Origin of the sequence: Campylobacter sp. BCW_6464 (genome assembly GCF_001762775.1) — a bacterium.
GTDB classification, from domain to species: domain Bacteria; phylum Campylobacterota; class Campylobacteria; order Campylobacterales; family Campylobacteraceae; genus Campylobacter_D; species Campylobacter_D jejuni.
Window position 1 is genome coordinate 1 of record NZ_MJXM01000037.1, and the last position, 107876, is coordinate 107876.

A 107876-nucleotide genomic window follows, 5' to 3' on the forward strand; every position below is an offset into this window, starting at 1 on the left:
AGATAAAGATGGCTATATGGGAAGTGATTTTAACAAAGCTGCAGGATTACCTGAAGATTTTAAAATACATAAATCTACTTTGGATGAGATTAAAAAAGCTGCTGAAAATGAACCTTATATTGCAGATATGAAACAATATTTTGGTGTAAGCGAGTATTATACTAATATCGATATGGCTGAAACCATAAAACAATATTATAATCTTTTTTCTAATGCTTTAGGTCAAAGTTTTCCAAATGATAAAACAAGTTTTAGCCAAGCAGATATAAATTCTATGCCTAAGGGGTATGCTATAAATGGAATAAAATCGATGGATTTTAATGATCCAAGCAATAGAATGAATATCACCCACTTAAGAGATTTCTCAAATTCTTCTATTACAAATATTTATCAAACCCCTGAACAAATGAAAGAAGCTGAAAGTTTATATATACAATCAGGATCTTTAATAGATGGCATAAATGGACATAGTTTTGGTTTATCTTTGGAAGAAATCAAAAATGTTTCTAAAGGTGAAGATTGGCAGTTTAATCCTGATATGTCAGTTTATCCACAAAATGAAGATGGAAGCTATTCTAAAGAAGCTTTATTTATGAGCTTTTTAAAATCATATGGTAGCGGACAACCCGTTGAGAGTCCAAAAACTACACTTAATCCAAAAGTAGAAGCTTACAATAGGGCTATGGCTAAAGAGAGTTTTAGTGGTCCTGCAATTAACATTGATAGTATTATGACAGGTAAAAGTGACTTTAAAAGCTTTTTTAGATACTGGGCAGAGCGTGGCATAGAAGAAGGTGATTTATATATGTATGAAAATAACATTCCTAAAGAATCTGCTATGGGTAATTGGGCTTTAGATGCTGAAATTAAACAAGCTCTTGCTAATGGCTGGAAAGCAAAACCTAGCACTATTGATTCCTACGCTGATTCTATAATGGATAGACTTAATAATCTTTTAGGACAAACTAGGGTTTAAAGGTTTTAATTTTTTAAGTTTGAAACAAATTGCTAATAACAAAATAAGATAAAATTAGTATAATTTTTTTACAAAAAATTTTGAAAGGAAATTATGAAAAAAATTATTTTGATTTTTATCTCTTTTTTTGCTTTAAATTTGAGTGCAAAAGATTTGGTTGTAGGAATGGAGCTTGGATATCCGCCTTTTGAAATGAGCGATAAAACAGGCAAAGCAAGTGGAATTAGTGTGGATTTTTTAGAAGCTTTTGCAAAGAAAAACGGCTATAAACTTGTAGTAAAAAATATCGCTTGGGATGGTTTAATACCTGCTTTAAAAACAGCCAAGATAGATCTTATCATGTCTTCTATGACAATTACCGATGAGAGAAAGAAAGTGGTGGATTTTAGCATTCCTTATGCTAAGGCAAATTTGGCTATTTTAACTCCTTTGAACTCTGATATTACAAATATCAAAGATTTAGATAAAAAGGGCAAAGTTTTGGCTTTAAAGCGTGGTTCTACAGGGCATTTATATGCGGTTAAAAATTTAAAAAATGCAACTATTAATTTATTTGATAAAGAAAATGCTGCTATTTTGGAAGTGATTCAAGGCAAGGCTGATGGATTTTTTTATGATCAACTTACGATTTATCGGACTTGGCAAAAGCATCAAGATACAACCAGAGCCATTTTAGCGCCTTTTCAAGAAAATCCTGAGTTTTGGGGTATAGCTGTAAGAAAAGGTGATGAAGCTTTAAAGGACAAGCTTGATAATTTCATTGATGAGAGTAGGAAAAATGGCTTTTTAGATTTTTTGGGCAATAAGTATTTAAAAGACATTAAAGAAGTTTTTAAGCAAAATAATATCACTTTTTTCTTGTAGGCTTTTAATAAAATATTGATAATTAATATTAATTTTATAAATTTTGATATACAATATCATTATCTAAATTTTAAATAAAAGGATTTAAGATAATGAAAAAAGTTGCATTTTTTTTGTTATTTTTGTTTTTATCTTGCACTGCACTAAACGCAGCTGGGGAGTATTGCAAATATGCTTATCAAGAAGATAGAGCTATACCTTTAATTTTAAATTATGGAATAAGATTGGGGGTAGTAGGTGCTGGGGTTGCGAATGCACCTGCACCGGGCGGAAGTGCTTACAATTCAAAAATTGACATGATGGCTGCAAGATACCACTAAGCTTAGTTTTTGGGTGTATTTTACAATGCTAGAATTTATTTTTACTCTTATTTTAGATTTTACTTTTTATTCTATCAAGACCCTAGAAAAAGTCTTTCTAGGGCGAACAGCCTTAGTAATTCTTTTTGTTGTTTTTATAGCTCTTTTTTGCGTTAAAGGCTTGTTTTTGTATATACTTTTAGCTTTAGAATTATTTTTGCTTTTGTATCTTTTTCTTGGAATTTTGTTTTTAAGATTTTATAAATCTTAGGTTACAAAGCTTTCCACAAGCCTTTGCACTAGCAAATTCCATCCATCCACTAATACAAAAATTAAGAGTTTAAAAGGTAAAGAGATCATAGTAGGAGGTAGCATCATCATACCCATAGCCATTAAAACTGAGCTTACAACCATATCTATGACTAAAAAGGGCAGGTAGATTAAAAACCCTATTTCAAAAGCGGTTTTAAGCTCTGAAATCATAAAAGCAGGAACTAAAACCGTAAGGGGAACATCATCTATGGTTTTGGGATTGGGTAGATTGCGTATACGATAAAAAAGGGCTAAATCTTTTTCTCGAGTATTTTTAAGCATAAAATCTTTAAAAGGCTTTGCTCCTTTTATAAAAGCCTCTTCATAGCCTATTTTTTCTGCTAAATAAGGTTTTATGCCTTCATTATAAGATTTTGTAGCTACAGGTTCCATGATAAAAAAAGTTAAAATTAAAGCCAAGGTTACTAAAATAGTATTAGGTGGCATACTTTGCGTCCCCATAGCTTGTCGCAAAAATGAAAATACCACAATAAGACGCAAGAAAGAAGTCATAACAAAAACTATACTTGGAGCGAGCGCAAGTATGGTTAAAACAATCACTATATTTAAAGTAGTAACAAGCTGATTAGGTGTATTGGGTGCACTTAAGCTTAAATTTACTGTAGGGATAGTTGCTTCAGCAGCAAATAAACTCATGCTTAAAAGTAAAAATAATAATATTTTTTTCAAAATTTAAAAACCTTTTTTTGTTTTTTACTAAAGAAATTTAAATTTTATCTTTTGATGACTAAAAACTAGTTTAAGGGTATTAGGATTTTAACTTTAAACTGCTAAAATAGTCTTTTAGACTTCTTAATAACAAAGGTAAAAAATGAAAACTTCTATTTTGATTTTAGCGGCAGGATTAGGCACTAGAATGAAATCACAAAAGCCAAAGGTTTTGCAAGAGCTTTGTCAAAAAAGTATGATTTTACACATTTTAAAAAAGGCTTTTGCTTTAAGTGATGATGTAAGTGTAATTTTATCACATCAAAAAGAACGCGTTGAAAAAGAAATTTTAGAATATTTTCCAAAAACACAAATTTTAGAGCAAGACTTGCAAAATTATCCAGGAACTGCGGGAGCTTTAAGGGGGTTTGAGCCTAAAAATGAAAGAGTGTTGATTCTTTGTGGCGATATGCCTTTGGTTGAGCAAACAAGTTTGGAAGCTTTGTTGAGTAATAATGCAAAATTAAATCTAGCAGTTTTCAAAGCAAGAGATCCTAAAAGTTATGGTAGGGTGGTGATAAAAAACGATAGTGTTGAAAAAATTGTTGAATTTAAAGATGCAAATACACAAGAAAAAGAGATAAATACTTGCAATGCTGGGGTTTATGTGATTGACTCGAGGCTTTTAAAAGAGTTTTTACCTTTGATTGATAACAATAATGCGGCAAAAGAGTATTATTTAACCGATATTGTAAAACTAGCAAAAGAAAAAGATGTGATGATTAAAGCGGTTTTTGTAGATGAAGATGAATTTATGGGGATTAATGATAAATTTGAACTCAGTATAGCTGAAAATTTCATGCAAGAAAAAATTAAAAAACACTGGATGCAACAGGGTGTGATTTTTCATTTACCGCAAAGCACTTTTATAGGTGCAGATGTTGAATTTGTAGGTGAATGCGAAGTATATGAAAATGTAAGGATAGAGGGTAAAAGTAAGATTATAAACTCTATCATTAAAAGTTCAAGCGTGATAGAAAATTCCATCGTAGAAAATAGCGATGTAGGGCCTTTGGCACATTTACGTCCAAATTGTGAGTTAAAAAACACTCATATAGGAAATTTTGTAGAATGCAAAAATGCAAAGTTAAATACCGTAAAAGCAGGGCATTTGAGCTATTTGGGAGATTGTGAGATAGATAGTGGAACTAATATAGGCTGTGGGACTATTACATGTAATTATGATGGGGTAAAAAAGCATAAAACCATCATAGGAAAAAATGTTTTTGTAGGTTCGGATACGCAATTTATCGCACCTGTAAAAATCGAAGATGAAGTGATCATAGCAGCAGGAAGCACAGTAAGTGTCAATGTAGAAAAAGGTGCTTTGTTTATCAATAGAGCAGAGCATAAGATGATAAAAGATTATTATTACAAGAAATTTCAAAAATGAAAACCATACTTTTGGCTATTAGTGGCAGTATAGCTTTTTATAAATCTTACGAGCTTATTTCTTTGTTTAAAAAAGAAGGCTTTAGGGTAAAAGTTTTGCTTTCTAATGGTTTGTTAAAATTTGCTAGCAAAATGAGTTTTGAAGCCTTGGCTGATGAGATTTTATGTGAGGAAAATGAAAGTTGGCAAAACTTAAACAATCACATAGCTTTTAGCAAGGATGTAGACCTTGTTTTATTTGCCCCTGCAAGTGTTAATTCTATCAATAAACTTGCTTTTGGTATAGCGGATAATCTTTTTATCCAAACCTTAATCGCAGCAAATAAACCTCTTATCATAGCTCCTGCGGCAAATACAAATATGTTTCATCATTTTAGCACGCAAAATTCTTTAAAGATGCTTAAAGAAAATAAAGCTTTGATTATAGAGCCTATTTGTAAAGTTTTAGCTTGTAAAGATGAAGGTGCAGGAGCCTTAGCTGAAGTTAAGGATATTTTCAGTATCACCAAAAGAGAACTTTTAAAAGAAAAGTTTTGGTGCGATAAAAGTGTAGTTATCACAGGTGGCGGCACAAGAGAAAGAATTGATGATGTGCGTTGTGTGAGTAATTTTTCAAGTGGAAAAATGGCAAAAGCCATAGCTGATGCTTTTTATTTTTTAGGAGCTAGGGTAAAATTTTTAAGCTCTGTGGAATTTGATACTCCTTATGAGCTTTGCAAATTTGAAAGTTCTAAGGATCTAAAAGAGCTTTTGGATAAAAATTTAAGTCATGATTTTTTGATTATGACGGCTGCAGTGAGTGATTTTATCCCTCAAAGTGTAAAAGGAAAAATTAAAAAAAATGAGCATTTACAGGGTTTAAACTTGCATCTATCTTTAAATGAAGATTTGCTTAAAACTTGCAAATTTCAAGGCAAAAAGATAGGTTTTAAGATGGAATTTGATTCTCAAAATGCCTTAGAAAATGCGAAAAAATCTTTAAAAGATAAGCAACTTGATATGATTTGCCTTAATATCATTGATCAAAAAAATTATTTTGGAAGCGATCAAAATGAACTTTATTTTATCACTTTAAATAATGAAAATAAAAGCACCTTGCAAAGCAAAGAAAAATTGGCATTTGAATTAGTAAAATGGTGTGAAAAATTATGAGTATGATTAATTCTACCTTACCTATACAAATGAAAGTTTTGGCTAAATCAGGCTATGGACACTATACGCTTTTGTTAAATCACAAAAAGATTCAAACCAAAAGCATGATAGAGCTTGAAATTGGTGCTGAATATTTAGCTGAACTTTATATGCAAAATGGTGGAGTTATACAATTTAAACATCTTTCAAAGCGTCCTAATTTCAAACCTTTTGAAGAGGGATTGGCTTTGATAATCGCTATTTTAGAGGATAAAATTTCTTATAAAAAATTCATCATACAAAATCTTTTAGCTTGTAAAGATATAGAGCGTTATCAGATATTAAAAGAAATGCTTTTTGCAAGTTTTGAAAATATTTATCATATTCCTTTTATCTTTGAAAATAAATCTTGTTTGTTTCAAATGCGTAAAAGAGCAAAATATTTAGAAATTTACTTATATTTTAGTGTTTTTGGAGCTTTGAAAATTTTGATAGATTCACAAGGTGTTAGCGTTTTTACACCTTTTGCCAAGGTACAAAAATTTTTAAACGAACATTTAGATTTTAATGTATCGCAAGAAAACAAGATTGAACCTTTGTTTGTTTTCAAAAGGCTTTTTGATTTTAAAGGATGAAAAATGAATGAATTAAAACACCTTGCTGTTGTTATGGATGGTAATAGGCGCTGGGCTAGGGCTAAGGGTTTTTTGGCAAAACTTGGATATTCCCAAGGAGTCAAAACTATGCAAAAATTGATGGAAGTTTGCATGGAAGAAAATATTTCAAATTTAAGCCTTTTTGCTTTTAGTACGGAAAATTGGAAGCGTCCTAAAGATGAAATTGATTTTATTTTTGAACTTTTAAATCGTTGTTTAGATGAAGCTTTAGAAAAATTTGAAAAAAATAATGTGCGTTTAAGAGCTATAGGTGATTTATCGCGTTTGGAATATAAAGTAAGAGAAAAAATTACCTTAGTTGAAGAAAAAACAAAGCATTGTGACGCACTTTGTGTTAATTTGGCTATAAGTTATGGCGCAAGAGATGAAATTATAAGAGCTGCTAAGCGTGTGATCGAAAAAAAACTTGAGCTAAATGAAGAAAATTTAACGCAAAATTTAGATTTACCTTTAGATGTGGATTTGATGCTTCGCGTTGGAAATGCTAAAAGACTTTCAAATTTCTTACTTTGGCAGTGTTCATATGCTGAAATTTATTTTAGTGAAACTTTATTTCCATCTCTTACCAAGAGAGAATTTAAAAGGATTATTAAAGAATTTAGAAATAGAGAAAGAACTTTTGGAAAATGATACTTTTCATAATAATTCTAGGGGCTTGTTTGGGTTCTTTTTGCGCAAGTTTGGCAAGTAGGATAATTGAAAAAAAACCTTTTTTTATCTCGCGCTCCTTTTGTTTTTCTTGCGATACAAAATTAAAATACTATGAAATTATTCCTATTTTTTCTTATGTTTTTTTAAAGGCAAAATGTCAAACTTGCAAATGTCATTTGCCTATTTTTTTATTAATCAATGAAATTTTAGGCATAATTTTGCTTATTTTGGTTTATTTTTTAAGTCAAAATTTTTATGATTTTTTATTTTTATCTCTATTTTTATTTAATCTTTTCTTGCTTTCTTTAATTGATATTAAACTCAAAGCCGTACCACAAATCTTACTTTGGAGCGCTTTTTTATTTGCTTTTTTTTACGCCTTTAGGGAAAGTGAAATTTTACATTTTTTGATTTTTAAAGAGTTTAGCAGAGGTTTTTTACTAAATGCTTTTAGTTTTGGAGGATTTGTTTTTTTATTAAAAAGTTTAGTTTTTTTTCTAATGAATTTCCAAAAAAAAGATGAAATTTTAGAAAATTTGGGTGATGCTGATATTATCATTATGTCTTGTATGGGTGGAATTTTAGGTTTTGAGTATGGATTTTTAGTATTATTTATAGCTTCTATTTTAACTTTGCCTTTTTTTATTTTTTTTAAAATTAAAGCAATAAAAGAGCAAGAACTTGCTATGATACCCTTTTTAAATATCGCTTTTGTGGCAGTTTTATTTTATAAAAACTTAGGATTATTCTAATGAAGCTTAGTTTAAGATATGTTTTAAATCAATTTTTAAGTACGAATTTATCTATATTTTTCGTACTTTTTGCTATTGTATCTATGGTATTTTTTATTCAACTTGCAAAACTTACTTCAAGTATAGAGATTAGTTTTTTGGATCTTTTAAAGCTTTATGGATTTATGTTGCCTAGAATTTTAATTTTTACCTTGCCTATATCTTTTTTTATTTCTTTAACTTTGGCTTTGTTTAGGCTTTCTAAGGAAAATGAAAGCATAGTGCTTTTTACTTTGGGATTTTCACCAATGATTTTGGCAAAATTTTTCCTTAAAATTGCAAGCTTGATTAGTGCTTTTATGCTTGTTGTGGCTTTGGTAATGATACCTATAGTATTTGAACTTCAGGATAACTTTGTAAACTATAAAAGCACTCAAGTGAAATTTAACTACAAAACAGGAGAATTTGGACAAAAATTTTTAGACTGGATGATTTTTATAGAAAAACAAGATAGTGATAAGTATGAAAACATAATTATGTATCGCCCTAAACATAAAGCAGATGATAAAGAACAGCTTATCATAGCCAAAGAAGCGCATGTGCAAAGAAAAGATGATAGCTTTGCTTTTAGCTTAAATCAAGGAAAAATGTATAATTTTGAGCAAGGTCAAAGTATTTTTAGTGGAGAATTTGATGCTTTAGTAGTAAATACTCAGTTTAATACAGACAATCTTCAAACAAAGAAATTTTATGAATACTGGAATGATTTAAACGAAAACCCACAAAGAGCAAGAGAATTTGTGATTTATACAACTATAGCCTTGTTTCCACTTGCTAGTACGCTTTTTGCGCTTTGCTTTGGTTTGGTTACTTATCGTTATGAAAAAGGCTATGTGTATTTAGGTATGTTTGGAGTGATTGCTATATATTTCGGACTTTTAAGTTCTTTTTCTCAACCTCCAATTTTGGCTTGCCTTGGAATTTTTTCTTTAAGTTTATTTGTTTCGGCTTATTGTTTTAAGAAAATGATTTTGAGTCGTTATTGATGAAAATAAAAATTATATTTTCTTATGATGGCTCTGCTTTTTTAGGTTCTGCTACTCAGCCTCATAAAAAAGGTGTTCAAGATGCTTTAAGTGGGGCTTTATCGCATTTGGGTATTTTTTCACCTCTTTTGATGGCTTCTCGTACAGATAAAGGAGTGCATGCAAGCTATGCTGTAGCTAGTGTAGAATGTGGAGATTATTTTACAAATTTAGAATATCTTCAAAAACAACTTAATAAATTTTCCCATCCTTTTATCCATATCAAAAAAATTGAAAAAGTAAAAGATGATTTTGAGGTAAGATTTGATGTAAAAAGTAGAGAATACCGCTATATATTTTCTCACTCTTCTTATAGTCCTTTTATGGCTTCTTATGTACATTTTTATCCTAAATTTGACTTAGATAAGGCTAATGAGCTTTTGGGTTTTTTTGTGGGAAAAAAGGATTTAAAGTTTTTTTGCAAAAGTGGAGGGGATAATAAAACGACTTTAAGAGAAATTTTTATTGCTAGAGCTTATGCTTATAAAGATTTTAGCATTTTTCATTTTAAAGCTAATGGTTTTTTAAGAGGGCAAATTAGATTAAGCGTAGCAAGCGTTTTAAAGGTTTTAGAAGGAAAAATGAGTGAAAAAGAACTCAAAGAACAGATTGAGGCTAAAAAGCAATACAATCACTTTTTAGCACCGCCAAATGGGCTTTATTTAAGCCGTATATGTTATTAAAAACTTTCATAGAAATTAAAGGCCTTTTGGGTTAAAATTTTTCTTATTTCTTCTTGATGTTCTTTGCCTTTGGTTTCTAGGGTAATTGAAATCATCGCATCGCCATAATCAAGCTTGGTGGAAAATCTATCATAGTCGATTTTTACTATATTTGCATTGGCTATTTTTAAGCTGTCTGTAAGGTGTAATAATGCCCCAGGTTTATCTACTAAAGTAACATGAATTTGCATTTTTCTATAGGATTTAAATAAACCTTTTTCTATGATGATATTTAGCATTTGTGCATCGATATTACCTCCGCTTAAAACTACGCCAATTTTTTTATGATTTTGTGTATTTATTTTTTGATGAAGTAGGGTGGCTACACTCGCAGCTCCTGCGCCTTCAACTATGATTTTATGTTTTTCAAGTAAAAACAATACCGCATTAGCGATTTCTTCATCATCAACTTGGATAAAATCATCTACGCATTCTAAAATAATGTTAAAATTAATAGGATTTGCATCACGCACAGCAATACCATCGGCTATAGTGCGTACGCTTTTTGCATTTTTGATTTTTTTAGCATGAAAACTTTCATACATTGCAGGAGCTCCTTTGGCTCCAACTCCGATGATTTTAATGTTTGGATTGATTTGTTTAGCTGCACTTGCGATACCACTTATAAGTCCTCCACCTCCAACAGGTGCGATAATCACATCAAGATCGCTTATTTCATCAAGCATTTCAAGCATCAAAGTTCCTTGTCCTGCCATTACAAATTCATCTTCAAAAGGATGAATAAAGCTAAGATTATTTTCTTTAGCATAAGAGGTTGCAAAGGCATAGGCTTCATCAAAATTATCCCCTTTGAGTATCACCTCTGCTCCTAAGGCTTTTGTAGCAGAAACTTTTAAGAGCGGAGTGGATTCTGGCATTACAATAACTGCTTTAATGCCAAATTTTTTTGCACTAATGGCCACGCCTTGAGCATGGTTTCCAGCACTTGCGGCAATGACTCCATGTTGTTTTTGTTCAGCACTAAGATTGGCTATTTTATTATAAGCTCCACGAATTTTATAAGCACCTGTAATTTGTAAATTTTCATTTTTAAGATAAATTTCACTTTGACAAATATCACTTAAAAAAGAAGAGTATATGAAAGGAGTTTTGTTTACAAACCCTGAAATTTGTTGTTTTGCTTTGTAAATTTTATTAAGCTCTAACACTATTTTTCCTTTGTTTTAAAATACGGATATTCTAGCATAATGCAACGATTTTGTATAAAATTTATATCTAATTTTTTACATTCTTTTTTGGCTGTTTCATTACTAATACCAAGTTGAAGCCATAGGTTTTTAATATTTTTTTCAACAAGCTTAGGAAGAATTTCTAGTGCCACTTCGCCTTTTCTAAAAAGTATAAGTGTATCGATTTTTTCTTCTATTTGATCTAAATTTCTATAAACTTTTTCATTTAAAATAAACTCTTCTTTAGGATAAATAGGAAAAATTTTATAATTTTTTCTTTGTAAAAATTCTGCTACCCTATAAGAAGCTTTTGTCTTATCTGGACTTAAAGCAAATATGGCAATATTTTTACTTGTATTTATAATATAAGAGATAGTTTCTTTTTCATTCATTATTAACCTTTGTTTTGGTATTTTATCTTAAATGATTAAAAAATTAACTAAAATGAATTCAAAAAATGAAAAAAGTGTTATAATATAGCAAATTCCGAAGTTTAATAAGGAGGGAAAAATGGAAGAATTTTATCCATATACTTTAACAATCCATCTTCTTTGTGCTATTTTGTTTATAGGTTATTTGTTTGTTGATGTATTTGTTTTGGGTGTAGTTAAAAAGAAAAATCCTAATTTTGACAAAAGTCTTTTTAGTGCTACTGGGGTTAAAATAATGCCTTTTGTGGTTCTTTTGCTTTTTTTAAGCGGAGGTGCTTTGGCAGGTTTTCATTTTAAACCTTTAAATTTACTTTTTGCTATAAAAATTATTTTGGCTTTTGGAATTTTATCTTTAGTTGTTTTTTCTTTATTTTGTCATTTTATATTAAAGAAGAAAAACCCGCTTGGTGCTTTTATCCATCCTTTTGTATTTGTGCTTTGTATCGCGATAGTAATACTGGCTAAATTAATGAATTATTTTTTTATACCTTGCTAAGAAATACTCCGCATTCAAGATGTGGAGTATTGGCAAATTGATCAAAAAGAGCAAACTCTTCCACTCTATGTGTTAGGCTTAATTCTTTTAAATTTTCTTTTAAAGTGATAGGATTGCAAGAAATATAAATAATATTTTCATATTTTTTTATTAAGTCAATTACGCTTTTATCAAGTCCTGCACGGGGTGGATCAACTAAAACATGAGAGAAATTAAAATCATCTAATCGAATATCTTTTAAACGAAAAAATTCTCTTTCTTTTTTGATAGCAAGACTTAATTCTTCGCTTGAAAGTCTTGCAAAGTGGATATTTATTGTATTGTTAAGTTTGCAATTTTTTAAAGCAAAATTAATATTGCTTTTTGAAATTTCAGTGGCTAAAATTTTAAAAAAGAATGGTGCTAAAGCTAAAGTAAAATTTCCATATCCACAGTAAAGCTCAAGTAAATCCATTCTTTTTTGAGTGCTTAAAATTTCACATACCCAAGTAATCATTTTTTCATTTATAGCAGTATTAGGCTGAATAAAACAATCGTTGTTAAATTCATAAAATATTTTTCTATCTTGAATATTTAAAGTTTGTCTTAGATTTTCTGTTTTAAAAATAAGTTTTTTGCCTTTACTTCTTGCTATAAGGTTGATATGAAGAATATTGCTTAAATTTTCTAAATTTGACTTTATATCTTCTATATTTTTATGATAAAGTAAAGTTATGCTAAGTTCTTGCTTTGTGGTTAAAAACTCCACGCCAAAAAGTTTTTCTTTTAATTTGCTATCTTGACGCAAGCATTCTAGAAGTTTTGGCATAAAAGCGCAAATTTTTTCATCAGCAAAATCTAAATATTCTATAATGTACTTTTTTTTGCTTTTTGGATCAAACATTGCATAAAAAAGCGTATCATTTTCATGATAAAATGAAAGTTCAGCTCTTGTACGATAATGTTTATCTTTTGAGGCAAAAAGTTTAAATTCTTTTGTATAAAATTCTTTAAAATATTTTTTTATGAAAGAGTGTTTTTCATCTAAAGTAAGAAAATTTCCAAAATTTTCAAGACTCATGGAACTTTCTTTCCGATGAGTCTTAATAAAAGCGCAATAAGTATGAAATTTAAAGGCAAGACAAACCAAACACTAAGTCCTAAAGATACAGGAATATATCCAGCGATTAAAGAAATGCCACAGATAAATAAAGCATAAGGAATTTGTGTTCTTACATGCTCCATATGATCGCATTTTGCACTCATAGATGAAAGGATTACATTATCTGAAATTGGTGAGCAATGGTTTCCAAAAATCGCACCTGTTAAAACGCAGCTTATATTAATAACCATATAATGATGCATAGCGTTTACATCCATACTATTGATTTTGGCGATTTCATGAGCTAAAGGCACAGCCAAAGGCATTAAAATCCCCATAGTTCCATAGCTTGTTCCTATGGCAAAAGAAATAGCTGAAGCAAAAGCAAAAATAGTAGCAGGTAAAATAAACTCAGGTAATTTATCTGCAAGCAAACTAGTGATAAATAAAGAAGTTCCTAGATCTTTTACTATACTTGAAAGCGACCAAGCAAATAAAAGTAAGACTATAGTAAAAATCATGGTTTTCCAGCCATATATCCAAGTTTCTACCGCTTCTTTAAGATTGAAAATTTTACGACGCACCCCGATAAAAATCGCTACAATAGCAGCAAACAAAGCAGCTTGGAATAACACCACAGAAGAATCAGCATTTCCAAAAGCAGCCCTAAAAGTTTCAAAAGACAAAGGATTGGCATTTGCTTTTGCAAGTTCTTCGCCTTCTAAAGTGCTAAGTCCATTAAAATAAAATCCTAATATAGCTAAAATGATTAAAGTAAAAATAGGAATAATAGCATCAAAAGCACGAATTTTAATACCTTCTTTTGGTGCTAAAAACTGATCTTCTAATTCAGCAGTATCTAGTGTGCCTGATTTAGGTAGAGGAGCAATTTGCCCTGTGGTTCTTGCACGCACTTCAGCCTTGTACATAGAACCAAACTCACGCCCCATGATTGCAGTCATGATTACAAAAAAAAGCATGAAGATATTATAAAAACGATAAGGTATGGTTTCGACAAAAATTCCAAAAGCACTAATATCGCTAATGCCTATGTGTTCATAAGCGGTTTTAATTAAGGAAACTTCTAAGCCTATCCAAGTAGAAATTACAGCTATTCCTGCTACGGGAGCGGCAGTAGAATCGATAATAAAGGCAAATTTTTCACGAGAAATTTTAAATTTATCCGCCAAAGGACGCATAATTGGACCTACGATCAGTAAATTAGCATAATCATCAAAAAATATTAAAAGCCCTAAAAACCAAGTGTTAACTTGAGCTGATACAGCTGATTTGGCTCTTTTGGCAAATTTTAATGCTACAGCTTTTGCACCACCCATTTTTGTGATAAGTGCTACAAGACCACCTATACAAAGAATTTGCAAAATGATTCCTGCATTTACTGGATCTGAAGTTGAGCCTAAGATGTAAGAAATAATCTTTGAAAAAGATTCTACTGCGGTATTATAAAAATTTACAAAAGCTAAATGTTGTGCTTTAAAAATATTTACAGAAAGGCTAAGTAGAAAAGTTCCGCTTAAAACCCCAGCAAAGAGTGATAAAATAACATCTTTTGTGATAAAGGCTAAAGCAATAGCAACTAAAGGTGGTATAAGCGTAAAAGCTCCAAACAAATTAGCATTTGCAGCTGCTTCTGAGGAGTTTGCAAATGCAACTAAAGGTAAAAACAATAAAACTAAAAATTTATTCATTCATCTCTTTCTATATAAAATCCATTCCAAGTTTGTGTTACCGGCATAAGCTCGATTTCATTAACATTAATATGGCTTGGTAGGTTAATGATAGACATTACTACTTTGGCAATATCATTAGCACTGATAAATTGCGTATTTTCATACACTGCATCAGCTTTTTGGATATCTCCTTTAAAACGCACTTCACTAAATTCAGTTTTGCAAAGTCCTGGAGCAATGTTTGTTACTTTGATATTGCTTCCTCTAAGATCATTTCTTAAGGCCAATGAAAATTGTCCTACAAAGGCTTTGGTTCCACAATACACATTGCCTCCAAAATAAGGATTGCGTCCCGCAACTGAACCTAAGTTAAAAATATAAGCATTTTTTTGTTTACGAAGTATAGGAATAACAGCTTTTGCAATATATAAAAACCCTTTGATGTTTGTATCTACCATAGTGTTAATATCTTCAAGGTTTAATTTATCAAATTCATCTACCCCTAAAGCTAAACCTGCATTATTAAAAAGCACATCAATTTCTTGAAATTCTTTGGGTAAATTTTCAATAGCCTCAAAGATTTCTTTTTGATTTCTTACATCTATGCAAAGCGTGTAAATCTTATCTTTGTGAGCATTTTTTAACTCTTCTAGACGCTCTTTGCGTCTAGCAAGGGCGATTACTTTGTAGTCTTCTTGTATAAAAGCTTCAACGCAAGCTCTACCAAAACCTGAACTAGCTCCTGTAATAAATGCGGTTTTCATTCTAAACTACCTCTGTAAAATAGATTTTCGTTTGCTTTTAAACCCAAGCTTTTTAGATAATCAGCATTTTCTTTTTTACCTGCTGCTAGCGCAAAGTCAAGTGCATTAAAACCAAGATCATCAACAGCATTAAAATTTGCTCCTTTTGAAATAAGAAGTTTTAAAATTTCAACATTTCCATAGGCTGCAGCATGCATTAAAACATTTTTTGAAGTGTGCTCTAGAGCACAAAATGTAATAAAATAAGGCGTATTTGAACCTATGTTCGCACTTAATGCTAATTTTTCATTGTTATTAATATATTTTTGATTAACATTTGCTCTATTATCAAGAAGTAGTTTTATGATATCAAGGCGATTAAACTCTATGGCATAAAAAAGTGGGGTTTTACCAAAGGCATTGGCTTGATTAACATTCGCTCCATTTTGGATTAAAAAATTTGTATTTTCATAATTTTCCAATGCGTAAAAAATAGCACTTTCATAACCTTCGTCAATCCTAGCACCAAAACGAATCAAAAGTTCTAAAATTTCTTTTTCTCTTTGATTTAGAAGCGCTGCTTGCAAGGCTATCGTAAGATCATCTTGGCTTGGATTATTTGAAAAAATAAAATCTTGTATATAAGATACCGAATAATTTTTATTTGACATGATTTTTGCTAAAGGACTAATGTCTTTGTAAATTTTTGTTTCACCAACAGCCCAATTTAAAAATTCGTTTAAGGCATTGCTAGCATAGTAAATATTACTACCTTTGTCAAAATTAAAATTACTTTCAAAATACTTTTCTAAAGGTTCTATAGCATTGTTATATTCTTTCCAAAAAGCTTTGTAAAGTCTAAAATTTCCTATACTTTGATATGCCCAATATCTAAAATAAGATTTTAAAATGTCATATTTTTTTTCTAAATTTTCGGGTGTATCTAAAGTTTTTTGATAAGCGATGGGATCGATAGCTATTTTTAATAATAAAAAATCAAATTGTTGTAATTTGGGCAAATAAGCCACACCATTACAAGAGCTATTGCTTCCGCGAATTTCATTGGAAATCGCATAGAGTTTTTTTGTAAAATCTTGATTTTTTAAAGATTCTTTACAGCTTGAAGCTATATTTAAATAATCTAAATTTGAACTTTTATTTAGCAATGTTTTATTATTTTTAATGTTGTCGCAGTTAATGGCATCGCTAGCCATTAAACTTGCAAAACAACAAAAGGAAGTGAATAATAACTTCAATATTTTTCCTTTGAAAATTTTAATTTTGTTATTTAATCCAAATAAGTATTAAATTTGAATTAATTTTCAAGTTTGAAATTTTCAATCTCATTAAAATTTAAATATCTATAGATATTTGCCTTATGCTCATCACTTAGTTTTTCGCTGACAATTTGTAAGTATTCTTCCTTGCTTGGAATTTTACCCAAAATCGCACAAACTGCCGCAAGTTCTGCACTGCCTAAATATACTTTAGCACCCATTCCCATACGGTTGTCAAAATTTCTTGTAGAAGTTGAGAAAACTACAGCTCCATCATTTACTCTAGCTTGATTACCCATACACAAAGAACAACCAGGAACTTCTATTCTAGCACCTGCTGCACCAAAGATGCTGTAATAACCTTCATTAATAAGTTGTGCTTTATCCATTTTTGTTGGAGGCACTACCCAAAGTCTGGTTTTAAGTATGCCTTTATCTTTTAAAATTTCTCCTAAAGCTCTATAATGTCCTATGTTTGTCATACAAGAACCTACAAAAACTTCATCTATATTTTTTGGACGCTTATCATCGGCTAAAATTTCGCTTAAGGTTGCCACATCATCAGGGTCATTTGGACAAGCTAGGATTGGCTCTTTAATGTCATTAAGATTAATATCTATAATATAAGCGTATTTTGCATCTTTATCTGCTCTTAAAAGAGTAGGGTTTTTAAGCCATTCTCTCATTTTTTCAGCCCTTCTAGCAAGGGTAGCTTTATTCTCATATCCTACTTCTATCATAGCTTCAATTAAAGAAATATTGGATTTGATATATTCGCTTACACTTTCTATGCTTAAATCCACGCTGCAAGCAGCTGCAGATCTTTCAGCACTTGCATCACTAAGTTCAAAAGCTTGTTCGACTTTTAAGTTTGGCAAGCCTTCTATTTCTAAAATTTTTCCTGCAAAAATATTTTTCTTATTTTTCTTTTCAACGGTAAGTTGTCCTTGTTTGATTGCATAATAAGGTATAGCATTAACCAAATCTCTTAAGGTAACTCCAGCTTGTAATTCCCCGCTAAAACGCACTAAAACACTTTCAGGGACATTTAAAGGCATAGAACCAGTAACTGCAGCAAAAGCCACAAGTCCACTTCCCGCAGGGAAAGAAATTCCTATAGGAAAGCGTGTGTGAGAATCCCCACCCGTTCCTACGGTATCTGGCAATACAAAACGATTAAGCCAAGAGTGAATAACCCCATCACCTGGTTTTAAACTTACCCCACCACGACTTGTCATGAAATTGGGCAAGGTTTTATGTAAATTTGAATCGCTTACTTTTGGATAAGCAGCTGTATGGCAAAAGCTTTGCATCACAAAGTCTGCATTAAAACCTAGGCTTGCAAGTTCTTTAATTTCATCTCTAGTCATAGGACCTGTGGTATCTTGAGAGCCCACAGTTAAAGTTATAGGTTCTATATACATACCTGGACGCACGCCTTCAACTCCACAGGCACGACCTAGTATTTTTTGAGCCAAGGTATAACCACCGCTTGAAGATTTAGGTTGTTCAGGTTTGGTAAAGATATTTTCACTTTCCATTCCTAAAAATTCTCTAGCCTTAGTACAAAGCCCGCGACCTATGATAAGTGGGATTCTTCCTCCTGCTCTAACTTCATCTAAGAGAGTGTTTGGACTGAGTGTAAATTCTGCAATTATAGAGTCATTTTTTATGATTTTTCCCTCATAAGGATGAATTTCAAACTCATCGCCCATTTCTAAGTTTGTTACATCACAGATGATAGGTAAAGCCCCGCTATCTTGAGCAGTGTTAAAGAAAATCGGTGCTATAGTTGAACCCATTACTATACCACCGCTATGCTTGTTTGGCACACCTTCTATTTCTTTTCCTAAATGCCATTGTATAGAATTTATTGCCGATTTTCTACTTGAACCTGTTCCTACAACATCACCTACATAAACTACTTCGCGACCGCTTTTTTTAAGCTCTTTGATTTTTTCTAAGGATCCTGCTTGTCTTACCTTTAGCATGGCATTTGCATGCAAAGGAATATCGCTTCTTGTAAAAGCATCTCCTGCAGGGCTTAGATCGTCGGTATTTGTTTCGCCTGCTACTTTGAAAACTATACATTTAATCACTTGAGGTAATTTTTCTTTTTTGTTAAACCAGTCCGCATTTGCCCAGCTTTGTAAAACTTCCTTAGCGTGTGGATTGTTTTTGCTAAGTTCAGCTATGGTATGAAAATTATCATGAACAAAAATAATATTTTTCAACACTTCTGCAGAATCTTTGGCTATGTTTTCATCTTTTAAGGCATCGATTAAAACTTTAACATTATATCCGCCTAGCATAGTTCCAAGCATTCTTAAGGCTCTTTTTTTGTCTATATTTGGAGCACTGATTTTGCCTTTAAGTATAGAATCTAAAAATTCACATTTTACTAAAGCTGCATCATCAACACCAGGATTTACTCTATTTTCTAAAAGATTTGCAAGCTCTTCATTATTTTCATTTTCAAGTAGTTTACAAAGTTCTTTAGTTTGATTTACATTTAAAGGAAGGGGTGGTATACCCAAAGCGGCTCTTTCTTCAACAAGTTTATTGTATTCTTGCATAAAAGACATTTTCTACTCCTTAAATATTTTTTATTATAATTGTAGCTCTTTGAAGGATAAAAAATGTTTAAAGTTTATTATAAAATGCCTTTATGTTACCTATCTTTACATAGTGATGGAAAATTTTTAACTAGAGTCGATTTTTGTAATAATAAAAGATCAGAAAAAAATTGTAGTTTGCTTGACTTAGCAAAATATGAACTTGATTTATATTTTACTCATAAGCTTAGAAAATTTAGCATTCCTGTTTTGATACAAGGTACAGATTTCGAATCAAAGGTTTATAAGGCTTTAATGAAAATTCCTTATGGTAAAATAGCTACTTATAAAGATATAGCAGAAAAAATTAATCATCCAAAAGCTTTTAGAGCTGTCGGAAATGCAAATTCTAAAAATCAAATTCCTATTTTTATACCTTGTCATAGAGTTATTGCAAGCAATGGCATAGGAGGATATAATGGAGGGCTTGAAATAAAAAGATTTTTGCTTGAAAATGAAGGAGTGAATTTAAAATAAGCTTGGGGTTTGATTTTCTTTGTTTTCAAATTCTTGCTCAAAAATATCATAATTTTCAAGAATTAAACAATATTTAAAATTTTTTAATTTTCTTAAATCTGAAAGCTGATTATAGGAAAAATCGCAAAATAAAGAATTTTTAGAAGCAATTTTAAAGTCTTTTATGTTTTTAAATTTTTCTTTCCAGAATTCAAAGGTATTTTGGTTGTTGCTTACAATAAACGCTTGAGAGCTTGAACCAAAAGGAGTGATTTCAAATTTATCGTCAATAAAATAAATTTTAAAATCATCAATCTTATTAAAGTCAAATATTATTTTTTGATTTTTTTCTTTTAAAAAAGAAATAATTTTTGCAAAACTATTTGCGTAAAAAAAAGGCAAATTAAGATTTTTAAAATATAAATTTTCACAAATCAAAGTTGTAAAAAAGAAGCTAGATCGCGATAATAAAGTAAAATTAGCATCTTTTAGACTATGAGAATAGGCGCAAAGTTTATTTAAGTAATTTTCTTCACAGTAACAAAAAATTTCACCCTTTTTTGCTTTGATTAGTTTTTCAAAATCAGCAAAAATATTTCCTTTTAAAATGTTAAAATAAAAAGCCTTGCAAAGACTTAGTTCGTAAGATTTAAAAAGCAAAAATTCACATTCTTTATCTTCACAAAAAAAGCGTAAAAATCTTACAAGAGCTTGTTCTAGATTTTCTACTCTAAAGTAAAAAATGTCTTTATCTTCAATAGCAATGTCATTTTCTGTAATTATAGCATAAGCGCCTTTTTTTATAGCTTGGGCAATTTCTTTTTTATCGTTATTAAAGAAAGCAAAGCCTGCTTTAAGTTCGTTTAAATTTATGGCAAAACCTTCCACACTTAAAACGCTACCTTCATGAATGAGCGTTGCGTTTAAAAGTTCACCTAAATTGCTAATTTGCATATTTTAGCCTACTAAAGAACCGTTATGTACAAGTTGTTCAGGGGTAATTAAAACAAGTTTATCTCCGCTTTTTGCAGAAAGTATCATGCCATCGCTTTCATGTCCAAAAATTTTAGCTTTTTTAAGATTGCTTATAACGCAAACTTGTTTACCGATTAAATCACTGGCTTTATAGTATTTGGCTATGCCTGAGAGTACTTGACGGATTTCTTTATCGTCAAGTTCGAGTTGAAATTTCAAAAGTTTTTCACTCCCTTCTATATTTTGACAATCAAGCACCTTAGCAACTTTGATTTCAATTTTTGCAAAATCATCGATTTTTATTTTAGGACTTTCTTCTTTTTTAGGTTCTTCTTTAATTTCTTGTTTTAAAAGAGCTTTTTCTACTTTTGGAAATAAAGCTTCGCAAGGATTTGCTTTAAAATCTAAAAGTTCATTATCAAGTATCATTTTTGCATAATTTGTAGATGAAATTTCAAAATTTAAAGCTAAGGCCACCTTTTGACAAGACTTTGGTAGAGTAGGGCTTAATAAAAGGCTTGTTTTGGCTAAAATATTTGCACAAAGTGCAACTAAAGCGTTAGCTTGTTCGTGTTTGTTTTCTTTGGTTAAATTCCAAGGTTCGTATTTGCTAATGGCTAAATTTGCTACGCTTAAAGCCTTGAAAAGTTCTTCTAAATAACGATTACACTGTAAGTTTTCTAAAAATTCTACTGCTAAATTTAAGTGTTCTTTTGCTTGATTTAATTCAGCATTGTAAAATTTTAAAACACCTTCTTTTGAAATATTTCCTTGAGAATATTTTGTACTCATACCTATAATGCGATTAAGTAAATTCCCAAATTCATTGCTTAGTTCAGCATTGATACGATTTATCAGCATATTTTCGCTAAAATCCCCATCATTGCCAAAAGGCACTTCTCTAAGCAAGAAATATCTAAAAGCTTCGCTTCCATAAGCATCAACTATTTCTTTAGGTTTTACAACATTGCCTTTAGATTTGCTCATTTTTTCACCTTCTTTAGTCCACCAGCCATGTGCACCTATAAATTTTGGTAAAGGTAAATCCACGCTCATTAAAAAAGCTGGCCAATAAATGGCATGAAAACGCAAGATATCTTTTCCTACTAAATGCACATGCGCAGGCCAAAATTTAGCATTTTCTCCCTTGCTTTGAAAATCAAGCGAACTTATATAGATAAAAAGTGCATCAAGCCATACATAAATAATATGTTTATCATCATTAATTTCTTGAGGCAGTTTAATCCCCCAATCAAAACTTGTTCTTGTAATGGAAAGATCTTTAAGGCCGCTTTGGACAAAATTTATAAGTTCATTTTTTTTGTTTTTTGGTAGGATGGGATCTTTTTCTTCATACCATTGTAAAATTTTATCTTGATATTTTGAAAGTTTGAAAAAATAGCTTTCCTCTTTTAAAATTCTAGTTTGTTTGCTACAATCCGGACAAGAACAATCATTGATAAGCTGACTTTGAGTAAAAAAGCTTTCACAAGAAATACAATAGTGTCCTTCGTATTCATCTTTATAAATATCACCTTTTTGCCACATTTTTAAAAACATAGCTTTAACAAATTCAATATGCCTTGTATCAGTTGTTCTTGCGTAAATATCATAGGTGATTTCAAATTCATCCCATAATTTTTTAAATTCAAAACTGATTTTATCAGCATATTCTTGAGGAGTGGAATTTCTTAGTTTGGCAGCTTCTTCGATTTTTTGTCCATGCTCATCTGTTCCTGTTAGAAATCTTGTTTCATGTCCTTGCAAACGATAAAATCTTGCTAAAGTATCGGCTATGATGGTAGTATAAGCATGACCTAAATGAGGTACATCATTTACATAATAAATTGGTGTTGTAATATAACGCATTTTTTTCCTTTAAAAGTCAAATCCGCCTTCGGTTTTACCCTTAGACATACTATTATAGACTGCATCAACATAATTTTTTCTAGTTTGGCAGTTAAAAATTTCATTGCAATTATAACAAGAGTTTAGGTTTTTTGAGTTTTGACATGAAAGTAAAATTTCTTTCTTTTTATCCATATCTTGCTCAAATTCATCTCTAGTTTCATTCATTGTAAGCCTTTAAAAGTTTTGAAATTTCATATTCTGAGCCAAAAAAACAAGGAGTTGTCGCATGGATTTTATCAAATTCAAGTTCAAGCAAGGAGTGATTTTTTCCATTTGTAGTTTTTCCGCCTGCTTTTTCTATGATAAAGGCTAGAGGAAAGACTTCAAAAAAAGCACGAAGTTTGCCATTAGGCGCATCTTGTGTTGCAGGATAACTAAAAATCCCACCCCCTTTTAATAAAATTTGATTGATATCGCTTACCATAGCCCCAGAATATCTTAAGCGATATCCTTCATCAAAAAGACTTTTGACAAATTTAGCGTGTTTTTCTTCCCAAAATTTTTGCGTTCCGCCTGTAGCATTAATTTTGCCTTTTTCATTCATTTTAAGATCTTTTATAAAAATAAATTCATTATTTGCATTTAGGCGATAAAGTTTTGGTTGATCTTTGCAAATCACAAGTTCTAAGCGCGCTCCATACATACTATAAAGTGCAGCTCTTAAATTTTTGGCATTTGCTTTTTCTTCATAGATGGCAAAAATAGAACCTATAGCAAAATTAACATCCATTAAGCTAGAACCGTCTAAAGGATCATAAGCTACGATAAAATTTGCTTTTTTATTAAGCGTTAAAATTTCGTCTTTTTCTTCACTTATGATGGCTTTAATGCTTGAACATTGACTTAGGGTTTTTGTGATGATTTCATCGCTTAAAACATCAAATTTGAGTTGGGTATCGCCTGTAAAATTTTGATTTTGACTGTAGCTTGTATCGGGAAATTTTAAAGCGTTAGAAATTTCTAAAACAGCTTTTTGTATATAAGAAATCACTTCTTGCATTTTATAATTCTCCTTGTAAATTTTTAGCATTTTTAAGTATATATTGACAAATAGCTTGTATATCGTTTAAATCAAGCCAAGTAAGATAAGGGTGAGAAATTTTTTCATAGCTTGCAATGGCGTTTGAAAAAGTAAAATAACTTTCATCAATTTCTTTGCAAAATACGCTAATGCGTGGTAAATCAAGAGTTTTCAATCCTTCAACCAAACAAATGTCAAAATCAGGGCTTAATTTTAAAGCTTTTAAAATATCTCTATTTTCATGAGAAAAAAAAGTTGTTCTTGTAGGGCTTAAAACCATGACTTCAGCTCCGCTTTGAAAAAATTTAAAACTATCTTTACCGTTAAAATCAAATTGAGCTTTATCGGCAGGATCATGTTTAATGATTAAAACTTTTAAATTTTGTTGCAAAAAATTATCAGCTATTTTGGTGATGAGTGTAGTTTTTCCTGAATTTGAAGGCCCGCTAAAAGCTATGATAAGTTGTTTCATAAAATATACTCTTAATTTTTTTGTAAAATTATATCTTTTTAAACCAAAAAATAGGGTTAAAAGGCTACAATAATACTAAAAAATATGGAAAAAGAATGAAAATTTATAGTGTAATTTTAGGTGCTTTTTTGCTTGGAGCTTGTTCTTTAAAAGATCAGGCGATTGTGGATACAAATTTAAAATCTCAAACTTTAATGTTTGCTCAAAAATACAAAATCACACAAGATAAGATTAATGCCATTGTAACCATGTCTTATTTAAACCCAATTCTAGACAAGATAAGTAAAGATGATGTATTGGCCTTGTCTTTTACTCCAAATACATTAAAAATTCAAAATTTAGAAGTTTTTATCAATAATAAAAAAGCTAATATTGAAAAACTGGATGATGAGTATTTAAAATATATAATACAAAATAACTATACTGATTATTTTAAAGTATCTCTTCCTAGTGTCAAGGAAGAGACTAGGCTTGTAGCTAAGATTTGTTTAGATCATTTGCCTTGTTTTGAATTAAATTTTCAAAAATATCCGAAATCTTTATACTATCGTTCAGAAGATGTCGATACACAATATAATTAGCTAGAACTTTTTTTCCGTAAATTCGGCTTTCTTGATAAGGAACTAGCTCCATAGACAAGAAAGGTTCAAATTTGCCCGTCTTAAACATATCATTTCTTGCAAGCATACGGTTAGTAAATCCTATACCACCATTATAAGCATAAGCGACAAAAAGTGGAGATTTTAAACGTGATTCAAGGTAATTTAGATGATAGTTTCCAAAGTAATATGCTATTTCAGGTTTAAACATAAAATCTTGATCGAAATTTGGAATTTTTAATTCTTTTTCTCCTATGTGATTGGCTAAAAATGGCATAAATTGCATCATGCCTAAAGCATAAGAAACTGAAATAGCAGTTGGAATAAAACGACTTTCTTGTCTGGCAATAGCCAAAATTAAAGCTTGTCTTGTTTTATTATAGTCTTTTATATTGTCATAATAAGGCATTATAAAATAATGTTTTTTAAAATTATTTTTGCGTTCTAATATGTAAGCATAAATAGGCAAGGTTTCTTGTGTGTCAAATTCTTTTGCCAAGACATCTAGTTGACTTGCATTAGCATCGCGAATTTGTTTGTTTATTTTTTGCCAAGCAAAAGGATCTTGCATATTAAAATTATTTTTTTTCTTGCTTGGATTAAGGCTTTCTATCTTTGGAAAAGGTGTGTTAGTAAGTTCTTTTGCGTAAAGACTATAAATATTTAAAGAAGAACTTTGCGATAAAGTTTTTAAATCTTCTTCATTGTTTTTAATCAACCACATCCAAAATATAGCATTGTCTTTATTGCTTTGCGATTTAAAACTTTGAGCCGCCTTTTTAAAAAAGTCATAAGCAAGCTCTGTTTTATCATAAGTTAAGGCATTGACTCCTAAATAGAAAGCAGAATCTTCACTTACATTTTCAGGATTTATTTCTAGCATAGAATGTCTAAATTTTGGATTTTCTTTTTTAATAATAATATTTTGTGCAAAATCTTTAAAACCAATGTGGTTTGGTAGTTTATTGACTAAACTTATATTTAAATCTAAGTCGTATTTTTTAGAATAATTATAAAGTTTAAAAAAACCATTAATATCTTCTTTTTGTACCATATAGCTCATAGGATCAGAAGTATTAAAAGCTAGCAATAAATTTGTCAAATCAGGTCTTTGATTTTCAAAGGTTTGAGCTAAAGTAGTTCGGTCTTTGGAATTTAAACTCGCTATAAAAACTAATGAATTTAAGCGCACACTTTGACAAGTTAAATTTGCATCTAAGATAGTATTTGCTGTATAGGTATAGCATTTAGCATATTTTGGGTTGATATAAGGCTTTAAAGGGATGATTTTTTCAAGTTCGGATTTAATTTTTCCTATATAGCGAAAAATATGAGAATTTAAATCCTGTGCATCTTTTTTACTGATTTTATTTTTTTCTAAAAGCCTATAAATATAATAATCCTTAGCAAGTGAATTTTCTTCTTTTTTGAGTTTTTCTATGCTATATTGTGTAGCATTTAAACTTGAAAAAATAAATAAAAAAACGAGTATTTTTTTTATCACAATATACTCCTTAAGATATTCCCAAGAAAAATACCAAGAAACTGCAATGCTAAGACTATAATCAAAGGTGCAAGATCAATATTACCAATGCGTGTTGGAATTTTTCTAACTAAGGCGTAAGCAGGGTAGCTTAGTTTATATAAAATTTGCACTATAGGATTATAAGGATCAGGATTTACCCAGCTTAAAAGTGCCGTGATAATAATAATCCAAGTATAAATGTTAATGACAATTTGTAGTACTTGAAAAATAGAAATAATAAAAGAGTCTATAACCATAATTAAATCCTTGCTAATTCGTGAATAAAATTTTTAATATAAGGATAAAGATCGCTAAGCTCAGGTCCGTGAATATTTCCTGTTAAAATTATCCTTAAAGGCATGAAAAATTTTTTACCTTTTAAGCCGCTTTTGCTTAAAAGTTCATTTTTAAAATCTTCATAGTTTTCAAAAAGTTCAATATCTTTTAAGAGTTCTTTTAAAATTTTACATTCTGTTTCAAACTCTCCAAAGTCTTTTGTGTTGAAAATAGCTCGCATTTTTTCTTTAAGTTCTTTTGTGGTGCTTGCTTCTTGAGTGTAAAATTTAGCAAGTTGTGCAAGATCTTTGTTTAAATCTAAAGTTTTATTAAGCTCATCATCTTTTATCATTTTGATATGTTCACGATTAATTTGCAAAAGTTTTTTAAGATCAAATCTTGCTGGAGCTTTTGAAACTTTAGAAATATCAAACCATTTTATAGCTTCTTCTAAGGTAAAAATTTCACAAGGAGTTTTATTGCCTAGCATGATAAGATAATTTGCGATTGCACTAGGTAAAATTCCACTTTCAAGTAGCCATTTTACAGAAGAATGTGCTTCTCTTTTGCTCATTTTAACACCTTCTTCGTTTAAAATGATAGGCAAGTGCGCATAAGTTATGGCTTTGTTATAGTCTAAACTTGCGCGGATATGTTCTTGTTTTGGAGTGTTTGAAACATGATCTTCTCCGCGTATAATACAAGTAACATTTTCAAGCATATCATCAACCGCACAAGCAAAATTATAAGTTGGAGTTTTATCCGTTCTCATAATCACAAAAGAGTCTATATTTTCAGGTTCAAAACTTAATTCACCTTTGATAAAATCTGTAAATTTCATAGTGTGAGTAGGTTTTTTAAGACGGATAACAAAGGGTTTTTCACATTCTAAAACATCGATATCGGCTAGTTTTTCACAAGTGCCATCGTAGCGATAAGCTTTACCTTGTTTTTTAGCTAGCTCTTTTTTTGCTTCAAGTTCTTCTTCGGTGCAAAAACAAGCAAAAGCTTTCTTTTCACTTATAAGTTTTAAAGCCATTTGGCGATGGAATTTTAAATTTTCACTTTGTATATAGTAATGCTGCCATGAAATACCAAAAAGATTTAAAATTTCTTTGATTTCTTCTTCTTTTCCTGCTATATTTCTAGCCTTATCAGTATCTTCAATACGTAAGATAAAATCCATATTTTTTTGTCTTGCACAGATATAATTAAAAATTGCTGCGCGTAAATTTCCTATGTGCATATCACCTGTGGGAGAAGGTGCAAAACGGTACATTTTATAGCCTTTAAAATTATTTAAAAGTTTATTATAACAGAAAAATTTATACGGATATTTAATTTTACTTGGTTATAATACTTTTATGATATTTTTAATTTTTTCTTTCATTGTATTATTGATTTTTGGCTTAGCAAATGTTTATATTTATAAAAGATTAATCAAGAAAATTACTCTTTTTAAGTATTTTTATAAAATTTTTGCCTTTATTTTTATTGTGCTTTTTTTAGCCCAAGCTGTGTTTTTAATATTTCGTAGAGATGAATATTTAAGTGATACTTGGTATGAAATTTTAGCCATGCTTTATGCGCCAACTTATTGTTTGTTTTTTATGACTTTAGCTTGGGATTTTATTAAATTGATTTTAGCTCTTATGGGTAAAAGAGATAAAAAATATAATCTTATTTTGCGTTTGATTTTTGAGCTTTCTCTTATAGTTTTAAGTGTGTTTTTAATTTATATAAGTATAAATAATGCTCTAAAAACACCTGAAGTAAAGAGTGTTGATGTTGAAATACCAAATCTTAAACAAGATTTAAAAATTGTCATGCTTACTGATATACATTTGGGTAAAAATTTGCATGAAAATTTTTTAGATAAGCTCATCACTAAAGTGAATTTGCAAAGTCCTGATATGGTTGTAATAGTAGGAGATCTGATTGATACTAATCCTAAAGATTTAAAAAATTACATCTCAAAACTTAATGATTTTAATTCCACTTATGGAACTTTTTATGCCTTGGGAAATCATGAGTATTATCATGGTATCAATAAAGTTTTGGATTTACTTAGAAAACATACTAATATGAAAATTTTAGTCAATCAAAATTTAGATTTAGGTTTTATAAATATTGCTGGACTTGGAGATTTAGCCGGGCTTGATAAGGGTTTATATGCTCCTGATTTAGCAAGAATAAAAGTGGATTTAAATACAAGTAAAGCTAGTATTTTACTCACACATCAACCCAAAACAGCTTTGCTTTATGATTTAAGTGATTTTGACCTTGTTTTAAGTGGGCATACGCATGGAGGGCAAATTTTTCCTTTTATGTTTTTAGTTAAACTTCAACAAGGTTTTGTTCATGGGCTTTATGATTTAGGAGAAAAAACTAAGCTTTATGTGAGTAGTGGAGCAGGATTTTGGGGGCCAAGTCTTAGAGTTTTTGCTCCGAGTGAAATAGTGATTTTAAATTTAAAAGGAAAAAAATGAGTTTTTCAAAAGAAAGTTCGAGACTTTTTGGTTTTGTAGCAGGGATTAAATTTCCTAAAATGATACAAAAAGTTATTAATGAAAATTATGTTAAGTATTTTAATATCAATATGAGTGAATTTAAAGCTCCTTGTGAATATGAGAGTTTAAATGCTCTTTTTACAAGAACTTTGCAAATTCCAAGAAAATTTGAAGAAGGTTTTATCAGTCCAAGTGATGGTAAAATTTTAGAGTGTGGAAGTACTTTTTTAGCAAATGAAGAACATTTTGCTTTTTCTATAAAAGGACATGCTTATAGCGTTGAGGAGCTTTTAAAAGATAGCTTTGAAAAAGATGAACTTAAAAATGGGCTTGATTATGTCAATATTTATCTTTCTCCAAAAGATTATCATCGTTATCACAGCCCTTGTGATATGCAAATTTTAAGTGCAACTTACACAAGTGGCGCCCTTTATAGCGTAAATGAAAAACATTTAGAACGCATTGGTAATTTATATGTAAAAAATGAAAGAGTGAGCTTGAAATGTCAAAATGAAAAAGGTATTTTTTGGCTTGTTTTTGTAGGAGCGCAAAATGTAGGAAAAATGCGTTTTAATTTTGATGCAAGCATACAAACCAATGCTAAAATTTCTCATAATTTTACTAGAAAATATGAAAATTTAAATTTCAAAAAAGGCGAAGAACTAGGAAATTTTGAGCTAGGTTCTACTATAGTTTTAATCTCTCAAAAAGGACTTTTAACTTTTAATTTAAAAGTAGGGCAGGGTATTAAATTTGGAGAAAAAATAGCGGATTAGTTTTTAGGAGTTTTATTTGCCATTTGATAGATAAAGGCAAAAACTTCAGCTACAGCTTTATACATATTAGGTGGAATTTCATCACCTAAGTCAAGCTTGCTTAAAATTTCTATTAAATCTTCATCTTCTTTAATAGGAACTCCGTGTTCCTTGGCTAAAGAAATAATTTTAGCAGCACTTTCGCCTTTGCCACTTGCAAGCACTTTTGGTGCAGAGTTTTTTTCTTTTTGATAGCCTAGAGCTACAGCTTTTTTAATCGATCTTTTGATTTTGCTCATACTTTTTTATCCATACCCATTTCAAGATCTAAATTTTTCATATTTCTAGTATCAAATTTACTTCTTATGATATCACCTACAAAGAAATTTGCACTTAAAAGTCCTGCTTTATTGATATTTCTTTTAAGCTCATGGGCATTTTCATAGATGGTTTTTCTAAATTCAATATTTTCTGCCATAATATTAATATCTATATATTTTTCATTATTTAAAGAAATAAGAATTTCTAAATCCCCAAGTTTTGCAAATTCGAGTTTAATCTGAGCAAAAAATTTGTCCTTTTTTCCGCGTCTAAACATAATTTTAGAATCATTTAAATCATCCCAAGAAAAAGGCAGATAAGTATTGATAGAATCATTAGCTAAAGACATAAGCTGATTGATTTCAATTTGCGCTAAAAGACGATTAGCTTGATTATATATAGCTTCATTGCCTTCATTTTTAGCTAAATTTGAAATTTGCAAAAGTGTTGATTTTACATCATGATGTAAAGATTCAGCTATATCTTGTTCTGTTTTTGGTTTAATTTGCGCTAGATCTTTGGTAGAAAGATTGAGTTTGTGTTCGAGATTTTTAAGTTCTGCTTGATTAAGTTTGGCATTTTGAGTATAAGGTTCAAGTTCTTTTAAGCTTTCATTAAGTCTACGAGAAAGATTGCTTAAATTTTTACTTAAATCTTGCACTTGTTCTAGATCTAAATTTTCTACATTAAATGCTAAATTTTTTACAATATTTTGTTTTATAAATTCCTGATTTTTAAAAATATTTTGCATAGTTTGGTTATTGTTAGATTGAATATTTTGAGAATTATTTAAATTTTGCATATTGTTTGTGTTAGGATTATTTGTATTGATTGAAGTTTTGTTTTCTGTTTTTGTTTCATAAAATTTTGGATTTTCTTTGATATTTTCTTTTGATTTTTCTTGTTTTTCATCTTTAATTTTTTCTTGGTTTGGAGTAGAATTTTTTATATCATTGTCTGGATTATTTTCTGTTTCATTGTTTTGAATATCATTTTTTGTATCTTGGGTATCTTCTTCGTGGGTTTTTATATCAGAATCTAATTTTGAATCTTGCTTGGTATCATCTGTGAGATTTTCTTCTTTTGATGCTTTTATATGTTTTTCTTCATCTTGGTTTTTTGTGTTATGATTAAGTTTTTCTTCTTTGATATTTTCTTTGTTACTTAAAAGATTTTCTAAAATATTTTCTTTATCTTGTATTTTAGAAGCTTGATTGCCTAGTATATTTTTTAAAGTATTTTCAAGTTTTTCAAAGGCGGTAGCAGTTTGCTTAAGGATGTTTGGATCTTTTATCATTAAATTTTCTGGCTTATTAAGAGCTTTGAAAAAATCATTTTTGATGGAATTTAATTCTTTTAAAATTTTATTAGCCATAGGGGTGATTTTTTCTTGAGCATGACTGGGATTTTTACTTATATAATTTTTAAAATTGTCCAATTTAGAACTTAAATTTAAAAGTGCTTTAAAAGAACTTTGATTTAAAATTTGCTTATTTTCATTTTTGCTAGAATTAATAATATTTTTTAATTCTTTTAAAGTGTCTTTTGGGTTTAAATTTGCATTTGCAAGTTGGGCTATCTGAATACTTAGTTTTTCACTACTAAGACCTTTGATTGTACTTAAAAGAGAGTGAAAACTTTTGGGCAGCAATTCTTCGTTTAGGGCATCTTTTAATTTAGCTTCTAAAAATACGCCTGAATTTTTAAACAAAGGAGCTAAGTTGTTGTTTTTTATTTCACTGGCAGGTTTTAAAATTTGATTTAATCTGTCTAAAACTTGTGTAAAAGTATCGCTTTTTGCAAGTTCTGTGCTTAAAGTTTTTAATTCATTAGCAAAATTAGGAGCTAAATTTAAATTTTTTCCTTGTTTAAGTACAGGGGAATCGGGGTTTTTTTGAGCATTGATTTGATCTAAAAGTTTATTAACAAGTTCTTTTAATTTGGTGCCTGTTTCATTTTGAACAAATTTTGCTAGTATTTCTTCACTGCTAGCGTCCTTGCTTAAACCTAAATTTTGCTTTAAAGCTTGCGCAAGTGCTTCTTTTGGATTGTCCTTTAAATTTGTTTTATCTTTTGAAGTAGAGTTATCTACTTTTAAATCATTTTTTTGCGTATTGGCAATTTGACTTGCTAGTTGAGTATTAATCATCAAATATCACCATATTTCCAGGTTTTTTCTTAAATTTTTTATTTAAAATATTTGGTTTATTGATAGCAAAAAGAATTAAAAATGCTAAAGAAACTATATAAAACCATATAAAACCTTTGATTTCAAAGTATTGCATTAAAAAACCTAAAATTAAAGGACCAAACAAAGAGCCCAAAGAATAGCAAAAAAGAACCCCACGACCTAACTCTACGCCTTTATTTTTGCTTACTAAAACATCATTTGCTCTAGCAAGTGCTAAAGCATATAAACAAAATATTCCTATACCTAGAGTAATTCCTAAAAAATATTGCATATGCAAGTGAAGTTTAAAAAAGATAAATATAAACATAGTGATAAATCCTATGCTTGCGCAAGTGATAATGGCAAATTTGCGACCAAGTTTATCTGAAATAGTTCCTATGATGGTTTGCGCAATAAAACCACCTAAAACCCCACAAAATATAAAATAAGAAACCGCTTTTGCATCAAAACCTTGCAAAAGTATAAATAAAGATGCCATAGAAAAAAAGCCATTTATAAGCATTCCGGCTATAAAGCTTGTGACGATAGCCAAAGGGGCTATATCAAAAATTTTAGGTATAGAAATAGGACTTGATGCGGGCAAAACAGGTTCTTTGATTTTAATCAAATTTAAAGGCAAAGATGAAAGTAAAATTAAAGTTGTACTGAGAATAAATACACTATGTTTGCTTAAATTTAACGCTATGATTAAAACTCCAATACCAAACGCAAGATAAAAAACAATTTCATAAAAACCTAAAATTCTAGATCGAATGGCATTTTTGCTTTTTTCATTAAGCCATGATTCTATGACCATTAAAAGACCATAGTAGCAAATCCCTATGAAAAATCTTAAAACAGCCCAAAAAATAAGATTTTCGCTTACTGTATGAAGCATAACTGAAATTCCAAAAATAGCCCCAAATAGCCCAAAAGAGCGTATATGACCTATACGAGAAATAATTTTATGAGCACCGATGGTTCCAACAAGAGCGCCTATAAAAAAACAAGAACTTACCACTCCAACAGCTAAAGAACTTTCTCCGTTTTCTTTTAATATAACACCTATAGAGCTTACTATCAAGGCATTACCTGCAAATAAAAATGCCATACCAGCAAAAAGTGCTGTCATTGATTTAATAATTTTTTTTGGACTCATACTTTTTTATATATAAAATAAAAATAAACACACAAACTAGCAAGGATGAAATTCCACAAATATAAGCAAAGATATCTAATTTATCTTGGCGATGTAAAAATAAAAATCCAGCAACCAATATTACATAAGCCATCAATTTAAAGAGAGTAAAAAACATAGTAAAAAAATGGATTTTCTCTTTAATATTTGGCTTTAAATCGTCTTTTAGAACTTTAAAATGAATAATTTTTGATAAATTTTGTTTTTTTTTGATAAAAAGCGATGAAATGAAATTAAAATCTTTTTCATAATTTTTTGATTTTTTTATAATGACTTTTTTATAATTTAAATAAGAAGCAAAAATAATCAATAAAACACTAAAAAAAGCTATTTCATAGCTTAAAAATGTATCTAATTTAAAATGATTTAACAATGAAAATATGATCCAAAAAAATAAATGAATAATGGCAAAAATACAAAATAGAGCTTTTTTATGTTCCATTATTTATTCTTTTCTTTTTGAATTTTTTCTTTGATCAACTCATCTCTTTCTTTAAATTCTTCATAGCTTTTTACTTGAACTTTATAAGCTTTGTAAACATTAAGTATGGCAGCACTGATCCCCCAAAAAACTCCAAGCCAAAAAAGCCAAGGATAAGGAGTAAATTTTTTAAGTAAATATCCTATTCCCACACCTATAAATACAGCAACAACCATAGAGATGCCAAGACTTAAACCATCCGCAGCTTCAAGAGTTTTGCGAATGATTTTTTGTCTTTTGCTGTTGGAATTTTCTAAGTGATTTTTTTCTTCTTTTAAAATATTGCTCATATTCTTTTAAAGCTTTCCCTAACAGCTTCTAATGTTGTATCTACAATTTTATCATCCATTTTTGAACATATAAAGCCTGTTTCAAATTGAGAAGGCGCTAAATAAATTCCATTTTCAAGCATATTTTTGTGAAATTTTGAAAATAATGCTAGATCAGATTTTAATGCATCTTGGTAGTTTGATACAGGATTTTTGGTGAAAAAGTATCCAAACATAGAACCTACATGACAAACTTGCAGCGGAAGTCCTTTTTCATCTGCTAATTTTTTCATTCCTTGAGTAAGTTTTTTTGCTAATTTTCCAAGCTTGTCATAAAGCTTGGTTTTCTTTTTGGCTTTTGTAAGACTTGCTATGCCTGCAGCCATTGCTAAAGGATTTCCACTTAAAGTTCCTGCTTGATAAACTCCACCCAAAGGACTTAAAATATCCATAATTTCAGCTCTAGAAGCAAACGCTGCTGCAGGTAGACCACCTCCTATTACTTTACCAAAAGTAATTATATCTGCTTGAATATGATTGATTCCATAGGAACCAAGATAAGATGCTCTATATCCACTCATTACTTCATCAAAAATCAGCAGAGTTTGATTGTTTTTGCAGATCTTAGCAAGTTCTTCTAAAAAATCTTGTTTAGCTGGAACTAACCCCATATTTCCAGCAATAGGCTCAATGATAACACATGCAATATCTTTATTTTTTTCAAAAAGTTCTTTAACGCTATTTATATCATTATATTTTGCTACTAAAGTGTGTTTAGCTACATCTTCTAAAACACCCAAAGAACTAGGAGAGTTAAAAGTAGCAGCACCACTTCCTGCGCTCACCAATAATGAATCAGAATGCCCGTGATAACATCCTTCAAATTTTAAAATTTTATCTTTTTTAGTAAAACCACGAGCAAGACGAATAGCACTCATGGTTGCTTCTGTTCCACTGCTTACAAAGCGGATCTTTTCTAAATGAGGAAAATCAGATAAAACAAGCTTGGCAAGTTCAGTTTCTAATAAAGTTGGAGCTCCAAAACTTGAACCTTTATGAAGTACTTTTTGACAAGCTTTTTGTATATCTTTATCGCAATGTCCAAAAAGTAAAGGCCCCCAGCTTTGAACATAGTCTATATAAGAATTTCCATCTATATCGAAAATATAAGCACCTTTTCCATGGGAAATAAATTTTGGCTCACTTTGAACATTTGCAAAAGCACGAACTGGAGAATTTACACCACCTGCGATGAATTTACACGCTTCTTTAAAAGCTTTTTTGTTTGTCATTTTTCTTCCTTGCTAAATTGCTTGATGTAATTATATAAAGTTACAATTTCATCATTTGTTAAAGAGTAATTTGGCATGATTGATTTTGCGTCTTTACTCTGATTAAGAGAATTTTTAAAATTCTCAAAACTAAGATTTTGTATACTTGGAACTTTATAAGCTGTTTTAATGCCATTTTTCATATAATATCCTAAAATTTGTTCGCTTCCATCTGCTCCATGACATTCTTTACAACTAATGCCTCTTGGATTTTCATAAAGCATTTTAGAGTATTCTTTAAGAGTAATAAAATCAGCACCAAAAAGACTGATATTAAATAAAAAAAACATTAAAACAATTTTCAAAGTTTCACCTTGTTAATGAAGTTTTAATATGATACAATTTTTACTTTAAAAAAGTGATTAAATTTATAGAAGGAAAATAATGACTTTACTTGATGGTAAAGCTTTAAGCGCAAAAATCAAAGAAGAATTAAAAGAAAAAAATCAATTTTTGAAAAGCAAAGGGATTGAAAGCTGTTTAGCTGTTATCTTAGTTGGAGATAATCCTGCAAGTCAAACTTATGTAAAATCTAAGGCTAAAGCCTGTGAAGAATGTGGAATTAAATCTTTAGTTTATCATCTTAATGAAAATACTACACAAAATGAACTTTTGGCATTGATTAATACCTTAAATCACGATGATAGTGTTCATGGAATTTTGGTTCAGCTTCCCTTACCTGATCATATTTGTAAAGATTTAATACTTGAAAGTATTATAAGTAGTAAAGATGTTGATGGTTTTCATCCTATTAATGTAGGATATTTAAATTTAGGCTTAGAAAGTGGGTTTTTGCCTTGTACTCCACTTGGAGTTATGAAGCTTTTAAAGGCTTATGAAGTTGATTTAGAAGGAAAAGACGCTGTTATTATAGGTGCTTCAAATATAGTAGGTCGTCCTATGGCTACTATGCTTTTAAACGCTGGAGCTACAGTAAGCGTTTGTCATATTAAAACCAAAGATTTGAGCCTTTATACTAGACAGGCTGATTTGATTATAGTAGCAGCAGGTTGTGTGAATTTACTTCGATCAGATATGGTAAAAGAAGGAGTGATTGTTGTTGATGTTGGAATCAATCGTCTTGAAAGTGGAAAGATAGTTGGAGATGTAGATTTTGAAGAGGTATCTAAAAAATCTAGTTATATAACTCCTGTTCCAGGTGGAGTAGGTCCTATGACTATAGCCATGCTTTTAGAAAACACAGTTAAATCTGCTAAAAATAGACTTAATTAGGGAAAATCTATGGAAATTTTAAAGAGATTATATAAATTTTCGCAGTCTTGGACTGGAACTGTAGTTATTGTTCTTTTGGTGATTTTTTTCTTTATACAAGCTTTTGTTATTCCTTCTGGTTCTATGAAAAACACCTTATTAGTGGGGGATTTTTTATTTGTTAAAAAATTTAGCTATGGTATCCCAACTCCTCATATTCCTTGGTTGGAAATTCCTGTTTTGCCGGATTTTAATAAAAATGGACATTTGATAAAAGCACAAGGGCCACAAAGAGGAGATATAGTTGTTTTTAGAAACCCTAGAAATGAAAAAGAACACTTTGTAAAGCGTTGTGTAGGTACAGGAGGAGATAGGATGGTTTACGCAAATAAAACACTTTATGTGAGAATGCATGAAGGTGATGATTTTATGAAAGAACATTATCCAAATGATCTTGTTACTCTTGGAGGGCAAATTTATGTAAAAGAACCTTATAAACAAAAAGGTATTCATTATGATCCAAAAAAAGATATAGAAAGTGATATCTTGCGCTTTCTTAGCATAGGTGATTTTGCTATGTCTCCAACTTATATTAAAGAACTTGGAAATCATATTGGTTTTAGCGGCGGAAATGCTTATGTTTTTGATGTACCTGAAAATGAGTATTTCATGATGGGTGATAATCGCGATTATTCTTATGATAGTCGTTTTTGGGGTTCTGTTCCTTATAGTTTGATAGTAGGTAAACCTTGGTTTGTATATTTCTCTTGGGATAAAGATAAAAATGTTCGCTGGGAAAGGATAGGGCGTTTTGTTGATACCTTGGACAATGATGAACAATATATCCATGATCATGACGATGAGGATAAATTAAGCTAATGTTTGTGAAAAACACAAACATTATATTTTTAAAAGCGTGATTTCATCACCTTTTTTTAATTCGCTTGTATTTTCTTCGCTTATAAGTAAAAACTCACTTTTAATAAGTGGAAGTATCATACCAGAGCCAAATTTGTTTTCATTAAATGGTGTAAAAATATCTTTTTCTAAATTTCCTAAGATGAGATTATTTCTTCCACTTTTAAGCTTTAAATCCATACCCATTTTGGCGTAAAATGTTAAAGGATTATCTAGGTTTCCACTTAATAAATCAATGATTTTTTTAGCAAAAATAAAACAAGAAAGATAAGCTGCCATAGGATTTCCTGGTAAAATCAATACGAAATTTTTACCCTTTTGATAAAGCTTAGTAGGCCTTGCAGGGCGTGCTTTTAAACCTTTAAAAAGCGGAGTAAAGCCTAATTCATCTAAAGCTTTTTCCATAAAATCAGCCTCGCCAACGCTTGCACCCCCTGAAGTGATTAAAAGATCAAAATTTGTATTTTCTAAAGCCTCTTTAGTGCTTTTAAAATTATCTTTGATAATACCTAAATAAGAAGCATTTTGAAGCATGGTTAGTAAAGGCAAAGCATTGGCATTATAAATACTTTCTTCATCACATTCTTGCCAAGGTTCTTTTAGCTCATTTCCACTTGAAAAAATACCTATGCGAATTTTTCTTATGACTTCTATTTTATAAAGTCCTTGAGAAGCAAGCAGGGCGATATGTTTATCATTAAGTTTGGTGCCTTTTTGAAGTAAAATTTCACCTTTTTTTAATTCTTCGCCTTTATAGCGATAGGCATTGTATTGTTTAGGGGCTTTTTTAATGATGAGTTTATTTTCTTCTATATACTCATCTTCTAACATTAAGATAGTATCAGCATTTTTGGGCATTTTAGCCCCTGTCATGATTTTATAGCATTCATTTTTAGCAACTGTATAAAAATTTTTATCTCCTGCAAAAATAGCTCCTTTAATCTCCAAAGCCTCATTGATATCAGTATAATTAAAAGCATAGCCATCAAGAGCAGCATTGTCAAAACTGGGTAGATTTTTTCTAGCGTATAAATCTTTAGCTAAAATTCTATCTTTTGCTTTTTCAAGGCTAATAAGCTCACTTTCATCTAAGCATGAAATTTGATCTTCTAAGTCTTTTAAGGTTTCAAAGATATTTTTCATTCTTCAAGCCTTGTGATTTTTACACCTAAACCTTTAAATTTTTCTTCCAAATTTTCATAACCCCTATCAAGATGGTAAATTCTATGGACTTTGCTTGCGCCTTTGGCTGCAAGAGCCGCTAAGATAAGGGCTGAGGAAGCACGCAAATCTGTAGCCATGACATCAGCAGCGTTAAGTTCTTTTCCACCTACTATAGTAGCAATATGACCATTGAGTTTAATATCTGCGCCCATTCTTAAAAGTTCACTTACATGCATGAAACGATTTTCAAATAGTCTTTCATCGATAATACTAGTTCCATTAGCTTTTAAGGCTAATGCCATAAACTGCGCTTGCATATCGGTTGGAAAGCCTGGATATTCACTTGTCATGATTTCTACAGGTTTAATTTCTTTAGCAGGAAGTAGGGTGATACTATCTTCTGCAATCAAAGTTTCAAAACCCATTTGATGAAGTTTTGCTAAAACTGCACTAAGATGAGTGGCGTTAACTTTATCTAAAGTAATTTTAGAATTTGTAATAGCCCCTGCACAAAGATAAGTTCCTGCTTCAATTCTATCAGGTATAACGCTAAATTCTTTAAATTCTAAAAGTTCCCCATCACTACCATAAATTTCAAGCTCATCTGTACCTATACCTTTAATTTCAAGTCCTGCGTCTTTTAAAACTTCGCAAAGTTGAACTACTTCAGGTTCTTTTGCAACATTTAAGAGTTTAGTTTTACCTTTAGCTAAAGCTGCTGCCATGATGATGTTTTCGCTACCTGTAACCGTGATTTTATCAAAAAGAATTTCATTGCCTTTTAAATTTCCACTAGCTACGACATAGCCTTGTTTGATTTGTATATTTGCCCCCATTTTTTCCAAGGCTAAAAGATGCAAGTCAATAGGTCTTTGTCCTATAGCACATCCTCCAGGTAAAGATACTTCACAATGTCCAAAACGAGCAAGTAAAGGTCCTAGAGTAAGTATGGAAGCACGCATTTTACACACAATGTCATATTTGGCTATAGTTTGATTAAGAGTGTTTGTGTTTAATAAAGCACTATTGTTTTGAAAATTGACCTTAGCTCCTAAATTTTCTAGTAAAGATATAAGAGTTTTTATATCAGCAACATTAGGAACATTGTTGATTTTTACTTCATTTTTGGCAAGTATGCTTGAAACAATCAAGGGTAGGGCTGCATTTTTTGCCCCGCTTATTGTAACATTTCCGCTTAGATGATTTGTGCCTTCGATTTCTAGATAAGTCATATTTTTCCTTGAAAAAGTTTAAAAATGCATCATTATAACATTCTTAAACTTTTGAAAAAATATAATCAAGCTTGTTGGCTTTGGAGTTCTTGAATTTGAGCTCGAATTACATCTGCTTGAGATTTTAGCACATCAATTTGTTTTTGAAATGTCGTTTTCATTTGTTCGTTAGCGTTTGTCATTTTTTGAGTAAGTTCTGCAATTTTAGCTAAAATTTCAGCTAATTTTGCTATTAAAGCCTCTAATGCGGGATTTACGCCACCTTTGCTACTTTGAATGGAATTTTGGTCTTTGTGGTTTTCTATTTTTTCTTGACTTACTTTGATTTCATATTCTTTTTCATTTTTTAAATTTGTTTGACTTAAACTTCTTGCTTCATCTGAAATTTGAATTTTAACCATATTGTCACTATGAACATTACTTACCTAATTATTGTTTTTGTTTGTTTGTGTTTGATAATTGCTAAAATTTTTTGTCAAAGTATCTATTTTCATCTTAAATCTTTTTAAATTAATTTATATTGTTATCGGTTTTTTATTTATAAATTTATATTAATGATAATTATTTTTAAGGATATTTTATTTTAGATTTTCATATTTATATTTTAAATGCAAAAAAGTCTAAAGTTTCATAAAGTTTTTAAGTATTTTTTTGCCTTTTTGTGTTAAAACCGCTTCAGGGTGAAATTGTAATCCATAAATAGGATATTTTTTATGTTTAATTGCCATAATAATATTTTCTGAATTATGAGCTAAAATTTTGCATTTTTTAGGCATAGAACTAATATACAAAGAATGATATAAGCAAATTTCAATTTCTTTTTTAATACCCTTAAAAATAGGATCTTTTTTAAAGTAAAGTTTAGAAATTTTACCATGCGTAGGATTTTGCATTTTAGAAACACTACCGCCAAAAATTTCAGCTATACACTGATGTCCTAAACATATACCTAAAATTTTTTTATTTTTTTTAAAATATTTGATTGCTTTTAGGCTTAATTTAGATTCCTTAGGAGAGTGAGGGCCAGGAGAGATGATAAGATGAGTAAAATCAAATTTTTCTAATTCTTTAGCTTTTTTAAAGGCATCATTTTTTATCACTTTACATTCAAAGCCAAGTTCTTTAAGATAATAGATGATGGTGTAACTAAAAGAATCATAATTATCTATAAATAAAATTTTCTTCATTGTAATTTTACCTTTTTTAAACCACGCACGGAATTAATGCAATAAATATTTTCTGCTTCAAATAAATCTTGCTTAAATAATGCTTTTTCTTTTATCAAACCAAGATTGATTAAGAAATTTCTATATACTCCATTTAACATACCGCTTTGAATTTGTGGAGTATGAAATTGAGCGTTTTTTTCTAAAATGAGATTGGTTCTTGAGCCTTCACAAAGTTCATCTTTTTCGTTAAAAAAAGCTATGTCGTAACACAAGTTTTGATGCCATTTGTATGAGTGTTGATTATAAAAAGTACGCAAAGAGCTTTTGTGATAGAGATTGTCACTTTTTGAGTTAATTTTATCATCACTTAAAAGCAAAATATCGTTTGAATTTTGTTTTAAGGCGCTTTGTTGGAATTCATATCTTCCGTCTTTATATAAAATCAGTTTTAAAATTCCTCCTTTGTGTGGATTTTTAAAGGGTAGGGGAAAATGATAAAATAAAGAGTGTTTTTTGTGGAAAATTTTTTCATCGAGTTTAAAAAGTGTAAAATTTTGATATTCTTTATAAGAACTTTTTTGATTTAAAATATTATAAAAATCTTTAAAGAGCTTGTGAGTATTAAAATTAAATTTAAGAGCTGAATTTATAAGCCTTAATAAATGTTCTTTTAAAAATAAAATTTGAGAATTTTTAAAATACATGGTTTCAAAAAGATGAAAATCACAAGGATTTAAGATCGCGCTTTTAAGTTTTAATTCTTCAAATTCATCTTTGAAATTTGAGTCCCAAACCAAGCCACTACCCGTACTATAAGTATAAATTTCATCTTGTTTTTCTAAGGTGCGTATGGCTACGCTAAATTTATTTTTATTTCTATGTATTAAACCTATGGTTCCGCAGTAAATACCACGATCTCTTTGTTCTAATTCTTCAATAAATTTAATACTTTCAAGCTTTGGAGCACCTGTAATAGAACCGCAAGGAAAGAGAGCTTTAAAAATTTGATATAAAGAAATATTTTTTTTAAGTTTTCCTTGTACACTTGAAGTCATTTGATGTAAAGTAGGGTGACTTTGAATTTCAAAAAGTTTGGTTTTTAAGCTTTTTTTTGTGATGATTTTTGAAAGATCATTGCGCAAAAGATCACAAATCATAACATTTTCACTTAGATTTTTTGTATCATTTTGCAAGAAAATTTTATTTTCTTCATCTTTTATAGGATCTTTATCACGCTTAATTGTGCCTTTCATAGGTTTTGTAAATATTTTTCTTTTTTTGGTCTTGAAGAAAAGTTCAGGAGAGAAGGACAAAATTTCTCTTGCTCCATCTTTTATAAAAGCTTTAAATTCAGTATCTTGTCTAGAAAGCAAAAGTTTAAAAAGTTCAAAAGAATCCATTTTGCTATGAAATTTAAAATTTTGAGTGAGGTTGATTTGATAAACTCTTCCTTTGGAGATTGCCTCTTTAACCTTGATGAAATTTTCTTTGTAATTATCTTGATCTAAAAAATTTATAAATTCAGGAATAAATTTTTCTTCATCAATATCTTCTTTTTGAAATTTTTTTCTTTTTTTAAAAGCAAATACCGACAAATAAGCTTTTTTGCTTGTGAAATTTTTATCTTGAAAATATCTATATAGCTCATAATCAGCAAGCATTAAAATATAAAAATCATTTTTATATTTTTCTATAAATTTAAAGCATTTTTTACTTTCTTTGTGATTAAAGGCTTTTAAAATGTGTTTTAAATCATGGTAAAAATATTTACCAAAAACAGCGTAGTCTTCAAGAGTCACTTAATTCCTTTGCAACTTGTGCGGCAAGTTTTAATTTATCATTATCAAAATGAGTGTAAATTCTTGAGGTGTTTAAACTTGCATGTCCTAAAGCTTCTTGAACTAAAACTAAATCTTTTTGCTTTTTATAAAGCAAGGTGGCAAAAGTATGACGCAACATGTGAGCACCATTTTTTTGCTTGCGAATCCCTGCACGAAATAAAAGCTGTTCTACTATGCGACTGACATAAGATTGAGTCAGTGGAGTGCCTTTTTTATTGACAAAAAGTAGGGCGTCTTTGCTCATATAATTAATACTTACATTTTTAAGCAAATCGTAAATAAGTTCTTTTTTTATCATTACAACACGATATTTATTGCCTTTAGCTCTTATTCTTATGATATAAAGATCGTTTTCTTCGCTAATATCACCCATTTTGATATTGATAGCTTCGCTTACCCGTATGCCTGTAAAAATGATGATTTTAATAATAAGTTTATTGCGTATGGTATTGTTTTTAAAATCTGCATTTTCAATAGCATCAAGAAATTTTTTAAGCTCTTCTTCACTCATAAATTCAGGTAATTTTACCCCTTTAGAACCTGCTATACCTGCCCAGTTTTTAAGATTGATATCGAAAATATGTGCTTTTTCATCTTCTTCGTTTTGCTTGTCTAAAAAATCAAAAAAATTAATCACAGCAATACGGTAATTTTTTTTACTTGCATCTGATAAAGCACCTGTTATACTTGCTAAAACTTCTACAATGAGTTCTTCATCAATCTGTTTTAAAGAGTAAAGCTTATAAAAATTTAAATATTCAAATACTTTTTTTAAAGGATTAAAATAAGTATTAACTCCACTTAAACCAGCATTTCTTGCTTTTTTTGCTAGAGCATCAAGTTCATCAATATTTTTTACACCTTTTGTAAGAGCAAAATTAACTTCTGCTAAAGCTTGTGGATTTTTTAATTCTTTGTTAGATAGCGAGTTGAGTTTAAATTTTACATATTTTGCTAGCCAAAATAAGAATGATTTTTCAAAATTTTCTTCACAATCCAAAGGGTATTTCATAAAAACTTTTCCTAAATCTAAAATTTTAGCTTTTTAACTAGAAAAGGTATTTTAGTATTAACTTAGTAAAAAAAAGCTTTTTTAGGAAAAAGTTTGTTTTTATATGCAAGCCAAAAAGATTGAAATATTTTTATTAAATAAATCTTATATCAATCATAAAAAGATATGATAAAAGGTAAAAATATGTAAAATTTATAATTTTGTATTGAAAACTGTAATTTTCAAACTTTTTTATATATACCTAGATTATTCTACTTTGATATAGATTAAGCTACTATTTTTACATACTTTTATGATTTTACCTTTTGAGTGAAATAAACTTATCCACAAAATATAATGTAAAAAATTGATAATTTTATTTTGTAAATTAAAATTATATTTTACTTTTCTTGAAAACTATAAAGAATATTTAAAAATTAAATTATTTTATATTATTATCAAAATATATATAAAAATGATAACTTGTGCATTCAATTTTTTAATCCCCTATTCTTGATTAATATTTTTTTGGTTAAAATTTGCTTTAGAAATTTAATACTAATGAAATAGGCAAAAGACTAATGAGAAATAATTTTGTAATTAATATTTCCAAATGGCAAGATACACGTAAACCTTGGTTGATTTTGATCATAGTTACTATAGGACTTACCTGTATAGCACATTTTTTATTTCAAGAATATCTTTTTATGGAACCTTGCGAACAATGTGTATATATAAGATTCGATATGCTTGTTATGGCTATAGGTGGTATGATTGCACTAATCAATCCTACAAATAATATTATAAAAATTTTTTCTTATAGCTTAGCTTTTTATGGAATTTGGCTTGGCTTGGAGCATTGTATAACTTTAAATCATATCCATGAAGTGGTTCATTCTGAAAATCCTTTTGCAGGTGTAGATGGATGTCGTGAAATTCCTATTTATCCATTTAATTTACCTTTACATGAATGGGCTCCTAGTTGGTTTTTGCCAGCAGGAGAATGTGGGATGGATATCCCAGTAGTTCCAGAGAATGCTTATAATTATCTTAATACTTTTCAAAAATTTTTTATAGGAACTCCACCTGATTTTGAAAATGGGTTTTATAGTAATGGTTGGTATTTGATACCTAGTTTAAAGTTTATGAATATGGCAATTTCCTGTCTTATAGCATTTTTATGTTGCTTTATTGTGCTTTTTACAATGTTTATAGCCTATGTTTTAGATAAAAATAAACCTAATGTTAAAATTTTTGCATTGGTGATTGTTATTTTGGTTTTGGTGCTTAAATTTATAGGCGAATCAAAAAATCCAAATCAAAATATAGCTAGTTTAAATCATTTAAATCAAGTCGTTTTAAGATGCTCTTAAAATACGCAATAAATTATTTTTGTTGCGTATTATTAAATATTTTAGGATGGCTTAAATAATTTTAAGGGATTTATCATGAGACTTAGCAAAACTCTTTGCATGGCACTTTTGATGGATTGCTCCTTTAACTGTTATTATCATGGATAATGGTTATTTGTAACCTGTAGATAAAAATGGCAAAAAAATTGTTTGCGATGATGATTATAGCAAATGCCCAGGTTATGAAAATGAAAATGGTGGATTTGATTTCACTTGGACGCAGCATACAGGCTGGAGAATTGATAGCAAATCAAACAAGCGTTATATCTATATAAGTTTTTTTGATAATGGTGATGCAAGAGAAGCTGAGCAACCTGCATTTGCGAGTCAAAAATATTCTCGTGCTGTAATTTATAAAATCGATCAGCAAAATAAAACTGTGGAACAAATTTGTGGGAATATGGTAAAAATCGTGGAAATGAATGGTTTTCTCCTGTAACTTCTCTAATTCAATATGAGCCAGACAAAGATTCTATTATGGTTTATAGCGCAACAGCTGGAATGGCTTTTGATCTTACAAAGGCGTAATTCTTGGGGAACCAAAACCTGAAATTGATGAATTTAACTGGGGCGCTAAGGAGCCTTCGGTTCAAATTCAATTTAGCGGTTCAGGCACGGGTTATCAAGCAATGCCTTTTAGCGTTGATCAAGCATTCAATCCTAAAAAATAAAACAATAAGCCCAAAAATAAATTTGGGCTTATTTATTTTTTTTAAATAAAATTATCTCTGAAAATTTTATTTAATCAAGGATATAGTATGCGTAATTTTTTTTGCAAATTTGTTTTAGCGCTTGTATTTTGCTCAAGTTTTGCGTTAGCAAATAATAGTTTTATTACTCTTAATCCAAATTTACCCAACTCCGAAAATAGTGTAATAGAAGCATTTTCTTATAAATGTATACATTGTTATAATCATCATAAATTTGGAACCCTTGAAAAACTAAGAGAAGCTTTTCCAAATTTACATTTTAAACTCTATCCTGTAAGTTTAATGAATAGAGATTTTTCCAAAGAAATGAATGATCTTTTTGCCTTTGCTCAATACAAAGATGAGCAAAATGGTAAAGACGCGAGTTATTCTGATAGTTTATCTCATAAACTTGCTGATGTTTATTTTGTTTCTTATTTTTTAAACAAGCAAAGAAATTTTTCGAATTTAGATGAATTTTACGACATAGGTTTAAAGGCTATGAATGTAAATAAAAATGAAGTATTAAATTTTTTAAATACCCCAAAAGCTAAAGAAATTTTAAGCGAGTTTCAAAGAGCTAATGATATAGCTAAAACCTATGGCACCCCTGCTTTTGTTGTTAATGGAAAATATCAAATTAACCCAAGTGCAATCAATTCGATGCAAGATTTAGAAGATCTAGTTAAAAAATTAAGTAATATGAAATAATAAATTTTTTAAGGCAATAAAAATTGCCTTAAAATTATTTTTTGATCATATTTGTATAAGGTCCATAGCGATGTTGGGTTGTAGAAAAGCTATCATCATAAGGTCCTACATCCATATCCAAAGGCTTAACCTTTCTATCTGGAAAGTCTTTATCTCTATTTGCTTTAATAGGACGGGCTTGTGAATTCATGTAAGCTGCTACATCATAAGCATCTTCAAGACTTAAGTCAGGCGCACCTTGAGGCATATTTTCTTTAATATAAGAAGCAGCTTTGATAAGACGATACATTCCAGCTCCTGTATTATAACTATCATTGCCCCAAAGTGGTGGATAAAGATAATACGCGCCTGCGCTATCCTCATTTTTAAGCCCTAATCCATTTTCTTGATGACAAACGGCACATTTATCCATATAAATTGCTTTACCTTTTTTAGGATCAGCTGCTCTCGAGATGAAATCTATCTTCTTAAGCCCCTGCCCTTCTATCTTAGCTCCTACTGGAACTCCTTGAGATAACCATTGCATATAAGTTAGCATGGCTTTCATTTCAGGCGCATCACTAGGCATTCTTTTGCCATTCATAGAGCGTTCAAAACAGCCATTGATCCTATCTGCTAAGGTAATTACTTTATCTCCTCTGGCATTATATTGTGGAAATCTTGCCCAAATTCCTACAAAACCTGATTGATTTTGTACACTTCCACCATTAGCATGGCAACTTGAACAAGAAAGATTATTTCCCGCAAATCTTTTTTTAGGATCTTTGGCCTGTGGACCTACATATTTGCTTGTTTCATTAAGAATTTTATTTCCCAAAATAACCATTTTGCTATATTCTGAATTTTTTGGCATTTTAGTTTCATCTATGGTACCATCTTCATTTAAAGCCTTAGGTAAATTCCATTTGGCAGTAGGTAGATCAATACCTGTTGCACTCTTAGTTTTTTCCAAATTTGGATCTAAGGCTAAAGCACAACTTCCACATAACAACAAAGTTAAAACTATAGAAAATTTATTCATCATTTTTCCTCCTTAAATTTGTCTAATTCGAATTCAGTATATAACTTTGCTTCAAAAAAGTCAATAAAAGTTAATAATATTTCAATAAAAAACTTCAAATTCTTAAAACAATATTTATTTGCCTTATAATTAAAACTTTAAAATAAAAATAAAGTTTTTTTGATAAAATTGAAGTTTGCAATATTTTTAGAGGTTGGTTTAATGAAAAATTTAAGCATTCAAGAAAAAAAAGACTTAGATAACTGCGTTTTTCAAAATCTTGGAAGGCAAGATACTTTTACTTTAAGTGCGATTTTTAAAAATTTTTATTTAAAAATTAAAGCATTTATTTATTCTAAATAATACCACTTAAAATCTTTTTTTGTGCAAGAAAGATCTTTAAAAGAAGGCGATTGGATAAATAGTTTGCACTCTTTATCCAAATTTTCTATTCCGTATATTTTCATAGCCATTCTTGAGTCATGTCTTGTAAGTTCTATTCCAACGCAAGCTTGATTGTTGATTTTATAAAGCAAAGTACCACCATCTTTTTCATCTATATTTAAAACATCCAAATTCTTATTTTTACTCATATCTTTTATATCTTTACTAAAAGAATATCGGAGTTTATAATATATCATAATATCCTGCATGGTATTTTTCAAATTTTGTAAATTTTCATTAATCAAGTATCCATTATTTTTATAAAGTTTTAAAAAATCTTCATTAAGAAATTTTTGAAAACTTTCATCTTTAGATAATTTTTGACAAGAGTTATAGCTATTTAAAATTCTAACTTGACCAGCTTCTATTAAAAGCTCAAGGCAATCTTTATTTTCTTGTGAAAATTGTACTAATTTAACTTCTTGAATCTTAAAATCTTTGTTCGGTTTTTTTTCATAAGCAAAATCATTTAATTTTTCGTAAATATTAGCAAAACTTAAAGAATATAAACTAAAAAAAATTAAAATACACTTTTTCATTGAAAAAAATCTTTGTATTTATTTTTTAGAAATTCCACCACTTCTAAAATTTCATCAACCCCTTCTTTGTTGGAATTTTCGAGCACATTATCTATATTATCAATATAAGCTTCTATTGCATTTTCTAATTTTTCTCTTTTAACTCCAGCGTATAAAAGCATAGCTTCTAAAACTATGCTAAGCTCATATTGTAAATCTTCTAGTTCATTTTTTAAGGTTTTATTATTGTTTTGATTCATTGTTTTCCTTTTTAAGTTTTTTGCTTTTAATTAAATCAATAATTTGAGCCTTAATATGATTATAATTTGCTCCATCTTTAAATGTCGCAAAAAGTCCACCACTAGCATTTTTATGTCCACCACCACCTACTAAATTTTTAGCCATTAAACTTACATCTATTTTTCCATTTGCACGAAAACTTAAGGTTTTTCTAGAACTAACATCAATAAAAAAGTCATAATCAGGATTTTTTACTAAAAAATCATTTCCAATAACAGAAGTATTGCCTATATTTGAAGTTAAGATGCCTTTATGGCCTTCATATTCTATACTGAAATTTTCTTTTAGCTCACTTAGTTTTTCAACTACAAAATAAGAAATTAAATTAGAAAGAGTATCATCATTTTTTCTGGCAAAATAATCCTTTTTTATAAAATGAGTAGCATTATCGAGTAAAATATTCGCATTTTCTTTTCCTATAAATTTCCAAGCCTTATCAAGCAAGAAAAACATATAATCGATTTGAGATTCTTTAAACATCACGCGATTTATTTCTTTTGCATTGGCAATCAAGCCTAAAAAAACCTTTCCAAGTTCAAAATTTTCATCCTCGCTTAGCCAAATATCAACAGCATTAACTACATCAACAAATTTTGAAAGTTTTAAAACTGGGGTGCAGATTTTAGAGAAAAAATCATAAACGATTTTAGTTGCACATCTTTTAGAATCAAGTAAATACCAAGAATATTTTTGAGCGCATTCTTCACCACTCTGATGATGATCAAGAAGAAAAATTTTAATATTTTTCTCTTTACAAATTTTTTCAAATTCTTCGCATTGATTTAAATTTAAATTTAAATCTGTTATTAGAATAATAGCTTTTCCGAAATTTTCATCTTTTTCTATATCGCCTATAATAGAGTTAAAATTTTCATTAATTTCTTTACCATAATTAGAATTATAAAATTTCACATTTTTAAAATAAAAATTTACTACAAATTGACAAGCATAACCATCAAGATCTGTGTGCGAAAGATGATAAATTTTCATTATATTCCTTAAAGTTCTATCCTAATAATACCCTCGGTATTAAAATTTGTATTTTCTGCAATTTCTGCAAAACTTAACACTACTATATTAATGCTAAAATTATAACAAATATCAGCAATGAATTTTCTAAGTTGCGGTTCAACGCAAAGTATAAAAGGCTTGATACGACCATTTGCTACCGCGGCAACTTCAGCCCTTAGAGTATCTACTAAAGTGCCTGTTTGAGCTACACTTAAAGGCAAGTGATAACTTCCATCTCTAAATTGTACATTTTCCATTAAAACTGCAGAGCTAGCAGAGTCTAAGATAAAAATATCCAAATTTCCTTTATCATCTAAATACATATTTGTAATCATCCTAGCTAAAGACGCCCTTACATGTTCAATAATCATATCAAAACTCTTGCTTACTTCTGCTATATCGCTTACAGATTCTAAAATAGTAAGCATATCTTTAATTGGTATGTGATGCTTAAGCAAGTCTTTGAGAATTTTTTGAATAAGACTTACAGGTGCAACACCTAAAGCACCTTCTACAATGATTGGATAATCATTTTTAACCTTATCAAGAAGATTTTGCACCTCTTGGCGTGTAAGAAGTTCGCTTGCGTGTGCTTTGATAAGTTCGCTCATATGTGTTGAAATAACACTTGCAGGATCTATTACTATATAGCCATTTAATGTTGCTTCATCTTTTAAATTCGCATCAATCCAAAGTGCATCAGAGTTAAAAGCAGGTTCTTTTGTAGCAATCCCTTCTATCTCTTCTGTGATAAAACCACTATCCATGGCTAAATATTTATCCGGATAAATTTCAGCACTTGCTATAGACACGCCCTTGAGTTTAAAACTATACTCATTTGGTTTAAGTCTTAAATTATCTCTTATTCTTATTTTTGGCATTAAAAATCCTAAACTTTCAGCAATACTTCTTCTCATTGAGCGAATTCTTTCTGTAAGTTCGTTTTCAGCAAGCTTAATAAGTCCGTATCCAAGTTCAAGTTCTAAAATTTCAACTTTGAGTATGTCGTTAATCTTGTGCTCTTCTTCTTTGAGAATTTCCTCTTCGCTTTTCTTAGCAGGTGCTGCCGTTGTCCCACCTGCTCCACTTTGAGATGCAGCTGCGGCACTTGGTTTGCTTTTTTTAACTGTGGTTATATCAATTTTACCTTCCTTAACCTGCTTGGTAAGATAGCCAAGACTTAAAAAAACTAAAGCCATAAAGCCCAAGGATAAAGTTGGCAAACCAGGTACTAACGCAAAGATAAAAAGTACAAAACCTACTATTAAAAGTGTGCGATATTCACTTAAAAGTTGAGTTAAAGTTCCTTCTGCAAAATTTTCCTCATCTTTGCTTGCACGAGTGATAATTATAGCGGTTGCAGTAGAAGTAATAAGCCCTGGAATTTGCGATACAAGTCCATCGCCTATGGTTAAAATAGTATAAGTAGATGCAGCATCGCTTAAAGCCATATCGTGCTGAAAAGATCCTATTAAAAAACCACCTATGATATTTATAATAGTTATGATAATTCCTGCAACAGCATCTCCTTTGATAAATTTAGAAGAACCATCCATTGCACCATAGAAGTTTGCTTCAGCAATAACTTCTTGACGTCTTGCTCTAGCGGTTTGTTCATCGATAAGTCCTGCATTTAAATCCGCGTCAATAGCCATTTGTTTACCCGGCATTGCATCAAGTGTAAATCTTGCTTGTACTTCAGAAACCCTTGTACTACCTTTTGTTACAACCATGAAATTAATCAATACTAAGATACAAAATACAATCACACCAATGACCATATTTCCACCAACAACAAATTCTCCAAATGCTGCTATAATCTCACTCACAGCTTCAGGGCCGTTTTGCCCTTCGCTTAAAATCATCCTTGTAGTAGCTATATTTAAAGAAAGTCTAAATAAAGTAATAATCAAGATTAAAGTTGGAAAAGTTGTTAAATCTGTCGGTTTAGGTATATAAATAGAAATTAAAATAATTAATACTGATAAAGCTATACTTAAAGCTAAGAAAAAGTCCAAAATAGGACTTGGTAAAGGAACTATGATAATAGCTAAAATGCAAACTAAAAAACCAACAATAGTTAAGCTTTTAGCTTTTAAAACAGGAGCAATTAAAGGCCCCAAAAAAGGAAAAACTAAATCGACTATTTTATTTTTTGCCATTATTTTTCATAATATCTTCTAAAGTAATAGAATCTAAAAATTCATCTACTTTATTTTGTAAATTTACTAACATAGGCATTAAGGTGCAATTTTTTTCTTTATTATTTGGACAAGTACCACCACTGCATTCAAATACACTGATATCCTTTTTTTCAGCACTATTAACAATTTCTTTTATAGTATATTGATTTGGTTCTTTGATTAATGCAAAACCACCTTTTGCCCCTTTAAAGGATTTTAACAAACCATCTTTAGCTAAAGTTTGTAAAATTTTAGCTAAAAAACTTTTGGGAATATCAAGCTCTAAAGCTAAAGAATCTACATCTTGAGGTGTTTCTTTTTGAGAAATATAAATTAAAGAAAGTAAAGCGTATTCGCTAGCTTTGGTAAATAGCACAGATTCTCCTTATTATAACTATAGAAATAGCTGTAATTATAATAAATAATTCTTAGAAAAAGACTTAAATTTTGACAAAACCTTCTAAAAAGGATAAATTCAGTTTATTTTTTGCTTTTTAAGATAAAATTACAGTTCTTTAATTTTATTATTTTACCAATCAGGAGGTCTATCATGGCTTTGGATTCGGCCAAAAAAGCAGAAATAGTTGCGAAATTCGCTAAAAAACCAGGTGATACTGGTTCAACAGAAGTTCAAGTAGCTCTTTTAACTGCAAGAATTGCAGAACTTACAGAACATTTAAAAATCTACAAAAAAGACTTTTCATCAAGACTAGGACTTCTAAAACTTGTAGGTCAAAGAAAAAGACTTTTATCTTATCTTAAAAGAAAAGATTATAATTCTTATAGTAAGTTAATTACTGAATTAAATCTTAGAGATAAATAATTTTTAAGCCCTTTTTACGGGGCTTTTTCTTTTTAAATTTCTTCTTTTGTAATCAGTTTTATATATCAAAAATACAAGAAAAATCTTACAAGATTTCCCTTTGTCCTTTGGCATCAGGTTCGCTTAAAATCCCGTTTTGCGTAAGTTGTTCAATAATATTTGCAGAGCGGTTATAGCCGATTTTTAAACGGCGTTGCAAATAAGAAATGCTTGTTTTTCCATCTTCTAAGATCACTCTTTTGGCTTCTTCATAAAGCTCATCTACTTCCCCATCAAAGCTTTCATTTGTTGTAACACCCACGCTTTGCTGATCTTTTAAAAAGCTTTCATCATATTCTACGCTTTGTTGATCCTTTAGAAAATCCACGATTTTTTCTATTTCAAATTCGCTTGCAAAAGGCGCATGCAAACGCACTATAGAGCTTGTTCCAGGAGGAGTAAATAAACAATCCCCTCTTCCAAGTAAACTCTCAGCACCCATAGCATCTAAAATAACTTTAGAGTCAACTTTTTGCCCTACTTTATAAGAAATTCTACTTGGCAAATTCGCTTTGATCAGCCCTGTTACAACATCAACAGAAGGTCGTTGTGTAGCTACAATCAAGTGAATTCCACTTGCTCTTGCCATTTGTGCAAGTCTTCCTATATAAAATTCTACATCTTTACCCGCAGTCATCATTAAATCAGCAAGTTCATCAATAATTACTACAATAAAAGGGAGCTCTTCGCTACCTAATTCTTTCATTTTTTCATTGTAATTTTCTATATTTTTGGTTTTTGCATCTGCCATTAAACGATAGCGTCTTTCCATTTCAGCCACCATATTTGAAAGCGCATTGACCGCTTTTTTTGGATCTGTGATAACAGGAGTTAAAAGATGAGGAATATCATTATAAATGCTAAATTCAAGCATCTTAGGATCTATCATCATCAAACGCAAGGTTTTAGGAGAGTTACGATATAAAAGACTTAAAAGCATAGAATTTATCCCCACACTTTTACCGCTACCTGTAGTTCCTGCGATGAGTAAATGCGGAAGTTTTTTAAGATCGGTTACAAAAGCATTGCCTACTATATCTTTGCCCAAAGCTATAGTTAAAGGACTTTTAGCATTTTTAAAAACTTCGCTTTGTAAAATTTCTCTTAGGTAAATAGTTTGAATTTCATCATTTGGGACTTCTATGCCTACAACATCTTTTCCTGGTATTGGAGCTTGAATACGGATTGATTTTGCCATTAAAGCCATAGTTAAATCATCTTGTAAATTTAAAATACGACTTACTTTTACATCTGCGCTAGGACGAAATTCAAAAGTAGTTACAACAGGACCAACATAAGTGCTTATAACATCGCCACCTATTTTAAAACGACGCAACTTTTCAAGAAGATTATAAATTTTTTTATCTATTTCACTTTCATTGATTTCTTGTCTATGCTCTTTTGGATTAGCTAAAAAATCTAATGGTGGCAAGGTGAAATCTTTTGGTTTTTCTATCTCACCCTGCTCTATTTCACGCAATAAAGCTTGGTTAATAGCAATTTCTTTGGCTAAAACTGCTTTTTGAAGTTTAATTTCTTGATCATTTGTTTTTTCATTATCGATTTTAATTTCTGTATTTTGGATAAAATCGAGTGTATTTTTTTCTTCTATAACTATTTCATTTATATTTTTTATAGGAGTAGGTTCTATATAAGGATGATTTAACTCTTCTACAATAGGAGTAAATTCGAAGATATTGTCTGCTTTATCTGGATTTTTATTTTCATTTATTTTGTTTGATTCTTCTGTTTCTGTTTTGATTGTCTTTGAGTTATTAAAACTGTATTTATTCCCTTCTATAATATCGCTTGAATTTATCGCATCATATTCTTCTAATTTTTTAATTTCTTGTTTTACTTTATTTTCTAAAATTTCATTTTGATAGGCTTTGTATTCTTGTTCTAGTTTTTCTTTTTTTATCAAATTCTCTCTAAGTTCAAGCTCTTTTGTGAAAATTTTTGGTTTAACTTCCTGTTTAGAAACTGGAATTTCAATATTTTTACGCTTATAACTTGGCTCATCTAAATTTTTATTTGTATCTATTTGCTTTATATCTTCAAGTTTTTTAGGTTTTAAAAAACGTTCAGGAATCATATCTACCCCTTCTTCTGAAATAAAATTAAAATCTTCATCAAGGCTAATGCTCATTTTGCTAGCCTTTTGTGCGAAATTTCGCACTTGTTGAGAATGCTCATAAACAAAACTTCTTGATTCTTTTAAGCTTTGTGTATCAATCTCTATGGTTTCATCTAAAATTTGATTTTTTAGTTTTTCAAAGTTTTCCTTAGCTGTGGTAATTGAATTTTTACTTGCATTGATATTGCAATCTTTGATTATCTGTTCTAAGTTATTGGTTTTTTCTTTTTTATTTATTTGCAAATTCTCATAAATACTATCTTGCAAAATATTTAATTTTGGAGCCATAGGTTCTGATTTACCTACATCTTCTTTCTCATTTTCTCCGCCAAATACACGCATAAGTAAAGATTTAAAAGCTTGCTCTACTTTTAATAAAAAAGTAAAATCTAATTCTATTTTTAAAATTTCTTTTGCAAATTTCGGAAACAATAAGATCAAAGAAAATAGCAAAAGTAAAAGAGCAAAAATTCCACTCCCTGTATGTCCTAAGATTATAGAAAAAAATCCATATACAATTTCTAAAATATACCCAAACTCTCTATAAAAGACAGAAAATAAAAGCAAAGTAGAAAAAAAGGCCAAAGAAAAACCAAAAAGCTCTCTACGCTTAAAATTTTCTATTTTATAATTTTTTCTATAGTAAAGATAATTTAACACAAGTAAAAAAAATGGATAATAATACCCAAATTCTCCAAATAAAAATAAATTAGCCTTGTAAACCCATTCTCCCATGCTAGGTGCTAGCATACAAAGACAAATATAAAAAATAACAAGTGTAGAGCTGGTAAAAATGGCTTCTTTTTTAATATTCTTTCCTTAAAAATAAAATCAAAGCCAAATTATACCATAAATTTTTACATATAATTTAATAAGCTAAGTTGAGAAATTGTTGTACTAGCCTTAAGAGAAGCTTGATATGCAAGTTGAACTTGCATTAAATTCATCATAGCTTCACCATAATCTACATCAATAACATTTGACTTAATGCTTTGCACATTTACGCTTAAGAAATTTACTCGAGTATTGACACCATCTATAGTATTATGATAAGCTCCCATGGTTGTATTAAGCTTGCTGATATGATCTGCTAAATGATCGAGTCTTTCTAAAGCTCCTTGCATTCCGGTATTTCTTGGATCGGCCGAATTTCCATCGGCTCTCATATTACCACTTAAAACCGCATCTATCATAGTATCTAAATCTTTTATAAGATCAACATTTGGTTCATCTATAACTAAAGCATTATTGGCACTAAAACTAAAATTTGGACCATTCTCTACTTGCGCAGTTGTGGTATAAGGTGGTTGCGGAAAATGTCCACTTTGAGAATCACTTAAAGAAATTCCTATGTTGGTTCCTGAGGATAGCTTATCGGTAACGCTAATGCGACCTTTATAATCCATACTTACATCAACAGTAGCTTGAGAATCTTTCATGAGTTGTTGTAAACTATTATAACCATTTGCATCAACTTTTCCATTTGCAGCTGTTATGCTTTGGGTTGGAATTTTATCTGCGGCAAACATACCTATAATATCATTGATTTGACCATAAGTAATATCATTTGATCCTGTAACAACTCCACTATTTCCAGTTGCAGGATCAGTATGGGTTATAGGAAAACTTATGGTTTGACCTGGATTATTAGGATCAGGATAGCTTACAGTTGAAGTTTGTAAATTTATGGTAACATCGTAAGAATTTCCACCTTTGGAATTGACTTTTAAATTTAAAGTAGTACCATTTAGACTATTTCCTGCCATTACCTCGCTAAGTTTGGTTGAATCAGTTGCATAAGCATTACTTCCTTTAATAACTTGAGAAACATTACCATAAACAGTATTTCCATCTTTTTCAAAATAAACATTATCATAATCTGCACCATTGGCTTTGTTGCCAGCTGAATCAGTCATATTGCTTTTAATAAAATCAGTTTGAGCTAAACTAAAGGTAAACTCTTGCTCTTTTCCATCTTTTCCTGTTAACTTAATAGTAACTGGACTAGTTGGATTGGTAATATCACCATTTTTCATAGCCTCTTGCATAACAGCATTGGTAACATTATCCATGTTAAGATCATTATCCTTAACAAATTTTTCCATTGCTTTGAAACTTTCTGTTTTGTCCATTTGTGGAGTATAGGCTACGGCATGAAAGTCTAATTTATTATTGCCTTGTTTTAAATCTGTGATTTGAATTTGACCACTATTATTGATGCTTACTTCTACAACTTTATTATTAGCAGTGTTGCCATAAAGTGCACCAATTTGCTCTAATACATCTTCTATTTTATCATCTGGTTTTACTAAAACTGCACTTTTAAAGCTTGTTCCATCTGGTTTTGTTCCTTGAACATAGAGTGTTGAAGGTGGAAAATTAAGTTTTCGGTCTTTATCTTCAAAATCTATATCCGGATCTAATTTTCCATCTTTTACATAATTTTGCCCGATAAGCTGCTTCCAAGCAGAATCCCCGTTTAAATATTCTTGTTTATCTTTATCTGTATAACGATTATCTGTAAAACTGATATTAGTAGTAATTTGTTTTTTATAGTCTCCATCTGCTTTGAAAAATAAATCCCATCCAGGTATATTATAAGGACTTTCAGTTCCAGCTCCAGTTACTACATTGATATTATTTTTATCTCCATAATAATTACCATTGGAATCAAAAGGTTTATTTGCAACTTGTGAGCCTGCAAAAAGATACTGACCATTAACGCTAGTATTTGCAAGCTGAACTATACTCTCTTTTATGCGTTCTAATTCTTTTGCTATAGCCTCCCTTGAAGTTTGAGAGTTCCCATCACTTGCAGCTTGAGTTACTTTAACTTTAAAATCTTCAAGAAGTTTTACCATATCTTGCAAAGCTTTCATGCTGTTTTGAGTCATTTCTTTTGCACTGTTTGTTGCTTGTTTTACTTGTTCTAATGTTTTAATTTCATATTCAAGACGCGTATTATCTATATAAATGCTTGCATCTTCATATGAATTTTGTATTTTTAAACCTGAAGCAAGTTGTTGAGATATCTGATATAAAGCACTTTGACCGCCCATAGAATTATTCACACTATTTGTGAAATTAAGTTTATTTGTAATTCTCATTTTTTTCCTCTAAAGTATTAAAGTTAAAATCTTTTCAAACATTGCTAATAAACAAAAGCAATAACTGTTCCAAAAATTTAAATTACATAATTTTATATAATCTTTTTGAAAATACTTTTTATTTTTAAAGTATTTTTTAGTCTAAAAAAGTATAATTTCAACTTTAAATCTTAAAAATGAGCCCGAGTGGTGAAACTGGTAGACGCGCCAGACTCAAAATCTGGTAAGGGCAACCTTGTGTCGGTTCGAGTCCGACCTCGGGCACCACTTATTTTTTGCGGGAATAGCTCAGGGGTAGAGCACAACCTTGCCAAGGTTGGGGTCGCGAGTTCGAATCTCGTTTCCCGCTCCATAGAGTAAAAAAATATAAAATCTTTATTAATTATAAATTCTCACTTTTCTCTAATACTAAAAAATACTCATTTTCTAGAATTTCAAGTTCTTTTTGCATTACTTCAAGCTCTTGATAAAGCTTGTTAATACCTATTTCTTGATATACATTTGGATCGGATAAATCTTGATTTAATTTAGCTATCTTTTGCTCTAAAAAATCTATTTTTTCAGGATGGTTTTTTAATATCTCATTTTCTTTGTAGCTTAATTTTTTAGAGCTTTTTTCTTTTTGGTTATTATTTTGCTCTTGGGTTTGAAGCTCTAAAGCAAAATTATCCAATTCTTCAATTTCTTTTTCATTTTCAAGATATTCAGTATAAAGAGTGTGTAAAATATTTATATATCCATTTCCCTCAAAAGCATAAAGTTTTGTTGCGATTTTATCAACAAAATATCTATCGTGTGATACTAGCAAAATAGCCCCTTCAAAACTAAGTAAGTATTCTTCTAGTATATTAATCGTAGCTATATCAAGATCATTAGTTGGCTCATCTAAAATCAAAACATCATATTCTTTAGTAAAAAGCAAGGCTAAAGCAACGCGATTTTTCTCTCCACCACTTAAAAGAGCCACACTTTTATCTAAAAATTCCTTAGGAAATAAAAAATTTTTCAAATATCCATAAACATGCATATTTTTACCACGAACTTCAACCCTATCTCCACCATTGGGACAAAAAATTTCAAGCAAGCTTTTATCAGAATTTACCAAGCTTCTAGCTTGATCAAAATATCCTATCTTAAGCTCTCCGCGTTTTATTTCACCGCTATCTTGTTTTATTTGCCCTAGAAGAATTTTTAACAATGTCGATTTTCCACAACCATTTCTTCCTACGATAGCTATGCGTTCACCTTGTAAAATACGCGTTGAAAAATCTTTAAAAAGATTTTTATTGTTTATATTTTTGCTTATATTTTTAAGCTCAAAAAGCATTTTTTTACGATTGATCGTTTTTCCTCCATTAAAATTTAAGGCCGCTCTTGAAATTTCAAGTTTTAAGCGTTTGATTGCTCCGGGATTTTTTTTCGCTTCTTCACGCATTTTAAAAATGCGTTCTTTTCGTCCTTCATTTCTTTTAAGTCTTGCCTTAACCCCTCTTCTAAGCCATTCTTCTTCGCTTTTTAATTGCTTTAAAAGAGTTTCATGGCTCTTAGCAAGGCTTTGCAAAATTTGTGTTTTTTTCTCTAAATAGTTTGCATATCCGCCTTTAAAAATACTAAGTTTACCCTGCTCCACTTCTATACACTTGTGTGCTATAGCGTCAATAAAATATCTATCATGGGAAATAAAAATCACACACATCTTTGAATTTTTTAGCAATTCTTCTAAAAAGCTTGTCATATATACATCTAAATGATTAGTTGGCTCATCAAGCAATAAAATATCAGGATTTTTTAGTAAAAGTATGCAAAGGCCAACGCGGCGTATTTCTCCACCACTTAAAGTAGATATAATACGATTTTCATACTCAAGCAAACTAAATTCTTTTAAAACGCGTATTATTTTAGATTCTATATTCCAAGCATCTTTACTATCAATCAAAGTCATAAGCGTATCTATTTTTTTAAGATAATCTTTATTGCTAGGATCTTCTTCTAATTTTTTATGCAGTATTTCATATTCTTCTAAGGCATTGTAAATTTCTGCAAGCTCTTGCTTGATGGCTTCTTTTACACTTAAATTTGCGTTAAAATCAACGGTTTGTGAAAGCATGGCTATGCTTTTTCCATTTTGTCTTATTACTCTACCGCTATCTAAAGGAAGTGCGCCTAAAAGCGTTTTTAAAAAAGTAGATTTTCCTTCTCCATTTTTGCCTATAATGGCAATCTTTTCTCCCTCGTTTGCGCTAAAATTTACTTCATTTAAAACTATTTTGTCTCCAAATTTTTTTGAAGCTTCAATTAAATCTATAAGAGCCATTTTTTATCCTTGACTGAGTTTAAAACTAAAACTAGAACCATAGCCTAAAGTGCTAGAAATTTCAAGATAACTTTTATGTATACTTAAAATTTTCTTTACTAAAAAAAGTCCCAAACCAAAAGAATTATCACTTTTTACATCAATTTTATAAAATTTTTTTGTAATCAATTTTATTTTATCTTCTTCTATACCTTTTCCAAAATCTTGCACTATTATCTTTTGATCTCTTGCTGTTAAAATGACTTCTTTTTGACTATATTTTAAAGCATTAGAAAGCAAATTTATAATCACTTGCTCGATTAAAAATTCATCAGCCTTAACTTTCGTGCTTTTACCTTGCAATACAACTCTTTCAAAGCCTGGGTTTTTAGTGATTTTTTCACACAGAGAAAAAAGATCAAATTCTTGCATCTGCAAGGCTTCACTATTAAGATTAAAAACAAAATTAAGCTTATGGGTCAAAGCATTAAGCTTAATGCTTTGACGCGAAATTTTTTCTAGCAATTCCTTTTTTAATTTTTTATCTTCCAATTTCTCATCTTTTAGCATCTCTAAGCTAAGATCAATCACGCTTAATGGATTTTTAAGCTCATGAGAAATAGCAGAAATCACACTAGCAAGCTGAGTATTTTTTAAAGTGATTTTATCGCTTTGTTTTTTATTTTTCTGGGTATTCTTTAGAATTTTATCCTTAGTTTTTAAAAGCTTCTCATTTAGCAAATTAAATTCTTTAAACATTCCTTTTTCTAATATAACAACTTTATGATCCCCTATAGAATCTAAAAAATCCAAAATTTTATTAAAATTTTTCTCTATTCTTCTACCTAGCAACAACATTAAAATAAAAACAAACAGCAAGGACACTCCAAAACCGATTGCCATTTTTGTCCAAAAAAGTTCTAAATCTAAAAAACGAGGATAAACAATAATAATATATTTATATCCTTTGTAAATAAAGCTTTTAGTGAGAATTTTTTTTGAATCGAAATTTAAAATTTTTCCTTCTTTAAGATTAGAAAAAAAATCAGGATTTTTTACAGAACTTATTTTCATATCATTGTTTAGGATAATAAAATCAGCCCTAGTATCTTTAGCAAAATCCTTGATATTAGCATCATTTAAATGTTCTAAGAGAGAAAATTTTAAAACATCATCAAGGCTTTTGATTTTTTGCTCATATTGTTTTATAAGCAAGAAATTAAGATAAGAGTTAGTAAAAGTACAAAAAATAAACCCAAAAATCAAAGCCAATACAACAAAAAAAACTATAAAAATATTTTTAGTTTTTAGCATAATTTATAGCCAACACCTCTAACGCTTATAATATGATCTTTTAGTTTTGGAAATTTATTTCTAAGTCTTGTTAGAGCTATATTGATTGTTTTATCACTTGTAGTATCATCTTTCCAAACGCTTTCGCTTAAAAATTGTCTAGTAAGCAAGGTATTTGGATTTTCAAAAAAATATTTTAAAAGCTCATAGTCAAGATTTGAGATTTCTAATTTTTGATTTTTGTAAAAGAATTCATAATTAGCCAAATCTAAAATAAAATCACCAAAAGATAGTTTTTCTTCTTCTTTTTTATGGCGTTTTAAAATTGCTTTAATGCGAAGCAAAAGCTCATTAAAATCAAAAGGTTTACAAACATAATCATCACAACCACTTTCAAAGCCTTCGAGCAAATCTTGATGCAAAGCCTTGGCTGTAAGAAAAATAACTGCTTCTTTATATCCTTGCTCTCTTAAATCTTGAATTTTTTCTAAAGAATCTCCACTGGGCAAATTTCTATCGACTATTAAAAGATCGATTTGCTCATTATCGAGCAAATCTTCAACTCCAAAAAAATCCACTAAAGATATAACTTCATAACCACTAGATTTTAACTTTAAAACAAGCAGTTCGTTTAAATCTATATCATCTTCTATAATTAAAATTTTAAATTTCAACATATTGGACAAATACACACGCCTCTAATTGTTTTAGTTCATCTAATACTTCTTTCTGAACTTTTTCATCAATCAAAACAACAGCCAAAGCATACCCAAAACCATCTCTACCAAGCCTAAAATCAGCTATATTGATATTTTTAGCTGCCAAAACGGAGCTGATTTTAGCTATAACTCCTGGTATGTCTTTGTTTTTAAAAATAATCATTTTCCCTTTTGGCTTAAAATCAGTTTTAAAGCCATTTAATCCAACTATGCGTTGTTCATTTTCATTAAACACTGTTCCTGAAACACTGATATTTGAATTTTCGGTGATAATTTTAACGCTAAGTTTATTATTATAACCACTATTTGGAAGAGTTTCGCAAGATAATTCAACTCCTTTTTCTTTGGCAACAAATTCTGCATTAACATAATTAATTTTCTCTCCTAAAATTCCACCCAAAGCACCAACAGCTGCAAAGGTTAGCATAGAATTTGCATACTCGCCAATAATTCCTTCAGCCTCTAATTTAATACTTTTTATAGGATTTTTATCAATTTGAACAGCTAAAAAAGCCATTTTAGAAACAAGTTCTATATAAGGAGCTACAAAAGGTGGTAAATCTTCGGTTTTAATTGGCAAATTTAAGGCATTAGGATAAGCCACGCCTCGTGCTGCACTTAGTGCTTGCTCACAAGCTTCTCTTGCGATATTGTCTTGACTTTCTAAAGTATTTGCTCCTAGGTGAGAAGTAACTGAAATATTTTCAAAGTCTAAAAGAGGATGATTAGTCGCAGGTTCTTTATTGAATACATCTATACCAAGCCATGCTATTTTACCACTTTTTAAACCTTCATATAAAGCCTCTTCTGTATACAATCCTCCGCGAGCACAATTTATTAATCTTATTCCATCTTTCATTTTTGCAATTTCTTGCTTTCCTATCATACCATTGGTTTCTTTGGTTTTTGGTGTGTGAATGGTAATAAAATCACTTTTTTCTAAAATTTCATCCAAATTTTTTGCTTGCTCCATATCTAAATCTGTAATCTTAGAAGCAGAAATATACGGATCGTAGGCTAAAATTTTCATACCAAATGCTTTAGCACGGATAGCTACTCTTGAACCTATATTTCCAAAACCTATAACCCCTAGCGTTTTGTTCATCAATTCAATGCCATACCATTTTTCTCTTTCCCATTTTCTTTCAATTTTTAAAAAATTATGAGCATTGACAAAGCTTCTAGCTGATGTTAAAAGATGTACCATTGTTAGTTCAACTGCGGCAATAGTATTTGCAGTTGGGACATTCATCACAATCACTCCTCTTTTAGAACACTCTGGAATATCAACATTATCTACGCCCACCCCAGCACGCACAAGCGCTTTTAATTTTTTGGCATGATTTAAGAAATTTATATCTACATCTGTAGAACTTCTAGTAATAGCAACTTCAACATCGCTTAGCATTTGCATAAGTTCATCTTTTGGAACTTTTGCAGCTTCTATAAGCTCAATATCTTCAGCTTTTCTTAGAATATCGATACCTTTATCCAAAATAGCATCACATACTATAATCTTTTTTTTCATAACCAAATTTCCTTTACTTCTGTATTTATTTTATATTTTTTTAATTCTTTCATAATATCATCTATAAGTTTTTCATTACCTGTATCCAAAAAGATTTCTGGACTATCACCTGATTTAAGAAGAAAATACTTCACATTAAAAGAATTTAAAGTCTGTCTTAAGCAAAACATAGAATAAATATCATATTTTCCAACTATAAGTTGATAATATTTATTTTTCTCCTTAAGCTCGCTAGTATCCGCATCAAAATATAAGGTAAATTTTTCTGCTGCTGGGGTAAAATCTCGTGTAGGCCATTTTGCTAATTCTTCTTGCCATGAAAGATCTTGATTTTGGGTTTGAATGCTTGGCTGCGTATTTGTATCTTTAGCAAATTGTGGAATGAAATTTACATTAGCTTTAAATTGCCAAAGCAATGTAAAAACAACAGCAAGCAAAATGAGTAATAAAATACTCAAAATGCTTATTGTAATGTATTTTTTCATTAAGTTAGCTGATCTTTAATGATATCACCTAAAGTCACTTTATCATCATTATTGATTTCATTAAGAACTTCTCTTTCTTTCATTCTAATAAGATTTTTAACACTTAGGCGAATTCTATTTTTCTTTTCATCAATAAAAACTATAGCAGCTTCAATATCGTCGCCAATTTTCAAATTTTCAAGCATAGAAGTGCTTATATCTTCTTTATGAATTAAAGCATCAACATTTTTACTTAGCTCTACAAAAACACCAAAATCTTTAATATCACGGATAGCGCCTTTTACAATATCGCCGACTTTATGAATTTTGGCATATTCTTGCACTGGAGAACTGCTTAATTCTTTTGTGCTTAATGATATTTTTTGGTTTTCTTCGTCTATTTTGATAATTTTTACTTTGATTTTATCCCCTTGGGAGAATTTATCTTTGCACTTATCGTTTCTATCCCAAGAAGCATCTTCATTATGCAATAAACCTTCAATACCGCCAAGTTTAACAAATGCACCAAAAGAAGTTACCGAGGTAATTTCTCCTTCAACCACATCTGCAATTTTGTAAGATTTCATAAATTCATCAAAAGGTCTAGAAAGTAAATTTCTTAAAGATACTCTTAAGCGTCTTTCATTCGGATTGATTTCAATTACTTCAACATCAATTTCTTGACCTTTGTTGATATAATCTTTTGGATTTTTGATGTTTTTATCCCAAGAAATTTCACTGATATGTAAAAATCCTTCTATATCATTTCCTAAATCTACAAAAGCACCATAAGGCTCTATATTTGATACTATTACTTTAATGGTATCACCTACATCAAGAGTATCTTTTATCTCGCTCCATGGATCAGGTAAAGCCGCTTTTATAGATAAGGATAAATGTTTGCGTTCTTTATCATACTTTATTACTTTAACTGGAACTTTATCGCCCTCTTTATAAAGTGTTCCAGGATTTACAGGTCCTTTGTAAGAAATTTCGCTGTAATGAACAAGGCCATCAACACCTCCTACATCTACAAACATACCATAAGTGGTAATTTTTTTCACAATACCTTCAATTAAATCTTCTTGTTGTGCTACATTATTGATCAATTCTTTGCGTTTTCTTCTCTCCTCATCTAAAGTTTTTTTACGAGAAACAATGATACTTTGCTCATCTTTGTCGATTTTAATAATTTTAACTTTAAACGTTTTGCCTATAATGTTATTTGTTTCTTTGAAGCCATATTGAGATTTTGGCAAGAAAAATTCAACATCATTTTCATCAACAACTATCAATCCGCCTTTATTTTTTCCAACTACTTTTACGGTAAAAATATCATCTTGATTTTCTTGATAGTTTTTAATAAATTCAATAACTTTTTCTTTTCTCAAAGCTTTTTTATGAGAAAGTAAAGATCTGCCACCACGAGAACCCATAACAGAAACTTTAATACTATCGCCTACATTAAATAATAACTTAGAATTGTCATCTTGTATTTCGCTAAGAGCTAAAATACCTTCAGATTTTTTACCTATATCTACATAAACTTCATCATTTTTGATCTCTACAATCACACCCTCTGTTGTAGCCTCTTCTCTTGATTTATCAAAAGCCTCTAAAAGCTGTCCAAAATCTTCTTCCTCAAGATAATCGTCTACAATGCCTTGAACTTTTTTGTTCACCTCGCTCATTATGGTCCTTTAAAATAATTTTTAGAAATTAATTGATTTTACCTTATTTTTCTTTAATTAGTGTTAAGTTTTTTTATTTTTGTTAATTTTTTTTAAATTTTTGACTTTTTTATTCTATATTGAAAACATTTTTTAATTAATTTTAAAATTTTCTATTTTGGCGATAACTTTTTGTATGATCCAATCAGGAGTACTAGCACCTGCACTAATACCACAATGTTTTTTATCTAAAAACCATTCTTTTTTTAACTCTTCTTCGGTTTCAATTAGATAACTATCTTCACAATTGGTTTTTGCAATCAAAAAAAGTTGTTTTGTATTGGCTGAGTTTTTACCCCCTACAACAACCATAACATCACTTTTAAGCGAGAGTTCTTTAATGGCATCTTGATTTTTAAAGGTTGCATCACATATAGTATTAAAAACTCTTACTTCTTTGGTTTTAAGTATTAAAAAATTTACTATCTCCATAAAATGTTCAGGCTTCTTAGTTGTTTGGCTTACTACAGCTATTTTATTAGGAAGTTTTATATGTTGAAGCTCTTTTTTATCCAAAACTACATAAGCTTTTGTGCTTACATAACTTTTTACTCCTTTAACTTCGGGATGATTTTCATCTCCAAAAATAAAAACTTCATAACCCTCCTTGCTCATTTGCTCGCAAATTTGTTGTGGCTTTGTAACAAAAGGACAAGTGGCATCAAAAATTTCTATATCTTTTTTTCTCAATTCTTCTAAATCTTGCTTTGTAATACCATGAGTTCTTATAATAGCCTTTTTTTCATTGCTTAAAGCTTTTATATTTTCCAAAGTTTTGACATTAAAATTTTTTTGTAAACGAGAAATTTCTTCGTTATTATGAATAAGAGGACCTATAGTTGCGGCATCTTTTATTTGTTCTGCTTTTTTAATAGCTCTTTTAACACCAAAACAAAAACCATAGTTTTTTGCTAATTCAATAATCAATCCTAGCTCCTAAATTTGATAAAATCTCTATAAAATTTGGAAAAGAAGTTTTTATACAATCACTATCATCAATCTCAACTCCACAAAGCAAACCTAAAATAGCAAAACTCATAGCAATACGGTGATCCCCATAGCTTTTAATTTTTGAAGATTTTAGTTCGCATCCACCTTCTATTTCAAAACCATCATCAAGTTCTCTAGCTTCAACACCACAAAGCTTTAGATTTTCAACCATCACAGCAATCCTATCGCTTTCTTTAACGCGCAATTCTTTAGCATTTATTAAACTAGATTTACCCTTAGCTAAAGCAAAAGCTATGGCCAAAGCAGGCGCTTCATCTATCAACCAAGCGATATTATCTTTAACTTCTATGCCATTAAGCTTGCTAGACTCTACCCTGATCTCACCAATAGTTTCAAAATCATTTTGAGTTATTGTCATTTCAAGTTTGGCGCCCATTTTTTGCAAAATTTTATACGCCTCTATACGAGTAGGATTAAGTAAAATATTTTTTAAAACAATTTGAGATTTAGGCAAAATAATAGCTACTAAAGCAAAATAGAAAGCCGAAGAAGGATCATTAGGAATGATTATATTTTGAGCTTTTAAAGGTTTTTTTAAAGGACTTATTTCAAGACTTAAGCCATCATTACTAACCCTTATCGGAGCTTTCATAGCCTTTAACATGTTTTCACTATGATTTCGACTAAGAGAAATTTCACTAAAAGTGCATACATTATCAGCTCTAAAAGCAGATAAAATCATAGCTGTTTTAACTTGAGCTGAAGAAATTTCGCTTTTATAGTTAAAAGCTTTTAAATTTTGACCTTCTATACAAAGTGGAGCTAAATTTGCCTCATTTCTTCCATAAATTCTAGCGCCTATTTGAGTAAGTGGTTTGTTTATCCTTCTCATAGGACGATTATTCAAATACTTATCTCCACTTAAAACAAAAAAACCAGAAATTCCTGCTAAAAATCCTATCATCAAACGCATAGCAGTTCCTGAATTTCCACAGTCTAAAATACAATTTGGAGATAAAATTTCTTTAGGGGGTATAATTTTGACGCAAGAATCTTTTTCTTCAATTTTAGCTCCAAGATTTTTTATAATTTCAAGAGTGTTTAAAGTATCTTGAGCTAAGAGATAATTTTGAGCCTTATTTTCTTCTTGTGTTAAAAGCGAAAATATAGCAAAACGATGAGATATGCTTTTATCTGCTGCTATATTTTCAAGTGTAGCATTTACAGGGGTTTGCAATTTGTAAATTTTCATCTTAAACCAAGACCCAAATTTTTAAGAGTATTTAAAATTTTATCCATGCATTCATTTACTTGATTATCTTCTAAAGTTTTATTTATATCCCTAAAAGAAAAACTTATGGTAATGCTATAAAATTCTTTAAGGTTTTCATCGCTATAAATATCAACTAAACGAAAATTTTCAAGTATTTCTAAATTTAATTCTTCGATACAATTTTTAATCTGATTGTATTCAAAACCTTTAGGTATTAACACGCTAAGATCTCTGGTGATAGCTGGGAATTTGGAATAAGGCTTAGCTATTTTAAAATCTTGCTTAATTAAATCTAAATCAAGTTCGCAAATATATGTTTTTGGCAAATCTCTCTCATTTTCTATTTTTAAATGCAAACGGCCTATAAAACCTACTTTAATATCTGATAGATAAATATCTGCTTGTTCATAAGGGCTTAAAATATTATATTTTGATGATTTTAGTTTAAAATCGCCTATAATATTTTTAATGTCTAAAAGAAAATCATAAAATTGCACCGATTCAGGTTTTGCCTTGTTGGAAATTTTAGCTTCTTCTTTTAAGCCAGAATGGATAAATGCGATACGATTTAATTCTTGATTATTGACATTGAAAACAACCCCTAGTTCAAAAAGTTTAATAATTTTTTTAGAATTTTTTGCATTTAAACTTGCTGCATTCAATAAATGATTTAAAAGGGTTGTTCTTAAAGTATTAAGTTCTGCTGTAATTGGATTGATTAGTTTTAATTTAACAGAGTCAAAACCCAATCTTTTAAGTTCTTCTTCATTGTCTAAAACATAATGTAAGCTTTCAAAATAACCACTAGCTACTGCTCTTTTCCTTAAATTTAAAAACTCAATATAATTTTTATATGCAGAATTTAAACGATTTTTTTCTACAAATTCTAAACCCTTGGAAGCAATATTATCAATACCTATAATTCTTACAACTTCTTCGCAAATATCTGATAAATTTTTAATATCAGGACGATGTAAAGGTGCTTTAACATTTATAAGCCCTTCGCCTGAAAGTATAAGTTCAAAACCTAATTTTTTCAATATTTTTAATACTTCATCTTTATCAACATTTTGCCCTATTATATCGCCAATACTTTCAATACTTATTGGTATGATTGGTAATTCTTTGTCGGTTAAAATTTGTTGAGAAGAACTATAAATAACAAGATTTGGAATCTGCTCAAAAATACTAAGTAAAAAATCCATTCCTAAATTTAATTTAGGCTCACTTCCCCTAAAACTTCTATAAAGTATTTTTTCATCTTGATCTTTATGATATATTTTAGCATCTGCAATCACCAATGGATCGGTATAATTAGCCTCAATAATAATTATTTTAGAATCATCTTTGCATCTACTTTCATTATTTTGGAAAATTCCGCTAAAGCTTAAAAGTTTATCTTTGTAAGATACTTTTGTTTCTCCATGCATTTGCTTGCTTAAATTGATGGTAAATTCTTCATCTTTTTCAGAAAAACTACTTAAATCATAAGCATTAAAAAGAACACCAGTTGAATGCGTTGCATAATTTAATAAATTTTCTATGGAATTTTTTCCCAAACTTTCAATTTGAGCAAGTCTTAAACTAAGCAATAAATTTGTTCGAATTTCTTCTTTTAGCTCTATGGCTCGATAATTATAAAGTCCATTAAGTTCTTTCTCAGCTGCTAAGCGCAAAATTCTACCAATACCTAAAACATTTTCACTTTCTTTGAATGGTTTTGGTTCTTTTAAATTTAAATTTAAAGCTGTAGCTAAATCACGAGCAATGCCATAAATACTTAAACAATCACCCCTATTAGGAGTAAGTTCTACTTCTATTAGCTCATCATTAAAAATTTCATAAGTATTTAAAGGTCTCCCAAGTTCTAATTTCCCTATACTCTCATCTAAAAGCATAATTCCTTCATTGATTTTTTCAAAACCCAGTTCTAAACTAGAACAAAGCATACCACAAGAATCCACTCCTCGTAATTTTGCTTCTTTTATTTCCATACCGTTTGGCATGATAGCACCTTTAGTTGCAACAGCTACAAATTGTCCTGCATCAACATTCGCAGCACCGCAGACAATTTGCAAGGTTTCGCTTCCGATATCAACTTGACAAATGCTTAATTTATCTGAATTTTCATGTTTAATTTTTTCCTTAACATAGCCTACAACAACTTTATCTGGAGCCTTTAAAGCGCCAACCCTATCAACTTCTATACCTATAGAGTTTAAAGTTTTAGCTATTTTATCCGAACTTATTTCTTCAAGTTCTAACCAATCATTCAACCAACTTTTAGTAATTATCATCTAAACTGCTCCAATAATCTCAAATCACCTTCAAATAAAGATCTTAAATCTGGAATTTGATGCAAAAGCATTGCAAAACGCTCTACTCCCAATCCAAAGGCATAACCACTTACATTTTCATAACCAACAAAATTATAAACATTAGGATCAACTATTCCACATCCTAAAACTTCAAGCCAACCTGTATGTTTGCAAACTCTACAACCCTTTCCTTTGCAAAACACACAAGAAATATCAACTTCAGCAGAAGGCTCTGTAAATGGGAAAAAACTTGGACGAAAACGAACTTTCACATCTCCGAACATATAACGCAAAAAATCTTCCAATACACTTTTTAAATTTGCAAAGCTAACCTTTTGCCCTTCTTCCACCACAAGGCCTTCAACTTGATGAAACATAGGAGTATGCGTAATATCAAAATCTCTTCTAAATACAGCACCAGGGGCTATCATCCTAATAGGAGGTTTTTGTGCAAGCATTGTCCGTATTTGCACTGGCGAAGTTTGTGTTCTTAAAAGCCTTTTATCATCAAAATAAAAGGTATCTTGCATATCTCTTGCAGGGTGAGATTTAGGCAAATTTAACGCTTCAAAATTATGAAAGTCATCTTCTATTAAAGGCCCTTTTTCTATGCTAAAATTCAAAGCTATAAAATACTCTATGATTTTATCCATGGTGCTCATAACAGGATGCAAGGCACCCGTTGTAATACTTTCATCAAAATAGTTAAAATTTAAAGCATCTTGTTTCATTCTTTCTTCTAAAGCAAGATTTTCCAAATCTTTAAATTTGGCTAAATAAGCCTCATTAAATATTTCTTTTTGTGCATTTAGTTTAGCAGCAAATTCTTTTTTCGCCTCATCTTCTAACTCTTTAAGTTTTGTAAAGCCTTCTGTTAAAATACCTTTTTTTCCAAGAACGGAAATCCTAATAGCTTCCAAATCATTTAAATTCTCACATTTTTGAATCTGTTCTATAAAATTTTGCAATTTTCTCACCTTAAAATAAAATATTTCAAGTTCTAATTCTATTAAAAACTATTTTAAATTCAGCATAAAAACCAAACTTTAAAGATATAATTGTATCAAACCAACAATAAAAAAGGATAAATAATGCAAGAAAAAACAATTTTTGAACTCATAGTTGAAGGTAAACTTTCATGCAATAAAGTACTTGAAAGTGACGATTTTCTAGCATTTCATGATATTGCACCCAAAGCACCCATACATATACTTATAATCCCTAAAAAACATTTTAAAGACTTTCAAGAATTTGATCCTGAACTTATGGCCAAAATGACAAGTTTCATACAAGAACTAGCTGTTCTTTTAGGCGTAGATAAAAGTGGATATCGCTTGGTAACAAACTGTGGAAAAAATAGTGGACAAGAAGTTTTTCATTTGCATTTTCATATGCTTGGAGGTTTTGAACTGCCTAAGGAAAAAACAAAAAAAGAAAATCCTCAAGCTTTATTTTAATTTAAATGGTAGAAAAACTACCATTTAAATTATTTTGTCAAAGGTAGCAACATTCCCTCATATAATTTTTGATAAATTTCATCACCGCATAACTTTTTAGCTAATTCTAAACCAAAAAGAATTGCCGTAGCTGGACCTGCTGAAGTTATAACATTTTTATTTACAACTACAGCCTTGTTAACACGATTTCCATTAAGTCCAACTTCACAACTAGGATAGCAAGCAAACTCGCCCTCTAAAACACCTGCTTCATTTAAGACTATAGGAGAAGCACAGATTGCGGCAACAATTTTATTGTTGCTATGAAGTTGTTTAATGATATTTAAAATAATATTTGAATTCTTAAGATTCATCATACCTTCAAAACCACCCGCCAAAGCAATGGCATCTAAATTTTCTATATCAACATCCTCTATAGAATAATCTGCTTTTACACTAATGCCATTAGCACCCTTTACTAATAACTCACTATTTAGCGAAGCTATAACAACTTCCAAATCTGGATTTAATTCTCTTGCTCGTTTTAAAACATCTGCAATTCCTATAAATTCAGCTTCTTCAAAACCTTGAGCCAATGGAATTAATACTTTTTTACTCATTTTGTTCTCCTTTTTTATATTTTTTAAATCTTTCTTCTCTTTCTTTGTTTTTTTGCATCATTTGATGATTGAATCCTATGACCAAAACAATCATTAAAAACACAAAAATAGCTATTAGAATGAAATCTAAAATTTCCATAAATACAACCTTATTTTTAGGAAATTCTAACATATTTTTTTAAATCTTTAGAGAAAATTCAAAGATATTTCTATAAAATCTTTTTTTAAATAATTTCTCTGAAAAGGTTTACAAATTGAATCAGAAAAATATAAGAATTTTTGTTTTTTTTGTTATTATTATTTTATGGGGCTATTTTTCTTTCCCGATAGAAATATTAAAAATTCAAGATCCTAGTGGAGTTGTAAGCTATGGCTATACAGAAAACGCAAAAGCTTATTTAAAAAGTTATCTTATTACGCTTTTATTAACTGCTTGTGCTGTTATTATCGGAGTGATTATTGGTTTTAGCTTAGCTATTTTACGCTTCTCTAAATTTAAAACACTTAATTTTATTATAGATGAATATATAGACATTATACGAGGAACACCAGTAATTTTACAATTGATGATTTTTGCTTTTGTAATTTTTACTTTTATAGATAACCTTTATGCAGCCATTCTTGCACTAGGACTTAATAGCTCGGCTTATATAGCAGAAATTGTAAGAAGTGGCATTAATAGTGTGGATAAAGGACAAATGGAAGCTGCAAGAGCAATGGGACTTGATTACAAAACTTCAATGAAAGAAATTATTCTTCCTCAGGCTACTAAAAACATTCTACCTGCATTAGCTAATGAATTTATTTCTTTATTTAAGGAAACTTCTGTTGTAGGATTTATTAGTGTTGTTGATATTACCATGCAAAGTCAAAGCTTGCAAGCCGTACTTTACAATCCAAAACCTATTATTTTCACTGGACTTGTTTATTACGTAAGTGTAAAAATTTTTAGTTATTTTGCAAAAAAACTTGAACTTAGGATGAATAAAAATGATTGAAGTTAAAAATTTACAAAAAAAATATGGAGAATTAGAAGTTTTAAAAAATATTAACACTACAATCTCAAAAGGCGATGTAATAGCTATCATAGGTCCAAGTGGAGGCGGAAAAAGTACATTTTTACGCTGCATCAATCGCTTAGAAGTAGCTGATAGTGGGGAAATTTTAATCAATAAGCAAAACATACTTGATAAAGAAATTGATATTAATAAGATCAGGCAAAAAGTTAGCATGGTATTTCAGCATTTTAATCTTTTTGCTAATAAAAATGTTATGGAAAATTTATGTTTAACGCCCATTAAAACAGGAATTTTAAGTCAAGAAGAAGCCATAAAAAAAGCAAAAATACTTCTTGCTAAGGTGGGTTTAGCAGACAAAGAAAATATAATGCCCCATAAGCTCTCTGGTGGACAAAAACAACGCATAGCTATTGCTAGAAGCTTGATGATGAATCCTGATGTTATTTTATTTGATGAACCTACTTCAGCTCTAGATCCTGAAATGATAGGTGAGGTTCTAAGCATTATGAAAGATGTTGCAAAAGAAGGTTTAACTATGCTTGTGGTAACCCATGAAATGGGTTTTGCTAGAAATGTTGCCAATCGTATATTTTTTATGGATAAAGGAAAAATTGCTGTTGATTCAAGCCCTAAAGAAGTATTTGAAAATCCTAACAATGAAAGATTGAGAGAATTTTTAAACAAAGTTTTAAATCATTAATTCATAAGCCACTAAGGCTTATGAATTTTAATCCCAACATTCAGCGTTTTTAATTCCAAGTTTGCTAGCGTTAAATTTAGGATCTATACCAGATTTTTGTTGTGTATTAAAATCTTTTAAAACTTTATTTACTATACCACCTAAAAGCAATAAAGATATAATATTTGTCGTTGCCATGAAGGCCATAGTCAAATCAGCCAAATTCCAAGCAAGTTTTAAATTCATTTGAGAACCTATAAAAATCATAGCCACAGCTGTAATTCTAAACAAATTCATTGCAAATTTGGAATTTGTTAAATACTTAACATTAGCTTGAGCATAATAATAATTTCCTATTAAAGAAGTTATTGCAAAAAGAACAATAGCTATAGTAATAAAATGGATTCCAAAGCTACCATAATACTCACGCATAGCTTCTTGAACTAAAGGCATTCCACCATCAATTTTACTTTCTCCAAGCCCTAAATATGCCATAGAAAAAAGAACTAAAAATCCAGAACTTGTACAAACAACAACATCAATTAGAACCGAAAAGGCTTGTATAACACCTTGTTTGGCTGGATGACTTGTCAAAGCTGCTGCAGCTGCATTAGGTGCTGAGCCCATACCCGCTTCATTTGAAAAAAGTCCTCTTTTAATCCCTATAACTAAAGCAGAACCAGCAAAACCACCAAAAATCGCTTTAAAATCAAAAGCACTTTGTAAAATCATATGAACCACAGAAGGAATTTTATCAAAATTCATTAAAACAGCAATCACGGCAAGTAAAACATAAGCTAAAGCCATAAAAGGAACAATTAAAGAACTAATTTTACCTATTTTAGTATGGTGAGAAAAAAACATCCATGCACCAAAAATAGTTAAAACAATACCAATAATCATTGGCCAAGAACTTGATGCAAAATCTACAGCAGCATTTGGATTAAACATATCATAATAAACTTTAAAAGACGAAGTCATTGTTTGACTTTGAAGTCCGTTAAATCCATAAGCATAAGTAATAATAAGAATAAAAGCAAAAAAAGCTCCAAAAAAATGTGAGCCTAAGGCTTTTTTTATATAATAAGCTGGACCACCTTTAAAACCACCTGTATCATCTTTTGATTTGTAAACTTGAGCTAAGGTACTTTCAGCAAATGCTGAGGCACCACCAAAAAATGCCATAACCCACATCCAAAATAAAGCACCAGCGCCACCTGTAGCCAATGCCAAAGAAATTCCAGCGATATTTCCTATACCAACTCTAGAAGCAGTTGAGATCATCAATGCCTGAAAAGGTGAAATATGTTCTTTAGTGTGTCCTTTGTTTTTTTCTGTAAGAATTTTAAATACAGAACTCAACATACGAAACTGAACAAAGCGAGTTAAAAAACTATAATAAAGCCCACAAACAATAAGTAAAACTACCATAATAATGTCTGTATTTGGGACAATCTTATTAGCTATAATATCAGACGCTTTATTGGCAAAATCTAGCATAATATCTAAATTCATCCAAACTCCTCAAAAAATAATCTAAATTTTACTTTAACATAATTTTTATAAAAAGGACTTTATGATTTTATTTGTTTTAAGTTATTGTGTAAATTTGAAACTTTTAAGAAACAAAATTGCTAAAATTTTGTCTTAAAGCTTCATAAGAAATTATACCAACGCTTGTAGCTAAATTTAAACTTCTTCCATAAGATTTCATAGGTATAGTTATAGCATTTTCCCAATTTATTTGCATTAATTCCATAGGTAAGCCATAACTCTCACTTCCAAAGAATAAGAAATCATTTTTTTGAAATTCTGCATCAAAATAAGCTTTTTGACTCTTAGTTGTTGCGAAAAAAAAGCGATTTTTATAAATAATATTTTCATTTAAAAATTCTTCAAGATTCTCCCAAATAATAGGCTCTAATTTATCCCAGTAATCAAGCCCTGCTCTTCTAACAGCTTTTTGAGAAACATCAAAAACAGTTGGTTTAACAATATGAAGTTTAAAACCAGCATTAAAGCACATTCTACCTATACTACCTGTATTTTGCGGTATTCTAGGGTGAACTAAAACTATATTAAACATATTTATACTAAAACTCTTTGAATGTTAGGGTTTAATTTTACTAAAATTTCATAGTTAATAGTATGAAAAAAATCAGCCCAAATATCAGCATCTTTAAACACGCAAATTTCCTCGCCAGAATTTTCACAAGAAAAACTATCCATTGACATCTTTCCAAGTATTACTTTTCCATTTCCAAGCACTAACTCCCCTTTTCCATTGTAACGGAAAAGACCATCAGCATAACCCAAATCATAAGTTGCTACTTCCATATCCTTTGCAGCAGTAAAAATGCCTCCATATCCTATACTCTGTCCTTTTTGTAAAATCCTTTGACTTAATCTATGAGCATACAAACTTAAAACTCTTTTTAAATTTGATTCCCCGTATCCAAATTGAACAAGCCCAACTCTACAATATTCATCTTCAGGAATTTTCCCTCTAAATAATGCTGCAGAATTATGCGAATGAAATAATAAATTTGAAAAATATTTTTTTACTATCTTTTTAGCTTTTTGAAAATTTTCTTTTTGAACAAAAAAACTTCCATCCATTTCATCTGCACTAGCAAAATGTGTAAACATTCCAGTAAGTTTTAAATCACTACTTCGAATAAGATTTATAGCATGCTCTAAATTTTCTACACAAATTCCGTTGCGATGCATGCCTGTATCTATTTTTAGATGTATTTTTATATCTTGCTTGTATTTTTTTACTTGGGAAATATCATTTAAAGCATAAATAAATCGAGAATTTTCATTACCATGAGGACGATGTGATAGTATTAATATATTCTCAAAAAATTCTTCGATTTCTTGAGCTTCTTCTTCACTCTTAACAGCAACAAAAGAAACTCCTAAATTTTTGGCTAATGGAGCTAAAAGCTTAGCTCCATGTCCATATGCATTATCTTTAAAAACGCAAATTAATCTTTGAAAACTCCCTATTTTTTTAGCAATATGTCTTAAATTATATTCATAAGCTTTTTGATCAATTTTTATTAAAGACATTTATTGCTCTGCTAAAATTTTCATTTTACCTTTACTATCTATCTTAACGTATAAAATTTTATCGCCTCTAAACTGATAGTTTTTAGTGTAATAATCCTCATAAAATGAAATTCTATACATAGTTTCATTTTCTAAATTCGGATAAGGGCTGATATTAATATCTGAAAATTTAATCTTTTTATCTTCTTTACGAGAAAAAATAGATTTTTTCATGGAAGCAAACTGTTCAAATTTCATTTTATCAAAACGTTTAAATTCTTGCTCATCATAAAAACTTAAATAGGTATTAGTATCACTATTTGTCCAAGCTAGTTTCCATGTAAAAAGATCAGCCAATAAACTAGCTATTTGATCCTTTTTAGCTCTAATTTTTTCTTTTTCTTCTGTCATAACAAAAACTTTTTTGTCTTGCACAACTTGTGCAAATTTCTCCAAATTGTTATTAAATAAAGCAATACACCCTCTTGTTTTAAATTCATCAAGTCTAGAACCATCTAAAGGATAGCCATGGATCCAAATACCACCACCTGTTTTTCCTTGTACTTTATCAAGTAAATTTGGATAAGTTGTAGCAAAAGCAAAGGGACCATAATAAGGATCACCTGGATTAAACTTACGACCTAGCTCATAAAAACCTACTGGCGTTTTCAAATCTCCTTCTATTTTTTTATCGCCCATTAATCCAGTTATTATTTCTTTTTGTTCAAAATCTTTTCTTATTTTTCCATCCTCGTAAGAATAAACACGGAGAATTTTATCTGTTTTATTTGCAAGCACGATAGCAACATTATCATCATAATATCCGAGTGAAATATTTTTATCTCCTATTTCACTTAACCAAAAATCCTTTTGAGTTAATTCTTTTTCAATCGCTACGCCAACAGCATCTAACCCTTGATTAAGATAAATTTTAACAAGATCTGAGGCATGCAACATCAATGAAGAAAGTGTAATTAATAAAGTAAGTCGTTTTAACAATGTTTTTCCTTAGGTATTTCAAAATTTTTTAAGTCAAAAATGTTTGTGATTATAATATTTTTTTTCTTAAAAAATATTAATTATATTAATAATGCGACCTTATTTATGATATAATTTTTATAAATCATAAAGGCTTGTTTTAAAAGGTTGTCTATAGTGGTAAGAAATTTTTATAGAAATATCTTTTTAGGCATTTTGTTTTTAGCTTTTTATGCATTATATGATAAAAAGAAAGTATATTTAGCTTAAATACATGCCAAGATCTAGCTTGTGACTTAAATTTACAAGATTGTGTTTTTTCTTTTAATAAAAAAATATTGAAGTTTCAGCCTACCCAAAACCTATAAAAATTTTCAATAAAACTACTATAAAAATTAAAAATTCTCCTCATTATTCTAATTTAAAGATTAAAATTTATAGTTTAAATTCCTAATATAGGCGATATCATTCCTAAAAAATTTATATAGTTAATGGTGATATTCTTATAAATTTTATAGATAGAAGTATTACCAATGATTCTAGATTTAGGGTTGAATTTTTATCCAGCTGGTTTTTTCTTTGATTGTGATGTTACTATGCAAAAAATTTTCAAACAGGTAATACACATTGAAAGATTTTAAAAAATTTATATTCAAATAAAAATATTTTTTGATATAATGAACAAATATTTAATATTATAAAAATAAGGATGCAAATATGAAAAAAATTCTTCTCTTAGGCGCTCTTTTTGCTGTAAATCTTTGGGCTGTTAATGATATAGAGGTAAAAAATGCTTTTGTAAAACAAACTCCACCTCATGCGAAAAATAGTGCTATTTTTCTTACCATTTTTAATAATACTGATAAAGATATTGCTTTAATAGGCGTCAAAAGCGATATCAGTGAAGCAAGTGAACTGCATACACATATACACAAAGATGGAAAAATGATGATGCAAAAAATTCCTGAAATTATTATAAAAGCTCATTCAAGCACAGAGCTTAAATCAGGAGGTTACCATATAATGCTTTTAAAACTAAAAAAACCTATTATTAAAGATATGAAGGTAAATTTAGATTTAAAATTTAATAATCACAAAACCATAGAGTTAAAAAATATTGATTCTAAAGAATTCTAATTAATGAGAAAAATTATTTTTATCCTAGCTTTTGCTTTTGTTATTGCTACTTTATATATTATTTTTGATTTTTATATAATAAAAGATTCTCAAAAAATAACAAAAGCTGATTTTTCCACCCCATTGACTTGCGATCTTAATGTTAAAGACTGCACATATAGTTTTAATAATAAAGAAGTCTTAATTTCCCTAAATCCTAAACCCTTACAATCTTTAGATGTTACAAATCTAAAGATTGTAAATCTAGGAAATTATAACAACTTAGGAATTAAAATTTATGGATTAAATATGTATATGGGTGAAATTAAGCCTAAAATACATCGATTAAATTCAACAGACTATGAAAGCAAAATAGTTCTTGCTACTTGTGTTTTAGATACTATGCGTTTTAGGGTAGAATTTATGGATAATAATAAACCCATAGGGTTTTATTTTGATTTTGAGCTAAAAAAATGAAAAAAAATATTATTTTATTTATAGTTATAGTTGCCATTATTTTAGGTGTAATATTTTTTATTAAAAATCATCAAAATTCTTATGATTTTATCTTGAAATCAGATTTAAAAGAGGAAGCCACCCTAAAAGATTTTAAAGGAGATAAGCTTATTATCTATTTTGGATACACTTATTGCCCTGATGTTTGTCCGGCAACTCTTAGTTTAGTAGGCAAAGCCTTAAAGCAAATCAATAATCCTAAGGCTCACCTTCTTTTTATTTCTTTAGATCTAAATAGAGATAATAACTTAAGTAATACAAACGAATGGTTACGATACTTTTACCCAAAAGCAGATGCTTTAATTGCAAAAGATGAAAAAACTCTTCAAAAAATAACAAAACAATATAATATTCAATATCAAAAAATAGATCTAAATGATTCTTTTATGGGTTATTCTATAGCACATAGCAATATGCTTTATCTTATTGATGAAAAAGGTCATTTTTATAAAGAAATTAGCGATTTAAATCCACAAGAAATTTTAAGAGAACTTAGAATTTTTCTAAATTCTCAATAATCATACTTAAGCAAAAAGATCAGTTGAGAGGTATCTTTCAGCCGTATCGTTTAGCATAGTTAAAATTCTTTTATCTGGAAATTTCTTTGCTAGCATACTTGCGGCAAATACATTTGCTCCACTTGATATACCTACCATTAAACCACTTTTGGCAAGTTCTTTGGCTGTATTTATAGCATCTTCATTACTTACCGTGATCACTTCATCTATAACTTCTTTATTTAAAATAGCAGGTATAAAATTCGCCCCTATTCCTTGTATTTTATGGCTTCCCGCTTCACCTTTGCTAAGCAATGGAGAATTTAGAGGCTCGACTCCAACAATATGCACTTTTTCTAATTTTTCTTTTAGTATTTCCCCAACTCCACTAATAGTACCGCCAGTTCCAAAACCAGCTACAAAAATATCAAGTTTATTATCCAAATCTCTTAAAATTTCTAAAGCCGTATTCTTACGATGCGCATTTTTATTTGAAATATTTTCAAATTGAGAAATCATAAAAGAATTTGGAGTATTTAACAATATTTCATTTGCTTTATCAACCGCTCCTTTCATTCCTAAATTTGCAGGAGTTAATTCTAACCTAGCGCCAAAGAGTGTTATCATTTTTCTTCTTTCTAAACTCATAGATTCAGGCATTACAGCAATAAATTTAAGTCCCAAATCTGCACAAATCATAGCCAAAGAAATTCCAGTATTCCCACTAGTTGCTTCAACTATTGTAGTATCTTGATTAATTTTTTTACTATCTAAAGCATCTTTAATCATTTCAAAAGCTGCTCTATCTTTTATAGAATGACTAGGATTTAAAAATTCGCATTTAGCAAAAACATTGATACCAAATTTTTTCAAATGTATAATGGGAGTATTTCCTATAAGCTCACTTACTTTTTCATGTACTTTCATAATTTTAATATCCTTTTTTATTTAATAATGATAGTTTTATAAAAGTTTAAAAAAATAAAGTAAATAAAAGATGCAAAATATCCGAATCAATCAAGAAAGAAGGCTAGAATTTATCTAGCCGAAGTTTTATTTTTTCTTTTTGTTGCTTGCTTTTGCAACAGCTTCTTTAAGGTTTTTACCTACCTTAAATTTTGCAACTCTTGTAGCAGGAACTTTAATTGTTTTTCCTGTGCTTGGTACTCTAGCTTCTCTAGCAGCTCTTTCTTGAGTTGAAAAAGTACCAAAACCAATAAAACTGATGCTATCACCTTTAGCTAAAACATCAGTAATAGTAGAAATAACTGCATCAGTAGCAGTAGTAGCGTCTTTTTTTGTTAGCCCAGCTGTTTGAGCAACTAATGAAATGAAATCTGCTTTAGTCATAAAAGCTCCTTTGTTTTAATTGAAACGCCTAATTTTAGCATATTTAAAAAACAATATCAAGTAAAAAACAGCTTTTTTTAAGTTTTTTTCAAAAAACTTTATTATTTTTTCTTATATCTTTCAAATTCTCCGCTATTATCAATTTCATTACCAATTTTCTCGTATAAATCATAATAAAATTTAACAAATTCTTTACACTTAGGCATAATAGGAAGAAAAATATCATCTTCAATTTCACAAAATCTACTTAAAAACTCTTTTGCATCAAGTCTTAAAGCATAGTGTTTTGCCAATTCATGATAATTTTTTAAAGTTAGTTCTTTAAATTTTTCATAATGCCCTAAATCAAAATTTATCTTCAAATTATTATTTTCAAAAATCAATACTTCACTTTCAAAAAGCAAACTAAGATGAATAAGTCCTTCTGTATAATAAGGTCTAACTTCATCAACCCTTTGCCAAGAAATAAGTCCAATAGCCCTTTTTATAAGTTCATGAAAAACAGGCATTATCAAGTCATCTTGTTCGTGATAAAAGAAATTTATAAGTCCACCTGTAGTAGCTTTATATTCTTCTATATTTTTAAAAAAACCACTCTGATTCATTGTTTTTTCAGTATCATTAGCAATAAAAAATATATGACCAAATTCATGGCCTATAGTTGATACTTCATAAACCCTTTTCCAAATTTTTTCCTGATAAAATAAAATATTTCTTCCAAAATCCAAAAATTCTTTATCAAAAATCTCGCTAGAAATTTTCATAAAAGGCTTTGTTTTAGCATTTTCATATACAAAATTTATAAAGGCAAATATTTTTTTGCCCGCCTTAGAACTTACAAACTCATCATTTGGAACGACTTGAGCTGAGAATAAACCTTTAAGTTCAGCACCATAAAATATCATCGGAGTGCAAATATAAAGTTGAGTTTTTTCTATATTAGATAAAACTTCTTTTTCTAATTCACAATCTTCAAGTCCTATATTTTTATAAACATGTTCAAAACTTTCCTTAATTTCACTACCAAATTTCAAAACATCAAAATCATTCTCATCTTCTATTCTTATATCCCATTCTAATGCCACCGCATGAGTGTAATTATCTTCATAATATTCTAAAGGATGTCCCACTTGTAAAGGTGATTTTACTTTCATCCAAGCAAATTCAGCTTCTTGCCAAGCTTTTATAACCCTATCTTCATCTTTTTCGCAAAACGCCAATTTTAATTTTTCAAAATATTCTATATAAGCTTTTTCCTCTTCGTTGCTAGCAAATATTTTTAGTTGATCAATCATATTTTCAAAAGCAAATTCTAATTTTAAAATTTCATTCTCGAAAAATCTCGCATAAGGAACAAATTTCCATAAATTTCCTATTCTAACTAAAACACCATAGCTTCGCTCACAAATTTCTCCTTCTGAAGTTTTTTGATATAAACGATTTTTACGCAAAAATTCCATTGCATCATCTAAATTTGGAAATTGAGTAGATAAAATTTTATTATTTTTTTCTATAATTTCTTTAGTCCAAGAAATTTCAAAAATATTCATAATTAAACCTATATTATGCACTCCTTGTATTAAGGACTGATAAAAATTATTTAAAAGCTTTTTCTCTTTTATTTCATTAATTAAATTTTGATGTTCTTTTTCATAAAACTTTCTAATCTCTTCATAGAACTTATGTTTTAACTCTATAATCTTATCTTCCTTAAAGTTGTTTTTTTTCCACTCTTGAACTAAATTTTCTTCCTTTAAATCAACCAAACGCCTAAGTATGGCTAGCATAGTTGTTTTATCTTGTTTTAATTCGCTTAAAGAAATCAAAGATCTAAAATACTCACCCACATCTTCTTTGTCTAAAAACTCATATAACGCATTATTTCTTTCTTTGTATTTTCTAACCAATTTAGCTATTTCTTTAAAATTATTCATACTTTTATTCTCCTTTTTAACTTTTTTAATTATAATTCATTTTTTAAAATAAGGAGTAAAAATGAGAGATATGGGAGAACCAAAATTAAAAATTGTAGCCATGCCAAGCGATACAAATCCAGCAGGAAATATTTTTGGCGGATGGATACTTTCACAAATCGATTTAGCAGGAGCTATCGCAGCAAGAGAACTTTCTCCTGAACGCGTTGTAACCATCTCTATGGATAAAGTAGTTTTTAAAGAACCTGTTTTTATAGGTGATATAATTTCTTGTTACTCTAAAGTTGTAAATGTGGGCAACACTTCAATCAGCGTTGAAGTAGAAGTCACAGCTCAAAGAGTGGATTCTCAAGGTTGTACTTCTTGCATTAATGTAACTTCGGCTTTAGTAACTTACGTAAGTGTTACAAGAGATGGAAAGAAAAAGCCTATTACTGAAGAACTTAAAAGAATTCATGGCTTTTTAAATGCTTAAAGCTTATTTTGTATGATAAAACTTTATCCTTTAAGCTTATCAGCATTTATTTAAACCGCCACTATTATATTTTTTATCTAGACATTCTTTGAAAAATTCCCCTCTGGTTTTTGGAATTTTTCCTGGATGTTTTTGTTTCATGTGTTCTAAATACTTATCATAACTAGAAAGTCCCACCAAGGGATGAAAAAACCTTTCGGCTTTTTCATAATAATACTTAAATTTTTTGAAATTCATCAATCTTAATATACTTAGTTTCTTTAAGAGGAATTTTAATTTTACCTAAGCAAATTCCTATACAAGAAATTATAACAAGCAAGGTAGCTATCATAAAGAACACACAAAGAATTGCATTAAGTAAATTTCCAACTTTACTTTGAGTGGCTATTGAAATTTCTTTTTTAATTGTAGAAATTTCTTTTTCATCTTTAGTGTTATTTAATTTAAATTCTAAATCTTTAATTTTTTGACTTTGTATGCTAACGGCGGCTACATGACTTACCGCATTTGCTACTTTATTGCCTTCTTCATAAGGCATAATTTTTTGAATTCCTCCATACAGAGTTGCCACTAAGACAAATACCGCAGGTACTAAAGTAACCCAAGTATATCTTGCCTTGCCCATTTTTACAAGTATAGTTGTAGCAAGAAGCAAAGCCATACCCGCAAGCATTTGATTACTCACGCCAAAAAGAGGCCAAAGCGTATAAATTCCTCCCTTAGGATCAATGGCACCTTGATAAAGAAAATATCCCCAACCTGCAACACTTAAAGCCGTAGCCAAAAGTCCAGCTGGATAATTATGAATATCTCCTAAAGGTTTATAAACATTACCCAATATATCTTGCACCATAAAACGACAAGCCCTTGTCCCAGCATCCACCGCTGTTAAAATAAATAAAGCTTCAAACAATATAGCAAAATGATACCAAAAAGCCATCAAATCCACGCCGCCAAAAAGTTCATGCAAGATCAAAGCTACACCTATAGCAAAAGTTGGAGCTCCACCTGTTCTTGAAAGTATAGTATGCTCTCCTATATTTGTAGTCAAAGTAGTAATTTCTTCAGGAGTAATGCTAAATCCCCAACTTGAAATGGTTTGTGCTACACTTACAACATCTGTTCCTATCAAAGCAGAGCTTGAATTTATAGCAAAATAAAGACCTGGATGTAAAATACAAGCACAAATTAAAGCCATAATCGCCACAGCACTTTCAGCAAGCATAGAGCCATATCCAACAGCTAAGGCATGAGTTTCGTTTTCAAGCATTTTAGGAGTAGTTCCACTAGAAATCAAAGCATGAAAACCACTGATCGCACCACAAGCAATGGTAATAAATAAAAATGGAAATACTCCACCTGCAAATACTGGACCTGTTCCATCAAAATACTGAGTATTTGCTTTTGGCATTTGCAAATCAGGAGCAACCAAAACAATAGCTACAGCCATTACCACAATAACACCGATTTTCAAAAAAGTTGAAAGATAATCTCTTGGAGCAAGTAAAAACCACACAGGTAAAACAGAAGCAATAAAACCATAAGCCATCATAACAATTGCCAAAGTTGGAGCTTCTAAAGTAAATATTTTAGCCCAATAAGGATCAGCAGCTATAACGCTACCATAATGAATAGCCAAAATTAAAAGCACAAAACCTATTATAGAAGCCTCCCCTACTCTACCTGGACGGATAAAACGCATATAAATTCCCATAAATATTGCTATAGGAATAGTCATTGCGATAGTAAATAAACCCCATGGAGATTCTGCTAAAGCTTTTACAACCACCATAGCTAAAATGGCAATAATAATAAGCATAATGCCAAAAATCGCCACCATAGCAACTCCACCTGTAAATTTACCCATCTCATCCTTAATCATCTCGCCAAGACTTCTACCTTTTCTACGAGTAGATATAAAAAGAACAACAAAATCATGCACAGCACCCGCTAAAACTCCTCCTACTAAAATCCAAAGCATAGAAGGCAAATATCCCATTTGAGCAGCCAAGATAGGTCCTACTAATGGACCTGCTCCTGCAATAGCAGCAAAATGATGTCCAAATAATACAGCCTTATTTGTAGGCACAAAATCACGCCCATCATTTTCTACAAGTGCTGGTGTTGCGCGATTTTTATCAAGTTCTAAAACCTTATAAGCTACAAAATGCCCATAAAATCTATATCCTATCATATAAATACATATAGCAGCAACCACCAAATAAATCGCTGATACACTTTCGCCATTTTGTAAAGCTAAATAACCAAAACAAATAGCGCCTAAAGTTGCAACAAGCAACCATAAAATTTTAGCACTTAACTGAGTCATAATTTCTCCTAAGAAAATAAAATATTTTCAAAGAATAACAGATTTATAGATTAAATTGTATAGAAAGATGTTTAGTTTTTTCACATTTTTAAAAAATATATGTTTTTTGTTTCTTTAAGTAGCATAAAAATGAAAAGCTTAAAAACAATCTTTAAGCTTTTTTAATCTAAATAAAGAGAGAATTTACACTTTCGTTATGATAAACACGACGTATTACTTCAGCAAAAACAGATGTAACACTTAATACTTTAATATTTGGTAATTGCTCTTTTAAAGGTATGGTATCTGTTACTACAAGCTCATCTAAAGCTCCACTTGCTATTCTCTCATAGGCTTTTCCACTTAAAACTGCATGAGTACAGCAAGCCATAACAGATTTTGCACCTTTTTCTTTTAAAGCTTCTGCAGCTTTAACTATAGTGCCAGCAGTATCAATAATATCATCTACTAGGATAACTTCTTTATCTTTTACATCTCCAATGATGTTCATTACTTCACTTTCATTGGCTTTTTCGCGACGCTTATCAACTATAACTATATCAAGTCCTAAATGCTTTGCAACACTCCTAGCTCTTGCAACACCGCCTATATCTGGACTTCCTATAATAGCATTTTTAAAATGTTTGGCTTTAATATAATCATTAAAAACTATACTTCCATAAAGATTATCTACTGGAATATCAAAAAAACCCTGAATTTGCCCTGCATGCAAATCTATCGTAGCTACGCGATCAATCCCAGCTGCCTGAATCAAATTAGCCACAAGTTTAGCAGTAATTGGCACCCTAGGATTTGCTTTTCTATCTTGTCTCGCATAGCCAAAATATGGGATAATAGCCGTAATCGAATTTGCACTTGAGCGACGCAAAGCATCTGTAAGAATTAAAAGTTCCATTAAATTATCGTTTGTAGGAGCGCAAGTACTTTGAATAATAAAAACATCCTTTCCGCGTACGCTCTCATCAATTTGAACACTAATCTCTCCATCACTAAATCGTTTTACTCCAGCATCACTTAAAGGCAGGGAAAGATATTTAGAAACTTGTCTTGCAAATTCCACATTAGCTGAGCCTGAAAAAATTTTATAACCTCGCATAAAAAACCTTAATCAATAAAATTATGAATTAATACAAAAGATTTTAATAAAAAAAATGTTAAAAACTGCTGTAAATTTAAAAAGCTTATATAAAAATATAAGCTTTTTTAAGAAATGTAAGCTGTCTTTTTAGCATAATATCTTACTAACATAGAAAGTGAAAAACATATTATAAAATAAATTCCCGCAACAACACCTATCATCGCTAAAATTTCTTCAAAACTTCTTAGTTTTGCCAATATAGTTTTTGAATTATAAGTAAGTTCAGCTATACCTAAACCCGCTAAATAAGCTGTATCCTTTACAGTGGTTACAATTTGAGATAATAAAGCAGGTATTATTTTTCTAAAAGTTTGTGGTAAAATAATATAAAAAAGAGTAAAAAATTTACCAAAACCTTGAGAATAAGCTGCTTCAAACTGACCTTTTGGTATAGAATTTAATCCACCTCTAATAATTTCAGCCATAACCGAACTCGTATAAAGTGAAAATCCTATAGTACCCCAAAAAGCTTGAGGAAATTGTCCAAAAAATACAGGTAGAACAAAACAAGCTGCAAGCATCCATAATAATAAAGGAGTATTTCTGAAAATATCTATATAGCAAGCTGCTAAAAATTTACTTAATCTATCCCCATAATTTTTAGTTATAGCTAAAAAAGTTCCAAAAATAATCGAAATAATACAAGTTGCTAAGGCTATTTTTAATGTCAGAAATAAACCTTGCATTAAAAATTCAATATTTTGTGCATTAAAAACATTTTCCATTAACAACCCTTTATCTCGTTAAATGTGCTTTTTTTAATTTATTTTCATAAGCTTTTGCAAAATAAGCCAAAGGATAACAAATTATAAAATATAAAACCGCTGCAAATATATAAGCTGGCGCATAATTTCCATAATCAGCTGCATAGCTATCAGCAGAATGCATTAACTCAGCTCCACCTACAATAAGCAATACAGAGGTATTTTTGATTAAATTTACCATTTGATTGGTCATCGGTGGTAAAATAATTCTAATGGTTTGAGGTACTATAATATAACGCATTTGTTGAATATAAGTAAACCCTTGAGACGCAGAAGCTTCAAACTGACCTCTTGGTACAGCCAAAATTCCACTTCTAACCACCTCGCTTACATAAGCTCCGTGATAAGCCCCAACACCCAATACACCAATAGTAAATATATCAAGCCTTATACCTAAAACAGGCAAGGCATAAAACAAAAAGAAAATTTGTATTACCAAAGGAACATTTTGAAAAAGCTCTACGTAAATTCTAGTGTAGGCTCTGATAATTTTAAATCTACTTGTAGCCATAACTCCGCCTATAGTTCCAAAAATTGTAGCTATAAGCAAAGCAAGAATGCTTACTTCTAAAGTATAAATAAAACCATTAATAAAAGCATCTTTATTATCCAAAGCATCTAAAAATTTCCATACCGCAAAAGGGCTTATACTATTTTCATCATATAAACCCCAAGAAGTAAGAATTTGTCTTAAATGTTCAACAAAACCTACACTTTCATTCATATTATAAACCCCATTTTTTCGCTAAAGCATCAATTTCACTTTTATGTTCTTTTACAAAATCATCAACATATTTTGCAAAAGCTGGATCATCTTTTTTGGTTACAATACCATAACTTTGTGGTTCAAAACTATCTGGTAAAATTTCACTTTTATCATCCACATAACCTAACAATATTGATTTGTCTACAGAAAACGCATCAACTCTTTTAGCATCTAAAGCAGCTTTTATACTTGGATAATCAGGAAATTCACTAAATTTAACATCGACACCAATTTTTTTAGCAGCTTCACTTATAGCTTTTTTTGTAGTTGCAGCTTGAGCTACTCCAATATTTGCACCTTTCATATCAGCTAAAGATTTATATTTTTTTTCTTTTAAAACTAAAAGCCCTATAGCATCTTGATAATAAGGCTCTGAGAAATTATAAATTCTTTTTCTCTCTGGAGTAATAGTAAAAGTTGCTATCACTGCATCTACACTACCATTATCAAGCAAAGGGCCTCTTGTTTTAGCATTAACTGCGACTAGTTTTATTTTTTTATCATCACCTAATATACTTTTAGCTAGCAATTTGGCAACATCTACTTCAAAACCTTTAATTTCACCTGTTGCTTGATCAAGTAAAGCATAATGTGGAACATCATTTTTAACACCAACTATTAATTGTCCTTTAGATTTAATAGACTCAAGTTTACCTTCTGCTGCATTAGCATTACTGAATGCAACACAAGCACCTAGAGCAAAAACTGCCAACTTTAATAAAGATTTTCTAAAAACCATTTTTTCTCCTTTCAATTTTGGTTAATTTTTAAGAATTTTCCCTAAAAAGAGTCGCGCTCTTTCGGTTTTTGGATTTGAGAAAAATTCACTAGGAATATTTTCTTCCACAATAGCGCCATCTTCCATAAAAATAATCCTATCTGCTACTTCTTTTGCAAAACCCATTTCGTGTGTAACAACCACCATAGTAGTATTGCTTTGGCGTGAAATTTCTTTCATTACATCTAAAACCTCTTGTATGGTTTCTGGATCAAGGGCTGAAGTAGGTTCATCAAATAAAATATAGGGTTTTTTAGTACAAAGTGATCTTGCTATAGCAACGCGTTGTTGTTGTCCGCCTGAAAGGGTTGCTGGATAAACATTTGCTTTATCCACTAAACCTACGACTTTTAAATACTTAAAAGCTGTTTCTTCAGCTTCTTTTTTAGATTTTTTTTGAAGTTTCATTGGAGCTAAGGTTAAATTTTGCAAAACCGTCATATGTGGATATAAATTAAAATGCTGAAAAACCATTGCACAATATTTTCGACAAATTTCAATTTTATTTTTATGATTTAAAACAAGATTGTTAACTACTACCTCGCCTGAACTAACTTCTTCAAGCCCATTCATGCAACGGATAGTTGTACTTTTTCCACTTCCACTTGGACCTATAATAACAAGCTTCTCACCTTCTTTAACAGAAAGATTGATATTCTTTAGAACATGATGAGTTCCGTAGTATTTATTTACATTTTTTAATTCAATCAAGTTTTTTCCTTTATTTCTAACTAAATATAAAATTAATTAAAATTATTTTATCATTAAATAAAGAAAACTACTTCAAAATGTAACTTATTTTTACCAATAAATTTCCAAAGTGTAACTTTTAGTAATTTTTAGAATTTATACTTTTTCATAGTAAACACCTCTTGGAGAGAAAATCTTTTTAAAATAAATAGTCTCTGGAATCAAATCAGCATTGCCAATATAAAGCCTTCCTTTGTCATTTAAAATTCTATGAAATCTCTCCATAAGTTTTAGTTTTGATTCATGATCAAAATAAATAATCATATTTCTAGAAGCTATAATATCAAATTTTCCCAATCTTGAAAATTTTTCTTCAAAAACATTGCAAAGTTCAAATTTACAGGTACAAAGCTCATTTTTATTAATAGTATAAAATTTATCTTCGCTTTCTAAAAAAAACCTTCTTTTTTCACTCTCACTCAATCGCTGTAAAGTTCTTCCTTGATATTTTCCAAGTTTTGCTTTTTCAATCACGCTTGAATTAATATCAATGCCTAAAACATACATATCTTTAATAAAATTCTGTGCAGCCAGTAACGCTAAAGAATATACTTCTTCTCCACTTGAACAAGGGGCACTTAGGATATTTACTCTCTTTTCTAAGCTTTTGGCATAATAAATTATTTCTTTCAATTGAGCCAATTCTCTTAAAAAATAAGTTTCACCTATGGTTACAAAATCTAAAGTTTCTTGTTTAAGTTGTCTATTACTTTTTAATTTTCCCAAAAATTCGGAAAAATTTTTAGTATTAGTTCCTTCAAGAAATTTATTCAACTTTAAAGCTAATATATTTTTTTTATCGGTTAAATCAATACCGCTCATTTCGTTGATAATTTTTATAAATTCATTAAGTTCTAATTCGCTAGGAGTTATTTTTTTTTCCATGTAATTTTCCTTTTATTAATCCTGATCAATAAAATTTATAATTTCTTTTTTAATTTCTTTTAAGCTCATAGGTTTTAAATGTGGATTCATATCTTTTGCTCTTTTTGGCATACCATAAACGACGCTATCTGCCTCATTCTCACATAAACATCTAACCCCTGTTTTATAAAGCTCAAATAAACCTTTTGCGCCATCATCTCCCATACCCGTTAAAATAATAGCAAGTATTTTATTTGTTTTTGCCAAAGAAACAGCGGAATGAAAAAGCAAATCTACACTTGGCTTAAAACTTGATACCACATCTTGCCAAGAGGCTACAATATTTAAATTTCCAGATAAAATAGTATTTTTAGGGCAAATATAAATTTTATTGCTTAATATCTCTTTATCGTTCAATAAGCACACTTCACTAAAAGCCTCCTTATTAAATTGCCTCACAAAAGATGGAATAAAACTAACACTCATGTGTTGAGCTATAACTACACAAGTATTTTTTATATCAATATCCTTTAAAAGAAATTTAAGCTGATTAGGACCACCTGTTGAAGATCCTATGAGTATGAGCTTCATTTTCTTCTCCCCTTAATTTATTGAAATTTTATTTTTCTTGTCGCAAATTCTAACATATATAAAGAAAAATAAAGCTTATTTTTAAAAAAAGAAAAGCTGTTTTTATGATTTAATATGATAAGATTAGATTTTTATCTTATTTTATATAGTAATTAGGAAACCAATGCTTAGGGAAAAAATTTATATTGCTAGTGATCATGCTGGTTTTGAATTAAAAGAAAAAATTTGCGTATTTTTAAAAGAAAAAAATATAATTTTTAACGATTTAGGAACAAACACTTGCGCAAGCTGTGATTATCCTGATTATGCACATTTACTTGCCGAAAAAATAGACAAACGAAGCTTTGGCATTCTTATTTGTGGAAGTGGAATTGGAATTTCTATTGCAGCAAATCGTCATAAAAACATTCGCTGCGCATTATGCCATGAAAGCTTAAGTGCGGAACTTGCAAGAAGACATAATGATGCCAATGTTTTGGCATTAGGTGGAAGATTAATCGGGATTGAATTAGCTACAGATATTATAGAAAAATTCATTCAAACTCCTTTTGAAGAAGGGAGACATATGCAAAGAATTCAAAAAATTGAGGTAAAAATATAATGTTTACAAACTGGCTTGTTTTAACTATATTAATTTGTGCAACTATCTATCTGATTGTAATGTTGTTTTACTATAAAACTCTACTTAATAAAGAAAAAACATCAAAAGATTTTATCAAAAACAATCTTGATGATACTGAGATTGTTATTAGAAAACTACAAATCCAACTTCAAAGAAGTCTTGGAAATATAGATATACTCACAGAAGAGCTTAATAAAATCAAAGCAGACCTTACATCTTTAAGAACTAGAAATTCTCAATATCGTTTAGAAAATGACAAACTAAGACAAAGAATTAAAGAATTAGAAGCAAAAATCGAGGCATTATTATGATAAAACTAACACAAGAAGAACAAAAATACCTGCTTGATAGCATTAGAATTATTGCTGATTTTCCAAAAAAAGGAATTATTTTTAGAGATATTACCACTCTACTAAATAACAAAGAGGCTTTAAATTTTCTACTTAAACATTTAAAAGAACGCTACAAAGATTACAATCTAGACTTCATAGCAGGAACAGAAAGCAGAGGATTTATCTTTGCATCTATGATTTGTGCAAAACTTAATCTTCCTTTTGTGCCTATTAGAAAACCTGGAAAACTCCCTTTTGAAACCTTTAGCTGCGAATATGATCTTGAATATGGCAGCGATAAAGTAGAACTTCATAAAGATGCATTTAAAAATATTCAAAATGCAAAGGTTTTACTTGTAGATGATTTAATAGCAACTGGCGGAACAGCTATAGCTTCGTATGAACTCATTCAAAAAGCTGGAGCAAAATGCGTTGAAGCTTGTTTTTTAATGAATCTTAAAGATTTAAATGGAGCAAATAAACTTGAAAAACTTACTTCAGTTTATAGTGTTTTAGAAATTTAAAACTATAGAAAGGCGCAAATGGAAGAATTTTTAAAAAATTTACTTTACCAATACAAAGATCTAGCATATATTATTATTTTTTTATGGTGTATTTTAGAAGGGGAGTTGGCTTTAATTTTGGCAGGTATTTTTGCCCATCAAGGACATGTAAATTTAGGCTTTGTTATATTTATAGCAGGACTTGGTGGTTTTGTAGGCGATCAAATTTATTTCTATATAGGAAGATATAATAAACGCTACATACAAAAAAAATTAAAAACCCAAAGGCGTAAATTTGCAGTAGCACACTTACTTTTACAACGTTTTGGTTGGCCTATTATTTTTATACAACGCTATATGTATGGCTTTAGAACCATTATACCTATGAGTATAGGAGTCACGCGTTATAGTGCAAAAAAATTTGCTATTATCAATCTTTTTAGTGCTTGGGTTTGGGCATCAATCACTATACTTTTAGCTTGGTATTTTGGAGAACAAATTTGGAAGATGGTGACTTGGGCTGAAGAACATTGGTATTATGCAGCCATTATTATTATAGCTTTTTTATCCCTTTTATTATTTGGTTTTAAACAAATGGAAAAAGCTATACTTAAAGATAAAAGGAAAAAATCATGAAATTTGAATTAAACGATAAAAAACTAGATGCTATAAAAGCAGACTTTGAACTTATTTTTATACAGGATAAAAATTTAAAAAATTTTAACAAAGAAAAAGATTTTTTTAAACTTAATAATTACAAAGGCGAAGGTGTATTACTAGACTTAAACAATAAAAAGCTTTATTTAGAGCTTAAAAGCCTTGCTTATGAGGATATAAGATTAAGTCTTTGCACAGCATATAAAACTCTTGAAAAGCTTAATATAAAAAGCGTAAAACTTCCTAGCATAATAGGAGATTGTGTAGTTAGAAGTTTTACATCTTTAGTTGAAGGCGTACTTTTTGGAGCTTATAAATTTGACAAATATAAAAGCGAGAAAAAAACAAGAACTTTAGAAAGATTTATTATTTCAAGTGAAGAATTAAATGGTAAGAAATTTAATAAAGATGAAGCTAAGATAGGTTTAGAGCGTGGAGAAATTTTAGCCAATGCTACAAATTTTACCAAAAATATAGTCAATGAAATTCCTGAAATTTACACCCCTTTAAAAATGGCAGAAGATGCGCAAAATTTAGCTAAAGAAAATAAAAACATTATTTGTAAAATTTATGATGAAAAATTTTTGGCCAAAGAAAAAATGAATGCTTTTTTGGCAGTCAATCGTGCCTCGGTACATCCACCACGCCTCATTCATCTAAGCTATAAAGCCAAAAATGCAAAAAAACGTGTTGTATTTGTTGGAAAAGGCTTAACTTACGATAGCGGTGGATTAAGCTTAAAACCAGCTGATTTTATGCTTACAATGAAAGCTGATAAAAGCGGTGCAGCAGCAGCAATGGGGATCATAAAAGCCGTAGCCGAGCTTGCTTTAGATTTAGAAGTGCATTGTATTTTAGGTGCAACTGAAAATATGATAGGCGGCAATGCTTATAAGCCTGATGATGTGTTAATCAGTCGCGAAGGCGTAAGTATAGAAGTAAGAAATACAGATGCAGAAGGACGCTTGGTTTTAGCTGATTGTCTTTCTTTTGCACAAGATTTAAAACCTGATTTACTTATCGATATGGCAACACTTACTGGAGCTTGTGTTGTAGGACTTGGAGAATTTACAAGTGCTATTATGGGAAACAATGAAGAATTGCAAAATGATTTTTATCTAAGCTCTAAAAAAAGTGGAGAATATACTACAATCTTACACTTTAACCCCCACTTAAGAGAACTTATAAAATCAAATATTGCCGATATTAGCAACACTGCCTCTAGTCGCTATGGAGGCGCAATTACCGCGGGGTTATTTTTAGATAAATTTATTCGTAAAGAATATAAAGACAAATGGTTACATCTTGACATAGCAGGACCTGCTTATACGGAAAAATCTTGGGGATATTCTAGTTTTGGTGCAGGTGGAGCTGGAGTTAGAATGTGTGTTAATTATCTAATTCAAATTTTAAGGAAAGCTAAATGAGTTTAAGCGTAGGTATAGTAGGACTTCCAAATGTTGGCAAATCAACGACTTTTAATGCTTTAACTAAAGCACAAAATGCCCAAAGTGCAAACTATCCTTTTTGTACCATAGAGCCTAACAAAGCCATGGTTGAAGTTCCTGACTTAAGACTTAATGAACTTGCTAAAATCGTAAAACCTGAAAGAATTATGCATTCTTTAATAGAATTTGTAGATATCGCTGGACTTGTTAAAGGTGCAAGTAAGGGTGAAGGCTTAGGAAATAAATTTCTTTCAAATATACGCGAAACTGAGATTATTTTACACATAGTGCGTTGTTTTGATGAAGAAAATATCACCCATGTTGAAGGTGGAGTTAATCCTTTGCGTGATGTAGAAATTATCAATACAGAGCTTATTTTAGCAGATATTGAACAACTTAGTAAAAAAATAGAAAAACTCACCAAAGAAACCAAAGCCAACCAAAAGGGTGCTAAAGAAAGCCTCGAACTTGCAAATTCTTTACTTGATCATTTAAACAAAGGCTTAGCTGCAAGTTCTTATCCTGAAAAAGAAAACGAAATTTATCAAGCCTTAAGCAAAGAATTAAGACTGCTTTCTGCTAAAGAAGTGATTTATGGTGCAAATGTTGATGAAAATGGTATTAGTGAAGATAATGATTATGTAAAAGCTTTAAAAGAATATGCTAAAAAAAATGATCATGAAGTTATCAAGCTTTGTGCAAAAATCGAAGAAGAATTAGTAGGATTAAGCGATGAAGAAAGCCATGAATTTTTAAGTTCTCTAGGAGTTAACGAAAGCGGTCTTGATCAAATCATACGCACTGCTTTTACTAAGCTTGGACTGATCAGTTATTTTACCGCTGGTGTAGTTGAAGTGCGTTCTTGGACAATCAAAAAAGGCTGGAAAGCACCAAAAGCAGCGAGCGTGATTCATAATGACTTTGAAAAAGGCTTTATAAAAGCTGAAGTTATTTCCTATGAAGACTATATCCAATACAAAGGCGAAAATGGCGCCAAAGAAGCAGGAAAGCTACGCCTTGAAGGAAAAGACTATATCGTTTTAGACGGCGATGTAATGCATTTTAGATTCAATGTTTAGGCAAAATAGCCTAAACAATATTTATAAATTTTGAATAAAACCTTCCAAAATTTGAATTTGCTTTTCTACGCTTGCAATAGAACTTGAGCCTTCACTTTGCTTAGAATTTAAAGAAAATTCAAAATTTAAAAGTTCCATAGCTTTTTCATCAAATACAGGATCTATTTTTGAAAGATCTTTAATTTCACTTATATCAATACCTTGTGCTTCAGCTTGTGCAACAACATTTCCCACTATAAAATGTGCTTTTCTAAAAGGAATATTTTTTTCACGCACCAAATAATCCGCCAAATCGGTAGCCAACAAATGACCTTTTTTACAAGCATTAAGCATATTTTCTTTATCAATTCGTATTTCTTTTAACATTGCATTTAAGATGATTAAACTATCTTTAGCGGTTTTTACACTATCAAAAAGCCCTTCTTTATCTTCTTGCATATCTTTATTGTAAGCTAAAGGTAGAGCTTTCATTATAGTTAAAAGAGAAATCAGATTTCCATAGACACGCCCTGTTTTTCCGCGTATAAGTTCACAAACATCGGGATTTTTTTTCTGAGGCATGATAGAACTTCCTGTTGAAAAACTATCACTTATGGATATAAAAGAAAATTCCGAACTTGAAAATAAAATCATTTCCTCGCAAAGTCTTGAAGTGTGTGTAAAAATAACTGCTATATCATAAAGTAAATCAAGAGCAAAATCTCTATCACTCACTCCATCCATAGCATTTGGCATAATATCTTTAAATCCTAAAATTTTAGCGTTCAACTCACGATTGGTGGCATAGCTTGTTCCTGCACACGCACAAGACCCAAGTGGCGAAAAATCAGCGAGTTCTAGACTATTTTGCAAACGCTTAATATCTCGCATTAGCATAAAAGCATAAGCTAAAATATAAAAAGAAAAACTCACAGGCTGAGCGTGTTGTAAATGTGTAAAACTTGGCATAATAGTTTTTTTATGCACTTTGGCATGTTCGAGCATGGTTTGAATCAATTCTTTTAAAAGCTTTATAAGTTCAATATGAGATTTTTTGACAAAAAGTTTAAAATCAGTAGCCACTTGATCATTTCTACTTCTTGCAGTATGAAGTCTTCCACCAATTTCACTACCTATAAGCTCGCTTAAACGCTTTTCTATAGCCATATGAATATCTTCATCTTTAATATCAAAAATAAATTTGCCTTGCTCTATTTCACTTCTAACCTGCTCTAAACCTTTTATAATAGCATCTAATTCTTCTTTTTTTAAAATACCACAACTTTCAAGCATTGTAGCGTGTGCTATAGAACCTTGTATATCTTCATTGAACAAAGTTTTATCTACATTTAAACTTGCATTAAATTCTTTTAAAAGCTCATCACTTGCACCACTAAAGCGTCCTGACCACATTTCATTTTTCATTTAAATGCCTTAAATTTTTGGTCCAAATTTGCTAAATTCAATGCCTTCTTTGACATCTTCATAACGTTTAAAATTTTGTATAAACATATGTGCTAATTTATCTCTTGTTGCAATATAATTATTTTTATCTGACCAAGTATTTATAGGATTTAAAAGCGTGCTTTCTACACCTTCTAAAGCTTTTGGAATAGCTAAATCAAACACTTCAAAATTTTCAAATTCGCATTTTGCAATACTTCCATCTAGAATAGCATTAATGCAAGCCCTAGTAGCCTTAATGCTCATTCTTTTACCCACACCGTAGCTTCCACCGCTCCAGCCTGTATTAACAAGATAAACATTAGCTTCATGCTTTTCAATCTTTTCACCAAGTAATCTCGCATAAACCGTTGGATGCAAAGGCATAAAAGGTTCTCCAAAACAAGCTGAAAAAGTTGCTTGAGGTTCTAAAATACCACGCTCAGTTCCAGCTACTTTTGCTGTATAACCACTTAAAAAATAATACATAGCCTGCTCTTTGCTTAGTTTACTTACTGGAGGTAAAATTCCAAAAGCATCTGCACTTAAAAATATAATATTTTTTGGATGCCCTGCTTTTAGACTAGGCTCATGATTTTCAATATGCTCTATAGGATAAGAAACTCTTGTATTTTCTGTTTTTGAAGCATCAGCATAATCAACACTCTTATCGGCTCTTAAAACTACATTTTCTAAAAGTGCATTTCTTTTAATGGCACCATAAATTTCAGGCTCATGTTCAGGATCGAGATTGATTGTTTTTGCGTAACAACCACCCTCAAAATTAAATACACCTTCATCATCCCAACCATGTTCGTCATCACCTATAAGTTTTCTTTTTGGATCGGTTGAGAGTGTAGTTTTTCCAGTGCCACTAAGTCCAAAGAAAAGTGCTACATCACCTTTTTCTCCGACATTTGCACTACAATGCATAGAAAGTTTATTTTCTAGTGGCAACCAATAATTCATCATAGAAAAAATACCTTTTTTCATTTCTCCGCCATACCAAGTTCCACCAATAACTGCTATATTTTCTTCAACATTAAAGATTACAAAAACCTCTGAATTTAAACCATCTTGTTTGTAATCTTCATTGATACATTTGCAAGCATTATAAACAATAAAATCTGCTTTAAAATTCTCAAGTTCTTCTTGACTTGGGCGAATAAACATATTTTTAACAAAATGCGCTTGCCATGCAATTTCAGTAACAAATCTTACTGCTTTGCGACTTTGCAAAGAAGCGCCACAAAAAGCATCTTGAACATAAATTTTCTTTCCACTTAATTCTTGTTTTGCTTTGGTCAAAAGCTTATCAAATAATTCTTTTGTAATGGGCTGATTTACCTTTCCCCAAGCAATATACTTACTAGATGGATCTTGTTTTACAAAATATTTATCTTTAGGACTTCTACCTGTAAAAATCCCTGTATCTACACAAAAAGTATCATTATCCGTACTTAAACCTTCATTATTTGCTTTTTCATGAGCATTTAATTCATCATAACTTAAATTATGAAAAATTTCTTTTATATTATCCAAACCTAAATTATCAAATTTTTTCATCTTTCCCTCACTTTAATTCTTATAGATAGCTAATACTTCGCCTTCGTTAACAGTATCGCCTATTTTAATACAAAGCTCTGAAATAATTCCATCTTTTGGAGCATTAACCTCAATCTCCATTTTCATTGCTTCTAAAACCATGATGGCTTGACCTGATTTTACTTCTTCACCTTCGTTAACATAAATTTTAAAGACATTACCTGAAATACCTGCTAAAACTTCATTTTCAGCATCTACAGAACTTGTTGAATTTGAAGAAACAATATTTTTATTTTCTTCTACTTTTTTTACACTTTTAACATTAACATCTTTATCAAAACCATAGCTTACCTCTACATGATATTTATTACCATTTACAGCTACGGTAAATTTGTTTTCATCTACACTCATAGGCTTTGGCATACTAGCTAATTTGCGTACATTTACCTTTGCCTCTCCTTTTAAAAATGCTATACCTTTTTCTTTACAAGCTGCTGCAATAAATATATTTTCTTCACTCGTTTCTATACTCTCTTTTTCAAGCAAGGTTTTGGTATAAACTATACTTTTACTCTCATCTTTATCAGCTATATTAATAGCAAGCTCTGTAGTAGGTTCTAAATTAAGTTGTTTTGAAGCAAGTTCAACAATATTTGCATCGGGTGTAACAGGAGTTTTTCCAAAATAACCAAGCACCATTTTTCCATAACCTTCTGCTATTTTTTTCCAAGGTCCAAACATCACATTATTAAAAGCTTGTTGAAAATAAAATTGAGAAACTGGAGTAACCGAAGTACCAAATCCACCTTTTTCTACAACTTCTCTCATAGCATGAATGACTTGTGGAAATTTATCTAAGATATTATTATCTCTCATCATTTGTGTATTTGCTGTTAAAGCTCCTCCTGGCATAGGAGAAAAAGGAATAAGTGGATTTACCATAGTAGCTTCAGGTGGTAAAAAATATTCTTTTAAACAATCTTTTAAAACTTCTTCGTATTTTAGAATTTTTTCTTCCTCAAGTCCGCCTAAATCATAATCTTTGCCTTTTAAAGCATGCATCATGGTTAAAATATCAGGCTGAGAGGTTCCGCCACTTACTGGAGCCGCAGCCAAATCGATACCATCAACCCCTGCTTCAAGTGCTGCAAGATAGCAGGCTATACTCACTCCTGCAGTTTCATGCGTATGAAGTCTAATGTGTGTATCTTGAGGTAAAATTTTTCTAGCCATTTTAATGGTTTCATAAATTTTATTTGGATTAGAAGTCCCACTTGCATCTTTGAAACAAATACTATGAAAAGGAATTTCTGCTGCTAAAATTTCTTTTAAAATTTTTTCATAAAAAGGCACATCATGGGCACCTTTACAATTTGGCGGTAAATCCATTAAAGTGATAGTAATTTCATGCTTTAACCCATGTTTTACTATACATTCACCACTAAATTTTAAATTATTTACATCATTAAGGGCATCAAAATTTCTTATCGTTGTAGTACCGTGTTTTGCAAAAAGTTTTGCATGCAAATCAATAAGTTCACTACTTCCAGTATCTAAAGTAACGGTATTGACCCCTCTTGCTAAAGTTTGAAGATTGGTATCTTTTCCTACAATAGCCCTAAATTTATCCATCATGGTAAAAGCATCTTCATTAAGATAAAAATACAAGCTTTGAAATCTAGCACCACCGCCAAATTCAAAATGTGTAATGCCTGCTTCTTTTGCTGCTTCTACTGCAGGAAAAAAATCATCCATTAAAACCCTAGCTCCATAAACAGACTGAAAACCATCCCTAAAGCTTGTATCCATTACATCGATGAATTTTTTAGCCATTATTTTTCCTTAAAAAATATTTTTTCATTATTATACAAAAATTTGATAACACATTACCAAAATTATTGCTATAGGCGATATAAAACGAATAAAAAACAACCAAATTAAGAAAATTTTTCGACTTATAAATTTAGAAAAAATTTTATAAATTTGTTTTTTATTCATAAAAAAACCTACAAATATAGAGCATGCTATAGCACCAAGTGGAAGTAAAAAATTTGAAGTCAATTTATCTAATAAAGTAAAAAAATCTTTGCCAAAAAAACTAAACATAGAAAAAAAATTTAAATTTAACGACAAGATACAACAAATTCCAAAAACAAAAACAAATAAACCTATTAAAAATAGAGCTTTAGCACGAGAAATTTGATAGTTATTAATCATATAAAAAGTTAAAGGCTCTATCATTGAAACAGCTGAAGTAATACCAGCAAAAAAAAGTGCTAAGAAAAAACAAAATGCAAAAATATAGCCTAAAATCCCAAGCTGATTAAACAAACTCATCAAGGATACAAAAACAATCCCCGCTCCTTGAGTATGTGGATCGGCTCCAAATTCAAAGATAAAAGTAAAAACAATAAGTCCCATAATAAAAGAAATCAATAAGTTAATCAAAACAATATACACTGAACTTTTTATAAAATTTGTTTTTTTATCCAAGGCTGATGAATATGTAACTATACAACCTATTCCCAAGCATAAGGTAAAAAATGCAAGCCCTAAGGCTTCGGCAATAGAGCTAAATTTAAAGTGTGAAAAATCAGGATAAAATAAATAAGAAAAAGCATTTGCAAAACCTTGCTTAAATCCCATGCAATAAAACAACATAAAAACAAGCATTAAAAATAAGCTAGGCATTATAACAACGTTTAATTTTTCAATCCCTTTGATTAAACCTTTAGATACTATCAATAAAGTAAGAAAAAAAGATAAAGTGAAGAAAAAAACAGAACTTGTCAAATTTGTAGTGATTAAATTCTGAAAATTACTTGCTGCTTCATCTAAAGTTTTAGGAAGATAATAAAGACTCACTACAGTATATTTTAAAACCCATCCCATGATAACTAGATAAAAAGAGAGGACAAAAATACCACCTAACATAAAAACGCCGCCATATCGCCATCTATTGCCATATTTTATAGCAAGATTTGAATAAGCATTTGCAAGATCACTTTTACTTAAACGTCCCATAGCCACTTCAGCCAAAAAAATACTAAATCCTATAGTTAAGGTAAAAAACAAATATAAAAGCACAAAAACAAAACCACCATTTTCTGCACTTAAAGTTGGAAATTTCCAAGCATTACCTAAACCAACGGCTCCACCAGCAACAGCCAATACAAAACCGATTTTTGAAAAATATGTTCTCATTATTTTTCAAACTCACTTTAAAAAAGCGGCTATCATAACTATAACAACAGCCAAAGGGGAAATAAATCTCAAAAACACATACCAAAGTTCAAAAAATATACCGCTCATATAAGGTTCAAATAAAATTTTTAAAGCATCTTTTTTCATCACAAATCCCACAAAAATAGCTGCCAAAATTCCACCTAAAGGCATAATAACCTTGCTTGAAACACTATCAAGCAAATCAAAAAAACTCATTCCAAAAAATCCAAACTGAGTACTTTTTAAAGAAGATAAAATACACAACATTCCTAAAATATAAACAACAATTCCTATTAAAATCAAAGCTTTTTTACGGCTCATGCCAAAAGTATTAATAAGATAAAAAGCAAAAGGCTCTATCATTGAAACAGCTGAAGTAATACCAGCAAAGATTAAAGAAATAAAAAATGCTGCTCCAAAAATACAACCAATCACCCCAATTTTTTCAAATAAAGTAGCTAAGGAAATAAAAACAAGTCCTGGTCCTTGCTGATTAGGATTGTAGCCAAATTCAAAGATAAAAGTAAAAACAACCAAACCCATTAATAAACCAACTAAAAGATTGATAAAAATAATATTTAAAGTACTGGTAATAAAATTGGTTTTATCAGGCAGACTAGCAGAATAAGTAATAATCGTTCCAACGCCCAAAGAAAGACTAAAAAAAGCAAGTCCTAAGGCTTCAAGAACATTTGAAGTGTTGATTTTGGAAAAATCAGGTACAAAAAGAAATTTAACCGCCATCATAAAACCATCTTTACTAATAGCATAAACAAGCATCAAAATAAGTAAAATAAACAATGAAGGCATCATCCAAACATTTAACTTTTCAATCCCATTCTTAACACCTTTAGAAACAATATAAAAAACACATAAAAAAACCAAAGTAAAACAAATAAACTGACTTAAAAAATCCTCACTTGTAAAAAATCCAAACTGTGCTTTACTTACTTCTAGATCCATAGGCAAATTTCCAGTGATACTTAAAAACACATATTTAACTATCCAGCCAATCACCAAGGTATAAAAAGAAACTATTAAAATCGCCCCCACCATAGTAAAACCAACATAAGACCAAGCTTTTTTATTTGAAGGTGCTAACTTTTCATAGGCATTAACCGGATCTTTTTCACTAATTTTTCCTATGCTAAGCTCAGCTAAAAATATCACAAAACCTACACCTAAAGTAAGAATTATATAAAGCAAGATAAAAGCAGATCCACCACTTTGACCTACTAATGTTGGAAATTTCCAAGCATTACCCAAGCCCACCGCTGAACCTACTACCGCTAAAATGAAACCTATTTTTGAAAATTTAGAACTCAATGTTACAACCTTAACTTAAAAATTATTTTAAAATATTATTAAAGCAAAAAAACTTTTAAGCTTTATTGAAAACAATCAAATTTAAATCAAAAATGTGAATTTTTGTAAATTTCAATAAAAATAAAGATACTTTTGGTTATAATTCGGCTTTATTTTTAAGTCTTAAGTAGGGATACGCAAGCCGAACTGATTTAAAAATTGAAAAAATTTTTTTATAGAAAGGTTAAGATAATGAAAAAAGTTCTTTTTTTATTATTAGCATGTTCAGCAGTAGCTTTTGCAGCTGAAACTAATGCTCCAGTAGAGCAAGAAGCTATTAATGTATGGATTAAAGCATTTTCAGTTCTTGCAGCAGGTTTAGGTCTTGGTGTTGCAGCACTTGGTGGTGCTATCGGTATGGGTAATACTGCAGCGGCAACAATTGCAGGAACAGCTAGAAACCCTGGCCTTGGGCCAAAATTAATGACAACTATGTTTATCGCTTTAGCGATGATTGAAGCACAAGTTATCTATGCTCTTGTTATCGCGCTAATAGCACTTTATGCAAATCCTTTTATAGTTTTACAATAAAACTTATCAAAGCCCTTTTTGGGCTTTTTTTATGCGGTTATGGTGGAATTGGTAGACACGCCATCTTGAGGGGGTGGTACGCTCTGCGTGTGCGAGTTCAAATCTCGCTAACCGCACCATCGATACTATAAACTACTATAAATATCATACTTATAAAATATCGATAAAATAGGCATTTATAGCTATATAAAGCCTAAATTAAAGTTTTTTTCCGTTAAAATTCATTTCGAAACTTTTTTCCTAACTTTTCTCCTAACTTTTTATTTTTTATTCTAAAAAGTTAGGAGAAATTACCACAAGGAGTCTATTTTTAAATGCTTACACAGAAAGATATAGTAAATATTAGTCCAAAAGATAAAAAATTTTTAATTAGCGATAGTGATAATTTATTTGTATTAGTTTATCCTAGCGGCAAAAAGTCTTTTGTATTTGATTGTAAAGATCCAAAAACAAGAAAATTAAAAAGAATAACTTTGGGGCAATTTCCGCAAATATCAATTAAAGAAGCTCGAGATAAAAAAATGAGATAAAAACTTTACTAAAAACTAATGAAAGTATAAGAAAAAAAGAAGGATGTGATACAAGTTTTAGAAAAATTGCTGAACAGTATTTTCTTCAAAAAAACGACATAACAAAACGCACTCTCAATGAGTCTATTAAGCGAATGGAAAATCATTGCTATCCTATTATAGGAGATATTCCCATTAGTAATCTTAAAAGAAGCGATATTTTAAATGTTCTTGAAAAAATAAAACTACAAAAAAATCCGAAGTCGGTAAAAAAATATTTACAACATTAACTTATGCAGTTAACAAAGAGATGATTGAAAATAATATTATGCTTGGTATAAAAAGAAAGGATTTGGTCTATAACAAAAAAAACAAGACATTTTGCGACTATTACGGAAGTTTCAAAAATTAAAGAATTAATTGAAAATATTATTTATATACAATGTGATACAAATACAAAAATGGCAATCTTATTGTCGCTTCTTACTGCGCAAAGAAGTTTTAGCATAAGAAATGCTGCTTGGGAAGATATTGATTTAGAAAATGGCTTGTGGAACATACCTGCTTCAAAAATGAAAATGAAAAAAGCGCATTGTATACATCTAAGTGATATTGCAGTGCAATTATTAAAAGAATACAAACAAATAAGTCATCATGATCTTTTATTTAAATCCATTAAACAAAAAAGAAAGGCGATGGACTAAATGAGATCTTGAGTGATAATACAGTAAGAATGGTATTTAGAAGAATGGGATATTCAAATGAAGATTTTACTCCACATGGTTTTAGATCTATGTTTAGTACTCTAGCTCACGAAAATATTCAAAAACATCAGTTTAGTAGCAATATTATAGAAATGTGTTTGGCACATACGGAAAAAAATAAGGTTAAAGCTTCATATAATTTTGCACAAAATTTAAAAGAGAGAAGGGAGTTGATGCAATGGTATAGTGATTATTTGTGCGAAATATGCCCAAAATTAAAAGATTTTATTTTACTTGATTTTATATAAAAAGGAATAATATGAAAAACAAATATTTAAAAGAAGCATTCACTCGGGCGGGGGGTGAATTTCTTGAAAATAAAGAAAATAGAGAAAATAAAGAAAATAGAGAAAAACTCATAAAAACCCTAATAATACACTTAAATTCTTATTTAGAGGCTGAAAGTAATCTACAAAAAATCAAGATTTTAGTCAAAATATATCAAAATTTACAAAAATGTAGCCGAACTCCTGATCTTATTGACATAGAAGAACTTGAATTTAACAAAGAAGACATTTTCGAAGAATTATTTTATGCTTTAGGCGGTTTAGGAGGTATGTATTCCGTAGAAATAATACAATCAAGAATTGCAAATTTCATCAAAATACTTGGCGGAGAACCTAAACTTTTATTAGAACAATTTTAAACACATAGACTTCTTCTTGAAGTCTATGCAAATACTCAATTTTAGAAAAATTAATTATTCAATAACGCAGCTTTTATTGTATCATTTGTTGCTTTGGCATATATAGCAGTAGTATTTAGTTTTGCATGTCTTAGAATTCCACAAGGTTTGTTCCTTTGGCTGTTAATCTCATGGCTAAAGTGTGTCTAAGCAAATGAAGTCCTTTTTTGCTGATCAAAGCTTTAGCGTAAATATTATTTACAATCAAAAAAGCATTGCTTCTATTTAAATGTTTTCCTGTGCTAGTTTGCATTATGTAATCACTATCTTGGATATTTTCTTTAAAATATTCAAGCTCATCATCTACTTCTTCTTTTTTAATAAATGCAAATTGTTCTTTACCGCCCTTGCCTATTATGGATATTTTTAATATTTCATCATCAACCTCTTCAAAATCACAAAGTTTTACATTTAAAGCTTCAGAAATTCTAAGTCCTCCATAAAGCATAAGTTTTTTCTAAAACTATTGTAAACTTCTTTTTTTGCTTTTTCTTTCTCTAAAACATTATTTAGCCTTATAATTTCATTTTCATTAAGATAATTTAATTTTCTTCTGATTTTTCTGTTCTAAATCTAATTTTCTTCATATCAAAGGAAAAAACAAACAAATCATCATTATTATCGCTTATAAAAGAAAAAAAGCTAGTTAATACTCTCAAATAAGTTATTTTTGTTTTTTTTGATAGTTTATTGCCATTTTTT

At 29.9% G+C, this 107876-nt stretch carries 110 protein-coding genes, 3 tRNA genes and 4 pseudogenes; 46 read left to right on the top strand and 71 right to left on the bottom strand.

Going from position 1 to position 107876, the window contains the following annotated elements:
• The 4 genes from AJ885_RS10080 to AJ885_RS02135 all read left to right on the top strand — a co-directional run.
• The coding region (locus tag AJ885_RS10080; RefSeq protein WP_261659917.1) for a Cj0814 family flagellar-dependent secreted protein at positions 1 to 976 on the top strand (976 nt) is incomplete at its 5' end.
• Positions 977 to 1069: 93 nt separating this feature from the next.
• Complete coding sequence (locus AJ885_RS02125; RefSeq protein WP_002776733.1) at positions 1070 to 1840, top strand: transporter substrate-binding domain-containing protein; 771 nt, start codon at positions 1070 to 1072, stop codon at positions 1838 to 1840.
• Between the two features lie 92 nt (positions 1841 to 1932).
• On the top strand, positions 1933 to 2160 hold the full coding sequence (locus tag AJ885_RS02130; RefSeq protein WP_070280665.1) for a hypothetical protein: 228 nt from the start codon (positions 1933 to 1935) through the stop codon (positions 2158 to 2160).
• A gap of 25 nt (positions 2161 to 2185) precedes the next feature.
• Entirely contained in the window at positions 2186 to 2410 is a 225-nt protein-coding gene (locus AJ885_RS02135) for a hypothetical protein (RefSeq protein WP_002780361.1), read from the top strand.
• Here AJ885_RS02135 and fliP read toward each other — a convergent pair.
• Positions 2407 to 3141 (bottom strand): flagellar type III secretion system pore protein FliP, encoded by a 735-nt coding sequence (gene fliP / locus AJ885_RS02140; RefSeq protein ID WP_002852529.1) that lies wholly within the window; start codon positions 3139 to 3141, stop codon positions 2407 to 2409. The genes AJ885_RS02135 and fliP overlap by 4 nt on opposite strands.
• Positions 3142 to 3283: 142 nt before the next feature.
• On the opposite strand from fliP, the gene glmU reads away from it, so the two are divergent.
• From glmU to truA, 7 genes are read left to right on the top strand one after another with little or no spacing between them, the layout of a single operon-like run.
• A complete protein-coding gene (gene glmU, locus AJ885_RS02145) occupies positions 3284 to 4573 on the top strand; it encodes a bifunctional UDP-N-acetylglucosamine diphosphorylase/glucosamine-1-phosphate N-acetyltransferase GlmU (RefSeq protein WP_070280666.1) in 1290 nt (429 codons plus the stop codon).
• Positions 4570 to 5724 carry a bifunctional phosphopantothenoylcysteine decarboxylase/phosphopantothenate--cysteine ligase CoaBC gene (gene coaBC, locus AJ885_RS02150; RefSeq protein ID WP_070280676.1) on the top strand — a complete coding sequence of 385 codons (1155 nt, stop codon included), beginning with the start codon at positions 4570 to 4572 and terminating at the stop codon, positions 5722 to 5724. The genes glmU and coaBC overlap by 4 nt, the downstream gene beginning before the upstream one ends.
• Complete coding sequence (locus AJ885_RS02155; RefSeq protein ID WP_070248186.1) at positions 5721 to 6338, top strand: hypothetical protein; 618 nt, start codon at positions 5721 to 5723, stop codon at positions 6336 to 6338. The genes coaBC and AJ885_RS02155 overlap by 4 nt, the downstream gene beginning before the upstream one ends.
• A gap of 3 nt (positions 6339 to 6341) precedes the next feature.
• Positions 6342 to 7010 carry a polyprenyl diphosphate synthase gene (gene uppS, locus AJ885_RS02160; RefSeq protein WP_070280677.1) on the top strand — a complete coding sequence of 223 codons (669 nt, stop codon included), beginning with the start codon at positions 6342 to 6344 and terminating at the stop codon, positions 7008 to 7010.
• Positions 7007 to 7783: an A24 family peptidase gene (locus AJ885_RS02165; protein ID WP_070248182.1), complete on the top strand. Its 777-nt coding sequence runs from the start codon at positions 7007 to 7009 to the stop codon at positions 7781 to 7783. The genes uppS and AJ885_RS02165 overlap by 4 nt, the downstream gene beginning before the upstream one ends.
• Positions 7783 to 8808, top strand: a complete 1026-nt coding sequence (locus AJ885_RS02170; protein ID WP_002881529.1) for an LptF/LptG family permease — start codon at positions 7783 to 7785, stop codon at positions 8806 to 8808. The genes AJ885_RS02165 and AJ885_RS02170 overlap by 1 nt, the downstream gene beginning before the upstream one ends.
• On the top strand, positions 8805 to 9530 hold the full coding sequence (gene truA, locus AJ885_RS02175; protein ID WP_074497808.1) for a tRNA pseudouridine(38-40) synthase TruA: 726 nt from the start codon (positions 8805 to 8807) through the stop codon (positions 9528 to 9530). Before AJ885_RS02170 ends, truA begins: the two co-directional genes overlap by 4 nt.
• On the opposite strand, the gene ilvA is transcribed toward truA, so the two are convergent.
• Both ilvA and AJ885_RS02185 read right to left on the bottom strand, forming a co-directional pair.
• On the bottom strand, positions 9527 to 10738 hold the full coding sequence (ilvA, locus tag AJ885_RS02180) for a threonine ammonia-lyase (protein ID WP_070248179.1): 1212 nt from the start codon (positions 10736 to 10738) through the stop codon (positions 9527 to 9529). The two genes, truA and ilvA, sit on opposite strands and share 4 nt — an antisense overlap.
• Positions 10738 to 11151 (bottom strand): CoA-binding protein, encoded by a 414-nt coding sequence (locus tag AJ885_RS02185; protein WP_002856772.1) that lies wholly within the window; start codon positions 11149 to 11151, stop codon positions 10738 to 10740. Before AJ885_RS02185 ends, ilvA begins: the two co-directional genes overlap by 1 nt.
• Before the next feature lie 118 nt (positions 11152 to 11269).
• Between AJ885_RS02185 and AJ885_RS02190 the strand changes: the two genes are divergently transcribed.
• Positions 11270 to 11686 (top strand): membrane protein, encoded by a 417-nt coding sequence (locus tag AJ885_RS02190; protein WP_002861471.1) that lies wholly within the window; start codon positions 11270 to 11272, stop codon positions 11684 to 11686.
• Here the strand turns inward: AJ885_RS02190 and trmA are convergent.
• From trmA to AJ885_RS02215, 5 genes are read right to left on the bottom strand one after another with little or no spacing between them, the layout of a single operon-like run.
• The gene (gene trmA, locus AJ885_RS02195; RefSeq protein ID WP_070210097.1) at positions 11673 to 12746 is read right to left on the bottom strand and encodes a tRNA (uridine(54)-C5)-methyltransferase TrmA; all 1074 of its coding nucleotides are present in this window, start codon (positions 12744 to 12746) and stop codon (positions 11673 to 11675) included. The genes AJ885_RS02190 and trmA overlap by 14 nt on opposite strands.
• Positions 12743 to 14476, bottom strand: a complete 1734-nt coding sequence (locus tag AJ885_RS02200; RefSeq protein ID WP_070210096.1) for a Na+/H+ antiporter NhaC family protein — start codon at positions 14474 to 14476, stop codon at positions 12743 to 12745. The genes trmA and AJ885_RS02200 overlap by 4 nt, the downstream gene beginning before the upstream one ends.
• Positions 14473 to 15222, bottom strand: coding sequence for an SDR family NAD(P)-dependent oxidoreductase (locus AJ885_RS02205; protein ID WP_052858706.1), 750 nt, complete (start codon positions 15220 to 15222; stop codon positions 14473 to 14475). The genes AJ885_RS02200 and AJ885_RS02205 overlap by 4 nt, the downstream gene beginning before the upstream one ends.
• Complete coding sequence (locus AJ885_RS02210; RefSeq protein ID WP_070210095.1) at positions 15219 to 16457, bottom strand: ankyrin repeat domain-containing protein; 1239 nt, start codon at positions 16455 to 16457, stop codon at positions 15219 to 15221. Before AJ885_RS02210 ends, AJ885_RS02205 begins: the two co-directional genes overlap by 4 nt.
• Positions 16458 to 16516: 59 nt before the next feature.
• Entirely contained in the window at positions 16517 to 19063 is a 2547-nt protein-coding gene (locus AJ885_RS02215) for a bifunctional aconitate hydratase 2/2-methylisocitrate dehydratase (protein ID WP_070210094.1), read from the bottom strand.
• A 54-nt stretch (positions 19064 to 19117) separates the two neighbouring features.
• Here AJ885_RS02215 and AJ885_RS02220 point away from each other — a divergent pair, with 54 nt between their 5' ends.
• Positions 19118 to 19570 carry a methylated-DNA--[protein]-cysteine S-methyltransferase gene (locus AJ885_RS02220; RefSeq protein ID WP_044780342.1) on the top strand — a complete coding sequence of 151 codons (453 nt, stop codon included), beginning with the start codon at positions 19118 to 19120 and terminating at the stop codon, positions 19568 to 19570.
• On the opposite strand, the gene AJ885_RS02225 is transcribed toward AJ885_RS02220, so the two are convergent.
• The 5 genes from AJ885_RS02225 to mobB are packed head-to-tail and all read right to left on the bottom strand — an operon-like array spanning position 19562 to position 23928.
• Entirely contained in the window at positions 19562 to 20503 is a 942-nt protein-coding gene (locus AJ885_RS02225) for a hypothetical protein (protein WP_044780343.1), read from the bottom strand. The genes AJ885_RS02220 and AJ885_RS02225 overlap by 9 nt on opposite strands.
• Positions 20504 to 20506: 3 nt before the next feature.
• A complete protein-coding gene (gene metG / locus AJ885_RS02230) occupies positions 20507 to 22393 on the bottom strand; it encodes a methionine--tRNA ligase (RefSeq protein WP_070210093.1) in 1887 nt (628 codons plus the stop codon).
• A gap of 9 nt (positions 22394 to 22402) precedes the next feature.
• On the bottom strand, positions 22403 to 22600 hold the full coding sequence (locus AJ885_RS02235) for a hypothetical protein (RefSeq protein WP_002861479.1): 198 nt from the start codon (positions 22598 to 22600) through the stop codon (positions 22403 to 22405).
• Entirely contained in the window at positions 22593 to 23435 is an 843-nt protein-coding gene (locus AJ885_RS02240; protein ID WP_002861480.1) for a class 1 fructose-bisphosphatase, read from the bottom strand. The genes AJ885_RS02235 and AJ885_RS02240 overlap by 8 nt, the downstream gene beginning before the upstream one ends.
• A 1-nt stretch (position 23436) precedes the next feature.
• Positions 23437 to 23928: a molybdopterin-guanine dinucleotide biosynthesis protein B gene (mobB, locus tag AJ885_RS02245; protein ID WP_002861481.1), complete on the bottom strand. Its 492-nt coding sequence runs from the start codon at positions 23926 to 23928 to the stop codon at positions 23437 to 23439.
• Positions 23929 to 24023: 95 nt separating this feature from the next.
• On the opposite strand from mobB, the gene AJ885_RS02250 reads away from it, so the two are divergent.
• A complete protein-coding gene (locus tag AJ885_RS02250) occupies positions 24024 to 24509 on the top strand; it encodes a hypothetical protein (protein ID WP_070210092.1) in 486 nt (161 codons plus the stop codon).
• Here the strand turns inward: AJ885_RS02250 and AJ885_RS02255 are convergent.
• Genes AJ885_RS02255 through gltX form a run of 3 tightly spaced genes read right to left on the bottom strand, consistent with a single transcriptional unit; the run spans position 24406 to position 27607 of the window.
• Positions 24406 to 26031, bottom strand: coding sequence for a lytic transglycosylase domain-containing protein (locus AJ885_RS02255; protein ID WP_079860284.1), 1626 nt, complete (start codon positions 26029 to 26031; stop codon positions 24406 to 24408). The two genes, AJ885_RS02250 and AJ885_RS02255, sit on opposite strands and share 104 nt — an antisense overlap.
• Positions 26028 to 26309 (bottom strand): YggT family protein, encoded by a 282-nt coding sequence (locus AJ885_RS02260; RefSeq protein ID WP_002852501.1) that lies wholly within the window; start codon positions 26307 to 26309, stop codon positions 26028 to 26030. Before AJ885_RS02260 ends, AJ885_RS02255 begins: the two co-directional genes overlap by 4 nt.
• Positions 26310 to 26311: 2 nt before the next feature.
• Entirely contained in the window at positions 26312 to 27607 is a 1296-nt protein-coding gene (gene gltX, locus AJ885_RS02265) for a glutamate--tRNA ligase (protein WP_044780349.1), read from the bottom strand.
• An 85-nt stretch (positions 27608 to 27692) separates the two neighbouring features.
• Here gltX and AJ885_RS02270 point away from each other — a divergent pair, with 85 nt between their 5' ends.
• Together AJ885_RS02270 and AJ885_RS02275 are read left to right on the top strand one after the other, a co-directional pair.
• Positions 27693 to 28817: a metallophosphoesterase gene (locus tag AJ885_RS02270; RefSeq protein ID WP_070233334.1), complete on the top strand. Its 1125-nt coding sequence runs from the start codon at positions 27693 to 27695 to the stop codon at positions 28815 to 28817.
• Entirely contained in the window at positions 28814 to 29614 is an 801-nt protein-coding gene (locus AJ885_RS02275) for a phosphatidylserine decarboxylase (protein ID WP_070210090.1), read from the top strand. Before AJ885_RS02270 ends, AJ885_RS02275 begins: the two co-directional genes overlap by 4 nt.
• On the opposite strand, the gene AJ885_RS02280 is transcribed toward AJ885_RS02275, so the two are convergent.
• The 7 genes from AJ885_RS02280 to AJ885_RS02310 are packed head-to-tail and all read right to left on the bottom strand — an operon-like array spanning position 29611 to position 35668.
• The gene (locus AJ885_RS02280; RefSeq protein ID WP_002852641.1) at positions 29611 to 29892 is read right to left on the bottom strand and encodes a FlhB-like flagellar biosynthesis protein; all 282 of its coding nucleotides are present in this window, start codon (positions 29890 to 29892) and stop codon (positions 29611 to 29613) included. The two genes, AJ885_RS02275 and AJ885_RS02280, sit on opposite strands and share 4 nt — an antisense overlap.
• Entirely contained in the window at positions 29889 to 32063 is a 2175-nt protein-coding gene (locus AJ885_RS02285; protein WP_070273952.1) for a flagellar hook-length control protein FliK, read from the bottom strand. The genes AJ885_RS02280 and AJ885_RS02285 overlap by 4 nt, the downstream gene beginning before the upstream one ends.
• On the bottom strand, positions 32056 to 33243 hold the full coding sequence (locus AJ885_RS02290) for an MFS transporter (protein WP_070280679.1): 1188 nt from the start codon (positions 33241 to 33243) through the stop codon (positions 32056 to 32058). Before AJ885_RS02290 ends, AJ885_RS02285 begins: the two co-directional genes overlap by 8 nt.
• Positions 33221 to 33724, bottom strand: a complete 504-nt coding sequence (locus tag AJ885_RS02295; protein WP_070210087.1) for a hypothetical protein — start codon at positions 33722 to 33724, stop codon at positions 33221 to 33223. Before AJ885_RS02295 ends, AJ885_RS02290 begins: the two co-directional genes overlap by 23 nt.
• Positions 33724 to 34053: an AtpZ/AtpI family protein gene (locus tag AJ885_RS02300; protein WP_002852414.1), complete on the bottom strand. Its 330-nt coding sequence runs from the start codon at positions 34051 to 34053 to the stop codon at positions 33724 to 33726. The genes AJ885_RS02295 and AJ885_RS02300 overlap by 1 nt, the downstream gene beginning before the upstream one ends.
• Positions 34050 to 35324, bottom strand: a complete 1275-nt coding sequence (gene hemL, locus AJ885_RS02305; RefSeq protein ID WP_070210086.1) for a glutamate-1-semialdehyde 2,1-aminomutase — start codon at positions 35322 to 35324, stop codon at positions 34050 to 34052. Before hemL ends, AJ885_RS02300 begins: the two co-directional genes overlap by 4 nt.
• A complete protein-coding gene (locus tag AJ885_RS02310) occupies positions 35321 to 35668 on the bottom strand; it encodes a c-type cytochrome (protein WP_070210085.1) in 348 nt (115 codons plus the stop codon). The genes hemL and AJ885_RS02310 overlap by 4 nt, the downstream gene beginning before the upstream one ends.
• Positions 35669 to 35747: 79 nt before the next feature.
• Here AJ885_RS02310 and folD point away from each other — a divergent pair, with 79 nt between their 5' ends.
• Positions 35748 to 36596 carry a bifunctional methylenetetrahydrofolate dehydrogenase/methenyltetrahydrofolate cyclohydrolase FolD gene (folD, locus tag AJ885_RS02315; protein WP_070210084.1) on the top strand — a complete coding sequence of 283 codons (849 nt, stop codon included), beginning with the start codon at positions 35748 to 35750 and terminating at the stop codon, positions 36594 to 36596.
• 9 nt (positions 36597 to 36605) lie between these two features.
• Positions 36606 to 37454, top strand: a complete 849-nt coding sequence (gene lepB / locus AJ885_RS02320; RefSeq protein WP_070210083.1) for a signal peptidase I — start codon at positions 36606 to 36608, stop codon at positions 37452 to 37454.
• 21 nt (positions 37455 to 37475) lie between these two features.
• On the opposite strand, the gene AJ885_RS02325 is transcribed toward lepB, so the two are convergent.
• From AJ885_RS02325 to AJ885_RS02350, 6 genes and pseudogenes are all read right to left on the bottom strand, one after another.
• On the bottom strand, positions 37476 to 38636 hold the full coding sequence (locus AJ885_RS02325; protein WP_070210082.1) for a molybdopterin molybdotransferase MoeA: 1161 nt from the start codon (positions 38634 to 38636) through the stop codon (positions 37476 to 37478).
• A complete protein-coding gene (gene murA, locus AJ885_RS02330) occupies positions 38633 to 39889 on the bottom strand; it encodes a UDP-N-acetylglucosamine 1-carboxyvinyltransferase (RefSeq protein ID WP_070280681.1) in 1257 nt (418 codons plus the stop codon). Before murA ends, AJ885_RS02325 begins: the two co-directional genes overlap by 4 nt.
• A 65-nt stretch (positions 39890 to 39954) precedes the next feature.
• Positions 39955 to 40383 (bottom strand): annotated as a pseudogene (gene fspA2 / locus AJ885_RS02335) (flagellum-secreted nonflagellar protein FspA2).
• A 126-nt stretch (positions 40384 to 40509) separates the two neighbouring features.
• Positions 40510 to 41076, bottom strand: coding sequence for an anthranilate synthase component II (locus AJ885_RS02340; RefSeq protein WP_070280683.1), 567 nt, complete (start codon positions 41074 to 41076; stop codon positions 40510 to 40512).
• On the bottom strand, positions 41073 to 42857 hold the full coding sequence (locus AJ885_RS02345; protein WP_070210079.1) for a bifunctional chorismate-binding protein/class IV aminotransferase: 1785 nt from the start codon (positions 42855 to 42857) through the stop codon (positions 41073 to 41075). The genes AJ885_RS02340 and AJ885_RS02345 overlap by 4 nt, the downstream gene beginning before the upstream one ends.
• A complete protein-coding gene (locus tag AJ885_RS02350; RefSeq protein ID WP_002860519.1) occupies positions 42847 to 43911 on the bottom strand; it encodes a tyrosine-type recombinase/integrase in 1065 nt (354 codons plus the stop codon). The genes AJ885_RS02345 and AJ885_RS02350 overlap by 11 nt, the downstream gene beginning before the upstream one ends.
• 560 nt (positions 43912 to 44471) lie before the next feature.
• On the opposite strand from AJ885_RS02350, the gene dsbI reads away from it, so the two are divergent.
• The 3 genes and pseudogenes from dsbI (at position 44472) to AJ885_RS02360 (ending at position 46702) form a co-directional block, all read left to right on the top strand.
• Entirely contained in the window at positions 44472 to 45263 is a 792-nt protein-coding gene (gene dsbI / locus AJ885_RS02355; RefSeq protein ID WP_070280685.1) for a protein-disulfide oxidoreductase DsbI, read from the top strand.
• A gap of 160 nt (positions 45264 to 45423) precedes the next feature.
• Positions 45424 to 45973, top strand: a pseudogene (locus AJ885_RS10085) (aryl-sulfate sulfotransferase); the annotation flags it as partial.
• A gap of 87 nt (positions 45974 to 46060) precedes the next feature.
• Positions 46061 to 46702: a thiol:disulfide interchange protein DsbA/DsbL gene (locus tag AJ885_RS02360; protein ID WP_070280687.1), complete on the top strand. Its 642-nt coding sequence runs from the start codon at positions 46061 to 46063 to the stop codon at positions 46700 to 46702.
• Between the two features lie 34 nt (positions 46703 to 46736).
• Here AJ885_RS02360 and AJ885_RS02365 read toward each other — a convergent pair whose 3' ends face one another.
• Entirely contained in the window at positions 46737 to 47723 is a 987-nt protein-coding gene (locus AJ885_RS02365) for a c-type cytochrome (protein WP_044779283.1), read from the bottom strand.
• 201 nt (positions 47724 to 47924) lie between these two features.
• Between AJ885_RS02365 and AJ885_RS10420 the strand changes: the two genes are divergently transcribed.
• Positions 47925 to 48065, top strand: coding sequence for a hypothetical protein (locus tag AJ885_RS10420; RefSeq protein WP_002861506.1), 141 nt, complete (start codon positions 47925 to 47927; stop codon positions 48063 to 48065).
• Here the strand turns inward: AJ885_RS10420 and AJ885_RS02375 are convergent.
• Genes AJ885_RS02375 through AJ885_RS02395 form a run of 5 tightly spaced genes read right to left on the bottom strand, consistent with a single transcriptional unit; the run spans position 48053 to position 52534 of the window.
• Positions 48053 to 48685, bottom strand: coding sequence for a hypothetical protein (locus AJ885_RS02375; RefSeq protein WP_070210077.1), 633 nt, complete (start codon positions 48683 to 48685; stop codon positions 48053 to 48055). The genes AJ885_RS10420 and AJ885_RS02375 overlap by 13 nt on opposite strands.
• Positions 48682 to 48924 carry a hypothetical protein gene (locus tag AJ885_RS02380; RefSeq protein WP_002852415.1) on the bottom strand — a complete coding sequence of 81 codons (243 nt, stop codon included), beginning with the start codon at positions 48922 to 48924 and terminating at the stop codon, positions 48682 to 48684. The genes AJ885_RS02375 and AJ885_RS02380 overlap by 4 nt, the downstream gene beginning before the upstream one ends.
• Positions 48908 to 49954, bottom strand: a complete 1047-nt coding sequence (locus AJ885_RS02385; protein WP_070210076.1) for a DHH family phosphoesterase — start codon at positions 49952 to 49954, stop codon at positions 48908 to 48910. Before AJ885_RS02385 ends, AJ885_RS02380 begins: the two co-directional genes overlap by 17 nt.
• Positions 49955 to 49962: 8 nt before the next feature.
• Positions 49963 to 52137, bottom strand: a complete 2175-nt coding sequence (flhA, locus tag AJ885_RS02390) for a flagellar biosynthesis protein FlhA (RefSeq protein ID WP_002852599.1) — start codon at positions 52135 to 52137, stop codon at positions 49963 to 49965.
• Entirely contained in the window at positions 52124 to 52534 is a 411-nt protein-coding gene (locus tag AJ885_RS02395) for an Rrf2 family transcriptional regulator (protein ID WP_002861509.1), read from the bottom strand. Before AJ885_RS02395 ends, flhA begins: the two co-directional genes overlap by 14 nt.
• A 174-nt stretch (positions 52535 to 52708) precedes the next feature.
• Between AJ885_RS02395 and rpsO the strand changes: the two genes are divergently transcribed.
• Entirely contained in the window at positions 52709 to 52981 is a 273-nt protein-coding gene (rpsO, locus tag AJ885_RS02400; protein ID WP_002852579.1) for a 30S ribosomal protein S15, read from the top strand.
• 85 nt (positions 52982 to 53066) lie between these two features.
• Here rpsO and AJ885_RS02405 read toward each other — a convergent pair whose 3' ends face one another.
• Entirely contained in the window at positions 53067 to 55907 is a 2841-nt protein-coding gene (locus tag AJ885_RS02405; protein WP_044780499.1) for an FtsK/SpoIIIE family DNA translocase, read from the bottom strand.
• Between the two features lie 107 nt (positions 55908 to 56014).
• Positions 56015 to 58264 (bottom strand): flagellar hook-associated protein FlgL, encoded by a 2250-nt coding sequence (gene flgL, locus AJ885_RS02410; protein WP_002861511.1) that lies wholly within the window; start codon positions 58262 to 58264, stop codon positions 56015 to 56017.
• A gap of 180 nt (positions 58265 to 58444) precedes the next feature.
• Between flgL and AJ885_RS02415 the strand changes: the two genes are divergently transcribed.
• Positions 58445 to 58531: transfer RNA gene (locus tag AJ885_RS02415), tRNA-Leu, on the top strand.
• A 10-nt stretch (positions 58532 to 58541) separates the two neighbouring features.
• Positions 58542 to 58616: transfer RNA gene (locus AJ885_RS02420), tRNA-Gly, on the top strand.
• A gap of 30 nt (positions 58617 to 58646) precedes the next feature.
• On the opposite strand, the gene abc-f is transcribed toward AJ885_RS02420, so the two are convergent.
• The 10 genes from abc-f to pheS form a co-directional block, all read right to left on the bottom strand.
• A complete protein-coding gene (abc-f, locus tag AJ885_RS02425; protein WP_044779239.1) occupies positions 58647 to 60578 on the bottom strand; it encodes a ribosomal protection-like ABC-F family protein in 1932 nt (643 codons plus the stop codon).
• 3 nt (positions 60579 to 60581) lie between these two features.
• Entirely contained in the window at positions 60582 to 61871 is a 1290-nt protein-coding gene (locus tag AJ885_RS02430; RefSeq protein WP_044779238.1) for a sensor histidine kinase, read from the bottom strand.
• A complete protein-coding gene (locus tag AJ885_RS02435) occupies positions 61865 to 62527 on the bottom strand; it encodes a response regulator transcription factor (protein WP_004305935.1) in 663 nt (220 codons plus the stop codon). The genes AJ885_RS02430 and AJ885_RS02435 overlap by 7 nt, the downstream gene beginning before the upstream one ends.
• Positions 62514 to 64097 (bottom strand): phosphoglycerate dehydrogenase, encoded by a 1584-nt coding sequence (gene serA, locus AJ885_RS02440; RefSeq protein WP_044780500.1) that lies wholly within the window; start codon positions 64095 to 64097, stop codon positions 62514 to 62516. The genes AJ885_RS02435 and serA overlap by 14 nt, the downstream gene beginning before the upstream one ends.
• Positions 64094 to 64582: a hypothetical protein gene (locus tag AJ885_RS02445; protein WP_044780501.1), complete on the bottom strand. Its 489-nt coding sequence runs from the start codon at positions 64580 to 64582 to the stop codon at positions 64094 to 64096. The genes serA and AJ885_RS02445 overlap by 4 nt, the downstream gene beginning before the upstream one ends.
• Entirely contained in the window at positions 64582 to 66252 is a 1671-nt protein-coding gene (locus AJ885_RS02450; protein ID WP_053872271.1) for a 30S ribosomal protein S1, read from the bottom strand. Before AJ885_RS02450 ends, AJ885_RS02445 begins: the two co-directional genes overlap by 1 nt.
• A gap of 132 nt (positions 66253 to 66384) precedes the next feature.
• Positions 66385 to 67218, bottom strand: coding sequence for a 4-hydroxy-3-methylbut-2-enyl diphosphate reductase (locus AJ885_RS02455; RefSeq protein WP_070280689.1), 834 nt, complete (start codon positions 67216 to 67218; stop codon positions 66385 to 66387).
• Complete coding sequence (gene aroA, locus AJ885_RS02460) at positions 67208 to 68494, bottom strand: 3-phosphoshikimate 1-carboxyvinyltransferase (RefSeq protein ID WP_004305942.1); 1287 nt, start codon at positions 68492 to 68494, stop codon at positions 67208 to 67210. Before aroA ends, AJ885_RS02455 begins: the two co-directional genes overlap by 11 nt.
• Positions 68491 to 70812, bottom strand: a complete 2322-nt coding sequence (gene pheT / locus AJ885_RS02465) for a phenylalanine--tRNA ligase subunit beta (protein ID WP_070210072.1) — start codon at positions 70810 to 70812, stop codon at positions 68491 to 68493. Before pheT ends, aroA begins: the two co-directional genes overlap by 4 nt.
• The gene (gene pheS / locus AJ885_RS02470; protein ID WP_002852567.1) at positions 70809 to 71801 is read right to left on the bottom strand and encodes a phenylalanine--tRNA ligase subunit alpha; all 993 of its coding nucleotides are present in this window, start codon (positions 71799 to 71801) and stop codon (positions 70809 to 70811) included. The genes pheT and pheS overlap by 4 nt, the downstream gene beginning before the upstream one ends.
• 123 nt (positions 71802 to 71924) lie before the next feature.
• Between pheS and AJ885_RS02475 the strand changes: the two genes are divergently transcribed.
• Complete coding sequence (locus AJ885_RS02475; protein WP_070210071.1) at positions 71925 to 72290, top strand: histidine triad nucleotide-binding protein; 366 nt, start codon at positions 71925 to 71927, stop codon at positions 72288 to 72290.
• Between the two features lie 29 nt (positions 72291 to 72319).
• On the opposite strand, the gene AJ885_RS02480 is transcribed toward AJ885_RS02475, so the two are convergent.
• Entirely contained in the window at positions 72320 to 72889 is a 570-nt protein-coding gene (locus AJ885_RS02480; RefSeq protein WP_070210070.1) for a DJ-1 family glyoxalase III, read from the bottom strand.
• Positions 72882 to 73061: a hypothetical protein gene (locus AJ885_RS02485; protein ID WP_079860285.1), complete on the bottom strand. Its 180-nt coding sequence runs from the start codon at positions 73059 to 73061 to the stop codon at positions 72882 to 72884. Before AJ885_RS02485 ends, AJ885_RS02480 begins: the two co-directional genes overlap by 8 nt.
• Positions 73062 to 73143: 82 nt before the next feature.
• Here AJ885_RS02485 and AJ885_RS02490 point away from each other — a divergent pair, with 82 nt between their 5' ends.
• Positions 73144 to 73887, top strand: a complete 744-nt coding sequence (locus tag AJ885_RS02490; RefSeq protein ID WP_002861598.1) for an amino acid ABC transporter permease — start codon at positions 73144 to 73146, stop codon at positions 73885 to 73887.
• Positions 73880 to 74608, top strand: coding sequence for an amino acid ABC transporter ATP-binding protein (locus tag AJ885_RS02495; RefSeq protein ID WP_070210068.1), 729 nt, complete (start codon positions 73880 to 73882; stop codon positions 74606 to 74608). Before AJ885_RS02490 ends, AJ885_RS02495 begins: the two co-directional genes overlap by 8 nt.
• Before the next feature lie 27 nt (positions 74609 to 74635).
• On the opposite strand, the gene AJ885_RS02500 is transcribed toward AJ885_RS02495, so the two are convergent.
• From AJ885_RS02500 to AJ885_RS02515, 4 genes are all read right to left on the bottom strand, one after another.
• Positions 74636 to 76102 carry an alanine/glycine:cation symporter family protein gene (locus AJ885_RS02500; RefSeq protein WP_070210067.1) on the bottom strand — a complete coding sequence of 489 codons (1467 nt, stop codon included), beginning with the start codon at positions 76100 to 76102 and terminating at the stop codon, positions 74636 to 74638.
• 103 nt (positions 76103 to 76205) lie between these two features.
• Positions 76206 to 76673 (bottom strand): tRNA (cytidine(34)-2'-O)-methyltransferase, encoded by a 468-nt coding sequence (locus tag AJ885_RS02505; RefSeq protein ID WP_053872821.1) that lies wholly within the window; start codon positions 76671 to 76673, stop codon positions 76206 to 76208.
• 2 nt (positions 76674 to 76675) lie between these two features.
• Positions 76676 to 77662: an alanine racemase gene (locus AJ885_RS02510; RefSeq protein ID WP_002861602.1), complete on the bottom strand. Its 987-nt coding sequence runs from the start codon at positions 77660 to 77662 to the stop codon at positions 76676 to 76678.
• A complete protein-coding gene (locus AJ885_RS02515) occupies positions 77663 to 78640 on the bottom strand; it encodes a murein L,D-transpeptidase family protein (protein WP_004305957.1) in 978 nt (325 codons plus the stop codon).
• A 153-nt stretch (positions 78641 to 78793) separates the two neighbouring features.
• On the opposite strand from AJ885_RS02515, the pseudogene AJ885_RS10090 reads away from it, so the two are divergent.
• From AJ885_RS10090 to AJ885_RS02535, 4 genes and pseudogenes are all read left to right on the top strand, one after another.
• Positions 78794 to 79250: pseudogene (locus tag AJ885_RS10090) on the top strand (hypothetical protein).
• 86 nt (positions 79251 to 79336) lie between these two features.
• Entirely contained in the window at positions 79337 to 79756 is a 420-nt protein-coding gene (locus AJ885_RS02525) for a copper chaperone PCu(A)C (protein WP_053872822.1), read from the top strand.
• Positions 79757 to 79759: 3 nt separating this feature from the next.
• On the top strand, positions 79760 to 80212 hold the full coding sequence (locus tag AJ885_RS02530) for a hypothetical protein (protein ID WP_053872823.1): 453 nt from the start codon (positions 79760 to 79762) through the stop codon (positions 80210 to 80212).
• The gene (locus tag AJ885_RS02535; protein WP_070210066.1) at positions 80209 to 80769 is read left to right on the top strand and encodes an SCO family protein; all 561 of its coding nucleotides are present in this window, start codon (positions 80209 to 80211) and stop codon (positions 80767 to 80769) included. Before AJ885_RS02530 ends, AJ885_RS02535 begins: the two co-directional genes overlap by 4 nt.
• 6 nt (positions 80770 to 80775) lie before the next feature.
• Here AJ885_RS02535 and cysM read toward each other — a convergent pair whose 3' ends face one another.
• From cysM to ciaB, 3 genes are all read right to left on the bottom strand, one after another.
• A complete protein-coding gene (cysM, locus tag AJ885_RS02540; protein ID WP_070210065.1) occupies positions 80776 to 81675 on the bottom strand; it encodes a cysteine synthase B in 900 nt (299 codons plus the stop codon).
• A gap of 126 nt (positions 81676 to 81801) precedes the next feature.
• Positions 81802 to 82098, bottom strand: coding sequence for an HU family DNA-binding protein (locus AJ885_RS02545; protein WP_002861608.1), 297 nt, complete (start codon positions 82096 to 82098; stop codon positions 81802 to 81804).
• Positions 82099 to 82199: 101 nt separating this feature from the next.
• Entirely contained in the window at positions 82200 to 84032 is a 1833-nt protein-coding gene (ciaB, locus tag AJ885_RS02550) for an invasion protein CiaB (RefSeq protein ID WP_004305962.1), read from the bottom strand.
• Positions 84033 to 84093: 61 nt separating this feature from the next.
• On the opposite strand from ciaB, the gene AJ885_RS02555 reads away from it, so the two are divergent.
• Positions 84094 to 84507, top strand: a complete 414-nt coding sequence (locus AJ885_RS02555; RefSeq protein ID WP_052949397.1) for an acyl-CoA thioesterase — start codon at positions 84094 to 84096, stop codon at positions 84505 to 84507.
• A 39-nt stretch (positions 84508 to 84546) separates the two neighbouring features.
• Here AJ885_RS02555 and kcuS read toward each other — a convergent pair whose 3' ends face one another.
• The 9 genes from kcuS to AJ885_RS02600 all read right to left on the bottom strand — a co-directional run bounded on the left by kcuS (position 84547) and on the right by AJ885_RS02600 (position 92487).
• Entirely contained in the window at positions 84547 to 84744 is a 198-nt protein-coding gene (gene kcuS, locus AJ885_RS02560) for a KCU-star family selenoprotein (protein ID WP_002867452.1), read from the bottom strand.
• The gene (locus AJ885_RS02565) at positions 84725 to 86836 is read right to left on the bottom strand and encodes a carbon starvation CstA family protein (RefSeq protein ID WP_070210063.1); all 2112 of its coding nucleotides are present in this window, start codon (positions 86834 to 86836) and stop codon (positions 84725 to 84727) included. The genes kcuS and AJ885_RS02565 overlap by 20 nt, the downstream gene beginning before the upstream one ends.
• Positions 86837 to 87002: 166 nt before the next feature.
• A complete protein-coding gene (locus AJ885_RS02570) occupies positions 87003 to 87932 on the bottom strand; it encodes a ribose-phosphate pyrophosphokinase (RefSeq protein WP_002861611.1) in 930 nt (309 codons plus the stop codon).
• A 107-nt stretch (positions 87933 to 88039) separates the two neighbouring features.
• Complete coding sequence (locus AJ885_RS02575) at positions 88040 to 88699, bottom strand: amino acid ABC transporter permease (protein ID WP_053872756.1); 660 nt, start codon at positions 88697 to 88699, stop codon at positions 88040 to 88042.
• Between the two features lie 10 nt (positions 88700 to 88709).
• A complete protein-coding gene (locus AJ885_RS02580) occupies positions 88710 to 89462 on the bottom strand; it encodes an amino acid ABC transporter permease (RefSeq protein ID WP_002853332.1) in 753 nt (250 codons plus the stop codon).
• A gap of 1 nt (position 89463) precedes the next feature.
• Positions 89464 to 90243, bottom strand: a complete 780-nt coding sequence (gene peb1A / locus AJ885_RS02585; protein WP_070280691.1) for a bifunctional adhesin/ABC transporter aspartate/glutamate-binding protein PEB1a — start codon at positions 90241 to 90243, stop codon at positions 89464 to 89466.
• Positions 90244 to 90264: 21 nt separating this feature from the next.
• A complete protein-coding gene (locus AJ885_RS02590; RefSeq protein WP_052858624.1) occupies positions 90265 to 90993 on the bottom strand; it encodes an amino acid ABC transporter ATP-binding protein in 729 nt (242 codons plus the stop codon).
• A gap of 135 nt (positions 90994 to 91128) precedes the next feature.
• Entirely contained in the window at positions 91129 to 91917 is a 789-nt protein-coding gene (locus AJ885_RS02595) for a CheR family methyltransferase (RefSeq protein WP_053872753.1), read from the bottom strand.
• A gap of 15 nt (positions 91918 to 91932) precedes the next feature.
• Positions 91933 to 92487 (bottom strand): CheB methylesterase domain-containing protein, encoded by a 555-nt coding sequence (locus tag AJ885_RS02600; protein ID WP_053872752.1) that lies wholly within the window; start codon positions 92485 to 92487, stop codon positions 91933 to 91935.
• 163 nt (positions 92488 to 92650) lie between these two features.
• Here AJ885_RS02600 and rpiB point away from each other — a divergent pair, with 163 nt between their 5' ends.
• The 6 genes from rpiB to ychF are packed head-to-tail and all read left to right on the top strand — an operon-like array spanning position 92651 to position 97128.
• On the top strand, positions 92651 to 93088 hold the full coding sequence (gene rpiB, locus AJ885_RS02605; protein ID WP_002861617.1) for a ribose 5-phosphate isomerase B: 438 nt from the start codon (positions 92651 to 92653) through the stop codon (positions 93086 to 93088).
• Positions 93088 to 93420: a membrane protein gene (locus AJ885_RS02610; RefSeq protein WP_002853247.1), complete on the top strand. Its 333-nt coding sequence runs from the start codon at positions 93088 to 93090 to the stop codon at positions 93418 to 93420. Before rpiB ends, AJ885_RS02610 begins: the two co-directional genes overlap by 1 nt.
• Positions 93417 to 93965 (top strand): adenine phosphoribosyltransferase, encoded by a 549-nt coding sequence (gene apt / locus AJ885_RS02615; protein ID WP_044779227.1) that lies wholly within the window; start codon positions 93417 to 93419, stop codon positions 93963 to 93965. The genes AJ885_RS02610 and apt overlap by 4 nt, the downstream gene beginning before the upstream one ends.
• Positions 93966 to 93983: 18 nt before the next feature.
• A complete protein-coding gene (locus tag AJ885_RS02620) occupies positions 93984 to 94580 on the top strand; it encodes a DedA family protein (protein ID WP_002861619.1) in 597 nt (198 codons plus the stop codon).
• Entirely contained in the window at positions 94577 to 96028 is a 1452-nt protein-coding gene (locus tag AJ885_RS02625) for a leucyl aminopeptidase (RefSeq protein WP_053872308.1), read from the top strand. Before AJ885_RS02620 ends, AJ885_RS02625 begins: the two co-directional genes overlap by 4 nt.
• On the top strand, positions 96025 to 97128 hold the full coding sequence (gene ychF / locus AJ885_RS02630; RefSeq protein WP_053872309.1) for a redox-regulated ATPase YchF: 1104 nt from the start codon (positions 96025 to 96027) through the stop codon (positions 97126 to 97128). The genes AJ885_RS02625 and ychF overlap by 4 nt, the downstream gene beginning before the upstream one ends.
• 21 nt (positions 97129 to 97149) lie before the next feature.
• Here the strand turns inward: ychF and argH are convergent, their stop codons facing one another.
• Genes argH through AJ885_RS02655 form a run of 5 tightly spaced genes read right to left on the bottom strand, consistent with a single transcriptional unit; the run spans position 97150 to position 104646 of the window.
• On the bottom strand, positions 97150 to 98532 hold the full coding sequence (gene argH, locus AJ885_RS02635) for an argininosuccinate lyase (protein ID WP_053872310.1): 1383 nt from the start codon (positions 98530 to 98532) through the stop codon (positions 97150 to 97152).
• 9 nt (positions 98533 to 98541) lie between these two features.
• The gene (pckA, locus tag AJ885_RS02640) at positions 98542 to 100116 is read right to left on the bottom strand and encodes a phosphoenolpyruvate carboxykinase (ATP) (RefSeq protein WP_004305981.1); all 1575 of its coding nucleotides are present in this window, start codon (positions 100114 to 100116) and stop codon (positions 98542 to 98544) included.
• A gap of 12 nt (positions 100117 to 100128) precedes the next feature.
• Positions 100129 to 101928 carry a biotin/lipoyl-containing protein gene (locus AJ885_RS02645; RefSeq protein WP_002861624.1) on the bottom strand — a complete coding sequence of 600 codons (1800 nt, stop codon included), beginning with the start codon at positions 101926 to 101928 and terminating at the stop codon, positions 100129 to 100131.
• 30 nt (positions 101929 to 101958) lie between these two features.
• Complete coding sequence (locus tag AJ885_RS02650; RefSeq protein WP_044779224.1) at positions 101959 to 103299, bottom strand: sodium-dependent transporter; 1341 nt, start codon at positions 103297 to 103299, stop codon at positions 101959 to 101961.
• Between the two features lie 12 nt (positions 103300 to 103311).
• Positions 103312 to 104646, bottom strand: coding sequence for a sodium-dependent transporter (locus AJ885_RS02655; protein ID WP_070210062.1), 1335 nt, complete (start codon positions 104644 to 104646; stop codon positions 103312 to 103314).
• A 231-nt stretch (positions 104647 to 104877) separates the two neighbouring features.
• Here AJ885_RS02655 and AJ885_RS02660 point away from each other — a divergent pair, with 231 nt between their 5' ends.
• The 7 genes from AJ885_RS02660 (at position 104878) to AJ885_RS10275 (ending at position 107135) form a co-directional block, all read left to right on the top strand.
• Positions 104878 to 105216 (top strand): F0F1 ATP synthase subunit C, encoded by a 339-nt coding sequence (locus tag AJ885_RS02660; protein ID WP_002861627.1) that lies wholly within the window; start codon positions 104878 to 104880, stop codon positions 105214 to 105216.
• A 33-nt stretch (positions 105217 to 105249) separates the two neighbouring features.
• Positions 105250 to 105335, top strand: a tRNA-Leu gene (locus AJ885_RS02665).
• A 195-nt stretch (positions 105336 to 105530) separates the two neighbouring features.
• A complete protein-coding gene (locus AJ885_RS10095; protein WP_002881691.1) occupies positions 105531 to 105746 on the top strand; it encodes an Arm DNA-binding domain-containing protein in 216 nt (71 codons plus the stop codon).
• A gap of 65 nt (positions 105747 to 105811) precedes the next feature.
• Positions 105812 to 106015, top strand: a complete 204-nt coding sequence (locus tag AJ885_RS10945; RefSeq protein ID WP_374700110.1) for a phage integrase central domain-containing protein — start codon at positions 105812 to 105814, stop codon at positions 106013 to 106015.
• A 117-nt stretch (positions 106016 to 106132) separates the two neighbouring features.
• On the top strand, positions 106133 to 106429 hold the full coding sequence (locus AJ885_RS10100) for a tyrosine-type recombinase/integrase (protein ID WP_261659484.1): 297 nt from the start codon (positions 106133 to 106135) through the stop codon (positions 106427 to 106429).
• An 8-nt stretch (positions 106430 to 106437) separates the two neighbouring features.
• Complete coding sequence (locus AJ885_RS10105) at positions 106438 to 106737, top strand: tyrosine-type recombinase/integrase (RefSeq protein ID WP_002881695.1); 300 nt, start codon at positions 106438 to 106440, stop codon at positions 106735 to 106737.
• 11 nt (positions 106738 to 106748) lie between these two features.
• Positions 106749 to 107135, top strand: a complete 387-nt coding sequence (locus AJ885_RS10275; protein ID WP_002881697.1) for a hypothetical protein — start codon at positions 106749 to 106751, stop codon at positions 107133 to 107135.
• 50 nt (positions 107136 to 107185) lie between these two features.
• On the opposite strand, the pseudogene AJ885_RS10880 reads toward AJ885_RS10275, so the two are convergent.
• Positions 107186 to 107876: pseudogene (locus AJ885_RS10880) on the bottom strand (tyrosine-type recombinase/integrase); the annotation flags it as partial.

Coding starts and splice junctions, on each gene's coding strand:
- AJ885_RS02125 (WP_002776733.1), top strand. CDS start 1,070: ATGAAAAAAATTATTTTGATTTTTATCTCTTTTTTTGCTTTAAATTTG.
- AJ885_RS02130 (WP_070280665.1), top strand. CDS start 1,933: ATGAAAAAAGTTGCATTTTTTTTGTTATTTTTGTTTTTATCTTGCACT.
- AJ885_RS02135 (WP_002780361.1), top strand. CDS start 2,186: ATGCTAGAATTTATTTTTACTCTTATTTTAGATTTTACTTTTTATTCT.
- glmU (WP_070280666.1), top strand. CDS start 3,284: ATGAAAACTTCTATTTTGATTTTAGCGGCAGGATTAGGCACTAGAATG.
- coaBC (WP_070280676.1), top strand. CDS start 4,570: ATGAAAACCATACTTTTGGCTATTAGTGGCAGTATAGCTTTTTATAAA.
- AJ885_RS02155 (WP_070248186.1), top strand. CDS start 5,721: ATGAGTATGATTAATTCTACCTTACCTATACAAATGAAAGTTTTGGCT.
- uppS (WP_070280677.1), top strand. CDS start 6,342: ATGAATGAATTAAAACACCTTGCTGTTGTTATGGATGGTAATAGGCGC.
- AJ885_RS02165 (WP_070248182.1), top strand. CDS start 7,007: ATGATACTTTTCATAATAATTCTAGGGGCTTGTTTGGGTTCTTTTTGC.
- AJ885_RS02170 (WP_002881529.1), top strand. CDS start 7,783: ATGAAGCTTAGTTTAAGATATGTTTTAAATCAATTTTTAAGTACGAAT.
- AJ885_RS02185 (WP_002856772.1), bottom strand. CDS start 11,151: ATGAATGAAAAAGAAACTATCTCTTATATTATAAATACAAGTAAAAAT.
- AJ885_RS02190 (WP_002861471.1), top strand. CDS start 11,270: ATGGAAGAATTTTATCCATATACTTTAACAATCCATCTTCTTTGTGCT.
- trmA (WP_070210097.1), bottom strand. CDS start 12,746: ATGAGTCTTGAAAATTTTGGAAATTTTCTTACTTTAGATGAAAAACAC.
- AJ885_RS02200 (WP_070210096.1), bottom strand. CDS start 14,476: ATGAATAAATTTTTAGTTTTATTGTTTTTACCTTTAGTTGCATTTGCA.
- AJ885_RS02205 (WP_052858706.1), bottom strand. CDS start 15,222: ATGAAAACCGCATTTATTACAGGAGCTAGTTCAGGTTTTGGTAGAGCT.
- AJ885_RS02215 (WP_070210094.1), bottom strand. CDS start 19,063: ATGTCTTTTATGCAAGAATACAATAAACTTGTTGAAGAAAGAGCCGCT.
- AJ885_RS02220 (WP_044780342.1), top strand. CDS start 19,118: ATGTTTAAAGTTTATTATAAAATGCCTTTATGTTACCTATCTTTACAT.
- AJ885_RS02225 (WP_044780343.1), bottom strand. CDS start 20,503: ATGCAAATTAGCAATTTAGGTGAACTTTTAAACGCAACGCTCATTCAT.
- metG (WP_070210093.1), bottom strand. CDS start 22,393: ATGCGTTATATTACAACACCAATTTATTATGTAAATGATGTACCTCAT.
- AJ885_RS02235 (WP_002861479.1), bottom strand. CDS start 22,600: ATGAATGAAACTAGAGATGAATTTGAGCAAGATATGGATAAAAAGAAA.
- AJ885_RS02240 (WP_002861480.1), bottom strand. CDS start 23,435: ATGCAAGAAGTGATTTCTTATATACAAAAAGCTGTTTTAGAAATTTCT.
- mobB (WP_002861481.1), bottom strand. CDS start 23,928: ATGAAACAACTTATCATAGCTTTTAGCGGGCCTTCAAATTCAGGAAAA.
- AJ885_RS02250 (WP_070210092.1), top strand. CDS start 24,024: ATGAAAATTTATAGTGTAATTTTAGGTGCTTTTTTGCTTGGAGCTTGT.
- AJ885_RS02260 (WP_002852501.1), bottom strand. CDS start 26,309: ATGGTTATAGACTCTTTTATTATTTCTATTTTTCAAGTACTACAAATT.
- gltX (WP_044780349.1), bottom strand. CDS start 27,607: ATGTACCGTTTTGCACCTTCTCCCACAGGTGATATGCACATAGGAAAT.
- AJ885_RS02270 (WP_070233334.1), top strand. CDS start 27,693: ATGATATTTTTAATTTTTTCTTTCATTGTATTATTGATTTTTGGCTTA.
- AJ885_RS02275 (WP_070210090.1), top strand. CDS start 28,814: ATGAGTTTTTCAAAAGAAAGTTCGAGACTTTTTGGTTTTGTAGCAGGG.
- AJ885_RS02280 (WP_002852641.1), bottom strand. CDS start 29,892: ATGAGCAAAATCAAAAGATCGATTAAAAAAGCTGTAGCTCTAGGCTAT.
- AJ885_RS02285 (WP_070273952.1), bottom strand. CDS start 32,063: ATGATTAATACTCAACTAGCAAGTCAAATTGCCAATACGCAAAAAAAT.
- AJ885_RS02290 (WP_070280679.1), bottom strand. CDS start 33,243: ATGAGTCCAAAAAAAATTATTAAATCAATGACAGCACTTTTTGCTGGT.
- AJ885_RS02295 (WP_070210087.1), bottom strand. CDS start 33,724: ATGGAACATAAAAAAGCTCTATTTTGTATTTTTGCCATTATTCATTTA.
- AJ885_RS02300 (WP_002852414.1), bottom strand. CDS start 34,053: ATGAGCAATATTTTAAAAGAAGAAAAAAATCACTTAGAAAATTCCAAC.
- hemL (WP_070210086.1), bottom strand. CDS start 35,324: ATGACAAACAAAAAAGCTTTTAAAGAAGCGTGTAAATTCATCGCAGGT.
- folD (WP_070210084.1), top strand. CDS start 35,748: ATGACTTTACTTGATGGTAAAGCTTTAAGCGCAAAAATCAAAGAAGAA.
- lepB (WP_070210083.1), top strand. CDS start 36,606: ATGGAAATTTTAAAGAGATTATATAAATTTTCGCAGTCTTGGACTGGA.
- AJ885_RS02325 (WP_070210082.1), bottom strand. CDS start 38,636: ATGAAAAATATCTTTGAAACCTTAAAAGACTTAGAAGATCAAATTTCA.
- murA (WP_070280681.1), bottom strand. CDS start 39,889: ATGACTTATCTAGAAATCGAAGGCACAAATCATCTAAGCGGAAATGTT.
- AJ885_RS02340 (WP_070280683.1), bottom strand. CDS start 41,076: ATGAAGAAAATTTTATTTATAGATAATTATGATTCTTTTAGTTACACC.
- AJ885_RS02350 (WP_002860519.1), bottom strand. CDS start 43,911: ATGAAATACCCTTTGGATTGTGAAGAAAATTTTGAAAAATCATTCTTA.
- dsbI (WP_070280685.1), top strand. CDS start 44,472: ATGAGAAATAATTTTGTAATTAATATTTCCAAATGGCAAGATACACGT.
- AJ885_RS02360 (WP_070280687.1), top strand. CDS start 46,061: ATGCGTAATTTTTTTTGCAAATTTGTTTTAGCGCTTGTATTTTGCTCA.
- AJ885_RS02365 (WP_044779283.1), bottom strand. CDS start 47,723: ATGAATAAATTTTCTATAGTTTTAACTTTGTTGTTATGTGGAAGTTGT.
- AJ885_RS10420 (WP_002861506.1), top strand. CDS start 47,925: ATGAAAAATTTAAGCATTCAAGAAAAAAAAGACTTAGATAACTGCGTT.
- AJ885_RS02375 (WP_070210077.1), bottom strand. CDS start 48,685: ATGAAAAAGTGTATTTTAATTTTTTTTAGTTTATATTCTTTAAGTTTT.
- AJ885_RS02380 (WP_002852415.1), bottom strand. CDS start 48,924: ATGAATCAAAACAATAATAAAACCTTAAAAAATGAACTAGAAGATTTA.
- AJ885_RS02385 (WP_070210076.1), bottom strand. CDS start 49,954: ATGAAAATTTATCATCTTTCGCACACAGATCTTGATGGTTATGCTTGT.
- flhA (WP_002852599.1), bottom strand. CDS start 52,137: ATGGCAAAAAATAAAATAGTCGATTTAGTTTTTCCTTTTTTGGGGCCT.
- rpsO (WP_002852579.1), top strand. CDS start 52,709: ATGGCTTTGGATTCGGCCAAAAAAGCAGAAATAGTTGCGAAATTCGCT.
- AJ885_RS02405 (WP_044780499.1), bottom strand. CDS start 55,907: ATGCTAGCACCTAGCATGGGAGAATGGGTTTACAAGGCTAATTTATTT.
- flgL (WP_002861511.1), bottom strand. CDS start 58,264: ATGAGAATTACAAATAAACTTAATTTCACAAATAGTGTGAATAATTCT.
- abc-f (WP_044779239.1), bottom strand. CDS start 60,578: ATGGCTCTTATAGATTTAATTGAAGCTTCAAAAAAATTTGGAGACAAA.
- AJ885_RS02430 (WP_044779238.1), bottom strand. CDS start 61,871: ATGCTAAAAACTAAAAATATTTTTATAGTTTTTTTTGTTGTATTGGCT.
- AJ885_RS02435 (WP_004305935.1), bottom strand. CDS start 62,527: ATGTTGAAATTTAAAATTTTAATTATAGAAGATGATATAGATTTAAAC.
- serA (WP_044780500.1), bottom strand. CDS start 64,097: ATGAAAAAAAAGATTATAGTATGTGATGCTATTTTGGATAAAGGTATC.
- AJ885_RS02445 (WP_044780501.1), bottom strand. CDS start 64,582: ATGAAAAAATACATTACAATAAGCATTTTGAGTATTTTATTACTCATT.
- AJ885_RS02450 (WP_053872271.1), bottom strand. CDS start 66,252: ATGAGCGAGGTGAACAAAAAAGTTCAAGGCATTGTAGACGATTATCTT.
- aroA (WP_004305942.1), bottom strand. CDS start 68,494: ATGAAAATTTACAAATTGCAAACCCCTGTAAATGCTACACTTGAAAAT.
- pheT (WP_070210072.1), bottom strand. CDS start 70,812: ATGATAATTACTAAAAGTTGGTTGAATGATTGGTTAGAACTTGAAGAA.
- AJ885_RS02475 (WP_070210071.1), top strand. CDS start 71,925: ATGCAAGAAAAAACAATTTTTGAACTCATAGTTGAAGGTAAACTTTCA.
- AJ885_RS02480 (WP_070210070.1), bottom strand. CDS start 72,889: ATGAGTAAAAAAGTATTAATTCCATTGGCTCAAGGTTTTGAAGAAGCT.
- AJ885_RS02485 (WP_079860285.1), bottom strand. CDS start 73,061: ATGTTAGAATTTCCTAAAAATAAGGTTGTATTTATGGAAATTTTAGAT.
- AJ885_RS02495 (WP_070210068.1), top strand. CDS start 73,880: ATGATTGAAGTTAAAAATTTACAAAAAAAATATGGAGAATTAGAAGTT.
- AJ885_RS02500 (WP_070210067.1), bottom strand. CDS start 76,102: ATGAATTTAGATATTATGCTAGATTTTGCCAATAAAGCGTCTGATATT.
- AJ885_RS02505 (WP_053872821.1), bottom strand. CDS start 76,673: ATGTTTAATATAGTTTTAGTTCACCCTAGAATACCGCAAAATACAGGT.
- AJ885_RS02510 (WP_002861602.1), bottom strand. CDS start 77,662: ATGTCTTTAATAAAAATTGATCAAAAAGCTTATGAATATAATTTAAGA.
- AJ885_RS02525 (WP_053872822.1), top strand. CDS start 79,337: ATGAAAAAAATTCTTCTCTTAGGCGCTCTTTTTGCTGTAAATCTTTGG.
- AJ885_RS02530 (WP_053872823.1), top strand. CDS start 79,760: ATGAGAAAAATTATTTTTATCCTAGCTTTTGCTTTTGTTATTGCTACT.
- AJ885_RS02535 (WP_070210066.1), top strand. CDS start 80,209: ATGAAAAAAAATATTATTTTATTTATAGTTATAGTTGCCATTATTTTA.
- cysM (WP_070210065.1), bottom strand. CDS start 81,675: ATGAAAGTACATGAAAAAGTAAGTGAGCTTATAGGAAATACTCCCATT.
- AJ885_RS02545 (WP_002861608.1), bottom strand. CDS start 82,098: ATGACTAAAGCAGATTTCATTTCATTAGTTGCTCAAACAGCTGGGCTA.
- ciaB (WP_004305962.1), bottom strand. CDS start 84,032: ATGAATAATTTTAAAGAAATAGCTAAATTGGTTAGAAAATACAAAGAA.
- AJ885_RS02555 (WP_052949397.1), top strand. CDS start 84,094: ATGAGAGATATGGGAGAACCAAAATTAAAAATTGTAGCCATGCCAAGC.
- kcuS (WP_002867452.1), bottom strand. CDS start 84,744: ATGAATTTCAAAAAATTTAAGTATTATTATGAAAAAGCCGAAAGGTTT.
- AJ885_RS02565 (WP_070210063.1), bottom strand. CDS start 86,836: ATGACTCAGTTAAGTGCTAAAATTTTATGGTTGCTTGTTGCAACTTTA.
- AJ885_RS02570 (WP_002861611.1), bottom strand. CDS start 87,932: ATGCGAGGTTATAAAATTTTTTCAGGCTCAGCTAATGTGGAATTTGCA.
- AJ885_RS02575 (WP_053872756.1), bottom strand. CDS start 88,699: ATGGAAAATGTTTTTAATGCACAAAATATTGAATTTTTAATGCAAGGT.
- AJ885_RS02580 (WP_002853332.1), bottom strand. CDS start 89,462: ATGAATGAAAGTGTAGGTTTTGTTGAACATTTAAGACAAATTCTTACT.
- peb1A (WP_070280691.1), bottom strand. CDS start 90,243: ATGGTTTTTAGAAAATCTTTATTAAAGTTGGCAGTTTTTGCTCTAGGT.
- AJ885_RS02595 (WP_053872753.1), bottom strand. CDS start 91,917: ATGGAAAAAAAAATAACTCCTAGCGAATTAGAACTTAATGAATTTATA.
- AJ885_RS02600 (WP_053872752.1), bottom strand. CDS start 92,487: ATGAAGCTCATACTCATAGGATCTTCAACAGGTGGTCCTAATCAGCTT.
- rpiB (WP_002861617.1), top strand. CDS start 92,651: ATGCTTAGGGAAAAAATTTATATTGCTAGTGATCATGCTGGTTTTGAA.
- AJ885_RS02610 (WP_002853247.1), top strand. CDS start 93,088: ATGTTTACAAACTGGCTTGTTTTAACTATATTAATTTGTGCAACTATC.
- apt (WP_044779227.1), top strand. CDS start 93,417: ATGATAAAACTAACACAAGAAGAACAAAAATACCTGCTTGATAGCATT.
- AJ885_RS02620 (WP_002861619.1), top strand. CDS start 93,984: ATGGAAGAATTTTTAAAAAATTTACTTTACCAATACAAAGATCTAGCA.
- AJ885_RS02625 (WP_053872308.1), top strand. CDS start 94,577: ATGAAATTTGAATTAAACGATAAAAAACTAGATGCTATAAAAGCAGAC.
- ychF (WP_053872309.1), top strand. CDS start 96,025: ATGAGTTTAAGCGTAGGTATAGTAGGACTTCCAAATGTTGGCAAATCA.
- argH (WP_053872310.1), bottom strand. CDS start 98,532: ATGAAAAATGAAATGTGGTCAGGACGCTTTAGTGGTGCAAGTGATGAG.
- pckA (WP_004305981.1), bottom strand. CDS start 100,116: ATGAAAAAATTTGATAATTTAGGTTTGGATAATATAAAAGAAATTTTT.
- AJ885_RS02645 (WP_002861624.1), bottom strand. CDS start 101,928: ATGGCTAAAAAATTCATCGATGTAATGGATACAAGCTTTAGGGATGGT.
- AJ885_RS02650 (WP_044779224.1), bottom strand. CDS start 103,299: ATGAGAACATATTTTTCAAAAATCGGTTTTGTATTGGCTGTTGCTGGT.
- AJ885_RS02660 (WP_002861627.1), top strand. CDS start 104,878: ATGAAAAAAGTTCTTTTTTTATTATTAGCATGTTCAGCAGTAGCTTTT.
- AJ885_RS10095 (WP_002881691.1), top strand. CDS start 105,531: ATGCTTACACAGAAAGATATAGTAAATATTAGTCCAAAAGATAAAAAA.
- AJ885_RS10275 (WP_002881697.1), top strand. CDS start 106,749: ATGAAAAACAAATATTTAAAAGAAGCATTCACTCGGGCGGGGGGTGAA.